Annotated in this window: 71 protein-coding genes, 1 tRNA gene and 2 pseudogenes; 39 read left to right on the top strand and 35 right to left on the bottom strand. The window is 49.0% G+C overall.

What is annotated here, in order from left to right:
• Window positions 1-150: 150 nt before the first annotated feature.
• Window positions 151-786, top strand: coding sequence for a hypothetical protein (locus AS151_RS11215; RefSeq protein ID WP_071517141.1), 636 nt, complete (start codon window positions 151-153; stop codon window positions 784-786).
• A gap of 443 nt (window positions 787-1229) precedes the next feature.
• Here AS151_RS11215 and AS151_RS11210 read toward each other — a convergent pair whose 3' ends face one another.
• Together AS151_RS11210 and AS151_RS22810 are read right to left on the bottom strand one after the other, a co-directional pair.
• Complete coding sequence (locus AS151_RS11210) at window positions 1230-4559, bottom strand: endonuclease/exonuclease/phosphatase family protein (RefSeq protein WP_071517140.1); 3330 nt, start codon at window positions 4557-4559, stop codon at window positions 1230-1232.
• A 228-nt stretch (window positions 4560-4787) separates the two neighbouring features.
• Entirely contained in the window at window positions 4788-6599 is a 1812-nt protein-coding gene (locus AS151_RS22810) for a hypothetical protein (protein WP_244532976.1), read from the bottom strand.
• Between the two features lie 116 nt (window positions 6600-6715).
• Here AS151_RS22810 and AS151_RS11200 point away from each other — a divergent pair, with 116 nt between their 5' ends.
• Together AS151_RS11200 and AS151_RS11195 are read left to right on the top strand one after the other, a co-directional pair.
• The gene (locus tag AS151_RS11200) at window positions 6716-7294 is read left to right on the top strand and encodes an HD domain-containing protein (RefSeq protein WP_071517139.1); all 579 of its coding nucleotides are present in this window, start codon (window positions 6716-6718) and stop codon (window positions 7292-7294) included.
• Window positions 7287-8396 (top strand): ABC transporter ATP-binding protein, encoded by a 1110-nt coding sequence (locus AS151_RS11195; protein WP_071517138.1) that lies wholly within the window; start codon window positions 7287-7289, stop codon window positions 8394-8396. The genes AS151_RS11200 and AS151_RS11195 overlap by 8 nt, the downstream gene beginning before the upstream one ends.
• A gap of 207 nt (window positions 8397-8603) precedes the next feature.
• On the opposite strand, the gene msrA is transcribed toward AS151_RS11195, so the two are convergent.
• The 3 genes from msrA to AS151_RS11180 all read right to left on the bottom strand — a co-directional run bounded on the left by msrA (window position 8604) and on the right by AS151_RS11180 (window position 11591).
• Window positions 8604-9104: a peptide-methionine (S)-S-oxide reductase MsrA gene (gene msrA, locus AS151_RS11190; protein WP_071517137.1), complete on the bottom strand. Its 501-nt coding sequence runs from the start codon at window positions 9102-9104 to the stop codon at window positions 8604-8606.
• A gap of 174 nt (window positions 9105-9278) precedes the next feature.
• Window positions 9279-10172 carry an alpha/beta fold hydrolase gene (locus AS151_RS11185; protein WP_071517136.1) on the bottom strand — a complete coding sequence of 298 codons (894 nt, stop codon included), beginning with the start codon at window positions 10170-10172 and terminating at the stop codon, window positions 9279-9281.
• A 54-nt stretch (window positions 10173-10226) separates the two neighbouring features.
• Window positions 10227-11591: a dihydroorotase gene (locus tag AS151_RS11180; RefSeq protein ID WP_071517135.1), complete on the bottom strand. Its 1365-nt coding sequence runs from the start codon at window positions 11589-11591 to the stop codon at window positions 10227-10229.
• Between the two features lie 229 nt (window positions 11592-11820).
• Here AS151_RS11180 and lepB point away from each other — a divergent pair, with 229 nt between their 5' ends.
• The 4 genes from lepB (at window position 11821) to AS151_RS11160 (ending at window position 15922) form a co-directional block, all read left to right on the top strand.
• Complete coding sequence (gene lepB, locus AS151_RS11175; protein ID WP_071517134.1) at window positions 11821-12432, top strand: signal peptidase I; 612 nt, start codon at window positions 11821-11823, stop codon at window positions 12430-12432.
• A gap of 78 nt (window positions 12433-12510) precedes the next feature.
• Window positions 12511-13194, top strand: a complete 684-nt coding sequence (locus tag AS151_RS11170; RefSeq protein ID WP_071517133.1) for a Crp/Fnr family transcriptional regulator — start codon at window positions 12511-12513, stop codon at window positions 13192-13194.
• 91 nt (window positions 13195-13285) lie between these two features.
• The gene (locus AS151_RS11165) at window positions 13286-15100 is read left to right on the top strand and encodes a M61 family metallopeptidase (protein WP_071517132.1); all 1815 of its coding nucleotides are present in this window, start codon (window positions 13286-13288) and stop codon (window positions 15098-15100) included.
• A gap of 336 nt (window positions 15101-15436) precedes the next feature.
• Complete coding sequence (locus tag AS151_RS11160; RefSeq protein WP_071517131.1) at window positions 15437-15922, top strand: TerB family tellurite resistance protein; 486 nt, start codon at window positions 15437-15439, stop codon at window positions 15920-15922.
• Between the two features lie 397 nt (window positions 15923-16319).
• Here the strand turns inward: AS151_RS11160 and AS151_RS11150 are convergent, their stop codons facing one another.
• Entirely contained in the window at window positions 16320-17357 is a 1038-nt protein-coding gene (locus AS151_RS11150; RefSeq protein WP_084639525.1) for a GUN4 domain-containing protein, read from the bottom strand.
• A gap of 390 nt (window positions 17358-17747) precedes the next feature.
• On the opposite strand from AS151_RS11150, the gene AS151_RS11145 reads away from it, so the two are divergent.
• The 5 genes from AS151_RS11145 (at window position 17748) to AS151_RS11130 (ending at window position 21582) form a co-directional block, all read left to right on the top strand.
• On the top strand, window positions 17748-18017 hold the full coding sequence (locus AS151_RS11145) for a hypothetical protein (protein ID WP_071517128.1): 270 nt from the start codon (window positions 17748-17750) through the stop codon (window positions 18015-18017).
• Window positions 18004-18168, top strand: a complete 165-nt coding sequence (locus tag AS151_RS22100) for a hypothetical protein (RefSeq protein WP_170861373.1) — start codon at window positions 18004-18006, stop codon at window positions 18166-18168. Before AS151_RS11145 ends, AS151_RS22100 begins: the two co-directional genes overlap by 14 nt.
• A gap of 86 nt (window positions 18169-18254) precedes the next feature.
• A complete protein-coding gene (locus AS151_RS11140; RefSeq protein ID WP_071517127.1) occupies window positions 18255-18455 on the top strand; it encodes a hypothetical protein in 201 nt (66 codons plus the stop codon).
• A gap of 522 nt (window positions 18456-18977) precedes the next feature.
• Window positions 18978-20906, top strand: coding sequence for an FG-GAP-like repeat-containing protein (locus AS151_RS11135; RefSeq protein WP_071517126.1), 1929 nt, complete (start codon window positions 18978-18980; stop codon window positions 20904-20906).
• Between the two features lie 466 nt (window positions 20907-21372).
• Window positions 21373-21582, top strand: a complete 210-nt coding sequence (locus tag AS151_RS11130; protein WP_071517125.1) for a hypothetical protein — start codon at window positions 21373-21375, stop codon at window positions 21580-21582.
• 10 nt (window positions 21583-21592) lie between these two features.
• Here AS151_RS11130 and pbpC read toward each other — a convergent pair whose 3' ends face one another.
• Window positions 21593-23914, bottom strand: coding sequence for a penicillin-binding protein 1C (gene pbpC / locus AS151_RS11125; RefSeq protein ID WP_071517124.1), 2322 nt, complete (start codon window positions 23912-23914; stop codon window positions 21593-21595).
• 775 nt (window positions 23915-24689) lie between these two features.
• Between pbpC and AS151_RS11120 the strand changes: the two genes are divergently transcribed.
• On the top strand, window positions 24690-24908 hold the full coding sequence (locus AS151_RS11120) for a hypothetical protein (RefSeq protein ID WP_071517123.1): 219 nt from the start codon (window positions 24690-24692) through the stop codon (window positions 24906-24908).
• A 158-nt stretch (window positions 24909-25066) separates the two neighbouring features.
• Here the strand turns inward: AS151_RS11120 and AS151_RS21540 are convergent, their stop codons facing one another.
• The 5 genes from AS151_RS21540 to AS151_RS11100 all read right to left on the bottom strand — a co-directional run bounded on the left by AS151_RS21540 (window position 25067) and on the right by AS151_RS11100 (window position 30430).
• A complete protein-coding gene (locus AS151_RS21540; protein WP_139240620.1) occupies window positions 25067-25291 on the bottom strand; it encodes a hypothetical protein in 225 nt (74 codons plus the stop codon).
• 20 nt (window positions 25292-25311) lie between these two features.
• Window positions 25312-25857, bottom strand: a complete 546-nt coding sequence (locus AS151_RS11115) for a DUF4168 domain-containing protein (protein ID WP_071517122.1) — start codon at window positions 25855-25857, stop codon at window positions 25312-25314.
• A 324-nt stretch (window positions 25858-26181) separates the two neighbouring features.
• On the bottom strand, window positions 26182-26772 hold the full coding sequence (locus tag AS151_RS11110) for an RNA 2'-phosphotransferase (protein WP_071517121.1): 591 nt from the start codon (window positions 26770-26772) through the stop codon (window positions 26182-26184).
• A 9-nt stretch (window positions 26773-26781) separates the two neighbouring features.
• On the bottom strand, window positions 26782-27744 hold the full coding sequence (gene cysK / locus AS151_RS11105; RefSeq protein WP_071517120.1) for a cysteine synthase A: 963 nt from the start codon (window positions 27742-27744) through the stop codon (window positions 26782-26784).
• A gap of 37 nt (window positions 27745-27781) precedes the next feature.
• The gene (locus tag AS151_RS11100; protein WP_084639524.1) at window positions 27782-30430 is read right to left on the bottom strand and encodes a sigma 54-interacting transcriptional regulator; all 2649 of its coding nucleotides are present in this window, start codon (window positions 30428-30430) and stop codon (window positions 27782-27784) included.
• A 721-nt stretch (window positions 30431-31151) separates the two neighbouring features.
• Between AS151_RS11100 and AS151_RS11090 the strand changes: the two genes are divergently transcribed.
• The 5 genes and pseudogenes from AS151_RS11090 (at window position 31152) to AS151_RS11070 (ending at window position 35654) form a co-directional block, all read left to right on the top strand.
• Window positions 31152-31802, top strand: a complete 651-nt coding sequence (locus tag AS151_RS11090) for a Crp/Fnr family transcriptional regulator (RefSeq protein WP_244532975.1) — start codon at window positions 31152-31154, stop codon at window positions 31800-31802.
• A gap of 20 nt (window positions 31803-31822) precedes the next feature.
• On the top strand, window positions 31823-32110 hold the full coding sequence (locus AS151_RS22535) for a hypothetical protein (protein ID WP_071517117.1): 288 nt from the start codon (window positions 31823-31825) through the stop codon (window positions 32108-32110).
• A gap of 72 nt (window positions 32111-32182) precedes the next feature.
• Window positions 32183-33142: pseudogene (locus AS151_RS11080) on the top strand (chlorophyll a/b binding light-harvesting protein); the annotation flags it as partial.
• A gap of 17 nt (window positions 33143-33159) precedes the next feature.
• Window positions 33160-34557, top strand: a complete 1398-nt coding sequence (locus tag AS151_RS11075; RefSeq protein ID WP_071517116.1) for a chlorophyll a/b binding light-harvesting protein — start codon at window positions 33160-33162, stop codon at window positions 34555-34557.
• A 20-nt stretch (window positions 34558-34577) separates the two neighbouring features.
• A complete protein-coding gene (locus AS151_RS11070; protein ID WP_084639522.1) occupies window positions 34578-35654 on the top strand; it encodes a chlorophyll a/b binding light-harvesting protein in 1077 nt (358 codons plus the stop codon).
• 731 nt (window positions 35655-36385) lie between these two features.
• Here the strand turns inward: AS151_RS11070 and sppA are convergent.
• The 6 genes from sppA to AS151_RS11035 form a co-directional block, all read right to left on the bottom strand.
• A complete protein-coding gene (gene sppA, locus AS151_RS11065; RefSeq protein WP_071517115.1) occupies window positions 36386-38212 on the bottom strand; it encodes a signal peptide peptidase SppA in 1827 nt (608 codons plus the stop codon).
• A 26-nt stretch (window positions 38213-38238) separates the two neighbouring features.
• Window positions 38239-39303: a type 2 isopentenyl-diphosphate Delta-isomerase gene (gene fni, locus AS151_RS11060; RefSeq protein WP_071517114.1), complete on the bottom strand. Its 1065-nt coding sequence runs from the start codon at window positions 39301-39303 to the stop codon at window positions 38239-38241.
• Complete coding sequence (pyrR, locus tag AS151_RS11055; RefSeq protein ID WP_071517113.1) at window positions 39300-39851, bottom strand: bifunctional pyr operon transcriptional regulator/uracil phosphoribosyltransferase PyrR; 552 nt, start codon at window positions 39849-39851, stop codon at window positions 39300-39302. The genes fni and pyrR overlap by 4 nt, the downstream gene beginning before the upstream one ends.
• Before the next feature lie 217 nt (window positions 39852-40068).
• Complete coding sequence (locus AS151_RS22530; RefSeq protein ID WP_071517111.1) at window positions 40069-40251, bottom strand: hypothetical protein; 183 nt, start codon at window positions 40249-40251, stop codon at window positions 40069-40071.
• A gap of 137 nt (window positions 40252-40388) precedes the next feature.
• Window positions 40389-41972 carry an NAD(P)H-quinone oxidoreductase subunit N gene (locus tag AS151_RS11040; protein ID WP_071517110.1) on the bottom strand — a complete coding sequence of 528 codons (1584 nt, stop codon included), beginning with the start codon at window positions 41970-41972 and terminating at the stop codon, window positions 40389-40391.
• Between the two features lie 168 nt (window positions 41973-42140).
• Window positions 42141-42214: transfer RNA gene (locus AS151_RS11035), tRNA-Arg, on the bottom strand.
• 447 nt (window positions 42215-42661) lie between these two features.
• On the opposite strand from AS151_RS11035, the gene AS151_RS11030 reads away from it, so the two are divergent.
• From AS151_RS11030 to AS151_RS11015, 4 genes are all read left to right on the top strand, one after another.
• Window positions 42662-43336: an Npun_F0813 family protein gene (locus AS151_RS11030; protein ID WP_071517109.1), complete on the top strand. Its 675-nt coding sequence runs from the start codon at window positions 42662-42664 to the stop codon at window positions 43334-43336.
• A 310-nt stretch (window positions 43337-43646) separates the two neighbouring features.
• A complete protein-coding gene (locus AS151_RS11025; RefSeq protein ID WP_071517108.1) occupies window positions 43647-44759 on the top strand; it encodes a hypothetical protein in 1113 nt (370 codons plus the stop codon).
• Entirely contained in the window at window positions 44756-45007 is a 252-nt protein-coding gene (locus AS151_RS11020) for a hypothetical protein (RefSeq protein ID WP_071517107.1), read from the top strand. The genes AS151_RS11025 and AS151_RS11020 overlap by 4 nt, the downstream gene beginning before the upstream one ends.
• Before the next feature lie 62 nt (window positions 45008-45069).
• A complete protein-coding gene (locus AS151_RS11015) occupies window positions 45070-46065 on the top strand; it encodes a hypothetical protein (protein WP_071517106.1) in 996 nt (331 codons plus the stop codon).
• On the opposite strand, the gene AS151_RS11010 is transcribed toward AS151_RS11015, so the two are convergent.
• Window positions 46062-46295, bottom strand: coding sequence for a lipopolysaccharide assembly protein LapA domain-containing protein (locus AS151_RS11010; RefSeq protein WP_211517573.1), 234 nt, complete (start codon window positions 46293-46295; stop codon window positions 46062-46064). The two genes, AS151_RS11015 and AS151_RS11010, sit on opposite strands and share 4 nt — an antisense overlap.
• Before the next feature lie 312 nt (window positions 46296-46607).
• Complete coding sequence (locus AS151_RS11005) at window positions 46608-48035, bottom strand: phosphoglucomutase/phosphomannomutase family protein (protein ID WP_071517104.1); 1428 nt, start codon at window positions 48033-48035, stop codon at window positions 46608-46610.
• A gap of 170 nt (window positions 48036-48205) precedes the next feature.
• On the opposite strand from AS151_RS11005, the gene AS151_RS11000 reads away from it, so the two are divergent.
• The 8 genes from AS151_RS11000 to AS151_RS10960 all read left to right on the top strand — a co-directional run bounded on the left by AS151_RS11000 (window position 48206) and on the right by AS151_RS10960 (window position 62002).
• Window positions 48206-48676 carry a phosphate-starvation-inducible PsiE family protein gene (locus AS151_RS11000; RefSeq protein WP_343327429.1) on the top strand — a complete coding sequence of 157 codons (471 nt, stop codon included), beginning with the start codon at window positions 48206-48208 and terminating at the stop codon, window positions 48674-48676.
• Between the two features lie 391 nt (window positions 48677-49067).
• A complete protein-coding gene (locus tag AS151_RS10995) occupies window positions 49068-50717 on the top strand; it encodes an AAA-like domain-containing protein (protein WP_071517103.1) in 1650 nt (549 codons plus the stop codon).
• A gap of 99 nt (window positions 50718-50816) precedes the next feature.
• Entirely contained in the window at window positions 50817-52298 is a 1482-nt protein-coding gene (locus AS151_RS10990; protein ID WP_071517102.1) for an AAA-like domain-containing protein, read from the top strand.
• A gap of 106 nt (window positions 52299-52404) precedes the next feature.
• Entirely contained in the window at window positions 52405-52722 is a 318-nt protein-coding gene (locus tag AS151_RS10985) for a hypothetical protein (protein WP_071517101.1), read from the top strand.
• Window positions 52723-52839: 117 nt separating this feature from the next.
• Complete coding sequence (locus AS151_RS10980) at window positions 52840-55179, top strand: pentapeptide repeat-containing protein (protein WP_084639520.1); 2340 nt, start codon at window positions 52840-52842, stop codon at window positions 55177-55179.
• A gap of 95 nt (window positions 55180-55274) precedes the next feature.
• A complete protein-coding gene (gene rnc / locus AS151_RS10975; RefSeq protein ID WP_071517100.1) occupies window positions 55275-55991 on the top strand; it encodes a ribonuclease III in 717 nt (238 codons plus the stop codon).
• 236 nt (window positions 55992-56227) lie between these two features.
• Window positions 56228-57586, top strand: coding sequence for a homoserine dehydrogenase (locus tag AS151_RS10965; protein ID WP_071517098.1), 1359 nt, complete (start codon window positions 56228-56230; stop codon window positions 57584-57586).
• Window positions 57587-58039: 453 nt separating this feature from the next.
• The gene (locus AS151_RS10960; RefSeq protein ID WP_071517097.1) at window positions 58040-62002 is read left to right on the top strand and encodes an EAL domain-containing protein; all 3963 of its coding nucleotides are present in this window, start codon (window positions 58040-58042) and stop codon (window positions 62000-62002) included.
• 210 nt (window positions 62003-62212) lie between these two features.
• Here AS151_RS10960 and AS151_RS10955 read toward each other — a convergent pair whose 3' ends face one another.
• Window positions 62213-62596, bottom strand: a complete 384-nt coding sequence (locus AS151_RS10955; protein ID WP_071517096.1) for a hypothetical protein — start codon at window positions 62594-62596, stop codon at window positions 62213-62215.
• A 123-nt stretch (window positions 62597-62719) separates the two neighbouring features.
• On the opposite strand from AS151_RS10955, the gene AS151_RS22090 reads away from it, so the two are divergent.
• On the top strand, window positions 62720-62857 hold the full coding sequence (locus tag AS151_RS22090; RefSeq protein WP_170861372.1) for a hypothetical protein: 138 nt from the start codon (window positions 62720-62722) through the stop codon (window positions 62855-62857).
• A gap of 193 nt (window positions 62858-63050) precedes the next feature.
• Here the strand turns inward: AS151_RS22090 and AS151_RS10950 are convergent, their stop codons facing one another.
• The 12 genes from AS151_RS10950 to AS151_RS10895 all read right to left on the bottom strand — a co-directional run bounded on the left by AS151_RS10950 (window position 63051) and on the right by AS151_RS10895 (window position 76023).
• Window positions 63051-63962 carry an FkbM family methyltransferase gene (locus tag AS151_RS10950; protein WP_071517095.1) on the bottom strand — a complete coding sequence of 304 codons (912 nt, stop codon included), beginning with the start codon at window positions 63960-63962 and terminating at the stop codon, window positions 63051-63053.
• Window positions 63963-64202: 240 nt separating this feature from the next.
• On the bottom strand, window positions 64203-64709 hold the full coding sequence (locus AS151_RS10945; RefSeq protein WP_139240619.1) for a hypothetical protein: 507 nt from the start codon (window positions 64707-64709) through the stop codon (window positions 64203-64205).
• Between the two features lie 114 nt (window positions 64710-64823).
• Window positions 64824-65222, bottom strand: coding sequence for a hypothetical protein (locus tag AS151_RS10940; protein WP_139240618.1), 399 nt, complete (start codon window positions 65220-65222; stop codon window positions 64824-64826).
• A gap of 56 nt (window positions 65223-65278) precedes the next feature.
• A complete protein-coding gene (dcm, locus tag AS151_RS10935) occupies window positions 65279-66427 on the bottom strand; it encodes a DNA (cytosine-5-)-methyltransferase (protein WP_071517092.1) in 1149 nt (382 codons plus the stop codon).
• Window positions 66428-66535: 108 nt separating this feature from the next.
• Window positions 66536-66823 (bottom strand): Asp-tRNA(Asn)/Glu-tRNA(Gln) amidotransferase subunit GatC, encoded by a 288-nt coding sequence (gatC, locus tag AS151_RS10930; RefSeq protein WP_071517144.1) that lies wholly within the window; start codon window positions 66821-66823, stop codon window positions 66536-66538.
• Window positions 66824-66882: 59 nt separating this feature from the next.
• Window positions 66883-67404: a photosystem I assembly protein Ycf3 gene (locus AS151_RS10925; RefSeq protein ID WP_071517091.1), complete on the bottom strand. Its 522-nt coding sequence runs from the start codon at window positions 67402-67404 to the stop codon at window positions 66883-66885.
• 81 nt (window positions 67405-67485) lie between these two features.
• Window positions 67486-69543 (bottom strand): adenylate/guanylate cyclase domain-containing protein, encoded by a 2058-nt coding sequence (locus AS151_RS10920; protein WP_071517143.1) that lies wholly within the window; start codon window positions 69541-69543, stop codon window positions 67486-67488.
• A 915-nt stretch (window positions 69544-70458) separates the two neighbouring features.
• Window positions 70459-71721: a SufS family cysteine desulfurase gene (locus AS151_RS10915; protein WP_071517090.1), complete on the bottom strand. Its 1263-nt coding sequence runs from the start codon at window positions 71719-71721 to the stop codon at window positions 70459-70461.
• A 114-nt stretch (window positions 71722-71835) separates the two neighbouring features.
• The gene (sufD, locus tag AS151_RS10910; RefSeq protein WP_071517089.1) at window positions 71836-73203 is read right to left on the bottom strand and encodes a Fe-S cluster assembly protein SufD; all 1368 of its coding nucleotides are present in this window, start codon (window positions 73201-73203) and stop codon (window positions 71836-71838) included.
• 3 nt (window positions 73204-73206) lie between these two features.
• Complete coding sequence (gene sufC / locus AS151_RS10905; RefSeq protein ID WP_071517088.1) at window positions 73207-73992, bottom strand: Fe-S cluster assembly ATPase SufC; 786 nt, start codon at window positions 73990-73992, stop codon at window positions 73207-73209.
• Window positions 73993-74148: 156 nt separating this feature from the next.
• Window positions 74149-75585, bottom strand: coding sequence for a Fe-S cluster assembly protein SufB (sufB, locus tag AS151_RS10900; RefSeq protein ID WP_071517087.1), 1437 nt, complete (start codon window positions 75583-75585; stop codon window positions 74149-74151).
• Window positions 75586-75648: 63 nt separating this feature from the next.
• Window positions 75649-76023, bottom strand: coding sequence for a ferredoxin thioredoxin reductase catalytic beta subunit (locus AS151_RS10895; RefSeq protein WP_071517086.1), 375 nt, complete (start codon window positions 76021-76023; stop codon window positions 75649-75651).
• A 332-nt stretch (window positions 76024-76355) separates the two neighbouring features.
• Between AS151_RS10895 and sufR the strand changes: the two genes are divergently transcribed.
• From sufR to AS151_RS10880, 3 genes are all read left to right on the top strand, one after another.
• On the top strand, window positions 76356-77051 hold the full coding sequence (gene sufR, locus AS151_RS10890) for an iron-sulfur cluster biosynthesis transcriptional regulator SufR (RefSeq protein WP_071517085.1): 696 nt from the start codon (window positions 76356-76358) through the stop codon (window positions 77049-77051).
• A 338-nt stretch (window positions 77052-77389) separates the two neighbouring features.
• On the top strand, window positions 77390-78685 hold the full coding sequence (gene purB, locus AS151_RS10885) for an adenylosuccinate lyase (protein ID WP_071517084.1): 1296 nt from the start codon (window positions 77390-77392) through the stop codon (window positions 78683-78685).
• A 158-nt stretch (window positions 78686-78843) separates the two neighbouring features.
• Window positions 78844-79299: a DUF2214 family protein gene (locus tag AS151_RS10880; protein ID WP_071517083.1), complete on the top strand. Its 456-nt coding sequence runs from the start codon at window positions 78844-78846 to the stop codon at window positions 79297-79299.
• Window positions 79300-79315: 16 nt separating this feature from the next.
• Here AS151_RS10880 and AS151_RS10875 read toward each other — a convergent pair whose 3' ends face one another.
• Window positions 79316-80206, bottom strand: a complete 891-nt coding sequence (locus AS151_RS10875; protein WP_071517082.1) for an SH3 domain-containing protein — start codon at window positions 80204-80206, stop codon at window positions 79316-79318.
• 293 nt (window positions 80207-80499) lie between these two features.
• Here AS151_RS10875 and AS151_RS10870 point away from each other — a divergent pair, with 293 nt between their 5' ends.
• Both AS151_RS10870 and AS151_RS10865 read left to right on the top strand, forming a co-directional pair.
• Window positions 80500-80685, top strand: a complete 186-nt coding sequence (locus AS151_RS10870; protein ID WP_071517081.1) for a hypothetical protein — start codon at window positions 80500-80502, stop codon at window positions 80683-80685.
• Between the two features lie 286 nt (window positions 80686-80971).
• Window positions 80972-81484, top strand: a complete 513-nt coding sequence (locus AS151_RS10865) for an inorganic diphosphatase (RefSeq protein WP_071517080.1) — start codon at window positions 80972-80974, stop codon at window positions 81482-81484.
• 285 nt (window positions 81485-81769) lie between these two features.
• Here AS151_RS10865 and AS151_RS10860 read toward each other — a convergent pair whose 3' ends face one another.
• Window positions 81770-84475: a calcium-binding protein gene (locus tag AS151_RS10860; RefSeq protein WP_071517079.1), complete on the bottom strand. Its 2706-nt coding sequence runs from the start codon at window positions 84473-84475 to the stop codon at window positions 81770-81772.
• A gap of 468 nt (window positions 84476-84943) precedes the next feature.
• Here AS151_RS10860 and AS151_RS10850 point away from each other — a divergent pair, with 468 nt between their 5' ends.
• The 3 genes and pseudogenes from AS151_RS10850 to AS151_RS10840 form a co-directional block, all read left to right on the top strand.
• A complete protein-coding gene (locus AS151_RS10850) occupies window positions 84944-85897 on the top strand; it encodes a succinylglutamate desuccinylase/aspartoacylase family protein (protein ID WP_071517077.1) in 954 nt (317 codons plus the stop codon).
• Between the two features lie 116 nt (window positions 85898-86013).
• Window positions 86014-86898, top strand: coding sequence for a shikimate dehydrogenase (locus AS151_RS10845; protein ID WP_071517142.1), 885 nt, complete (start codon window positions 86014-86016; stop codon window positions 86896-86898).
• A 156-nt stretch (window positions 86899-87054) separates the two neighbouring features.
• Window positions 87055-87204: pseudogene (locus tag AS151_RS10840) on the top strand (RRXRR domain-containing protein); the annotation flags it as partial.
• Window positions 87205-87580 lie beyond the last annotated feature (376 nt).

The raw sequence follows: 87580 nt of genomic DNA, 5'->3' as shown, positions 1-87580 counted from the left end.
AATCTTTAAGAAAGATGGCTACGACTATCAAGTCAATAAAAGTCAATTATTGTCCAGTAAATCACCTATTAGGAAGTAGCAGAACTTTCAGGGAAAATTTCTTGCTATCCTAGAGAAGGGGAGATATTTGCTTGTTTTGCCAGAAACTGTATGCAATTTTTTCTAAATCATACCCTAGAATCCAGCTTACCCGCTATTTTAGAAGCTCTCACCAACATCGGCGCTACCTCCCTCCCCATCTTAACCCCAGAATGCCGTGCAGAATTGGTACGTACGGCGCAAAACTTGCCCTATCAATACCAAACAGAAGAGGTGGGAAAAAGCGATCGCTTGGTACGCCAACAATTAGCTTCCTGCGAGGATTTATCCCAAGCTTCCTTATTTTTACAGTTGCGCGACGCCTTTCAGAATCTTTTAACAGAATCGCTAGCGAAACTGGATGTTTATCCCTTTGCATTTCCCATAGATTTGAATACTATGGTCGTGCAAAAATACGAACCTGGTTCCATTGGTATTACCCCTCATAAAGACGGCAAACGCTATAAAAACTTGGTCTGTATTTTTGTTTTAACCGGAAAGGGAAAATTTTACGTGTGTAGCGATCGCGCTGGCAACCATCCCATCGAAATTGATGCCTCCGGTGGCAACGTTTTGTTCATGAGGGCACCAGGTTTTTATGGTGTGGAAAATCGCCTGGCAGCATTAGACGAAATTCGCCCTTTTCATTTAATTACAGATATTCAAACCCAACGCTATACATTTGCTTTACGGCAGCAAGTGGGGTAAGTAGCGAGTTTCCTTTTCCTATTCTCCCAACCTTTCTTTCCAATAGCGTAGATCTGCGATCGCTTCTTGGGTCTTTCATATCCCCTTCCCGATACAAAACATTCAACCGCACATCCGACCCCGCTTCCTCCGAATCCTCATCCATATCCGTAACTTCCACAATTTCATTTCCCCAACGCGCTTGAAAAGGAAAGATTATTTTATTTTCCAAATAATAATACCAGCAAAGTGCTTGTTCTTCTTCATTATAGGTACCTACAAATACTTCATACATCAAGGCATTTTTCTCGTTCCCGATCGTAGGCTGGTCTAGACATAACGTCCTCCTCTTTTCCCAACAGATAGGCCAAGTCTATACCACCAGCATATCGCACTTGCTCTAAAAACGTTTACCAGGTAGGGGCGTTTCGCGAACACCCCTACACGATCGATCTATGGAACAATTAAAAACCGAATTGCAATTCCTCAAGAGACAGTTCCGCAAAAAACGCCAAAGGCTGGGATTCGTAAGCATCGCCAAATCCATCGGCATCCATCGCTAGCAGCGTACCGCCTTCCATTTCTGTCAATTGCAGGTAGCCATCTGCCACGGGATTTTCTCCCTCGTATCCCAGATTTTCCAAAAACGTCGATAAGGAAACAGCTTCCTCGCTTTCTTCGGAAAAACTGGTTAGCCAATCGGCGGTTTCTTCGGAAAGTTCCAGGTCGCCAGCGAGGGAATCGCCAGAATTGGATTCACCTTCACCTTCGGCTTCTTCTTCCATTTTCCCAAACAGCAATCCGGCTAACAATGGGTCGTGGTCGCTAGCAGCATCGGCAAATTCCGTGTTGGTATGCACGATATCCAACTGCGCCGTATTTTGCAACCCATCGCTAACCAGAATGTGGTCCAAAGATTGGGAATTGCCTTGGAAAATAAAACTGTACCCTTCGTTGCCATCCAAAGCATCGGTCAGGTTGGTTAAATTTTCTCCTAAAATATCTGCAACTGGAGAAATAAATTCAAATTCATTTAAATCCCCCAGAACCACCACATTGGCATCGGGATTTTCTGCTAAAATCCCATCAGTATATTCTTTCACCGCCGTAGCTTGGTCGCGACGTTCGTCGAGAGAACCGTTGATGTTGGGGTCTTCCTGACCGGTGTTGGATTCGTTGGTGACTGTTGGCTGGTTTTGACCGAACAAAGGACTGCTGCCGCCTTTGGAAGAAAAATGATTGTTGACCACGGTTACCGTTTCTTCGCCAAACCGAAACTCTGCCGATAGCGGCAGGCGGCTGTCAAAGAAGGGATTGTCGGGGTTGGTTTGTTGGTCTTGGGGGTCCACAATGGAAGTGAGGGAACCTTCCACGAAGCGAACTCGGTCGGGTTTGTACAAAAAGGCATTGCGGATATTGCCACCAGGTTGACCGCCGTTGGTTTCGTTGCCGATGAAGGGATTGTCGATAAATTCGTATTCGCCACCGCCGGCAGCAGCAATTTCATCCACCAACCGTTGCAAGGTAGCATCGGCGGAGGTCACATCGGAAATTTCCGCGCCGTTGTTGTCTTGGATTTCTTGCAAAGCTACAATATCGGGAGCGTTGAGTTGGTTGGCTATCTGAGAAGCGATCGCAGCAAACCGACCTGCTGCAATATCGTCATCAACATCGCCAAACCCATCTTCGGTGAGGTTGGGGTCTTCTACGGTCGGGTCTAAGTTGAGAAGGTTGTAGCTAGCCACCGTTAGCTGCTGGTCGCTGCTTTGCAGTTCGCTACTTTCTGGGGTGAGGTGGGAAGCCACCGGCGAGAAGGTCTCCGTCGCCACCACTTCAAAGTTGCCGAAGTTGTAGCCAACCACGCCAGTTACATTTCCCAGTTGGGAACCAACGTTGACCTGGGGAGAAAAATTGGGTAAGATATCGCTATCGAGCTGTATTTGAATGCGTTCGGGGTTGAAATCATCGGGACTGATATTGATGGTTCCCCGTTGGCTGAGACCGGAGGTGTTTTCTCCTTCGCCGTTTTCGGCAACGGTAAAGATTTCTCCGAAGCGATTGGTGGGACTAACTGCGATCGCATTATTTACGGTAACGCGCATCCCTTCCAAACTTTCGTAGAAATCAATCCCATCTTCTTGAGGATCGAACTCGGCAAAATTATCGTTATCGATAACTTGCTTGGGTGGGAGGCGGTTGCCTTCCGCCAACACCACCGCATCCGGCAGCGGATTGCCAGTGGAAAGGGTTTCTAGGCTGGGATTGACTAATTCGGTAATGGATAAATTGCCGGTATCGACACCACCAGGAATAAATTCCGTTACCGTTGCTTGAACTTCTAGTTCGTCGCCAAGGGAAACTCCCGGGGAAGACCCACTAAAAACAAAAATTCCATCGGAAGTATTTTCATTGCCATCGCCGGTGGCATCTTGCAGGTAAAAGCCATTGCTATCCACCGCTGTGACAATACCCGAAGTCACTATCGCTTCGCCGACGAATGGGGAATTGTGACCTTCCCCTTGAATGTCGTAGATGGCTAGGGATTTTGGCAAGGAAGTTTCGTCGATGGCAGCATTGAGTTCGCCAGGGGTATTGAATGCTTCTCCCAACTCCGGCGTACCGCCATTGATGCCTGCCAAATCGAAATCGTTGCGAACCCAATCGGCTATGCTATCGGTGTCGGTGGCATTGGGAAGGCGAGAAGCGCCACCGGGGGGAAACGAAGACAAGCCATCAAAGTTTGCGGCTAAAGTAACATTAGCATAAGTGCGATCGCTACTGCCACCATCATCCACCGCAACGCTATCCACCACACGTTCCCAAGGCGTTGTCTCCAAAACGCCATCGTTGTCGGTATCCAAGTCGTCGCCAACATTGCCAGCAAAATTTTCCACCAACAACAAACTGTTGCTGCCGTTTTCCAATTCATTGCTGAGGAAACCAGTTTCCCAAAGACCGTTGGCATCAGTGGTTCCCACAGAAAATACACTATCCACCGTTCCCGCTACGTTGCTATCCCCTTCCACGGAAAGAAGGCTGAAATTGGCGTAGTTGGTATTGGCATCCCCAGCAATTTCCAGATATTCTTGGTTGTCGCTTCCCGTATGGTTAAAAACAAATTCGTTCATCACTGGGTCGGTAGCCGCAGACCCCCCGTTTTCAGAAATGACAATATTTTGGAAGGCAAATGCTTCGTCGCCGCCGTTGGTATTGGCAGTTAAAGTAAGCGTTAGTTGGGAACCCGTTCCATCAATATCGGTGGTAAAGGTTTGTAGGTCGTTGGTGAGGGTTGTTCCATTTAGCTGCATGGGGTCGTTGAGGGAAACGGTTTTCCCATCATCCATCGTATAGGTGAAGCTACCACTGGTATCTACGGAATTTTGGAACGCTACCTGTTCGCTACCACCATCGATTTGATAGGTCCAAGTGAAAATATCGCTATCTTCAAAGTCTCCCATGGCCCCCATGTCGATGGCAAGTTGTAGATTATTTCCGTTGCTGATATCAAAAACCCAACTTGCCGTGGTATCTCCTGTTGCATTTTGACTGTTGACGGTATCGGCAACGCCAAAAAAACGGTCTTGGTTGGCTTCGCCAATAATGCCTTGGTCGTCGGCAGGGAAAATGCTGAGGCTATCGTCGAGAACGGCAAAAGGAATGCTTGGGGATACGCCACGCTGGTAGATTTGGAATCCATCGGCAGGGGAGTCAAAGGCATCTCGGAAGGGATTGGTGAAATCAACGAGATTTTGCCTGCTGCTGTTAACCAGGTCGAATGCGATCGCGGTTTTCACGGAAAGTCGGTCTCCTAACGAGGGGTTGAAATGCTATGGTTTTTGCCTGCAACAGGGAATTTTGCAGGATTGGTTCGCGATTTCGCGAACGGTAACCATTTATACGTGTTTTCTCGTAGAATTTACCGAACTAAGATTAACGATAGATTGCCGTTGGGTTAAGAAGCGACCAAGAAGACCGCAACTATACCAACTGTTTATACCCTTCGACAAAGCTCAGGGCAAGTTTTAGAAATAGCGATCGCAAATTAAAGGATCGCCACCAGACAGCTTGTGAACCTCCGGCGTTAAATCCAACCAAGGCTGCAACTGACCCATTTGGAACGTACGACTCATCACCACATAAATCGAGGTTTGGTCGCAACCAATCCCTGCCGCCTCCACCTGGTTCCAATTATCCGCATGAACCGTATCCGTCACATGCCACCGACCGTTTTCCCACTGAAATCGGCGAATAAAGCTCATCGGCGCATCTTTTTTGCCAGTAATTAACATCTTTTGCAGTAACTTACGAATTAGATCCGGGAAAAATCTGCCTACACTCAACATCACCAACCGCAGCAAAATATTCTTCGCCGGCGTCATTTGCTGCTGTTTCGCCCAACCCAACTGTCCTTTAATCACAATTTCATCTTCGCCGACAATGGCTTGATAGGGACCAACCAAATGAGCAACGGCATTTTTTTGCTTTTTCCCCTGACGAACCAACAGCGAAACCTGAGTATCCGATACAATCAAGCGATCGCCGCGAAATAGCTTAAATGCCCCACCCTTATTCAAAGCCACATATAGTTCCACCGGTTCGGCTTGGGATACGCTCAACTGACCTTGGGGTTGTTCTTCTGGCGGCGCTGGGGAAGCTGGTTCCTGGTGATGTTCTTCCCCTTCCGGTTGATTTTGATTTTCCCCAGTGGTATCTGTTTCTGCTTCCCATTCCGAAGAACTGCTATCTTCCGGCGTTTCCGAAGAAGACTCACTTGCCGAAGTTTGTGTAGTAGGCTTATTCGACGAACGGCGATCGACCAAAATTTGCGCTTCCGACAGCCAAACCCGTTCGTTGCCAAACAGAGAGCGAACCGACGCATTCGGCCGATTTTCCGTCACAAAATCTTGCCACGCCAGCAAATAATTCCAAGCGTGATGTCCCACAATATGGTCGTCAGAATACACCGGACCCAACCCTTTTTCCAACCCTTCCAAAAAAGCATCGTTAATCGCCAAAGCTTCCGGCATCCACTGACCCACCAACTCAAAGCCGTGGGGAAAGAAATTGTAGGTATTGCGGCTGCCGTATTCCCCACCAAAAGACCCATCGGGATGAACAAACTGCGCTGCCAGTTCCACCGCTTTGCGCAACGCCTCCCGCAGGCGACCGTCGGGTTTTTGCTGGTAGTATTCCGCCAAACAAGAAATCGTCAGCGTGTGGTAACCGGGGTCGAACCCTTCGTATTCTACAAACCAGCCTTCGTCATGTTGCCAGTCCAAAACTTTTTCCAAACGCAAGGCTTTGGCGCGGTCCCACTTAGATGTTTTGAGCAGTTGGGAGGTTAGTTCCAAACACAAAACAATCAACGCCTGGTGGTTGGTTAGCTGGCCGCTTTCGTGGTGGTTTGCCAGCCAGTCGGCACGTTTTTCAAAAAAGGTCAGGGCGTTGTAGTTATCCAGACCCAACAGTTGGTAGCTTTTTACGCAGGCTAACAAAGAAAATGCCGCTGCGCCACCCGCGCGTTCGAAGGGAAAATAATCGTCGCAGGAACCGTCTTTGTGGGAACTTTCTGCAGCGTAGAGAATGCCGGCTTCCACCCAATTGCGAATGGCTTCTTCTTGGTAAAAAGGGTTGCCGGGGAGGTCGGTGTGGTAGGCTAGCGCCAACGGCAGCACAAATTCCTGGGACATACCGCTGGGAAAGTCGATAATTTTATAGTGCCAGAAGTTGCGATCGAAGCAACCGTAGGTGGGACTGTGGGGATTGCGATCGCAAAGGGTTAAAATCTTTAGCACTTGAGAAATGGCAATTTGGGCGAATAGGTCTCTACTCACGGTAGCAGCCAAAAAATATATACTGGACAATAATAGCAATCTTGCCCTCATCCTACGTCTTTATCGTAGATTTTGGGTAGGAAAACCAATAATTTTTGCTGTCAATTGTCCAATTTATGCTTTCGCAACGGTTTACCGACGCTTTAACCTACGCCAGCGAACTCCACGCCAACCAAAAACGCAAGGGGTCTGGAGTTCCCTACGTTAGCCACCTGCTGGGGGTGACCAGCATTGTTTTGGATGCCGGTGGCAACGAAGACGAAGCCATTGCCGCACTTTTACACGATGCCATTGAAGACTGCGGCGGTGCTACAATTCGAGATCGTATTCGCCAGCGGTTTGGCGATAAGGTAGCCGCCATTGTAGACGAGTGTACCGAAAGCGATGTTACCCCCAAACCTCCTTGGCGCGATCGCAAACAGGCTTATATTAACAGTATCCCCCATTTAAGTTCGTCTGGGCGTTTGGTTGGTTTGGCGGATAAAATACACAACGCGCGTTCCATTGTTGCTGACTACCGCCAGCTAGGGGAAGCCATTTGGCAGCGGTTTAAAGGAGGTCGCGACGGTACCCTGTGGTACTATCAATCCGTAGTAGCTGCTTTTCGCAGCCATGACAATTCTCCTTTGGTGGAAGAATTGGCGCGTACGGTTGTAGACTTGCAAAAATTGGTAGCGCAAACCGAAAATGTCTAGCGTTCGTTTGGAAAATATCAGCCGGCGATTTGGCGACTATACCGCTGTCGAACATATTAATTTTACCGTTGGTCAAGGCGAGTTGTGGGTGTTGGTGGGTCCGTCTGGCTGCGGCAAATCCACCATTTTGCGAACCATTGCTGGGTTGGATGCGCCGAGTTCTGGCAATATATATATCGACAATCGGTGCATGAACGACATTCCTGGCAGGCAGCGGGATGTGGCTATGGTTTTCCAAAATTATGCCCTATATCCCCACATGAGTGTTGCCAAAAATATTGGGTTTGGTTTGCGGATGCGTGGCGTTGCCAAAGAAACCATCGACAAACGCATTCAGGAAGTGGCGCAAATTTTAAATATACAACACCTCCTCGACCGCAAACCCCGGCAGCTTTCTGGGGGTCAGCAACAACGGGTGGCTTTGGGACGTGCGATCGCGCGCCAACCTCGTGTATTCTTGTTAGATGAACCCCTATCGAATTTAGACGCGCAACTGCGAGACGATACCAGAGCAGAATTAAAACAACTCCACGCCGCTTTAGGCATTACTACCATTTACGTAACCCACGATCAAATAGAAGCCATGACCCTCGCCGACCGTATGGTGGTGTTAGACCAGGGGAAAATCCAGCAAATCGGTACGCCGCAAAGCGTTTACGAACGACCAGCCAATCGCATGGTGGCGAAATTTCTTGGCAGTCCCCCCATGAACGTGTTACCAGTCCAATATCACAAGAATTATTTTTATTTTACCAGCAACGACGGTACGGCTTGCCTGCCCGTAGCGGACCACCTCGCCGCCGCCATCCATTCCCATCCCCAGAAAACTCTAGAAGTGGGAATTCGCCCGGAACATGTCCAAATTTGCGATACGCCCGGGGAAAACGTGCTATCCTTGTCCGTACAAGTGGTAGAACCTTTGGGTCGCGAAACCCTCATCCGCGCTGGCATCCCCGGCAATCCCCAATCCCTGAACGTACAAGTGGATGCTGCCTATTTCCCGCAACCAGGCGATCGCTTGTTGGTATCATTTCCTTCAGAAAAGCTATTTCTGTTCGACCCAGATACGGGAAAAACCATCTACCCATCTTTGAACTCATAATTGTCCGCATCCTTGACAAATCGGGAAAATTCCCATAAAATAAAAAGTAGACATAGCCGGCAGGACAAAAAAACCAAAAGAAAAAAATTTTTGGTTGGGCACCTGCGCGAAGGGGGGCACCGTCGGAGCTGCCCCATCCTAAACATCTAACCTGCCCAAAAATAGTAATTTGTTGGTACAAAAGAAGTACAATAGCAGAACAAACAATTACCCAGACTTCCCAGAGCGAGAGGCTTTTCGTTTCTTCTTCTCCCAATATTGCTGGTGTTCCTCTTCAGCGAGATAGTATTCCGTCGCCGGTTCGATTTGCGTGACAATCTCCTTATCGTAGCCTTCGACCTGCTGCAATCGCTGTTTGGAAGCCTGTGCCAATTTCCGTTGTTCTGGGGTATGGTAAAAAATAACCGAGCGATACTGTTCGCCGCGATCGCTGCCTTGTCGATTTATACTGGTAGGGTCGTGAATCTGCCAAAACACCTGCAACAACTCTTCGTAACTTATCTGCTGCGGGTCGTATTCCACCTGAACCACTTCCGCGTGACCGGTAATGCGCGCACACACATCCAAATAAGAAGGATTGGGGAAATGACCGCCCATATAGCCTACGGATGTATTGACAACACCAGGAAGTTGGCGGAAATGTTCTTCTACTCCCCAAAAACAACCAGCACCAAATGTTGCTTTTTCTAAATCCATACTATCATACATACCTGAGAACGCACCGTATCAATTGCTGTTTTGAACGGGGCAGGCACGGGGGCGCTGCTGTTTTGAACGGGGCAGGCACGGGGGCGCTGCTGTTTTGAACGGGGCAGGCACGGGGGCGCTGCTGTTTGAACGGGGCAGGCACGGGGGCGCTGCCCCTACGGTCGTTATAACCAACTACGCGAAATGCGCCGCTAGCCAGTCTACAATATATCCGTTCACCGTATCTGGTTGTTCGTCGTGGGGACAGTGACCGGCTTGTGGGATAGAAAAGAAATCCACCGCATCCTTTTCTTGGGCAAGTTTCTGATAAATCGCAGAACCGCTGATGGGGGTCCACGGGTCGTCTTCTCCCCATAACACAAGCATAGGACAGTCCACTTGAGGCAGCAACTCCGATGGATGGGGACCGGCAGGCGCGTTGAGAATGGATGCAAAGACCTTTTGCGCGCCTTCGTGGCAGGAAGGTTGGTACAATAGGTCCACTAACTCTTCCGTGACTGCCTCTGGGTTGGCATAAACTTGATACAAAGTACGGCGGATGCGATGCCGCTGGCGAATTTGATGGAAGACCATCGGACCGATAACGGGCGCTTGCGTAACTTTGCTAAAAGTTCCCATGACCACGCGCAACGGCAAATTCAATTCTTGCGGGCGATGATTCAAACCGCCAGCAGCATTGATTAAGACCACACCTGCCGTATGTTCGGGATAGTCCGCTGCCATCATCAAAGAAAGCAGCGCACCGATGGAATTACCGACGAAGACCGTGGGTTGTTGAATGCGATCGCTGATAAAATCGCAAAGCAGTTCTTGCCACAAATGCAAGCTATAATCCAGGGCTGGCTTGTCCGAATCGCCAAATCCCAGCAAATCGATCGCGTAAACTTGATATCCCTGTGCGGCAAGCACCGGGATGTTCTTACGCCAGTGACCGATGGAAGCGCCAAATCCGTGTAGCAGCAGCAAAGGCTGCCCCGTTCCCACGACGGTATAGCGAATGTGGTATCCCTGCCACATCCAGGAATATTTTTCCCAGCCCACGGCTGCAGGTGTTTTGGTTACTGTCATGTTCCTTAAAATTATCGCGCTGTATTGTGAAGTTTCGTTAACGTACTTTCTATTTTAACCATCTTGGGAGGACTCGGCATCAGACAGAGTGGACCCAGTAAAGCTCAAAGCCTGACCGCAAGGGCGATCGCGAAATGTACCGCGATCGTAAACCACCTCACCACCAACAATAGTCGTCACCGGCCATCCCGTCAGGTTCCAGCCTTCAAAAGGACTCCAACCGCAGCGGGTCATCAAACCTTCCCGGCGTACCGGATAGTACGATTGTAAATCCACCAAAACCAAATCCGCATCGTAACCAACCGCGATCGCACCTTTATTGGGAATACCGTATCCCTTCGCCACCGCCTTCGACATCCAATTTGCCACCTGCGCCACCGTACAGCGACCTTGCATCGCCTGAGTTAGCAGCAACGGCAGCGACGTTTCCACACCTGGCATCCCCGCTGGCGTATCGGGATAGCGTTTGGCTTTCTCTTGTAGCGTATGGGGGGCGTGGTCGGTAGCAATAAAATCAATCACCCCATCCAATAAAGCTTGCCACAAAACTTGATTGTCCGCCGGCGATTTCAGGGGTGGGTTCATCTGGGCTAGGGTTCCCAATTTTTCGTAGGCAGACGTATTCAACAGCAAATGCTGCGGCGTTACTTCAGTCGTCACCCAAGCCGGTTTTTCCTGGCGCAACAGTTGTGCTTCGTCGGCGGTAGATAAATGCAAAATATGCAGCCGCCTTTGGTATTTTTTCGATAGTTTCAACGCCAACTGCGTCGCTTCCAACGCCGTTTGGTTGTCTTGAATCAAAGAATGAAAACTGGGGTCGTGAAAGCCAGCAAACAACTGCTTGCGCTGGCGGATGCGTTCCTGATTTTCCGCATGAACCGCAATCAACCGTTCCCCTTCGGCAAAAATTGGTTCCAAAGCCGCTTCCGTATCCACCAACAGGTCACCTTTCATAGACCCCATGAAAATTTTAATGCCCGGTGTGGGATTGACAGAAAGCAAATCCGCCGTATTTTCCCCCGTCGCGCCGATAAAAAAGCCATAATTGACCAAGGACTTTTGGGCAGCGCGTTGGAGTTTGTCATCCAAAGCCGCTTGCGTACTGGTAATCGGTTTGGTATTGGGCATTTCCAGAAATGACGTGACCCCCCCTTTGGCGCAAGCGTGGCTGGCGCTGTGTAAATCTTCTTTATGTTCCAACCCCGGTTCGCGAAAATGAACCTGTGGGTCGATAACCCCAGGCAGCAGCGTTAAGCCTTCCGCATTCAATTCGCCATCGTCAGTTTCCTCAATTTCGGAAGCAATTCGCACAATTTGACCGTCGCGAATCTGTACATCTCCCAGCAACCAACTGTCATCGGAAAGGAGAATGTGGGCTTTGCGGATTACCAAACCAGCCGAAGAAGAAGAATAGCTCATGGATCCTTCCTAAAATTCCTGTTTTTTAAGGGCAAGTATCTAAAATAATAGGGATACATCCATTTTGGCAGCAGGCGATCGCTTTCAAAAGCCAATTCATGGTATCTAGTTAATCGGTTCGCGATCGCTATACAATGGGAATGCCAGATGGTTGTATCAATTGGTAGTATATACCGGTTGGATACAGTTCCTTGACGCTTGTCCTCTCTTTCCACAACCCCTTTGGTCTATGAGTCGCGTACCACCAAAAGAAGAGTCCCAACACAACTCGCCCAATCCCAACAACCCCAAACCTACAACCAACGACACCCAGGGTCACGAAGAAAATCCTTGGGTGGAAACCGTCAAAACCCTCACCCTCAGCGTCTTGCTGGCTTTCGGCATTCGCACCTTTGTTGCCGAAGCGCGATACATCCCTTCCGGTTCCATGCAACCCACCCTACAAATCAACGACCGCCTAATCGTTGACAAAATCACCTATAACTTCCAAAAACCCCAACGGGGAGACATTGTGGTCTTCAAACCTACCGAAAAACTGGAAGATAAAAACTATCACGACGCCTTCATCAAACGCATAATTGGACTTCCTGGGGATACTATTAGAATTGAAGACGGACGAGTTTACGTCAACGGCAAACCCCTCGACGAGGAATACGTTGCCAGCGACCCCTTGTACCACTATCCTAAAACCACCGTTCCCGAAAACTCCTATTTTGTTCTAGGAGATAACCGCAATAACAGCTATGATAGTCACTACTGGGGATTTGTCCCCCGGGATAAAATTATCGGTCGTGCCGTTATCCGCTTTTGGCCCCCCAATCGTATAGGGGAAATTGAATAGGAGGGCAAAACTCCCATTTTCCCTCCCATTTGGCATATAGGATTTCCTCACCCGGATTGCTAGAATTCGCGATTTTTCATGCAAACAGAAGCTTTTACCGAGCTTTTCCCCCTTTTCAACAGCGCTAGCCCCGAAACCTTGGAATGGTTGCTTTCTGTCAGCGTAGAGCACGAATATCCCGCCAATCGTGCCGTCTTGATGGAAGACGCTTGGGGGAATGCCGTTTACTTTATTGCCTCTGGCTGGGTCAAAGTACGCCGTTTTTACGGAGACCGGGTGGTGACACTGGCGATTTTAGGTCGTGGAGATTTTTTTGGCGAAATGGCAATCCTCGACGAATCCCCGCGTTCCACGGATGTCATTGCCCTGTCGAATGTCGATTTAATTAGCGTATCAGCCCAGCGGTTCATCCAAACCCTGTTCAAAGATGCCCAGCTACACCACCGCATGTTGCAGCTAATGGTCAGACGGCTGCGTCAAACCAACTGGCGTTTTTTATTGCGCCATACCCCGCCAGCGGTGAAGCTAGCGAATACGTTGGTTTGGCTGGCAGAGAACTACGGCGAGGTCAACGAAGAAGGGGCAGAAATTTTTAATATTCCCCACCAGGATTTGGCAGATGTTTCCGACATTAGCGTGGAACAAACCAGCCAAATTATCGAAAAGCTGCACAACAAGGGTTGGCTGAAAATCGATGTGGAAAGCGAGGTCATGTATTTGGTGAATTTAAAACAACTCAACCATCTGGCAGAACACGTATAGAGCGTCTTGTGTAACAGTAGAAATATCAGAAAGGAAATCGGCTGCCATCCGGCCGATTTTTGCTGTTGCCGAGGCCAGTTTACAAAAGTTCATGACTCAAGCGATAAAAACCAAATCCAGCGAAACCTTCCAAGTGGCAACCCCCATCCAATACCAAGTTGCCATGCCCCATCCCGAAACCCATTTGTTTGAGGTAACGCTACACATCCGGGGCTGGTCGTCCGATGTATTGGATGTAAAAATGCCAGTATGGACGCCTGGTTCCTATTTGGTACGGGAATACGCCCGCCATTTACAAGATTTCACCGCCGCAGCTGCCACGCCAGAAGACCCCCAAGACCAAGAAACGCCACTCTCTTGGAACAAAGCCAGCAAAAACCACTGGCAAATCCAAACTGAAGGGGTTGATGACATTCGCATTCGCTATCGGGTCTATGCCAACGAACTTACGGTACGGACCAATCATTTGGACCTGACCCACGGTTATTTTAATCCAGCGGCGCTGTGTTTGTACGTTCCCCAGTGGCAGTACCAACCTTTGCAAATTCGTGTGGTTCCTCCCTATCCCCACTGGCGGGTAACTACGCCGCTAGAAACCGCTGGCAAAGCCGAACATACCTATCAAGCCCCGGATTTCGATACGCTGGTGGATAGTCCGTTTGAAGTTGGCAACCACGCCAGCTACGAATTTGAGGTATTGGGCAAAAGCCACGAACTGGCGATTTGGGGGCAGGGCAATGCAGACCCCCATCAAATTATTGAAGATACCAAGAAAATTATCCAAACTGAGGCGCAAATTTACGGCGGTTTGCCTTACGATCGCTATATATTCTTGCTGCATCAATCGGGTTCCGGTTTTGGCGGTTTGGAACACAAAAATAGCTGTTCGTTGAACTATCCCCGGTTGGGTTTTCAAGTTCGCGAAAAATACGAACGCTTCATGCAGTTGGTTGCCCACGAGTTCTTCCATCTGTGGAATGTGAAGCGGATTCGACCTAAGGAGTTGGAAACGTTTGATTACGAACAGGAGAACTACACGCCGTCGTTGTGGTTCTGCGAAGGGGCAACCAGCTATTACGATTTGCTGATTCCTTTGCGGGCTGGGATTTACAGCACTCAGGCATTTTTGGATAAGCTGAGCAAGGATGTGACGCGGTTTTTGAATACGCCGGGTCGTCAGGTGCAACCGGTGAGCGAGTCTAGTTTTGATGCTTGGATTAAGCTATACCGCCGGGATGCCAACAGCGATAATTCCCAGATTTCGTATTATTTGAAAGGGGAGTTGGTTTGCTTGCTGCTGGATTTGCTGATTCGGCAAAATAGTAACAACCAGCGATCGCTGGATACGGTGATGCGATCGCTTTGGGAAGATTTTGGCAAGTCAGAAACGGGCTATACGGCGGCCCAATTGCAAGATGCGATCGCGCAAGCTGCCGGAACCGACATGGATGAGTTTTTCCAACGCTACATCCACGGAACTGAAGAACTGCCCCTGGATGACTATCTCCATGCCTTTGGTTTGCGGGTAAAACCGGAAGACACCACCGACAAACCGCCGCGTTTGGGGTTGACAGCAGCAACAGAAAATGGTAAAGAAACCATCAAATTTGTAGAGTTGGGGTCACCCGCACAACAAGCCGGCATCGACGCCAACGACGAACTGGTGGCGTTGGAAGGTTTTCGGGTAAACAGCCAGCAACTCCCGGAACGCCTGCAAGCATATCAGCCAGGAGACCAAGTGCAGCTAACGGTGTTTCACGAGGATGAGTTGCGCACTTGTACGGTAACATTAGGGGAACCGCAACCCAGCAACTATCAAATCGAACCAGTTGCCAAAAGCGATCGCGAACAAGAGGAGAATTTTTCCCGTTGGTTGGGAATTCCCATTGATTCTTTGAATTCGTAACAATCCCGTAGGGGCAGTGCCCCCGTGCCTGCCCCGTGCCTGCCCTATTCCCCGTGCCTGCCCCTATTCCCTATTCCCCGTGCCTGCCCCATTCCCTATTCCCCGTGCCTGCCCCTATTCCCTATTCCCCGTGCCTGCCCCTATTCCCTATTCCCCGTGCCTGCCCCTATTCCCCGCAAGCAAGAGGGCAACCACGGGGGGTTGCCCCTACGTGAAATAAACCCATTGGCGGTTTTACCGGCGGTTCGTTTTTGATAACGATTTTTAACAAATGCGCACGACAGCCCCATAACTGACCTAAAATTCCAAACAGCGATCGCATTTAGGAGAACTCTCATGGCCGTACAACCGCCACCACCTCCCTCTATCAATCCCCACCAAATGAACATGCTGCGCATCGTCACTTCTATGGCATGGTCGGATGGGGAACTATCCACCACCGAAGTCGATGTCATGTTGGACCGATTTAGCGAATTGTTTGCCCAAGACGAACAACAGCGAGATTCCCTCAAATCGGAACTGCGGGATTACGTGATGCAAAACATTCCGCTGGAAGAACTCACGCCGCACCTGCAAAGCCAAGAAGAACGGGAGTTGGTGTTGCACCTGGGATATGAGGTCATTGCTTCTAGTTCTCGGAGTCCTTCAGAACCGAATATCAATCCGGAAGAAGCCCAAGCCTATCAAAAATTAAAGCAATTGTTGGATTTGCCGCCAGAGGTGGTCCAGCGTGTGGAAGCTGACAGCGGTCAAGACCAGCAACAGGGATTGGTGGAAAAGCTTACCGAGAAGTTGCGATCGTTTTTTCACGGGAGAAAGTAGGAAAATTTGCTTGTAGCGATCGCATTTCAGGCTTGCAGCGATCGCATTTCAGGTTTGTAGCGATCGCAGTTGAGCTGTTACCTTAGTAAAATTGCGACCCTGTTTTCCCCTATTCACGTGGTTTGTTTCAAATTTGTTCCTTTGGATTTTAGTTGTACAAATCCCAAAATAAAACAAAAAATAGCAAGAAATTGTGACTGCCGATCGGAGAATTTGGGTGGGTTGACAACTGTTTTTGACAAAACTCATATCAAGTAAAAGTTTTTGCGCATTCCGAATTAAATTATTTTTGAATTATTTTTCGACAACTATCCAATTTGTACACGAATTGTCTTGTATCATTTGTGAAATACCCCGATTATTTATTTCTTCCAGATTTTGAATAAAATGATACTAATTATAGATTGGGGCAAGCATACAGCAGGGAAAAAAGCTTTTGAACTTTCAACTCTTCCAGCCTATTGCCTTCCCACCAAGCCTCCTCTTGAGCCAGTTCGTGTTTCATTCCTCGTTTGAAATCTTCTTTGTCAAAATCTTTCTGACTGAGAAAAGTGCTACCAAAATCCATAAAATCTGCCAGCATCTGCAATTGCCAATCTTGGCGTACCAATGTTTTGGTGGCTACTTTAAAACCATCCATAAAGGCATCGAGAAAAACATTGTCCATCGTAATTACTTGTACGATTCCCCAGGGTAAATGACCTTTCGGTGCATGGTTGGGAGAATAAATAACTCGATCGCCAGATATCCAATCGTCTTGAATGCGCCACTGCACGCGATCGCCAAATGTTGGTATATCTTTTTTACACTCATCGAAAATTTGCTTTTGGATGCTAAACCCAAACCGTCCCTTGCTATATTGTAACCACAGGCGATCGATAATTTTTAAGACTTGACAGGGAAAATTTTGGATTTGTTCGTCATTAAGATAATTTTCCTCGGCATTGACAGCCCGCAAAAGAATTACTCTCGTTTGTTCGTTTGCCTCTCGCCATCTCCCCGAAGCCAATAAATGCTTTAAGCGTAGATAGTCTTTTTGGGGCAGTTCTTTAGGCAGAGGCTGTTCGGCTGTTTGCGCTTGCTGGCTTTGATTTCTTTCCTGGGAACCATCGAAATCTTGGCGATCGCTTCTAGACTTCTCCCTGCCGCCGTTGCCAGCAGAAAGGCTTTCCAACTCAGCTTTCAATTGCTCCACATGGGGATTGCCAGCATTTTCCTCGCAAAAAGCGGCAAACAAATCGTCCAACCATCCTTGGGCATCTGCTGACTGGATTAACTGATAAACTTTTCCCCGTAAAGTCATCTCTGCGGTAATTTCTGCCAGACTCCGGCAAAAATCCCTCTCCACAACGAACATTTCCAGATCGACTGGAGTACGATAAACATGGCACAAAATATGGCGAAATTGCGCTTTTGTCTGCCCGTTCCACTTCATGCGAACTCACCCAGGATGCCGATCGCTTAATAAAAATAGCAGCTAAAATAGCAGCGAACGAAAAACAGCACACTACTCAAGGCTATCTTATCTAATCTTACCACAACCAATTTGACTCTGTTGCCATGCCTGCAGCCACCACCAAACGCTCAAACGCTTCACCATCGACCAATTTCATCGTTAGAGTAGGGATTTTTTGACCCCAGCGATCGCGTGGAACTCATTCGCGGAGAAGCTGTTGGCTGCAGCCGTTTGCTAGCGGTATTATTTTCACTGCTGTCATACCAAATCCGACATGGGGAAACCACAATTTTTCTGTAGGGGCAACCCCCCGTGGTTGCTCCTTTTTTGTGGAATAAAAGGGCACTACCCCTACATTTTTGTGGGTTTATGTACATCGGATTTCGTATCAGAGGGAGCGATCGCTGCCAATATCCCATCAAAATTCCGCCATACAGGCAACCAGAACCAGATATCGCGATCGCCAGATACCGCGAAGATGACTATCTCAACAATCACCCCCAACCAGCCGATTTGCTGTTGCTTATCGAAATTGCCGACGCTTCCCTGGATTGCGATCGCCAAATGAAATCTCCCCCACCCCTACCAAAAACCATCTGGGGAATTTGCCTATTGCCGCCAGCAAGTGTATCTCGCTAACGAAACCGTTTCCTACCAGAATTTGCCGATCGCGTGTTGGACCTATCCCGGGTCTTTCCGCGTTTTTAGCGATAAAACATACCGGTTTGAAAATAAATGTTGCGATCGCGATCGCAATGTAACCGGGTTTACAGTCACCAGTGGCAACTAGAAATGTCACATTAGACTCTCTATACGATCGCTGGGAAATTTCTGCCTATAAGCGATAGTGAAAATAGAGAGTTCAAGGAGTTGATTATGTTTCCTTCTTTAAAACCACTTCCCGGTGCCATTGCTGAAATCTTTGCTTCCGCTAGCAAAACCCGCAAACTTACCATCGGCGATCGCTACGGTCTCATGGCAGCCATCCTCGATGGTAGCTTGAAACCAGAAGAACGGGATGCCGTCAATCGCTTGCTGTATTCTGCCTGGCGCGGTCGCTTGCAAATTGTTGACTAGTGGCGTTCGCGAAACAGATATCGCTACAATCTATAGCTTCGCGAACAGCCACCCTACAGGTTTTCAGTATCTTTGCAAATATTTTCCAATTTAAGATTGTCTATTTCCGAAAGTTCTTTACGCTACGTCAAACTTGAACTTTTTTATCAAAACCCAACATGGCGGTAGAAAACCCCACTCAAGGGGTAAAATGAATTTAGATCAAAGAAACATAATTAGGTTTTTGCGAGCGAAACCACCTCTAGATCGCCGAAACAACCACCGCTGGTCCTGGAAAAGCCAGCGAGAATTTTTATCCATCTAGAGGCAAGCGATCGCAAATTTGGGGATACCAGTACGTTTGGTTTCGGCAACCAAGCCCTACTCATAAGAGTATTTTCCTATTGTCTTGCTTTTTGGTGGCACAACGGTGGCGCTGTAGCAACGAAAGTCAGCTACCGTTCCCATTTCTTATGCCGTCAAAATGACTCGATATTCCAGAATTGAATGGCATTTTCATAAATTCAAGTAGGAGAAGAAAATATGGCTGTTGATTTTGTGCGCCTCGATCGCCCGATCGCCGGTGTTTCCCCACAAGCGATCGCTACGGAGGATTTCAACGGAGATGGGAATCTTGATTTAGCCACTGCTAATACGCGCTCGGATAGCGTTTCTATCTTACTCGGAGATGGAACGGGAGACTTTCAAGCGATCGCCGATATCACCGTTGGTGGTAGCAATCCCCAATCCCTGGTCGCGGGTGATTTCAACAGCAATGGCTATCCCGATATTGCCGTTGCCAACTTGTCGGGAAACGTATCGATTTTGCTCTCCGATGGTACGGGGAATTTTCGCTATATGTCTACGTTGGCAGTTGACGATATTGCGTGTGCCAAAGACGATCGCTTCTCTTTCGGTCACTTCTTCACTCCCCAATCGATAGCGACGGGAGATATCAACAGCGATGGTCTTTTGGATTTAGCGATCGCAGGTCCGGAAGATTTATACAAGGATGTCTTGCTCCTGACAGGAGATGGTACTGGCGAGTTTCGCTTTGCCGATGGTCTATCCATCAACGGTGACGTACAAGATGTTCTCCTCACTGATGTCAATGGTGATGGTCGTGTCGATGTAGCCACCGCCAACGATGTGTCAGGGAATGGTACGGATACTGTTGCTGTTTGGTTGGGAAACGGTAGCGATCGCTTTGGTACGGAGACAGAAGTTTCTTTAGGCACCAACACACCCAAATCTCTCCTTGCGGAAGATTTGAACGGCGATGGCAACACGGATCTCGCGATCGCCAATGCAGCGGCTATTCCCGGCAGTATCTCCATCTTACTGGGAAACGGAACGGGAAATTTCGTACGAGGAACCGATGCCGTAGCAGACGCTCACATAGGCGTTGGCTTGCAAGATGTGGTGGCGGCAGATATCGATGGCAATGGCGCGATCGACCTGGTTGGTACCAACGGCAACAGCGATGACATTCCCAGGGATACCACTACCTACGTACAAGCTAGCGATGATGCGATCTCTCTTTTTTTAGGAGAAGGCAACGGTGAGCTAGCCACGGCTACTGACTTTGCCACCAGCAACGGTTGCGTTTCGGCAACTGTCGGAGATTGGAATAAGGATGGAAAAATGGATTTAGCAACAGTCGGACAAAATGTCGATGGCATATCGGTATTGGTGAACGCTTCCGATACAGAACCCAACCCACCAAGCAACCCATCACCAGCTACAACTAGTGGCAACGATGTGATTTTGGGAACCGAAGTTGGCGAACAAATCTTTGGGATGGCTGGCAACGACGCGATCGCAGGGTTTGGAGGAGATGATGGACTCAATGGCGGTCCTGGAGATGATACCCTCAACGGTAATGCTGGCAGCGATATGGTTTTTGGTGGCAATACCAGCACCGATGCCAACGTACCCGATGCCATGAAACAATCGGTATTGATTGGTGGTGTGACGACACCGGAAGATGGCAACGATATTCTTTTGGGAGGGTTGGGAGACGATACCCTGGGAGACCATCGCGGCAACGATATTGCCAATGGCAACATGGGGAACGATTTTATCTTCGGCGGTGCCGGAAGCGATAGTCTCTACGGCGGTCAAAACGACGATATCATTTTTGGAGATGCGGATACGCCGCTTGCCGATGGCGCTGGCGATTGGCTGTACGGCGATTTGGGGAACGATACGTTGATTGGCGGTGAGGGAGCGGATGTTTACGTTCTGCGAAGGGATACGCTCACCTACGATACCGTGGTTTATCAGGATGGGGAAGATGTGTTTGCCTTGCCGGCGGAAACCACCTTCGAGAATCTAAATTTTATTGTCGGTTCGGTGGAAGAAACCCCAGGCACTTTCATTACCTATATTCCCAATAACGAACAAATTTTAGCGTTTTTGCCCGACGTTGACCCCAGTGCTATGAGCGCTGATGATTTTTTGGCGGTCTAAGTATAGAGGGGGAAAATCGGGAAAATGCACCGATGGTGGCGGTTTTGGCTGCTGCCATCTTTTGTTTTTACAGAAAATTTACAAATTATCTCGCAGAGGTTTGTCAAAAGTTTAAGAACCTTGATGAAATTCGCCTTTACAGTAGAGAACAGATTCAGGGAGCATCCGTATAACCAACGATTTCTGCAAAATTATACCAAATTCGATTCTCTCAACCACAAACGTACCCCGAACCGTCTCCCTTTACAAGGGGGACCACAGGGGGTTCTAACCCAGTTTTACGATTGGGTCTTGCCAGGACGGATTTGGTATTACATCGAATTTACATCGAATTATCCGGTTTCTGTGGCGGCGACCCTCGTCGTAGGGACATGCGATCGCGATCGCATACAAACCTCCGTACTGTCACAGAGAATACAACAGCCAACACCGATAATAGAAACGTACAAATTCAGTGTTATTACTTATGTCTCCTACGATTCATCCCCTACCCGATGCCATTTCTGAAATTTTCGCCTCTGCCAGTGCCACTGGTATCTTAACCCTAAGCGATCGCTATGGCTTAATGGCAGCCTTGCTTAACGGCGAACTCAACGAAGAGGAATACAAAGCCGTCAACCGTCTATTCTACTCCATTAACCGGGGTCGTTTGCAGGTTCGCGATCGCTTGAACTAAACCCAGGTGCCTAGTTGGCTTCGCCAGCTACGGAAAAACCCCGTTTTTGCGGTTGAGACGCCGCTGTTTGCACTTGAAAGCGCACCTGGCTGCTTTTCTCTTCTTCTTTTGATTTTACCTGCAAAACCCAATTTCCCGGTCGCATCGACCAAAACAAAGAATCCTGAGATTCGGTGGTAGACAGCAGGGTTTTTTCACCTTCACCCAGCAACCACCAGTTCACTTCCCCATCTGGCACCCCAGCCAGTTCAAATTTCAAACGGGAAGGATTTTCCGCATCCACCAAAAAATAATCGTTTTCCTGGGGAAAGACAATCTGCAAAGCATCGGCAAAGCGAGTTTGCTTTTGCTGCGCCAGCCAATTGTTGTATTCCGGCGGTAGCTGCAGATTGTTTGGCGCTTGGCGATATTCATCCATGTCTTGCGGTGCTAAATATTCCAACACCACGTTCTGACACTCAGAGGTGGGTTTCAATCCTGTAACGGCACAGATGGGATATTCCTGCATTTTCTGGGGTTTGGGGAAAGGCTCTGGCTCTTGGTTTTCATGCAAATGGAGCATAATCCGCTGCCACAAAGGTGCCGCTCCTTGAACCCCGGAAACCCCATCCATGCGATCGCCGTTGAAATTTCCCACCCAAGTGGCTACCGTATAATCACTGGTAAAACCAACCGTCCACGTATCGCGATAATCCGAGGAAGTACCAGTTTTCACTGCTGCGGGAAATGGTAGATTCAATACGGATTCTACCCCAAAAGCTGTAGCCCGGGCATGGCGATCGCTTAACATATCGGCAATCAAGCGCCAGTAGCGGCGTTCTTTCTCCGCAACCGAACTAGCCGCCGCTTGGGTTTTGCCAGGTTTGACAACCAACGATTGAATCTTGCCTTGGGTTGCCATTCTGGTATAGGCTCTTGCCAACTCCCACAAGGAAACCTCCCCGCTTCCCAAAGCCAAACCCAAACCGTAATGTTCGGCAGATTGGTCTAAATGCTCGAATCCCAACTGCCGCAAGCGTTGCAAAAAACTTTCCACACCCATATCTTCCAAAACCCGCACCGCCGGTACGTTGAGGGAATTTGCCAGTGCCGCGCGCACCCGCACCGGTCCGTGGAATTTCTTGCTATAATCCACGGGACTGTACACTTTGGCACCGGGAATCGGGTAGTGGGTGGGCACATCTGCCAAAATGGTATTGGGTCGAATGGTGCCGTTGTGCAGTGCCAGTTCGTACAAAAACGGTTTTAACGTGGAACCGGGTTGGCGCAAGGCTTGCACGCCGTCGTTGCTTCCCCGGCGATCGGCGAAATATCCGGGAGAACCCACATAAGCACGTATTTCCCCGGTATGGTTGTCGATAACCAATGCGGCGCCATGGCGAACGTTGCGGGAGGCTAATCGTTTGACTACTTGCTCTACTTGGTTTTGGACAAATTTTTGTAAGGGCAAATCCAGGGTGGTGCGCACTTGAGAGGCGCTATCGGGTAGGCGTTGCGAGAGCCAAAATAGAAAATGCGGTGCGGCGACAATGCCTTTTTCGGGAGATAGCAGTTGCGGCGATGTTTGCATGGCTTTTTGCGCGCGATCGCGGGAAATATATCCCTCTGCTGCCATGCGGTTGAGAATGTATTCCTGTCGTTGTTGCAGTTCCCACAAACCGTAGTAGGGATTGAAGCGATTGGGTGCGTTGGGAATGGCGGCTAGCATGGTGGCTTGTGCTAGGCTTAAATCGGCGGCTGGTACGCCAAAATAGGTCCGTGCGGCGGCTTCTACGCCATAGAGATTGCCTCCCATGGGAAGACGGTTGAGGTAGGCATGAAAAATTTCGTCTTTGCTGCTGCCGGCTTCGATGCGCCAGGAACGCCAGGCTTCTTGGATTTTGGTGGGAAGGGTGCGGGGTGCGGGTTCTACCATCCGTGCCAGTTGCATGGTGATGGTGGAAGCACCGCTGACGATTTTGCCGGTATGATAGGCTTCTAGCAAGGCTCTTCCAATGGCAAGCGTATCCACGCCGCTGTGTTGGTAAAAGCGTTGGTCTTCGGCGGCGAGGATGGCTTGTTGGAAATACGGTGAAATTTGTTCTAGGGGAACGACGGCGGTGTGTTCTTGGTTTCTGGTTAGCAAGGTTCCCAAGGGCAATCCGTGGCTCGCGCGAAAGGAAATGGCTTGCTGCTGGGGAACCAAATCGCTGGCGTGTATCGGTGCCAAGTAGGGAAGCGATCGCCCCAACAACAGCAACAAAAGTGCAGCCAGCAAGAGCTTCATCCAGCGGCGACGGGGAGAGAACAACCACTGCCCCATGGATTTGATTTTACGCCCAATTCCACGCATGTAGGACCATTTTCTAATGCTTAGCTAATTCTATTTTGCCGTAGCTTGGCCCTGGCGTGGGAGAAAGTTCTCTGTCTATGTAGGTTTCGTTATTCTTGGTTGGGATTGGTTGACAGTTTTGTATTATCTATGTAGTATTAAAGTATAGTCTTGCTAAGATTAGATCGATCGCAGTTGTTTCGCAAGTATTCCACCAAAAAACGAAATTAACGCCATGAATGTTTTGCATAACCAGAAGGTAGGAAAGGTTTTTCTTGTCCGCATGATGCCTTTTGCGGCTGATAAAAGAATTTAAGTTTCCGCTGGTGTTGGCTATTCCAGGCAGTTATTTCTTGCAGCGATTGGCTCGCGATCGCAAATTATCGATCGATATGGGAACATTTTTTCGATCCAAATGGGTCTGTTGTTTTGAAAAGCCATCAAAAAGAGTGCATAACTACTGTCTGGTGAGAAGTAAGGGGAAACGGGGGGAAAACCGCCGTTAACGCATCTACACAACTTCATCAAATTTATGGAGTTTCCTACAAGTACAAGTTTTGTCGTCAATTGCAAACGCATAAAGTGCAGCAGCAGAACTTGCAGATAGCGTCACTCGGTTGGAATCGAGATGTTTGTACTTCCATCAGTTCTCCAGTCTGTGCTTGCCAACTTGCAAATGTCGTATCTCCTGCACTGATTTTTGCTGAATTCTAGTACGAACGAGTGGATAAGGAGAACAAAGGCGATACGCTCGCACCCACTGCCAATACTTCCCCTGCTGGAGGTGACTTCTCAGATGTCTAAAAAAATCCGCCACCACGAAGAAGATGGCTACATCTTCATCCCCGATGGCAAGCAACCCGATCGCTACATCCGGATTCCGTTCAATGCCAAAGATGGCGAACCCCACAACCATCACTCCAACGGAGATGACAAAGATTCGGAGGAACTGGGTTTCGGCGGTTTCGTTGTAGCTGTTGGTATTTCTGTGATTCTGGCACTGATTTTAGCCTAAAATCAATTGTCTCACATCTAGCAGCCATCCGATACGCAATCCGGTACAAAAAACCGCAAAACCCTAAGGGCAGTGCCCCTGTGTTTCCCCCGATTGGTGGGCAATCACGGGGGTTCTCCCTACAGCAAATTGTGGTTTTTGCGTCACGAAATTTGGTATTAGGGTTGGTTCTGCCAGCTGCTATTTGCCAATGGTATCGTAGTTGTGGGATGGAGAAAGGAGCGATCGCGCTTTTTTCCCATATTTTTTGCACCCATAAAAATCCCCTGACCGCAAGCCAGAGGAATCCGCGAACATCCCAATTTTGCCAATAAATAAAGTACAAATCTTTTGGCTGGGAAATGGCTGGAAAAGAAGCGATCGCCAGCCAAAAGTGATGCCAATTATTGTACTCTGAGGAATCCTAATTGGAATTAGAATTGTTGGAATTAGAATTGGGCTGTTGCTGGGTTTCTCTGAGCATTTGCACCGCTCTTTGCCGCAATTGCCGATCTTGGCGGATAGCATTTTGAATTTCTTGAAACCGGTTAGGTTCCAAGCCTTCCTCGCGAACGGCTTGCTGGATTTTGCTTTGCGTTTCCTGCTCGATTTGGCGGATGCGATTGGTGGCTTGCTGGAACTTCTGTTTTTCCTCTTGGCTGAGATTCATGTTGCTATCGCCATTGCCATTTCCTTGCCGCTGTTGCAAGAACTGTCTGTATCGATCCAAACTCAGCCCTCGGTCTTTAATTTCTTGCCGCATTTGATTGATAGATTGTTTGCGAATGGATTGAATGGTTTGGAAAGCACTCACAAAGTTGCGCAGTTCCTCATCTCCCACCGAGACGGTTTGTTGCGTTTGTTGGGGAGATTGTTGTTGGGGGGCACTTTGTTGGGCGACAGTAGAAACTGGGTTTCCTAGCACCAAAATAGAAGCAGCACTGCCCAATAGAATTGATTTGCCTAGCATGAAAATCCCAAAATACTTTCAGACTGAATCTATCCTACTCAACTGCAAAAAATTCAGCAACCACCATAGCCGTTGTTTTCCTTCTTTATCCGCCCCTACCAAAACCATGTTAAACCTACATCCCATTTGCGCCCAAAAGCTACCATGAAAGCTCGCCAGTACGCCCAAAAGGGCACTTCCGCAATTTTATCTCTCTGTTGGCCAAAAAGCGATCGCTTCTGCCATGGAACGGAAAAATTTTAATGAAAACTTTATATTTTCTGGTATATTTTCTATCTTGTATGGGAAAGACTCCTCCCAGAAAACCAGTCACCGCGATCGCTTTTATATGGATTGAAGTTGCAAATATCCAGGCGGCACCGTACGAGTCAGCCAAATTCCCTCGCCTACGTGATAAAAAGCATACCCATCAGCATACATCGCCGCAGCATTAACAGAAAAAAGTCGCGATCGCCCCTTACGTCTGCCCACAGCCCAAGCACCTTCCGGATATTCGTAAAGATGAACGAACTGCCGCCCCATCGATTGTAACCCTTCCTGTTGAATCGACCCAACAAATTGTGCTGCCGTACCGTGATAGAGAACCGACGGCGGTGCTTCCGGCTTACGTTCCAAATCCACAGAAAACGAATGTCCGTATGCCGCACGAATGCGAAACAGCGAAGGATTGGCTACTGGATCGCCACTTTCTTCTTTATCTATGGGTTCTAACGCAAACCGAGGTTTATCCGACTTTTGAATCACATCAACAATCTCTTCGGCAGCCATCTCCACCCCATATTCGCGAAAAGTCGATAGCAGGGTTTCCAAATTCACCCAACCCCCCGGATCCAATTCCAAACCAATCCGATGGGGATCGTGCCGCAGAATTTTGGAAAGATATTTGCTGACCTTTTTTCTTCGTTTGGCATCCATACAAACAATCTAAGAAACCGGCACTTCTGTATTTTCGCTGGTTTCCGCAAACAAGGGGGTACTCAAATACCGTTCCCCGCCACTGGGTTGAATAACTACTAGCCGTTTTCCCCTCCATTTAGCCTTCTGTCCTAATTGCAAAGCCGCATAGACGGCTGCCCCCGTAGAAATGCCACTCAGAATTCCTTCCTCTTTCGCCAGTTCTCGCCCTATTTTATAAGCTTGTTCCTCGCTAACGGTAACAATTTCATCAATCAAATCCACCCGCAAAACATCGGGAACGAACCCAGCACCAATCCCCTGTAAATTGTGGACTTGGGAACAACCGCCACTCAAAACCGGACTCAACGTTGGTTCCACCGCAATCAACTGCAAATCGTTTTTTTTCTGTTTCAAATAACGTCCTGCCCCCGTAAGCGTACCGCCAGTACCCACTCCCAACACCACAGCATCCAACTCACCATCGGTATCCTGCCAAAGTTCCACCCCCGTTGTGGTATAGTGAATTTTGGGATTGGCGGGATTGCTAAACTGTTGGGGAGAAAACGAATTGGGAATTGTTGCCAACAGTTCGTTAGCACGCGCGATCGCACCTGCCATATCCAACTTCGCCGGCGTCGTGTCAATTTCCGCCCCATAAGCTTGCAACAGCTGCATACGTTCCCGACTCATATTCTCCGGCATCGTCAAAATCGTGCGATATCCCTTCGCCGCACAAACCATTGCCAAACCAATCCCCGTATTGCCGGAAGTAGACTCAACAATCGTAGATTTGCCCGGTTCGATCAACCCACTGCGTTCCGCTTCCGCCACCATACTAATAGCAATGCGGTCTTTCACCGACTTCGCCGGATTGAAACTTTCCAGCTTCAACACAATTTCCGCCACGCAATCGTACTGTTGGGGCAATTTGTTCAACCGCACCAACGGCGTACGCCCGATAATTTCAGTAATATCGTTGTAAATTTGCATGTTTTTTCCCTAATGTCTATATCGCAGTTTTTCGTTTTTAAAACACCATCAACGGAAAGAAAACCACCGTCAACCCCAGCATCAACAAAATATGGGGAAGATTGGCTTTCACAAACCGCTTGGTAATCCCCGATAGCAGATAAACGCTAAACCCAAAAGACCACAACAGCACCACACCTTGCAAGAAATTAGCTACATCCAAACTCCAGGTTAGCGTCGGCAGCATACCACCGCTAAAACCAGCCGTACGCGCTAATGTGGGCAAAAGCGTTCCCGACTCGGTAATCGCCGTGGGGATATAGTATGCCAAATTGGCACCCAGGGTGAGAGGCAGATAGGCATAGATAACCTGGAGGTATTCGGGAAATGTCTGTTGCCCGCTAGGAAAGACCAAACGCATCCACAAGCGCGTCAGTTGGTGGATTCCATAGGTTAACACAAAGGGAATACTTAACAGCAGGGATACCACTGGCAAAGAAACCAACAAATGTTCCGAATCCAAGGGAATATCGCCCCAACCAAACCAGCTGAGAAATTTATTGCCTTGGTGCATGAAAACGCCACCCAGCAATAGCACCAGCAACGCCACTTCTGCCCAAAATGGCTGGTGATTTTCCAGGATGTCGGCGGCGGGAAAGCGCAGATTGAGCTGTACGGAACGATTGGGGCAGGCTTTCAAACAGGTCATGCAGAACATGCAATCGCGATTGTCTTTTAATTGGGCGGGATGGGAATAGAGGGGGCAGCCGCCGGTGGCTTGCCCTTCGGTGGGCAAAGGATCGGGAAAGTTTACTGGGGTGGCATCGCTGCCTTTGTAGCAGCCAAAGGTACTGCACTGACTGCCACACACTTGTTGGGTCGATCGCAATTCCACAACGGAGAGTTTGGCAAATAATCCGTTCATGCCGCCGATGGGGCACAGGTAGCGGCACCACAGGCGACGTTCGTAAATTAGGCTAAAGATAATGGCACCGCCGGTGATAATCATTAACAACCAGGCGGAGAGGTAGGCGCTGTGGGGCAAATCCCAGAGTTTTTCCCAGATGTAAATGGCGACGAATCCTGCCCAAAGCCACCAAGCGCCCCAACGATTTAAGGCTTTGGTGTTCCAAGGTTTGAGGGAACGGGGGAATATCCACAAGGAAAGGTTGCGCAACCATTCAGCGGTTATCATAAAGGGACATACGGAACACCACAAACGCCCTAAAATGGGGAACAACAGCAGGTAAAAAGGCCACCACCACGCCCAGAATAAGTGCAAGGTGATACTTTCGTCGCGCCCTTGCGGTCCGATGAAGCCCATGAGGGTGACGGGAACAAAGACAAGCATCATTAAAATCCAGGTGCGCTGGGGCCACCAGTCGCTGAGGAGGAATTTGCGCAAGCCGGGGATAAAGTTGAGTAAATCGATGCGAAAGCTGTTTTTCTGGGATTCTACCGACCACAAGACTTGTTCGGGGATGACGGTTTGCCCGCTTGGGGTCATGGCGACGGCGCGTTCGAGGATGGCGGCGAGTTCGGCGATGTTGCCGGGGTAGTTGTAGCTAATTAAGCGCCGCAGGTCGGCTTGGTCGAGTTCGAGGAAGGGGCGATCGCTTTCTTGACAAAACTTACGAACGAAGTGGCGGGCAAATTCGCCAATATCGGCTTTGCGTTGTGTGAGGGGTGGAAGTTTGATGGTGTGGTGGTCGATGTCGGGGAGGTTTAATTTCTGCGGGGCGATGAGAATTAGGCGAACGGAGATTTGTCGAGGGGTGGTGGCATGGTTGCGGTAGATGGTGCCGGTTTTTAGGTATTCAAACAGCCGTTCGCGGTCGGATTTGCTGAGCAAATGCACGTTGTCGATGGCGAGGGTGCCGCGTTCGACCAGTTCTAGGATGCCAATGGTGTGTTCGCCGCTGCCAAAAATGCGATCGCTGTTGATGGTACCTCCTGCTTCGCGAACCAGGGTGGCGCAGTCAATTTCGGCGAAGGGTTGGTTTTGTAGGGAGGATTGTTGGTGGATTAAGCCGGCGATGAAGGTTTTGCCGGTACCCCGCTGGGCTTGGAAAACAATGGGTTTTTGGTCTTGACTGGCGGTTTCGACGGATTTGGCGAGTTTTTGGCTGGGTTTGCTGGAACCCACGATGCCTTCTTGGTTGGGCAGGGGTTGCAGGTAGGGTTGCAATCCCTGAATTCGGGCTTGTTCGCTGGCGATTCGTTCGGTAAATCGCTCTAGGTCTTGTACCAACAGGCTGGTAATGGCTTGCTGCAGGTCGGGATATTTTTGGGTGAGGGTTTGGAGGGTATCCCGATGCAGAAACCAAACTTCGCTGCTGGTAAGCGCGATCGCATTGGCTTGGTATTTATGTTGCCATTGGTTGCTGACCAGGGGCAAGTAGCCAAAAACTTCCCCGGCGTTGCGATAGGTGATGTGGCTTTTGCCGACGGGGGATTGGCGGTAAATTTCTACGGTTCCCCATTTGAGGAAATAGATGCCTTGGGGGGTTTGGTTTTCTTGGTAAATAGGGGTGTTGGCGGGGATGGGCAAAGCTTGTAAGTGACGGGCGATCGCATTTATGGTATCGTCGCTCATTTTCCCCCAAACCCGGTGAAAGGCAAGCCAGTTTTCATATTCTAGGTATTCGTAGGGATCGGCGGGAACTTTGGCAGGTTCGGGATAGAGAGGAATGGAGGTATCAGGCATTTTGGATCGGTGGAAATTAACAACAACGGGATGGATAAATATTCTGAGGGCGTTGGCTGGCAAGATTCATCAATTGTTCGTATGTAAAGTTGTTCAGTTGGTTATATAACGGGCAAACGATTGTAGGATTCCGCGCGATCGCAGCTACCAGTCACGGCAAAGGTGGCCTCGATCTGAATATAAGTAATTCTACTTATTGCCCTGCTGGGGTCTTTTTTAATTTTGAATGTAGACTTTTTAGCTATTTAGGTATTCGCCAACGCCTACAGAGCATTACTTTTTTGTACTTTGTACGATCCAAGCTAGCTTTGTCAACCACGATACGAAATCCACAACGGCGATCGCTTCCCTTCTCTACAAAAGCCGGGAACAGCGATCGCTATCCACCCTTGACAACCAACTCCGAACCGAATTATGGTGATAATGATTATCGTTATCAAATTGTAGCGAGGGATGCCGCCCAAAAACAATTGAATATATTTTTCAATAAACAACCAAAATATAGATAAAGACAAAATATGTATAAAATTCAAATTTTCCATATATCGGGAAAAACAGGCAAAAGCGATCGCTGGTAACTCGGAGATAGACGACCCCAATACTGGTTGCAAAGTTGCAAATTATTTTTAATAAAATTAGAATGCAATCGTTAAACATGATTTGCAACAAAAGTCCAGCCCTGCAAGTCGGGACCACCGAATCGCTGAGGAGATGCCAACAAATGAGCACCAGCATGTTACCCTCACTATCAACCAAAAGCCGCAGTTCTCGTTGGGGAACGCTTCGCGATCGCTTAGGAGACAATCGCTTGCTGTTTTACCGCAAAGGTCAAGAGATTTGCTCCAGACTTCCTGGTGTATGGCAAGTTTGCCAGGGATACGTGCAGGTAAGTACATTTTATTCAAATGGAGACGAAGGCTTAGTTGGTTGGGTTGGTCCGAATCTGTGTTTTGGGTCTTGGTTGACTTCCTTGCCCACCTATCAAGCCAAAGCTCAGTCAGATGTCTATTTAACTTGGTATTCCATGACCGAAATCGAATCTTCGCCCACCCTAGCGCAACAGCTACTGCCGCAAATCAACCAGCGACTGCAGCAAGTGGAGGCATTGTTAGCGATCGCGGGACAGCGTCGTGTTGAAACACGTTTGCAACAACTTCTGCAATGGCTGCAACAGGAAATGGGAGAAACCACCCCCCAAGGAACCCGAATTGGCATTCGCCTCACCCACCAAGAACTCGCCAACGCCATCAGTACCAGCCGCGTTACCGTTACCCGCCTAATGGGTAAATTCCAAGACCAAGGCATTCTCAGTTTTGACGAGAAGCGGCGCATGATTCTCAAAAAGCATCTTCCCGCAGCTACCGAATCCTGAAAAACCTCGCTAATGGGTACTTGCCAGTGGAGGAGGGGGAGGAGTGGGAGGAGTGGGAGGAGTGGGAGGAGTGGGAGGAGTGGGAGGAGTGGGAGGAGTGGGAGGAGGAGGAGGAGTGGGAGGAGGGGGAGGAGGGGGAGGACCGAAGATTTGGTATTACACCAGTTCTGAAAAACAACGATTGTCTGGAATTTCTCAATTGCCCTGGTAGGGGCGATCGCGCGTTGCGCCCCTACCAAAACACCTGGCTTTCTGGGAGAATTTTTACAAAACTTTACTCCCAAACACTTGCAAATTTTTGCCAATAAAGTTTGAATAGGTACCCAAGGTTGTTGAATATAATTTTCAACAATTAGCAACCGTTCACGAGGTCCAATGTCATGAGCACAACCACATTGCCATCACCATCCAACTACGGTTGGTGGGCAGGGAACGCTCGCTTCACCGATTTATCGGGGAAACTGTTGGGCGCGCACGTCGCTCACAGCGGTTTAATCGCCTTTTGGGCAGGTTCCTTTACCCTCTTCGAACTCGCCCAATACAACCCAGCACAACCCATGTACGAACAAGGGTTGATTCTGCTGCCCCATCTCGCCACCTTAGGATTGGGAGTTGCCGATGGCGGGGAAATTGCAGATACCTATCCCTTCTTCGTTATTGGCGTTTTGCATCTGGTTGGTTCTGCCGTCTTGGGTGCTGGTGGCATTTACCACGCCGTCTTCGGTCCGCGCGTACTGTCGCGAGACGATACCTTTGCTGGCTTTTTCGGCTACAGCTGGCAGGATACCAACAAAATGACCACCATTCTCGGCATTCATCTAATTTTGCTGGGATTGGGGGCTTGGTTGTTGGTCACCAAAGCCATGTTTTGGGGCGGTTTGTACGACCCCAATGCAGAAGCAGTACGAGTGGTCACCCAACCCACCTTCAACCCAGTTCAAATCTTCGGCTATCTGGTGGGCAGTCAAGGCATGGCTGCTGTGGATAACCTAGAAGACCTGGTCGGCGGTCACGCTTGGGTCGGCTTTCTCTGCGTTGTTGGCGGCTTGTGGCATATTGCCAGCAAACCCTTTGGTTGGACCAAGCGTTTGTTCGTATGGTCTGGGGAAGCTTATCTTTCCTATAGTTTGGGGGCTTTGGCTTATATGGGTGTTTTGGCGGCTTATTTCGTTACCGTCAACGACTTTGCCTATCCAGAAGTCTTTTACGGTCCCGTCGGCTTGCAAGAAGCATCCGGTGCTGTCACCGCACGGACTTGGCTGGCGACAGCCCATATAGCTTTGGCGGCTGTTTTCTTAGCTGGCCATCTTTGGCACGCCATTCGCGCTCGCATGAAGGCATTAGGAGGCACGAACCTATGACGGCAACAACCACGGTTCCAGAACGAGCTTACGGTTGGTGGGCAGGCAATGCGCGTTTGACGAACCTTTCCGGAAAATTACTAGGCGCGCACGTCGCACAAGCAGCCTTAATCGTGTTCTGGGCAGGCGCGTTTACCCTCTTCGAACTTTCTCGTTACCATCCCGGCGAACCTTTATACGAACAAGGACTGATTCTGCTGCCGCATTTGGCAACTTTGGGATTTGGTGTTGCCGAGGGCGGACAAATTGTGGACACCTATCCTTATTTGGTTGTCGGGGTGCTGCATTTGGTAAGTTCCGCCGTTTTGGCAGCTGGTGGTGTCTACCACGCTTTGTTAGGTCCGGAGGTTTTGCCGCAAGAGAAGTCGATTCCTGGCTTTTTCGGCTACGACTGGCAAGACCAGGACAAAATGACCTCGATTTTGGGCATTCACTTGATTTTGCTGGGATTGGGAGCGTTGCTGCTGGCTTTTAAGGCGACCTACGCTGGCGGTTTGTACGATGCCAATATTCAATCCGTTCGCGTTGTCAGCAACCCGACGTTCAATCCCATCCGCATTTTTGGCTACCTGGTGGGATCGCAAGGTCCAGCAGGAATGGCTGCTGTGGATAACCTGGAGGACCTGGTTGGCGGTCATATCTGGGTTGGACTTTTGTGTATCGGCGGTGGCATTTGGCACGTGGTCTCGAAACCTTATAAATGGGCGCGAGATGTGCTGTATTGGTCTGGCGAAGCTTATTTGTCTTACAGTCTAGGGGCTTTGGCGTATGCCGGATTTTTGGCTGCTTATTTTGTCACGACCAACGACCTGGCTTATCCGGTGGAATTTTACGGACCGTTGGGTTGGTCGGAAACGGCTAATGGTGCGATCGCGCCTCGTACTTGGCTGGCAACGACCCATGTGGTTTTGGCTACGTTGCTGTTGGTAGGGCACATCTGGCATGCGGTCAGAGTGCGATCGCGTGCTGGTGGCTTTGACATGCGTCGCGGTGTCTTTGCTGCCAATACTGGTTCTGGCGAAGCCACGCTGATATTTTTGGCCAATTTGCCCGTTTACCGTCGCGGCTTATCGCCCATGTGGCGTGGATTGGAAATTGGCATGGCTCACGGTTATTTCTTGGTGGGTCCGTTTGTGACGCTCAGTCCGTTCTCCGAACCTAGTTGGATTCGCCAAACTGCCTTGCTAGCTGCTGCTGCAATTATCGGCATCGTCACCGTCGTTCTCGCTGCTTGTCGGGAAGGCACCATCTTCTACTGGCTGCAAGACCAACAAGATTGGAATCAATTTCGCGCTAGCTTCCTAATTGGCGGCGTTGGCGGCGCTTGGGTCGCTTACTTTCTTTTGCAAAACTTTGAGGTCATCGATGCTATCTTTCGCGGCACGATTAACTAACTTGCATTGAGGAGGCATTCATGCAAACTTACGGAAACTTTCAAGTCCGATATGGATGGTGGGCGGGAAACGCCCGGCTGGCGAATTTATCCGGTACGTTTCTCACCGCCCACATTGCCCACGCTGCCCTGATTGTGTTTTGGGCAGGCGCATTTACCCTCTTTGAACTCTCCCAGTATAACCCAGCAACCCCCATGTACGAACAGGGGTTGATTCTGTTGCCCCATCTGGCGGCTTTAGGCTTGGGCATGACAGAAGGCGCAGAAGCGATCGACACCTATCCCTTTTACGTGGTGGGTGTGGTCCATCTGATTTCTTCTGGCGTGTTGGGATTTGGTGCTTTCTTCCACCAAACGCGCGTTCCCAGCGATTTGCAACAGGCTTCCGGTGGTGCTGCCAAGTTCCATTTTGAGTGGAACGACCCGAAAAAACTGGGGTCTATCCTCGGTATCCACTTGATTTTCCTGGGATTGGGTGCATTGCTCTTTGTTTTCCACGCCACCGCTGGTGGTGGTCTCTACGACCCCAATTTGGGTGAAGTTCGTCAGGTGAGCAATCCCACCCTCAACCCTTGGGTTATCTACAGCTATCAAACTGATTTCCTCTGGGTTGACAATTTAGAAGATTTGGTTGGCGGTCATATCTACGTTGCCATTTTGCTGTTGGCAGGCGGGATTTGGCATATCGTGCAGGAACCGTTTGCTTGGGCGAAACGCTTGCTCAACTTCTCTGGGGAAGCCATTTTGTCTTACTCTTTAGGGGGAATTGCCTTGGCAGGATTCGTTGCCACTGCCTTCTGTGCTTTCAATACCCTGGCTTATCCGGTGGAATTTTACGGTCCCACGTTGGAGTTGCAGGTCAGTTTCGTACCGTATTTTGCGGATACAGCTGAGTTGGAACCAGGAACGTATACGCCTCGGGCTTGGCTGGCCAACGCTCACTTTTTCCTTGCCTTTTTCTTCTTGCAGGGTCACCTCTGGCATGCTTTGCGCGCTGCTGGGGTCGATTTCAGCAAGATTGCCCAACTTTGGGAAGGGCGCTCCTCCGAAATGGTGGCTTCTTCTCCTTCCCAGGAAGCCGTGGGCACTTCTCGGTAGGATTCGCGAACTAACTTTGGGAAGGTTGCCATAGAGTCTCTTGAAGGTGGGGGCGTTTCGCAAAGCGCCCCTACCAGACCATTTGGTGAGTTTGCTTGGGAATGCTTGGTATTGGGAGATTTATCGTGATGGTTGACACGAGTTTCGATCTATTGGTTCTTTTTCGTGGTATATTTGCTTGGTTGTTTGTTGGTTTGTTGCTATCGGCTTTCTGGCGCAATCTCAGGAAAGGTGTTGCTCAAATAAAGCGCGTACATCAAATCCCTTGCGATCGCTGTGCCTTTTGTACGGGAGATTATCGACTCAAATGCACCGTACAATGGAGGCTTTTACGGAACAAGCGATTAACTGTAGCGACTTCAAACACGCAAACGCCTATTTGGATTACCAGCAACCGGAACCTCCCTATTGAAAACATTTTTTAATAAGTAGGGTGGGCATTGCCCACCCTACAATTCTTACTTAATCAGAACATTCCTATTGAAAACATTTTTTAAATCAACTCAAATGCACCGTACCAATGGAGGCTTTTACGGAACAAGCGATTAACTGTAGCGACTTCAAACACGCAAACGCCTATTTGGATTACCAGCAACCGGAACATTCCTATTGAAAACATTTTTTAATAAGGGTGGGCATTGCCCACCCTACAATTCTTACTTAATCGGAACATTCCTATTGAAAACATTTTTTAATAAGTAGTTGGGTGGGCATTGCCCACCCTACAATTCTTACTCAATTTCTATTTTATAAGGCATCAAAGCGTAGATATGCTGTGGGTCATTGAGGGTTGCCAGCAACTCCATTTGCTGTTTGAGGCGCTGCCACTCCTGCTGTAACTGACTTTCCACCAGCGAACCTTCCCCATCCACACCGAGACGACTTTGCAGGATTTGTTTCAACAAACGTTCCTCAAAACTGCTACGTTTGGGATACTCTTGCACCTGCCATTGGTCCAATTCTGCCATAGATGCCGCCGCCGCGATCGCATCTTCCAACCCCCCCAACTCATCCACCAACCCAACTTTTTGCGCCTGAACCCCAGACCAAACGCGACCCTGCGCCAAATCCGCTACTTGCGATCGTTCCAACTCCCGACCTTGGGCAACATCCGCCAAAAAGCGATCGTAGGATTGCTGTACCATCTGCCGCAATTTTTGCATCTCCGCCTCCGTTTTGGGGCGGCTAATCGTATTTAAATCCGCAAATGGATTGGTTTTTACCCCATCCCAGGTAATCCCCAACTCATTGCCCAACTCCTGAACGTTGGGAAGCAAACCATATACCCCAATCGACCCCGTAATCGTATTCGGTTCCGCATAAATCTTGCTGCCATAGGTAGAAATGAGATAGCCACCAGAAGCCGCATAATTCCCCATAGAAATCACAATGGGTTTCTTTTGTTGGGTAAGCTTCACTTCCCGTTGAATCACCTCCGAAGCCGTAGCGCTGCCCCCAGGGCTGTTTACCCGCATGACAATCGCTTTCACATTCTCATCCTCGCGCAACTTGCGTAACCGTCGGGAAAACCGATTGCTACCCACCTGCTGCAAAGTACCGCTACCGGGAACAATCGCTCCTTCTGCGTAAACAACCGCTACTTGATTGTTCGCTTCCTCTTCACTACCATCAAAACCATTCTCGAGGCTACTCTTATATTTGACCATGCCCACATTCCGGAAAGAAGCGGTATCTTCGCCACTTTGCTCGGTCAACTCCCGCAACTGCGCCGTTACCTCATCAAAATAAGCTACCTCATCCACCAAATTTTCCGATTTCGCCGTTGGGGGTTGGATCAAGCCCCACTTGCTAGCCACTATCTGCAACCCTTGAGCGTCAATTTCCCGGTTGCGGCTGGCAGTCATCCGAAATTCTCGCCAAATATCATCGAGCAATTGCTGGGTTTGCTGGCGGTTGGCATCGCTTAACTCCGTTCGTTGGTAAGGTTCCACCGCCGACTTGTATTTGCCAGCGCGAACCACCTGAATGCCAATACCGTATTTATCCAGTGCCTCCTTATAAAAAGCGGTACGGGAACTAAAACCGTTAATCAACACCATGCCAGAGGGATTGACAAATACTTTATTCGCCGCAGAAGCCAAATAATATTCTTTTTCGCTCCAATTCAGGTCGTAGGCGTAGATAGGTTTGCCCGATTCCCGGAATTCATCCAAAGCCTGGCGTACTTCCCGCAAAATAGCATATCCAGTACTGGTTTCGGCATTTGTTCCCCGCAGGTACAACCCCACAATTTTGTCGTCTTCCGCCGCTGCTTCCAACGTTTGCAAAACATTGCGCAAGGTAAGAACGCTTTCATCCGGTTCGCCGAGGGCACTTTCCACCGCTTGGCGGCTACTTAATTGCGGTTGGGTATCGCGAATGGTAGCCGATAGGTCAAAAACCAAAACCGATTTATCTTCAACGGTGGGTTCTCCCGTTTTGCTGGCTGTGGAAACAATCAGCCATATGAGAGAGCCAAACCCAACGCCTAAAAATAGAAATAATCCTAAAAAGCTGCCTACAAGCGTGGCAAACGTATATTTCAAAAAGCTACGCATAAAAATTTACCAAGTCAATCGAGAATCTATTGAATTTTTTCCCAACACTGGGATTGGCGCAGTTGCTGGAAATTGGCATTTCCCGTGCAAAATAAGGCGGTTTTCATTTCTGCCATCAGAATATCCGCTAGCGTATAAACAGCTTCGGAAGACTCGGCTGCCGCTTGTAAAAATGGTCGGGCCAATCCTACTAAATCGGCACCCAATGCGATCGCTTTTGCTACCTCCAATCCATTTTGAATCCCACCAGAAGCAATCAGCGAAACCGGCAAATTCAACTGGTGAATGTTTTCCAAACACTCCGCCGTCGGCAACCCCCAATCAGCAAACGTTTGTCCCAAACGCCGAGATTTTACATCCGACGAACGCTGTCCTTCTACCTTAGCCCAAGAAGTGCCACCAGCACCAGCCACATCAATAGCCGCTACCCCCGCCGCCTGCAATTTCTGTGCCATCGCCGCCGAAATCCCATTGCCCACTTCCTTGGCAATCACCGGCACCCTCACCTTAGAACACAAGTCGGCAATTTTGTCAAGCAATCCCTGAAAATTAATATCCCCGCTTGTTTGCACGCATTCCTGCAACGGATTCAAATGCAAAATCAGCGCATCTGCTTGCAGCAAATCCACAGCCCGTTGGTACTCGTCAACCCCATATTGATAGTTCAGCTGCACCGCACCCAAATTGGCAAACAGCAAAGCATCGGGAGCAATTCGCCGCATGGCAAACGTATCCACCACTTCTGGCTTTTCCAACGCCACCCGCATCGACCCCACACCCATAGCAATTTGATAGGATTGGGCGACTTCTGCCAATCGTTCGTTAATGCGTTTGGCAGTTTCCGTACCGCCAGTCATAGAAGAAATCAACAAAGGTGCTTGTAAGAATTTCCCCAAAAAGCTGGTACTGCAATCAACCTCAGCACCATCCAGTTCCGGCAAACAGCAGTGAACGAAACGATAGCGTTCCAATCCCGTGGTGGTTTGACGAAATTGAACGTCGGATTCCAGACAGACACGCAGGTGGTCTGCCTTGCGGGTTTGGGTTTGTGCCCCACCGGCAGCGTTGGTATTGGCAGATGGTTCGCTCATAAAGGATAGTTGCTATAAGTAGGCGTTTTCAGTAGTTCCACAGTATCTTTGCCATCAATACTTTGCAGGCATACTTTCACTTTTTCGTCTTTTGAAGTTGGTAGATTTTTGCCGATAAAATCCGGGTGAATGGGCAATTCCCGATGTCCTCGGTCTACCAAGACAGCCAAACGTACGGCTTGGGGTCTACCGTAATCGTAAATGGCATTGAGAGCGGCGCGAATGGTGCGTCCGGTATAAATTACATCATCGACCAAAACAATGGTTTTGCCGTTAATGCTGGGAGGAATATTATCTTTGGCAGGAGTACGCAAGCCAATTTGGTCCAAATCATCGCGGTAGAAGGTAATATCGAGAGCCCCCACAAAAACATCCACCGATTCCAAAGTACGGATTTGCTCTGCCAGCATATGCGCCAAAGGCACACCTCGGGTGTAAATGCCGAGAAGGGCTAAATTATCCAAATCCGCTGTCCGTTCGATAATTTCCGAGGACAAACGAGTAATGGTGCGGCGAATTTCCTCTGAGGAGAGAATTTCAACGTTCATGAAAGTTGCATCAAATGGCGGCAGGTGGGGGTGGGAGCGTGGGAGCGTGGGGGCGTGCCGAGCTTGGGGGCGTGGGAGCTTGGGGGCGTGGGGGCGTGGGAGCGTACCGAGCGTGGGAAATGATAGTATTCCTTCCCCAGTTTAGAGCGAAAATCAGCGAGCTTATATTCCCATGTTATATCAAATCCGTACTGCGAAGACCCGATCGATTCCCAGGCTAAGGCGAAAACTTCTTGTGGTTTCCCCATCCATCCTCCCCCTCCTCCCACTCCTCCCCCTCCTCCCACTCCTCCCACTCCTCCCACTCCTCCCACTCCTCCCCCTCCTCCCACTCCTCCCACTCCTCCCCCTCCTCCCACTCCTCCCACTCCCCCTCCTGGTATCTCAAATGCGTACACATCGGATTTGGTATTAAAACATTTTGCCGGCTAGATTCGTGGCATTTTGGACAAAAATTTTCCATAAAAAAGCCAGAAGCCCAGCCAAGGGATTGCTGTAGCTTCTGACTGCAGAAAACAACCAAAATTGCGAGAATCGTTACCGAGAAACCGAAGCCATGTCTTCAGGGGATTGGGGTTGGTTGGCCATGGTCTGGGTCGATCCTACTTGAGCCAGCGTGTTTTGCATCAAGGGGGTTTGGGTGACCGCTCGATTGGCAATGGTAAATAGAGGATTGGATAAGATACCGGTAATGGTGGCAGCGACCATCGACAGAACCAATCCCACTTGCAACGGACGCATGCCGGGCAAACGCCAGTCAACCGCTGGATAGTTGCGTACGGAGGCGGACATTTCTTGGGGTTCTTTGACTACCATCATTTTGACCACACGGATGTAGTAGTAGATGGAGGCTACGCTGGCAATCAATCCCAGGAAGACCAGCAAATACAAACCGGCTTGCCAACCTGCCCAGAACAGATACAGTTTGCCAAAGAAACCAGCCAAAGGTGGAATACCACCGAGAGACAGCAGGCAAATGCTCAAAGCAGCGGTGAGCAAGGGGTCTTTTTGGTACAATCCCGCGTATTCGCTAATTTGGTCGGTGCCGGTACGTAGGGAGAACAGAATCACGCCGGCGAAAGCGCCCAAGTTCATGAACAGGTAAACCAGCAGGTAGAAAATGGTGCTGGAATAGCCAGCTTCCGTATCGGCAATCAACCCAATCATCAAAAAGCCGGCTTGACCGATGGAAGAATACGCCAGCATACGTTTGAGGCTGGTTTGTGCCAAAGCCACCACGTTGCCCAAAACCAAGCTGAGAATGGCGAGGGCGGTGAAAATAAAGTGCCACTGTTCGCTGACAGCCGGGAAAATAGAGAGTAACAGGCGAATGGCTAAGGCAAAACCGCCAGCTTTGGAACCGACAGATAAGAAGGCGACAACGGGAGTGGGAGACCCTTCGTATACGTCAGGGGTCCATTGGTGGAAAGGAGCTGCGGAAATTTTGAACGCGATGCCCGCGATCGCGAAAACTAAAGCGATAATAACAACGAGAGAATTATCGGCACTCGTGGCTGCCAAGCTAGCACCAATTTCCCCTAGGTTGGTTTCGCCGCCGGAAAAACCGTATAGCAGAGAAGCACTGTAAAGGAAAATTGCCGAACTAGCCGCTCCGATTAACAGATATTTCAAAGCCGCTTCGTTGGAGCGGGGATCGCGTTTCATATATCCGGTGAGGATATACGAAGACACGCTCAAAGTTTCCAGGGAAATAAATACAGCGACCAGCTCGTTGGCTCCTGACAGGAACATGGCACCCAGGGTAGCCGTCAGCAGAATGCCGATAAACTCAGCCATCGACGTGCTGCTGCGCTCTACATAGGAAACCGACATCAAAATGGTAAATACTGTTGAAAGGGCAATGATGCCGCGGAAGACAATGCTGAGATTATCGCCGCTGAAGCTACCCAAAAAGGCAATAGGTTCTGCACTATCCCAAAGGAAAAACAGGGAAACCATGGCAGCCAGCAAGCCAGCCACCGCTACGTAAGGGGTCCACCGCGAGGAGGAACGCCCTACAATTAAATCGCCGACGAGTACGACAAGTAACGTACCCACGACGATACTTTCTGGCAAAATAGCGCCGACATTCAGCTGTGCGGAAATTGCAGAAAAATCCATAGAGTTCAGTTAGGATGTGCGATAGCAAAAAGCGAATCAATGTCACCCTGCTATTTTACGGGAAAGGGGGTGCTGTTAGCAGCCACCTCCCGCTAGAGAAAAACGCAAACCTACTAATAAATAAATAAAATCGCGATCGCCACTACTTAATTTCATAGAAAAAAATAACGGGTGCGGCAGGACTCGAACCTGCGACTCGCTGCTTAGAAGGCAGCTACTCTATCCGGCTGAGTTACGCACCCTCGCAAGGGTTTCTTTCGAGCAATGACCGCCATTGCGCCGGTTAAATTATACCGATCGATGGGGGGATAAGGCAAGTCTGTAGCCCCAAGCGATCGCAGGTAGGAGCGTCGGAGCGTTGGAGTTTGGGAGATTTAGGAGATTTAGGAGATTTAGGAAATCAATCTATTTGTGTTGTGTCTCCCATGCTCGGTACGCTCGGTACACCCCCCACGCTCCCTTCCCAACTATCCAGAAAACCGTTCGGGGAATGTTGCGTTATAAACTAAGATAGATAAAAGCATAAACGTCAATTCGACCAGCAAACCTGGTTGTAAGTCAGGGTGGGCAACTGCATGTAATACTTAGCCAGGTCAGGGGAATGATGCTATTGGTAGAAATCCTATCCAATTGCTCTTGCATTGTATCTAGTGCGCTTCTGGCTCGTTAGGAGTCTTTGTTAAAGTGTCATGTTTATTCTGAAACGGCAGGATGTTGAAGTTTCCAGCGTTCAACACCCCAAAAGCGGCCAACAAATTCCAATTTTGACCTATCAGGGGCAAACCTTCCGCCTGATTACGGTCTTTAACGCGCAGCAAGCCGATGAAGCCAGAGCTTTTTGGCGGGAGCTTACGGATAACCGGGGCAAAGCTTGCGTACTTTTGGAAGAAGAAGAACGCTATAGCGTTTGGGGGAAAGTTCGTCTCGAACAGCTTAAAGAAAACTTGCATGCAGGTGCGAGTGGCGATGTAGCTCCTTTTTTTACACAAGCCTGCTTGCTCCTGTTGCAAGCCGTGTATTTCGATGTGGAAGACTTGCTCGGTACCAAACAGGCTGGTTCGTTTCAAAAGGAACTGGCGAATATACTCAGCCAGTGGCGTTTTCCCCAAGCCGAACAACCCCAACAGGTGAAAAAGTGGCTGGAAATTGACCCCCTTGAAGATCCCTCCGTTCCCAACTGGCAGGAACACCATCTAATTACATTGTTGCAAGAACTCCATCGTTTGGGAAAATCCTACTTTGGAAATGCTAGTTTTACAGAACGTGCCTTAGATATTCTGGAAGATATGGAAGCATCGGAAAAAAACCAGTTTTTGGATTGGATGAGAAAATCTCCCCTGGGAAAACTGTGGACGGTTGCCTAAAATTAGGCCAAAGCCAACACGATCTGTGGAGCTTCCTTCTCCATTTCTAGGGCAGTTCCCCGCGGAAATCTTTCCATGTAGAGCCATCTTTCCCTCATGCGACAGTGCTTTTTGCATCGCTGATTGCAGTCTCTGCCTAGCCCTTTTTCAGTTCTATTGCAGCCTAATTTGTCTGGCTGATTCGCCAACAGCCCAAGCAACCAAAGCCATGGAGCAATGGTTGGTTTGGGGGGGTGAATCCGGTAACTTGGTACCGCCAAGCTACCCGTTCCTATCCACTCATCGATCTGTTCTGTGCTGAGGAAAATCCATGAGCAGTACCTCCCAGAAAGCATCCAACGTCATCTGGCAAGCTTTATTCTCTTCCCAAACCCTGGTGGTTAGCGGTATCCTGTGGGGCTTTGTTTCTTTAATGTTCTTTTTGCTCTTCAGCGTGACCCTTCCAGGGGCAGGTAGTCCTTTATGGTATCTCATTGGTACCTACATTTTGGAACTGGGTGCCTTTTTGTTTGCAGGACTGTTGTGCCTGCGCAACTGGTTGAGTCCCAGAATTGTCAGTGGGAGAAACGTTTGGGCGGGAATTTGCATCGGGATGTTTAGCTACCTCATTGCCGGCTTGTTTTTTGGATTGTGGGAGCTAATCTTTGAACTAGACCCAGACGTATCCCCCGGAGATCTCTTTTATCTACTAAGCTATTTTGCAATTGGGATCAGTATGATCCTAGCGGTAATTTCCCGCCGCTTGAACCTAGAAATTTGGCAGTGGGGCGTTTTACTCGGTATTTTGGTGGCGGGTACGGCTTTTGCCTGGTGGCTTTCCAATCCGCCAGAGGTGGCTGAAGTTCCGGAATCCGATACTACGGCGGCGGTGGAAGTAGCGCCAGGGCGTTGGCAGGGTGGCAACTGGTTGGAAGCCCCTGCAATTGCTGCTGATGCCCAAATCCAGTCGCAAGCTTCCCCAGAAGCCTCACCATCACCATCACCATCACCATCACCATCACCATCGCCGGCAGCCTCCGAGGAGCCAGTACAGGAAGAAGAAGCCATCAACAATGCCCCCCAATGGGCAGAAACCCTAGATGAAAGTCTTTCTCCTTTTGCCAATTGGGTGAACTTGTTCTACATTATTGCCGATGTGTTCTTGCTGGTGATTGCTACAGCTTTGCTGCTTGCCTTTTGGGGCGGCAAATCTTCCCGTTCCTGGCAAATGATTGCCTTTGCCACCTTCTGCTTTTTCATTGCAGATATGTGGTTTAAGTACGCCGATACGCGCCTACCCGACTATCAAAGCGGTGCTTTGTTAGAAGTGTTCTACGTCCTTGCTGGCGTGTTATTTTGGATCGGTGCGGCTTTAGAGTATAGTCTATCTATGGCACCTTCTCGTTCTCGCCGTGCCCGCCGTCGTACGACCAGTGCTTCTTGAAATTTTTCTGGCAAGCCAAGGTCAGCGATGGTAAAGTCGTCAGGCAGTTGGGGCAAGCCGGTTTGGGCGGAACGAGAAAAGCCATTCTCCCCTTCAATCCTTTTCCTCAGGTCTGCGATCGCCAGGGGAAATTTACTGTAAATCTTGTTAAGGCGGTCAGTTCGACCGTGTCAGCCTGTGGAGAGGAAAACGCCCCGGTTGCCTCTAGGAAACAGGAAGATAACAGCAAGTTTAGCCGTTTTGGCTAAGTTTGTGTAAGTTTATCAGAACGGCTGGCAATTTGCTGTACTTACCGTAAAACAGTCGATTCATGGCTTCTAAAAAACTTACGGACGCTGACAAACAGGAAATTCTCCAACTTTACCGACAGCCAGAGGAAACGACGCTGACCCTGGCGAGTCGGTACGGGGTGAGCAATTCCACCATTAGTCGTTTTTTGAAAAGTACGCTCCCCAAATCCGAGTACGAATCCCTCATTCAGCAAAAACGCACAGCCCGCGCCCAAAGTGGCGTCTCAGAAGCGGAGGTGGAGGCAACGTCGATGCCTGGGGCGACCCCCTCGCCCGAGGCATCCCCTTCCCGGTCGGGAACGCCTCTACGACGCAAGCGCAAACGTCCTTCTGTTCCCAACGAAACCTCGACGGCAACCACGGTGGGGGAACAATGGTCGGTTTCGCCTTCCCCGGCAGCAGAGGAAGAAGCATCGAACCAACAGTTGGATTTGCTTTTCACCTCTGAGGAAACCAAGGACCAAAGCGGGGATCCTGGCAGTGCCTACGAAGTCCAACCGCAGGAATCGGACTCGGAAAGCACCCAGCAGTGGCAGGAAAGCATGGCGGAGAGCTTTTTTGGGGTCGGCGAAGACCTGGACCTCGAAGTGGATGAAGAGGATTTCGAGGATTTTGAAGATGAGGATTTTGAAGGGGAAAGTGCGGAGACGGAGGGTACTAACGGTCGGCGCTATTCCTTTTCAGGTACGTCGCGATCGCCGGAGGATGAGATCCAAATTCTGCCATTGCAGGCGGCTTCTTTCCCCAAAACCTGCTATTTGGTGGTCGATCGCGGTTCGGAGTTGATTGCCCGTCCGTTACGGGAGTTTAGCGATTTGGGCAAAATCCCCCAACCGGAAACCGACCAAATTGCCCTGCCGGTTTTCGACAACCACCGGGTTGCCCGCCGCTTTGCCAGCCGCGCTCAACGGGTGTGCAAGGTTCCCGATGCGAAGTTGTTTCAAAAGGTACGCCCCTACCTGCAAGCCAAGGGCATTACCCGTTTGCTGCTCAACGGACAGGTCTACGCTGTCTAAACGCGATCGCGGTTGGGGGGTCGGCGCGTTTTTTTCTTGCTGTTGGCAGGGAAGACAATCTGCCACAACCCCCCAGCCAGCAAACCAATAACCACACTGCAGGCAAACACAAAGCCAAAGGGAATGGGAACCGACTGAAAGGTCAAAAACCACAGGGTGACTGGTTCGGCGTTTTGCATGGCCACGATCGCAATGGCAAGCAACCAAACACTTACAAGGCTCGATGCCAAAAATATAGCCATACCTAGCATAAAAATGAATATTTGTCAAAAAACCATCGGGAAAACCAGCTGCTGGCCCGATGGTCTATTTTGGATACTACCATTTTTCCACAAGAGCAATTGCGTTCGCTTGTGCCCATCCCCCCTTTGATACGGAATCCGCACTGGCAAGACCCGCAGCGCCACCCCCGAGGAACAATCCCCTGTCGTCGCCCTTGTCAAGGGAAACGGTGCGAGTGGCGTTGGTAGTTGAGAAACATCGGATTGGGTATGAAAGGGGGGTCCGAGGGCAATTTCTAGCAGGATTTTAAAGAAACAATCTTATTGCTTTTGCAGGGCCTCCTGCATGTAGGCACTCAGCTGTCTCTGTTTCTCTTCAGAAGTAGTTTCCAGATACACCCGCATTAACGGTTCGGTTCCGGAAGGACGCAGCAAAATCCAACCGCCATCTTCCAGATAGAGTTTGGTACCATCTTTACGTCCCACTTCTTTCACGCCGATGCCAGCAATTTCCTGGGGAGGATGGTTGCCAAATTGCTCTAAAATTGCTTGCTTGCGTTCTTCTTCTAGATGCAAATCCAACCGCTGGTTGTACACCGGTCCGTTGGCTTCTGCGATCGCTTCTTCCACCAACTGGCTGAGGGGTTTACCCTCATAGGCCATAGCTTCCGCAATCAGCAAATCTGCCAGAATGCCATCTTTCTCCGGAATGTGACCGAGAACGCTCAAACCGCCGGATTCTTCACCGCCGATCAGCACATCGGTTTCCCGCATTTTGGCACCTACGTATTTAAATCCTACCGCAGTTTCGTAGGTAGGCAAGCCGTATTTAGCCGCCCAACTATCCAACAGATGGGTGGTTGCCACCGTACGTACGATCGCGCCGGTTAGCCCTTTATTTTTCACCAAATGGCGCGCCAGCAGCAGCAAAATAGTATTGGGGGTCAAGACATTGCCCTGTTCGTCAACCACCCCAAAGCGATCGCCATCGCCATCGGTTGCCAAGCCCAAATCCGCTCGATCTTGCTTGACCGCTGCCACCAACTCTTGCAACTGTTCCGCTTTGGGTTCCGGCATGCCGCCGCCAAACAAAACATCGCGGTGGGTATGAAAAGATTCCACCTGACAGCCGCAGTGCGCCAATGCCTCGTCGAGATAGCCCCTGGTGGTAGAATACAAGGCATCGTATTTGACTTTCAACTTGGCACTGCGAATTTTGGCCACATCCAGGCGGGTATAGAGAAATTGCAGGTAGCTGTTTTTGGGGTCGAACCGGGAAATTCGATCGGCATAATCCCGCCCCACCGGTGCATCGCTGGCGGTGTCAATATTCGCCACAATGGTATCGGTAATTTCTGTGGTAGCAGGTCCAGCATAATCGGGGATATACTTAATTCCACAATAGGTAGCTGGATTGTGGCTGGCGGTGAACATCAACGCTCCGGCGGTATCCATTTGCTGGACATTATAGGCAATCACCGGCGTTGGGCAATCCCGCTGTACCATTTTCACTGACCACCCTTGTTCCGCAAGTACTTGGGCTGCGGTTTGGGCAAATTCGTCGGCTAGAAAGCGGGGATCGTAGCTAATTAAGACGGGTTTGTCTTGACTGTAGGCGGTTTCCAGGTAGCTTGCGATCGCGCGGGTGACTTTACGAACGTTGGCAAAGGTAAAGTCATCGGCAATAATACCGCGCCAACCATCGGTACCGAATTTAATTTTGGGAGGTTTGGAGGTTGCGATGCTCATAGTGTAGAAAGCCGTTTTGCTCGTTGATGAATTCCAGATTCCCCCCTATGGTATACGAAGGATTCCCAGGATTTAAGCGGTTTTGATAGAAAAACCTGTCAGGAAGCGGCGGCAACCACCGTACGGTAGAATCAAAATCTGGGTTTGGCGAAATCGCGTGGGGAAGGATTGTGCGATTGAAACAATTTTGGCGGCGTTTGCTCAAAGAACTGCAAGACGAACAATTTCTCCACCGCATCGAACAGCTGGAGGGTCAGCTTTCTAAATTTTTGACCATCGTGATGGTAATTTTTTTGCTGGTGGCTGTGGTGGATTTGGTGGTGGCTTTAACCCAACAGTTGCTTTCCCGACCGTTGGGGTCGCTTACGGACACTCTATTTCCCATTTTTGGCTTGTTTTTAAATATTCTCATTGCTTTGGAAATTATGGAGAATATCACCGCCTATTTACGCCAGCATTACATCCAGCTGGAGTTAGCCATTGGAACTTCTCTCATTGCGGTTTCGCGAAAAATTGTGCTGTTTGATTTTAAAAAGGATTCTGGGGTAGATTTGATTGGATTGGCGATCGCGGTTTTTACCCTCACCCTGAGCTACTGGATTATCCGCAGTGGCATTAACAATGAAGATTCGAGAAAATAAAAAATCCATGCCTCCACCTAGCTCCTCCAGCATAACTGCGACTGGCTGTACCAGAAAACCTTCTCCATCTGTGGGTGGTTTACCACCAATCTTCCAAAAACTATACAACGACAGTTAAAATTTTGCTAAATTTTTGGCCCCTTTCTCCCGAAAAAGGTTTTCCAGCACGCCAAATTTTCCCTAAAATAGAAAGTAAACACCCGGAGCTCCCGTAGCATTCTTTTAGCTGTTGTTGGAAACTTTTGGTAATGGAGAATTCTTGAAAACATAGACATGAGTTTGCCTGTTTGCGCTAGCTGGTATTCGTTGTACTAGCAAGATTTCTTGAAATTTCACCAACAAACCCATACAAAACATCATGCCCAGCGACTGCTCGCACACATATAAGGGAATGCATCCATTTGCATATCAAAACCATTCGGACTTTCCAGAAGGTCCCGTGCCTATAGATTGCCCTCTGTATATAGAACGGCCTCCTTTAGAGGAGATGGCCTATGCTGAAATAGAAAAACCAGGCAGCGTCACCCGTATTAAAGCACCGAGGCAGACTGGTAAGAGTTCTTTACTGATACGCATTCTCGATCGCGCGCGCTGGTTGGGATATTACACGGCATGTTTGGATTTCCACCAAGCAGACAAAGCCATTTTCCGGGATTTAGATAAATTTTTGCGTTGGTTTTGTGCCAATATCAGCCACCAGCTGCAAATACCTATCCAACTCAACGAATACTGGGATGAAGATATTGGTAGCAAAATTAGCTGTACCCTTTACCTGCAAGGGTATTTGCTTGCCAATCTTGACGCACCTCTGTGTTTGACCCTCAACGAAGTCAACCGCGTTTTTGAATATCCAGATATTGCCCAGGAATTTTTGCCGCTGTTGCGTTCCTGGCACGAAGAAGCCAAACAAAGCCCTCCCCTGCAAAAAATGCGGCTGGTGGTAGTTCATTCTACGGAAGTATACATTCCCCTTAACTTACACCAATCGCCCTTTAATGTGGGGTTGCCGCTGACTTTACCGGAGTTTACTCCGGAACAAGTGGAAGATTTGGTGGCCCGTCAGGGACTGAGTTGGAACAGCCGGCAATGCCGCCAGCGGGTAGAGCGGCTGATGGAACTGGTGGGAGGGCATCCCTATCGCATTCGGTTGGCTTTGTATTGTTTGTATCAAGGACATCTGGACTTTGAAGCGTTAATGAAAACGGCGGCTACGGAAGCAGGAATCTACCGCGATCGCTTGCGTGGATTTCTTTCGATTTTACGCGAACGTCCGCAACTGGCAAGAACCCTCAAACGAGTGGTAACTTCATCAGAACCGGTTCCCCTGGAACCCATTGCAGCGTATCAACTGGAGAGTATGGGAGTGGTAACGTTACAGGGGTCGTACGCCCAACCCAGTTGCGAGCTGTACCGGCAGTATTTTGCTAAACAAAATTTAGAAAGCGACAGCATCAATCGCAAGCTAGAAGAACTTGAAAAAGCCAATCGCACGCTGCAAAATCTGGTTCGGGTAGATGAACTGACCCAAGTTGCCAATCGCCGCTGTTTTGAAGAATATTTATCCCGGGAATGGCAGCGTTCCGCCCAAGACAAAACGCCTATAGCCATTGTGATGTGCGATGTGGATCGTTTCAAATCCTACAACGATACCTACGGACATCAGCGAGGCGACCTGTGCCTGCAGCAAATTGCCAAAGCGATTGAAGAAACGACGCAACGCTCTAGCGACTTGGTGGCGCGCTATGGTGGGGAGGAGTTTACCATTATCCTACCACAAACCGATGCCAAAGGAGCGCAGGAAGTGGCCCAAAAAGTTCGCCACCGGGTGCGATCGCTGGCTATTGCTCACGAAAGCGTTCCCTACGGCGCAGCAATTGTTACCCTGAGTTTGGGGGTGGCTTCCGCGGTAGCCGATGCGAAGTTCGATGCCTTTACCGTGGTGCAAGCGGCCGATCGCGCTTTATATGCTTCTAAAAGCCAAGGGCGCGATCGCGTTACCCTCAGCGATACCTGTAATTTTTATTATAATAGCCAATCTTAAGCCATGTCCTTCCCGATACAAGGGAGACATAATAGATATATAGCGCCAGCATGTTGTAGTCACAAACGATACCATCTTTCAAACAATTGGGAAATCCAAATGCCAGCATATCGATATCAAGTGGGAGGGAGTTTAAACAGCGACGCTGCCACTTATGTGGAACGCGAGGCTGACGAAGAGTTATACCAAAGTTTACAACAAGGGGAATTTTGCTACGTTTTGACATGCCGTCAAACTGGAAAATCATCCCTACTGGTACGCACGCGATCGCGGCTGCAAGCAGAAGGATTTCGCTGCGTTACCCTAGATATGACCCGCATTGGTAGCAACAATGTCAGTCCCCTACAATGGTACAAAGGTGTGGTCACGGAACTGTGGCGCAGCCTGCACCTGTTGGAGACAGTCAATTTAAAATCTTGGTGGCAGGAAACCGATGAAATTCCTTTCCTGCAACGTCTGAGCCATTTTATCGAAGATATTCTCCTGGTGCAAGTTCCCAGCCACAGCCGTAGCGATTCCCCTCCCCCCAGCGATCGCATTATTATTTTTATCGACGAAATCGACAGCGTTCTCGGTCTGCCGTTTCCCACGGATGACTTTTTTGCTCTGATTCGCTTTTGCTACAACCGACGTTCCCTCGATTCCACTTACAAACGTATTACTTTTGCGATTTTTGGCGTCGCCACCCCCAACCAACTCATCCACGACCCCAACCGCACGCCATTTAACATTGGCAAAGCCATTCACCTCCCCGATTTTCAACTGTCTCAAGTAGGATGCCTGCAGGCAGGTTTGCAGGGAAAGGTTAGAGACCCGCAAATGGTTATGCGAAACATTTTAGCTTGGACCCACGGTCAGCCTTTTTTAACTCAAAAATTATGTCAGTTGGTAGTCGGGGAAGCCACCATGCCAACCACCGGCCAATTTTCACCCGAACAGGAAAACGCTTGGGTAAATAATTTGGTACGCCATGGCTTGGTGGATAGCTGGGAAGTTCGCGACCAACCGGAACATTTAAAAACCATTCGCGATCGCTTACTATACCATCCCCACTACAGCAATTTCATGTTACAAACCTACCAAAAAATTCTCCAGGGAAAAACCGTGCCACTTTGCGATCGCCCGGAACATAGCGAACTGATTTTATCCGGTTTATTGGTAGCGCGCCAAGGCATTTTGCAAATCAAAAATCCCATTTATCAAGCCGTTTTCAACCATCAATGGGTGCGCCAACAAATCGCCGCGCGCCGCCCCTATCAAGAAGCCCTTGACAACTGGATAGCCGCCCACAAAAAAGACCCATCCAGATTGCTGTGCGGTCGTGCTTTGCAAGAAGCCCAAGCCTGGGCGACGGGGAAAGAACTCAGCAGCGACGACTATGAATTTCTAGCCGCCAGCAAAGAGAAAGAAAAACAAGCCATACAAACCCAAAAGCAAGCCCAACAGTTGCGCGAAATGGAAAAAAAACTAGCAGCAGAACGGCAACAAAGACAGCAAGAAAAACAAGCCGCCAATCGCAAACTCATCTTCATTGTCACCACAGCGATCGCGATCGTCACCTGGCTTTGGCAACTCAAATAACATCAAGATTTCTTTCTGGGGGCGGCTTTCCATACCCCATTCACCAGCCCAAAAGTTACAATCGCTAATGAGAGCATCCGTCGATCTCTGGTAGGATAAAAACTCTATGAACCAACAAGACAATCAATCCTGGAGCCAAAGACTGCGCGATCTGGAAACCAAGATCGACCGCGAGGTCTTTTCCCAAACCAACAGCAACAACCAACCATCTTCCATGCGCAACCTATACGACCGTTTGCTATTCAAATTCCAACAGCTGCCCAACTGGGGCAAAGCCGCCGTCGGCATTGGCGGTGTCATGGTGGGCTTTTGGCTGGTGGGCATCGTGTTCCGCCTGATTAGCCTAGCCATGACAGTCGCTGTGGTCGGTGTAGTGCTGTATGTGGGCTACAAATTGTTTTTGAACAATTCCAACCACCCCTAGAGAAGCTGCCTGTAGTACAATGCCTCTTGACAAAAGGCCTGCCTAGAGAGGCATGCTGCTCGTTTTCGGGCTTCCTCTCGGGCAGCACCGCGATCGCATTGGCTACATTCGGAGATTATGGACACCCAAACCTCAAACGACGCCCACAATTCTTCCAGGGGAACTTGGGAAAAACTCAAAGACCGCCTGCGGCAGCTACAGCAACAGTGGCTGCCCTTGGGTTGGTCGTTCCCCAGACAACCCAAGCCGCGGCCATGGCGCCAAGTTCCCATTGTCTTGAGACGCAGTGGTGCCTGGATGGTGGAGGTTTCCCTAGTGGTGGCTAGTGCGGCGGTTCCCTACCAGGTGGGGGTTTGGATTACTGAAAACCACAGCGGCGATTCCGTACCGTTAAATCCCGCTTTGCAGGGGGTCAACCATGTTGTGGCCTGGGGATTCGGGCATCCCGATCGCAGGGAACCTACTGTAGCGCCAGCCACCAATTTGCTTTGGTCGGCAGCATTGGTGTTTCCGATTGCCGTCGGCGGTATGCAGCTTTATGGCCTCTGGCGTACGGGGCAAACCTGGTCCAAAAAGTGGTTGCGCGTGCAAGTGGTAACCGCCACCGGTGCTGTTCCCAGTTGGTCGCATCTTTTTTTGCGCGAGGGGGTGGGTCGTTGGGGTCTTCCTTGGGGCTTAGCCTACGGCATTTGGCGCATCAGCGGTGCTTTTCCCGATGTGACGGTGTTTTTGGGATTGGGCGCGATCGCAATGGTAGCGGAAGCCTCAGTGGCTGCCTGGCATCCCCGACGTCGGACGTTGCACGACCGTTTGGCAGAAACCTACGTCCTGGACGCCCTCGCCCAAGCGGATACCTCCGATAGCTGGCAGGTGAGAACGTTTTCCCCCACAGTACCTACCGCCGTGGAACCGCAAGCTTGGAACGGTGCCCAATGGCAAAATACTGCGGATATGGACGAAGATGCCGCGATCGCAGCTATTGTTCTGCGAGAATCCTCCCCAGAACCCACCCAACCCAGCCAACCCGGGCTATGGCCGTGGATGGTCCGCCATCCCGGGATTACCCTGTTGGGCACCACGGCAGTGGCTATGGTGTCCGTTTTGGCGACTTTTGTGGGGACACAGGTATACATCCAGCAGCAAACCAACCAGCGTGCCTCCCAACAGCAAGAAAATGAGATGTTTTTGGCTTTGTTGGATAAGCTGGTGCCCAAAACTCCGGAAGCTGCCGCAGAACGTCGCAGTGCGATTTTGGCTTTGGGGGCGGTGGAAGATGCCCGCGCTATTCCCCTGTTGGTGGATTTGTTGGGGCAAGAAACCGAACCGGAACTGGTCGATACCATCCAACAAGCCTTGGTAAGTCGGGGTCCGGAAGCACTGCCCCATTTGCATCGTCTCAACCGCACTTTGGAGAATGATTTGGCCTCGTTACGCTATGCGGGGGAGACGGAAGAACGACGCCTGGTGGCCCAACGACAGCGCGCTACCAAACGAGCGATCGCTAAAATTTTAACGGTGTATACGGGCAATTATGCCCGCGTGGACCTTTCCCAGGTGAATTTGGGGAAAACCCAATCCCCCCACCCCTTTACTTTGGTCGTACAGCAAAACAATTTAGCGGGCATCAACCTGCGCAGTGCCATTTTGCGCGGTGCCCAGTTGCAAAACAGCCGCTTTGCCAGTGCTGGCGAGGACGAACGCTTGGGAACTTTTGACGATCGCATCGCCGATCTCAGCGGTGCCAATTTGATGCAAGCCGACCTCACGGGGGCGTTTCTCAGCTACAGTTCCATGGAAAATGCCAATTGGATTGACGCTACCCTCAAACAAGCTCAACTCAACCAAGCCGCGCTTGCTGGCAGCAATTTTAGCAACGCAAACCTGATGCAAGCTTCTTTTCAGCAAGCCAACCTCACCGATGCCAAACTTACAGGGGGAAATTTGGTGAGCGCAGACTTTACCCGTGCCAACTTACAGGGGGTCAATGCCGGACGCGTACAAGCGCAAGGGGCGAATTTTGTCCGCAGCAATCTCGCTCGCAGTAGCTGGCAGGGTGCTGATTTTGCCGAAGCTGATTTTCAAGGCAGCAACCTCGCCCATACCGACCTCAGTGGCGCGCGCCTGCGAGATGCCAATTTGGCGAACGCTCAACTGCAAAATGCCAACCTCACCGACGCTGACCTCAGCCACGCCAACCTCCAGGGGGCCAAGTTGGATGGTGCCAATTTTGCTGGAGTTACCTTCATGCCGCCACAACCGCCTACCGAAGATGAATTTATCCGGCGCGTCGAGTCGCCAACTGGAAAACTGGCTGGGGTGGATTTTACCGGTGTTAAAAATCTTAACGCCAATCAAATGGCCTATATTTGCGCCCAGAAAGGCTTGCATCCCCGGTGTTCCAGCAACCAACTGCAACCAGATCCCCTACGCCGGACTGGACAATCCCGTCCAGAATAGAGAAAATAGAGAGTACAAATACTTATATCTCTATATAGCAATAAAGAAATTGATTCTCTGTGCCATTGAGAAGTTCATATTCATCGCCAAACTAGATGTTCGATAGTAGCCTGCCTCCACAACGACAACGCCAATTGCAAAAACTCCTGCAACGACTGGGATTGCCACGGGATACCGAGGTGGATTGGTCGTTGCTAGACTTGGCCTTGACCCACCCCTCCTTCGACGCCGAAGCCAACTACGACCGGTTGGAATTCGTCGGCGACGCGGTGGTGCGCATGGTTGTAGCCGAATTCCTGTGGGAAAACTATCCCGAAGCACCGGTGGGGGAATTTTCCTCCTTGCGTTCCGAATTGGTCAGCGATCGCACCTTAGCCAAAATTGCCGAAAACTACAGTTTCGATCGCTACTTGCTGGTTTCATCCAGTGCCGTCGGCGATAAAACCGGTTATACCCGCCGCATGGCCGATGCCATGGAAGCTGTTTTAGCTTCTTTGTACTTAAGCAAACGTACTCTAAAACTCATCCGACCTTGGCTGGACGACCATCTCATGCGACTTACCAAAGAAATCCGCGCCGATCCAGCTCGCAAGAATTACAAAGCTGCCCTGCAAGAATGGACCCAAGCTCACTACAAAGCCCTGCCAGAATACCGTATCCAAGAAAGTCGTCCCATTCACGGCGACCCCAATCGGTTTACCGCCGAAGTTTGGCTGCACGGTCACTGTTTGGGCAAAGGTCAGGGACGTTCCATCAAAGCCGCCGAACAAGCAGCTGCCCAAGAAGCCTTTTTGGCACAACAATCGCGTTAGGAAGAATGGCAAGAGAAATATCTGGTAAAATTCTAGATATCTAAAGCCCCCTTTCCAAGTAGTTTGGGGGATTGAAAGCGATCGCTATTTTGAAAAACCATTTCGATCGATTCCAGCTCGGTGGTTTGGCGATACAGCCTCCGTCCACTCAATTCCTTCTGCCGGTTTTCTGTTGGCTGGAAGCTCCCATATAATGAAGCGGTAGCTGAAAACTCCGAATACATAAGGAATCTATTGTGGCTTTTAAAATTGGGTTGCTGGGATTAGGAACGGTCGGTACGGGAACGGCAAAAATTTTGCTGGACCCGCAAGGACGACATCCCCTGCTGCAGGAATTAAAACTGCATCGGGTAGGGGTCAACTCGTTAGACAAACCCCGCGAGGTACAGCTACCGGCAGGGGTGTTGCAAACCGATTTAACCGAAATTGTCACCGACCCCGATATCGAAATTGTCGTAGAACTGTTGGGCGGTCTGGAACCAGCGCGATCGCTGATTTTAAAAGCGATCGAACACCGCAAACATGTGGTCACCGCCAACAAAGCCGTGATTTCCCGCTACGGCAACGAAATCTTTCAAGCCGCCAACGAAGCCGGCGTTTACGTATTGTTGGAAGCTGCCGTTGCTGGTGGTATTCCCGCGATCGCACCGCTAACCCAATCCCTGGTGGTCAACCGCATTCAATCCATCACCGGTATTGTCAACGGCACCACCAACTACATCCTCAGCCGCATGCAAACCGAAGGAGCCGGTTTTGAGGGAGTCTTGGCGCAAGCACAGGCGTTGGGATACGCAGAAGCCGACCCCACTGCCGACGTAGATGGGTACGACGCCGCCGATAAAATTGCCATTTTGGCCTCCCTTGCCTACAGCGGCGAAATTGACCTGGAAGCAGTGCATCGGGAAGGCATTCGCCAGATTAATGCCACGGATATTTCCTACGCCGATCGCTTGGGGTTTGCCGTGAAACTGCTAGCCATTGCCAAACCCGACCCCACCCAAGACACTTACCAACGCGATCGCTTGCAAGTGCGAGTTCATCCCACCCTGGTTCCCAAAGACCATCCCCTCGCCAGCGTCAATGGCGTCAACAATGCCATTGTCGTGGAAGGAGATCCCCTAGGACAGGTGGTCTTTTCCGGTCCGGGAGCAGGAGCGGGTGCCACCGCCAGTGCGGTAACGGCCGACATTCTCAACATCGCCGCTACCTTGAAAGTAGAAGAACTAGAAGCACAAACCCTCTCCCAACAGTTTCCCGACCAACAGCCAAGAACCAAAGTAGACGTTCCCCATCCTTTGCTGAGCTGCCAACACCAACACGCCTGCCAAATTGTACCCATGGAAGATTTGGTTACGCGATTCTACGCACGGGTACTGAGCCCCGATCGCCCTGGCGTCATTGGCAAAGTGGGAACTTGCTTTGGCAAATTCGGCGTTAGTTTGGAATCGGTGGTGCAAATCGATCGCAAAGGAGAAATCGCGGAAATAGTAGTAATTACCCACGATGTACGCGAAGGGGATTTTCGCCAGGCACTGGCAGAGCTGGTAGAAACTGACCCCATCGATAGCATCCCTAGTGTTTTGCGGGTGCTTTAACCGCTGTCAGAGCAACTGGACAAAAACAGGCCATTACTCGGGCCAACTAGCAAGTAGGTGCGAATGGCGTTTCGTACCTACTTATTTTTTAAGTTGACAATCGTGGAACAGTCTTACTATAAATTATTGTTACAACCCGATATTGCCGTAATATCCCCTACCTAGGGATTTGATGGAAAAAAAATTTCTGGGAAATCACTTAAGTCGATCTGATAGCGATCGCCATTTTTGGGGAATATTGGTATAGATAGTTGATATAACTTAACATGTCGCTATCTCTTAAACAGAAGTTCTATAGAGAATTTATGGACATAGTATTTTGATTGCATTACTATCGAAAACGAAATTCCAAACCAACCCATTTCTAATGAATTTTCGTTAGACTAGGGAAAATATCCAACGCCATCACATATCCGTATAGCTTAAATTCCCACTCTTTGAGGATAGAGGGTAATGAGCAGCGCTAACAGCTGTGGCAAAAAAACTCAGCCAATTCACCTTAAATTGTACCACAACCATATAAAACCCTTATACGAAAGCGACTTACAAGCTTTTAATCGCTTGCGATCGCCCATTTGGATATACGATATTGAATGTCAGCAAGTAATTTGGGCGAATAAGGCAGCGTTGCAATGGTGGGGCATTTCTTCTTTAGTAGATTTTGCCAATAGAAACCACCATAGCGATCGAACAGCAACGATACAAACCAGCAGCAGTTTTCAAGCAGACCAGCTCAACCACCTCTTGGCTGGAGAAAGCCATCCCACTCAGTGGCAACTCAAAACCAACAGCAGTAGCATCCAATTTCAGGGTATGAGCTCGGGTTTGTACCAGTGGCAGGATTGTTTGGTTGTGTTGGTAGAAGCAACCCCCCAAGGGCAAGATGTTTTTCTCCATGACAAATGGCAAATGGCCCCACCAACCACGCGCCAGTGGGAGGAACAGTTTCTCGCTTACCAGATCGAAGTTTTAGCCGCGATCGCTACCAACCAACCCATTCGAGATATCCTGATTTTACTAGTGGAACGCACGGACCGGCTGATGCCCGGCTGTCGCAATTCTATTTTACGATTCGATCGAAAGCACCAGTGCCTAACCAACAACATCGCCCCCAATATCGATGAAAGCTACCGCGCCGCCATCGACGGCGTAACCATTGGCAGCAAAGCAGGTTGTTGCGGTACCGCCGTATATCGCCGCCAACCCGTTATTGTCAGCGACATTGCCAGCGACCCCTTATGGGAAGATTTTCGCGACCTTGCCTTGAGTTACGGTTTGCGCGCCGCTTGGTCGTTTCCCATTTTTGCCGAAAACGGCGAAGTGTTGGGGACATTTTGCACCTACGCCGACATCCCGCGATCGCCCACTAGTTGGGAACTGCGTATGACCGAAGCTGCCACCAAACTCGCCGGCATCGCCATCGAACAAAGTACAGTACGCCACGAAGTACGCCGCCAAGCCATGGTGGTAGAAGCTGCCGTAGACGGTATGGCGGTCTTGCGCAACAGCAAGTATTGCTACGTCAACCAAGCTCATGCTAGTTTGTTTGGGTATAACAGCCCCGAAGACTTGCTGGGGAGTTCCTGGCAGCAGCTATACGACGAAACAGAAATCGAGCGGTTTCAGCAATATATATTCCCCACCGTGGCGGAAAAAGGATGCTGGCGTGGCGAAATTACTGCCAAACGGCGGGATGGTACCACCTTCACCGAAGAACTTTCCATTACCCGCATGCCCTGTGGGGATTTGATTTTTGTTTGTCGGGATATTAGCGATCGCAAGCGTACGGAAGCCGCCCTGCAAGCCAGCGAACAGCGGTACATGCTAGCCGCCGCCGGCGCTCAAGTGGGGGTGTGGGATTGGAATTTAAATACCAACGAAATCTACATTGCCCCCAACTTAAAACAAATGTTGGGATACCAAGACACTGAAATTCCCAACCATATGGATAGTTGGATTCAACTGGTTCATCCTGAGGATCTAGAGGTAGTACAGCAGGCCTTCGAGCGACATCTGGCTGGCGAAACCTCTACATTTGAAGTGGAACATCGCATGTACCACCGTGACGGCAGCGTGCGTTGGATTCTGGCTAGGGGGAAACTTCTCCGAGATGGGCAAGGTCACCCCGATCGCGTGATTGGTTCGGATACCGACATCACCACGCGCAAAGCCGCCACCCAAGCTTTAGAAATGCGCGATCGCTATTTGAGTGCCGTTGTGAAAGTACAAAACCGACTCATCACGAGCAAAAAGCTTACCCTCTCCCTTTACCAACAAGTGTTAGAAATTCTTGGCAAAGCCACCAACGCCAGTCGTACTTACTTTTTCCGCGCCCATCGTGGCGAAAATGGCGAGTGGTTGTTAAGCCAACAAGCAGAATGGTGTGCCAGCGGTATCCACCCCCAAATTGACAACCCCGCTTTGCAAGACATCCCAATAGAAACGCGATATCCTTACGCAGCCAGCAAATTTCTATCTGGAGAAGTTCTCGCCTCTCATGCCAGCGAACTGCCACCAGAAGAGCAACAAATTATGAGGGTACAAAATATTATTTCTCTGGTGTGCATTCCCCTCATCGTAGACGGGGAGTTTTTTGGCATGCTGGGGTTCGACGAATGTATGCGCCAGCGAAAGTGGCAACCCCAGGAAATTAACTTACTCCGTTTTGCTGCCAGTGCCATTGCCATTGCTGAAGAAAAACAGCGTTCCCGCCAAGCCTTGCACCGCAGCGAGCGCAAATACCGCAATATTTTTGAAAATATCAGCCAGGGGATTTTCCAAACCTCCTTAGAAGGCAAGTACCTCAGCGCCAATCCTTTTCTGGCACGTTTGTACGGATATGATACGCCGGAACAGCTCATCGACAGCATTAACAACATTGCCACGCAAATTTATGTAGACCCCAACCGCCGCCGGGAAATTACCCGCTTGACCCTGGAACAGGGAGAGGTACGCAACTTGGAATCGCAGGTATACCGCCAAGACGGCAGCATTATTTGGATTTGTGAAAGCCAGCGCGCTGTATATCATTCCGAAACTAGGGAATTTCTGTATTTTGAAGGAATTATTGAAGATATTTCCGCTCGCAAACACGCTGAAGAAAAACTGCAATATCAAGCTTCCCACGATAGCCTTACGGGTTTGCCCAACCGCGATTGTTTTAACCACCAGCTACAGCAAATTATTGACGAGCAAGATAGTACGCAAAACTATGCTATTTTCTTTATCGACCTGGATCGGTTTAAAGGAATTAACGACAGTTTGGGACATTTGGTGGGAGATGTGCTGTTAAAATTGGTGGGGCAACGCCTGCAAATGGTGGTACGCGATCGCGATATGGTAGCACGTTTTGGCGGCGATGAATTTGCCATTTTACTGCGGGATATCCAACTAGAAGAAGTAGCCGATTTGGCGGAATGGATTCTCACCATTTTGCAGCAACCTTTTCAACTGCAAGGGCATCAATATTGCATTAGCGCCAGCATAGGTATTACGTTGGGAACTTCGGATTATCAAAAACCAGCGGATTTGCTCCGCGATGCCGACGCCGCCATGTACGAAGCCAAATCTCAAGGGGGTGGCTACATCTTTTTCCACCCGCGCATTCGCGAGCGTACCCTATCTTTGTTTAATTTAGAGCAGGATATTAAGGGAGCTGCCAGCCGTGGCGAATTTCGCCTGTACTACCAACCGATCGTTCATTTGGATACCGGTTCCCTGTACGGGTTTGAAGCCTTGTTGCGCTGGTACCATCCCCAACGGGATTGGATTTCGCCGGCGGAGTTTATTCCCCTAGCCGAAGAAACGGGCAGCATCCACGAAATTGGCGCATGGGTCTTGCAAGAAGCTTGCTACCAGCTCTTTTGCTGGCAAAAACAATTTCCCCAAGCAGCATCTTTGGTGTTAAATGTCAATCTTTCGCCTTTGCAGTTGCGAGAAACTGGATTGGCTGATAAAATAAAGGAGGTACTCAATTCTTACCAGATATCTCCTCGGTGCTTGGGTTTGGAAGTAACGGAGACAGGGTTTTTACAAGCTGACAATTTAACTGTATTTCGAGATCTACAATCTCTGGGCGTGCGAATTTCCATCGACGACGACTTTGGTACGGGATATTCGTCTTTAAGTCGGTTGCACGAGCTTCCCCTGAACGCCATCAAAATTGACCGTACTTTTATTTCCCACTTGTTAGAAGATGCGACCGGCAGGGCGATCGCCCAGTCGATTCTCAGTTTGGCGAATAGTTTGGGAGTTGCCGTCGTCTCCGAAGGCATTGAAACCCACCAACAGCGATCGCTATTGCAGCAGTGGGGATGTTTGTTGGGGCAAGGCTATTTATTTTCCAAAGCAGTTTCAGCCCCCCTAGCCAGCGATCTCATTGGTCGCGGTTCCATTAGTTTCCCGAGAGAGCGCTAGACAGGCAAGTTCCTCGATTCGTGCAATCATCGGGTTCCCTGCCTGCCTAGTTGCTAGCTCTATAACCATTGTAGTTTTGACAAACAAGCATACCAAAAGGGCGCTCTATGATTTTTGCAAAAGCTTATAGAGCGGACTTGAAAGAGATATATCGTTGTTGATGGAATGGACATGGAGCGTGATTTGGCTTATCCGAGCGTTGTTCTCGCTCTAGCTTCTACTTTCATTCATCCAAGCATCTTCCAACTCTTTAGCCGTCATATTGCAACTGGCGGCATAGGCTTCTACTCTTCCTCTAATGGTTTCTTGGCTTTTGTCAAGTTCTCGCATCAGAATTTGAGCGGCAATGGTGGGTACTGGGCGGCCGTGAATTTTAGAAAGCATGGTGAGCAGTCTAAGATCGGCATCGGATACTTGTACAACAATTCGATTAAGTTGGCTGTTCGTACGGTTTGGATGGTTGTTCGCCATGGAATAACTGTTGCTTTCTAGTCCCCTATCAAGACCTATTTTAGCATTTAAGTAGTCTGGAGATAACTTTTTATTGCTAGATTGCTTTTGTATCTTATCTACGGGCATATATTTTGATTTCATAAAAGTTTAACTTTTGTTTCACTTTGGTTTAATTTTCGTTCAAAATTCCCCGGTACAGACATTCATCGCTGCTCATCGATTTTTTTTGATGCGAACGTTTTGACTTCTAACAGAGCTTTGGAGATGTCTAATCGTACGCAAGGGCGATCGCTCGCCAAAATCAAAAAAATTAAAAAATATAAAAAAATACGACTTTTTGTGAATTTATCCGTAAAATCCACTGGCAAGTTGGGTCAGCTTGTCATTGCTGGTTTTAGCTGACCGAATAATTGTTCACGGCATATGAAGCGATCGCCGGTTTTCCATTGAAGCTGCCAGTTCTACCAGTGTATGGTTTCAAAATTGACAGAATCTGCCCTATTTTGGCTTTTTTTATTTTAATATGCTGAAATTAAGGAATATTCTGGAAGAATCACCAGCAATGCCAGTGATTTTTCCAAAACTACCCATGCCCCTAGCTAGCATCTCGGTCGTGCGCGCTCGCTCCAGCCATTTGCGGGTCGAGATTATCCTTGTGAATAGCAATATGATTGCCCAACTTGGGAGTTGCCAACACCACTGGCTGCTGATTTTCGTCAAGCGCAAAAAAGCGATAGCCCAATTGTTCGAGAAACTGCCACGCGCCATCTTGACTCAATCCCAAACGCCGGGTGGCACTTTTGCTAATTTCAAACAAAATCATGGGTCGATGGCGTTCCAACGTCGCTTGCGATCCCCGCAACACCATTTCCTCCGCTCCTTCCACATCCAGTTTCACCACATCCAAGCGATCGATCCCTTCCGTTTCCAAAACGCGATTGAGGGTGGTCGTAATAATTTCTTCAAAATCCCCGCTTGGCACAGCTTCTGAGCCCAAAGAATAGCTATTGGGCGCATTTTCAACATGGTAAAATCGAGCCGTTCCTTCGCGATCGGACAATCCCGCTTGAAAAGCAGTAACATTATCAAACTGATTGATGTCAATATTTTTCTGTAAAATAGCAAATGATGCTTCACCGGGTTCAAATGACAGAACCCGCCCTGAGGAACCAACCAAACTAGCAGCCACAACGGTATAGATGCCAAAATTGGCCCCACCATCCACAAAAACATCACCAGGAGACAGTACGTTTTCCAGATAAGCAAGTTCTGGTTCGTAATCTTCGCGGGTAATGAAAATTCCTGTAGAACCTGCACGTCGAAATTTGGGAGGCAAGAAAAATTTACAATTCCATCTCGGTAGTTGAATGGTGGCAGGAATGCCCAAAGCACAATGAACTCCCCAGTACAGAATGCGAAATGTTGCTTGTACGGGAGATTTTTTAAATGCAGGATGCTGTTGGAGATAGTGCCAGCGAGTGGTTACATAGTTCAAATCGAGTTTCATGATGGTACAACTCCCAATTAAAAGCGAGTTAGGGAAAACTTGGTAGCAAAAATTACCGTTGGTGATTTAGAGAAGAGAGGAGGGACTTCTATAGGAATAAAACTTTTGTGGAATCGAGCTCTATGATAGCCTGGAACAACAAGAGTGGCAAGAGCAAGTTTTACGGACAAGGTAGCCCAGCAATTGGGCAATTTCTTGATTTCAAAAAATAGTAAAGAGAATGATAGTGCATTTTAAATTTTACGAAGGTACTTGAAACACATTTCGGAAATTATATCGCCATTGCAGAGCTGGACTAATACTAATGGTACCATCTAAGGGGCTGGCTAGAAATCTTTTCCACTCATTCTCATTGGGAATACGTGCTGTTTCTTGGTAGGTTTCGATAACCCAATCATCAGCTGCTCTAAAAATTCCTACATCGATAGGATGTATATCTGTAATTTGTTTGAGACTGTCTAGATGATAGCTGGGAATTAACTCTTTACCTGTGGCTTCCCGACTTTGGTTTTGCTTGTGAAACTCGTTTTCTAGGGTTTCCTTATTAAAGATTTTTTGCGCTTTCTTTTCATTATCGCTTATCTCAAGTCCTTTAAGAATTTTGCTTGCACGCCAGTCTTGCTTGTTAACATAGGCTAAAAATCGAATTACTTTCTTGATTGATGTTTCGTTATGGGTCGTTTTCTGCGATCGCACTTTCCTTGCCAAATTGCATAGTTTGCGATCGGCTATTTGACTACCTTTCAAATACTTATAATTGACAATTTGTATATGTAATACCATTTCTGAAAAACAACGATTGTATGGTATTTGCCAATTGCCCTGGTAGGGGCGCTTCGCGAAGCGCCCCTACAAAAATGCCTATATTATCTCTTGCAGATTATTAAGGAAATGGTATAAAGGTAGAGCGTTTTTCATGGTTTGATAGTTTGTTAAGAAGACAATCGCATCATTTTGACTCCCTAGCAGTCGTTCGTAAGCAGAGAAAAAAGGCTCGCTCGTACAATAGTTTTCAGAAGGTGATTTAATACTTAATTCGATTTCGGGAATATCTACGCCTTTAGCAGGTTGTATAGAAAGTTGACTGCTTCCCAAAAACTCCTTGAGAGTATACGTTTCAAGAACGCCAACTGTTAGACTTTCAATGACACTAGAAACTGCTTTGACCCCAACTTTTGGCAAAGCATGATTTTCTTCCAAATAATTATACCAGTAAGGAATTCCCGTTTGAGGATACAATCGCTTGAGGACAGGTTTCAAATTGTCTAATTTACCAATATTTTGAAAAACAATCTCTCGTAGTTGTTGACTTTTTATTATCCAAACAACGCCATTTGTACCGGAAAATTTGATTCTATTTTTGTGATTTTTTGATTGATGATGCGATCGATAACCCAATACACCATTGCTGGAGGAACAGCATTGCCGTACAAAGCGTATCGGTCGTACAATGGTGCTAGGTGACAGTGATGGTCTGGAAATCCTTGAATCCTAGCATATTCAACATCTGTAAGTCGGCGAAATCTTCCATTAATGGAATATCGTTCGTAATGGCGGCTGGTTGTTGATGTTAAGGTAGGTGCTACTCCATGAATCCCAAAAACGGTATACCCCATACGGGAACCTCCTTTTTGGTTGTAAATAATTTCTACAGAGTTATAAAATCGGTTGACTTTGGTACTTTGAAGCAAGCGTTTTTGGGTATCCTCTGTAAAATCGAAGCGCGCATCGACATCTTTTTGTAAAACATCTTTTAGTCTTTTGGTTGGAAAACGGTTTTGAAAATCTTTGAAGGTAATACCATAAAATTTCTTTTGATAAGCTAGTCCCCATGTCGGGAATTTTTTACCATGTTTGGTAATTGGCCACCAATTTTGAAATTGTGTTATTTCCGATAAAATGCGATCGCTAACAGTACATAAATCTTCATCTGTGGCGAGATAACAAGAAGGTGTAAAACTTTTCTTGGTTCCCACAATTATCGTTCTTTCCCGATACTGAGGCAGTCCAAAATGCATAGCATTAAGCAATCGCCACTCTAAAAAATACCCCAATTCAGTGAGAGCATGTAAAATAGTACCAAAATGTCTTCCCGCATCCATAGAAAGCAACCTCTTGACATTTTCTAACACAAAAAATTGGGGTTGCTTTTCATGTAGAATTTCGACAATCGTAGCAAATAGCGTTCCCTTGGGATCGGTAATTCCTTGTTTTTTACCGGCACTAGAGAAAGGTTGGCAGGGAAAGCCTGCTGTTAACAAATTGTGGTTGGGAACCAGATGTTTGAAAGATTGAATATCGCCACGAACAAATTCTGTTTCCCGAAATCGATCGCGATAGACGGTAGCCGCTAGTTCGTTAATGTCGTTTGCCCAAATTGTTTGAATCCCCAAGCGATCGCATGCTAAACGAAATCCCCCAATGCCAGCGAATAATTCCACTGTAGTAATTGTTTTGTTTTTCATCTGAGCGTTCTATAACCAGCAACTCATACCAAAACCAGCATACCCACAAAAACGAGGTGCGTCGATCGAACAATCGAACAACGCACCCAAAGCCAATTTTCCGCCAGCTTATTGGTCTAAAATTCGCGGCACTTTGAAGAAATCATCCTCGCGATCGGGAGCCGAATTGAGCAAATCATCGCGATGTTCGTAGGTACGAACTTCATCCTCGCGGGTAATATTGCTGGTATCGATCGCACGAGTTGTCGGCGGAACGTTCTCCGTATCTAGCTCCCGCAACTGCTCGAAATAATCCAAAATTTGACTGAGCTGACTTTCAAACTGTTCTTCTTCCTCTGGGGTTAGCTCCAAACGTGCCAACTGAGCCACTTTACGTACTTGTTCTCTATCCATAATTGTTCTTAAAATCCAGATATCCAACAACAAGCCAAACCAATGCGGTAGTTCGTCAATCTTTAGAAAAAGATATCCGCCTTAGAGCGACCCGTGGTTTTCAACCAGTTTTGAGCTTCGATATAGTTATTGGGAGCCAAACGAATCGCTTGCAGCCAGTATTCTGCTGCCTTGTCATACCATTGGTCGGCTTCGTCACCATTGCCGGCTTCTTTAGCTTGTTCGCCGCGGTAGTGGTAAATCACAGCAATATTGTTCAAAGCTTGGGGCAAATTGGCATTTTCTTCCAAAGCTTGGTGGTAATATTCCAAAGCCTTCTCGTGTTCGCCGTTGCTGGTGTGGATCAACCCAATATTGTAAAGAATGTAGCTGCGGTCGTTGGGGTCTTCTTCCAGCTTCAAAGCTTCGTAGTAGTTTTCCAAAGCCTCGGCATATTCCCCATCCGATTGCGCTGACATACCATCTCGGTAGTAGGCAAAGGCTTCTTTAGCTTTGTTTTTGGCAGGCATCATCTTCAAAATAATATCTGCCATGACGGTGAAGCTTTTATCGATAAAGTTATCGTTGCGTTGGCTGCGTGGCATAAGCGTGTCCTTGATATATCCCGTGTGGATAGGTGCAATTGTTTTCTATTGTTCCATATTCCCAAGCCCAGTGGGGAGGCGTTATCGTTTCTCTTGCAACCAGTAGGTGGTCATGTTGCCTTTGCCTTTGACGGGGATGCAACCACGTTTTTCCAAGTGATAGCGGTCTTTGAGGAGGTTGTAGGTGGCTTCGGTGACTTGGATTTTGCCAGGCAAACCGCTCGATTCCATGCGGGAGGCGACATTGACTGTGTCTCCCCACAGATCGTAGATAAATTTCTTGATGCCAATGACCCCGGCAACCACCGACCCCGTGTTGATGCCAATGCGTAGTTGCAGTTTCTCAGGATATTGGCTGGGAACTTGGTTTTGGAAATAGTGGATAAATTCCTGCATGGATAGTGCCATATCCGCGATCGCTTCTGCATGGTTGGGCATGGGGGTTGGCAAGCCGCCGGCAATCATGTAGGCATCGCCGATGGTTTTGATTTTTTCCAGACCGTATTGTTCGATGGTGCGATCGAAGGTAGAAAAAATTTCGTTTAGTAAGTTTACTAGGGTAATTGGGGTCAGTTTTTCGGAAAGGGAGGTAAATCCTACAATATCGGCAAATAAAATGGTAGCGCTTTCGTATTGCTGTGCCAGTGCCGGATGGGTTTGGTTGGGGGCAATGCGTTCTTCTTTGAGGCGATTGGCAATAGAACGGGGGAGAATATTTAACAGCAAAGCATCGGATTTTTGCTGAGCCATGCGTAAAGCAGCTTCCGCTTTTTGTCGTTTGGTTTCTGCCTGATAGGTAGCAATCAGTTTGCCCAAACTTTCTGCCATTAACTCGATGGTTTCCCGTTCGCGATCGCTAAATTCTTTTTCGCGATTTTTGGTGGAAGAGAAATTTAACGTACCATACAATTTCCCATTTACCCAAATCGGCGTACCGATATAAGATTTTATATCCCAATGACCATCTACGGTATGACTTGGTATGGTTTCTAATTCATTAGCATCGGCGTAACTGACAGTTTTTTGCCGGTCAACAACCTGTTGGCAGTAGGTATCCGATAGGGAAAATTTCTGCTGGGGGAAAAAGGAATGAAGTTCGGAAACAACTGCGTAGATTGTATACAAATTGCCATCAATTTGGCTGATGATACCAGTGGATGCATCAAAAATTTCCAACCCAGTTTGCAGAAAATCATGGAATACATCTTCAAAATCTTGGTGGTTGGTGGTATTCAACCGGTGTAGCTGTTTGAGGTGGTTGCTAAATTCTGCTAAAGCTTGAGAAGTTTGCTGGATTTTGGCTTCTGCCTGTTTGCGTTCGGTAATATCGCGCGCCACCCAAATGACGGTATGGTTGGGAAGAGGAGAAATATTGGCAGCAAACCAAACCTCGCGATCGCCACAATACAGATTATAATCAAAATTTACCGTTTGTTGCGTTTGCAATGCTTGATGCACCCATTTCCACCAGCTATCGGCATTTTCTAGAAAAAATTGTTCGATGGTTACCCCAATAAAATCACTATCGGCATCGCTATAAATGGCAGGTCTAGTGGGAGCTACCTCAATATCACTGGTTTGGGCGTTTAAAATTAAAACAATATCGTTGATAGCCCCAAAAAATCCCCGTAGTTTTTCCTCCGAAACCTGCAAGTTTTGTTCGAGCAACTCCCGTTCCCCAATTTCTTTTTGCAGTGCTTCGTTTTTTTGTACCAACTGCTTTTGCAACCGCCGCAATCCCATTTGATTGTCAATGCGAGCCAGTAACTCTGCCATTTGAAATGGTTTGGCAATATAATCAGCACCACCGACCGCAAAAGCCTTGACTTTATCTTCTACACCATCAGCAGCACTGAGAAAAATAACAGGAATCTGTTGCCAGCGACTGTCAGCTTTAATATGCTGGCACAGTTCGTAGCCATCCATATCTGGCATCATGACATCCATTAAAATTAAATCCGGGGTTTTTGTTTCTAATTGAGAGAGCGCTTGCTGACCGTTGTAACTAACCAAAACTTCGTAGCCTTTTTGGCTCAAAATGCGTACCAACAAATGGATGTTTGTGGGTGTATCGTCTACAACTAGAATAGATTCTAACTCGGTTTGGGTTGTGGGTACGCCCTTGGAATTGCTTAGCATGGGTTGCAGACCTCGCCAAAGAACCTCTGATGAGTGCGAAACCAAAATAGAAATTGTCAGATGCGCTAGCTTCCCTACCCAAGCAATGCTGTTTGGTTTCTTCCCTAAAACAACAAGCATCAATAGGATTGGTCGCTCCTAGATTCCCCTTGTAAAAATAGACAATTTCCCAGCTACAGTGCTGGTGACATTGCCAGGAAATGGTTGCTTGTGGACATTTTTTTCTGGAATTGCCCCTATGAAAAAATCATTTGCCCAACGAACTTACAATGTTCTGCTACTTCCTCCTAATTTCTACTATCGAACCCCATTTCTGAGAAAAAAGCGATTGTATGGAGTTTTCCCAGTTCTCCCGCTAGAGGTGCTTCGCGAAATTTCCCTGCATATCCAATTATGTATTGCATAATTTTATAGAAAAACAGCGTCTTTGCAGTCTAATAAAACTGTTATAGTAGAACATCTATCTTTAAAGTTTCCAGCACTATTGCAGAAATCATGCAATGAATAGCTGCCCAATTTTTCGGATGCAGACAATTTCTGAAAAAGAGTCAGTTCTCCCATTTACCATATCACAAACTGTCTGTATATATTTTTTTTAGAAAAACTATTAAGTTTTGCTATTTTTTCTTGACAAATAAAAATCTTTTCTTTTTGCTGTTTCTGAAAAATAATAATTTGCTGGGATTTTCTAGTTTCTTTGGTAGGGGCGCCCTGTCAAGGGTTTCTAGAAAAACACACCGATTATTTATTGCATATTTTCTAGAAAATGGGACTCTCTCAAGCAACAATTGACTGCCGCGATCGCAGCGCGTCCACCAAAAGCCGACAAGCAAAAACAAAGCCCGCGTGTTGCGGGCTAAACGGGAAACGAGCCAACCGGTAGCGGCAGATAGCGGGGAAATTTTTGGTGCTTCCCTATTCCATAATGCTGCTAAAGAACTCAATCGTTTCTTGCAAAGCAGCAATAAAGCGATCGATTTCCTCGCGGGTATTGTAAAAATACACACTAGCCCTGGCTGTAGATTGAATCCCATAATGACGATGCAAAGGTTGCGTACAGTGGTGGCCAGAACGAATGGCAATGCCTTCGCGGTCTAAAAGGGTCGCCAAATCTTGCGGATGCACAGTTGCGTTAGTAAACGTTACCAGGGAAGCTCTGCCACCGCCGTCGGGATTCGGGGAGGGCCCGTAATAGGTCATGCCCGGAACTTCTTCCAAGCGTTTGAACAGGTACTGGGTCAGCTGTTTTTCGTAGGCATAGATGGTTTCCATGCCAATATTGCTGAGGTAATCTACCGCCGCTCCCAACGCAATGGCTTCGCCAATGGCCGGCGTTCCCGCTTCAAACTTGTGGGGCAAATCCGCGTAGGTAGAATGGTCCAAAAACACCTCACCAATCATCTCCCCACCGCCTAAAAACGGGGACATTTCCCGCAGCAAATCCAGTTTTCCGTACAAAAAGCCAATACCGGTGGGAGCGCACATTTTATGTCCGGAAGCCACCAGCCAGTCGCAATCAATTTTCTGCACGTCTACTGGCATGTGGGGAACGCTTTGACAGGCATCCACCAACACTTTGGCCCCGTAGCGGTGGGCAATATCAGTAATTTCCACCACCGGGGAAATGCATCCCAACATATTGGAAACGTGCACCACTCCCACCAGCTTGGTGCGATGGGAAATTAACGACTGAAACTGGTCGAGATTGAACTCGCCGGTTTCGGTGGGTTCCACAAATTTCAGCGTGGCACCGGTTTTTTGGGCCACAAACTGCCAGGGCACCAAATTGCTGTGGTGTTCCATCACCGTGAGAATAATTTCATCCCCCGGCTGTAGGGTATTCATCCCCCAGCTATAGGCCACCAAATTGACAGCTTCCGTGGCATTGCGGGTGTAGACAATTTCTTCGCGGGAAGCGGCATCGATCAACCGCGCCACTTTATCCCGAGTTCCCTCAAAAGCTTCGGTTGCCCTGGCACTCAGTTCGTGGATGCCCCGATGAACGTTGGCATTATCCCTTTCGTAGTAGTTTTGCAGGGCCTCGATCACAGCTTTGGGTTTTTGGGAAGTGGCCGCATTGTCGAAATACACCAAAGGATTTCCCTCGATTTCTTGGTTTAAAATTGGGAAATCGGTGCGTACGCGGTGAGCAAGGGTGGGTTCTTGAGCGAGAGTCATAGATTGTACTGTCCAGCAAGCAGACGTAAAGGGAAGAGCGTACAGAGCAATCTGCACCTTATGGCAAAAAATGCCGATTGCTATGGAAAAAATCTAAAAGAAGGGTTTCTGTTTTTACTGGTTTTCGCTGCTAGTGCGACAGGCAAAACAGCGACTGAGCTTGGTCGTCAGGGATGGAACGGGTAATTTTTGGAGGATTTCCCGGCAAAAACTATCGAGCAGCAAGTTGCGGCTGGTTTCCAAATCCAATCCCCGACTTTGCAGGTAAAATAGTTCTTCCGATTCTAACTGGCTCACCGTAGCGCCGTGGGCGCACTTGACATCATCGGCAACAATTTCCAGTTGGGGTTTGGTATTGACTTTGCCTTGACGCGAAAGCAGCAAGTTGCGGTTGAGCTGACTGGCATCGGTCTGTTGTGCGGTTTGTGGCACCAGAATTTTCCCATTGAACACGGAATGGGCGCGATCGTCAATGATGCATTTGTGGATTTGGTTGGCCTTGCCGTTGGGATGGTTCGTGGAAATCAGGCTGTGCAAGTCCGAAAGTTGATCGCCGCAAACCATGCTCAGACCGTTGAGGGTGGTTTCCGTGCCGGTTCCGGCTTGGAACACTTCCAGATGGTGACGTGCCAAACGAGCGCCAACACTAATGGCAACGCAGCTGTAGCGGCTGTCTTTGGCTTGGGTAATGGCGTTTTTGCCAATATGAAAGGCATCGGTGCCTTCCCGTTGAATCCTGGCATGTTTCATTTGGGCGTTTTCTTGCAGCCAGAATTCGGCGACGGTGTTGGTGAAGTAGGGTTGGTCTGCAACGGGTTGCTGGCACCACTCCCGTTCGGCAACGATGTATTCTTCGATCAGGGTGCAAGCACTGCTGCGTTCGGCAACCACCAAGCAGCGGGGATGGGAAATGGTTGGTTGCTGTTCGCCGGTGGCTATAAAGAGTAAGTGCAGGGGGGGTTCTACTTCCGTGTTTTTGGGAATCCACACCACTGCCGCATCGGGGAAACTGGTGGTGTTGAGGGCGGTAAACACTTCGCGATCGCCCGGTTGTTGGGCCAAATAAGGCTGCAACCGTTCGGAGTCGGGAAATTCTGCCAAATGACCGATCCAAACCCCCGCCGGCACGGCCGCTGTTGACGACAATTCCGGGGCATAACGACCGTTAACAAATACCAAACGGCTTTCTTTGGCTTCTGGAACGTTCAATCCCAGCTGCTCTAAAGAGGCAGTGGGGGAAATTTGGGAAACTTGTGCGGGAGAAAATTCCGTTTCCCGCAAGGGTTTTAAATCGGTAAACCGCCACTGTTCATCTTTGCTAGAGGGAATGCCCAACTCCTGAACCATGGCCGTAGCGCGATCGCGCACTTCCTGCAACCAGCCACCATCCGAAGTTACTTGCGTGCGTTCGAGCAGCCGTTTCAAATACGCTTGCCCTTGGGCATCAGTTTTTAATTGAGCACTCGGTACCTGCACGTTCATATCCTATACCCCTGCACCTGCCGTCTGTTCTTTAATCCAATCGTATCCTTTCTCTTCCAGTTCTTCGGCCAACTCTTTATTCCCGGTGGTAATAATCCGTCCGTTAGCCATCACATGCACGTAATCGGGAACGATATAATTCAACAAACGTTGGTAGTGGGTAATCACCAACATGGATTTTTCCGGGCCTGCCAGTTGATTCACTCCATGCGCCACCGTTTTTAAAGCATCAATATCCAGCCCAGAATCCGTCTCGTCGAGAATCGCTAAAGTAGGCTCCAGCAAAGCCATTTGCAGAATTTCGTTGCGTTTTTTCTCGCCGCCGGAAAACCCTTCGTTGAGGTTGCGTTCCAAAAAGCTGGAATCCATCTTCACAAAATCCAGCTTCTCTTCCACCAAATCTTCAAAATCAAAAGCATCAATTTCTTCCAATCCCCGTGCCTTTCTTTGGGAATTGTAGGAAGCACGTAAAAACTCTAAATTGCTTACCCCAGGAATTTCCACGGGGTACTGAAACGCCATGAAAATACCTGCCAACGAACGCTCGTCGGCTTCCATTTCCAGCAGGTTTTTCCCTTGATAAATCACCTCACCACCAGTGACTTGGTAATCGGGATGGCCGGCAAGCACCTTGGATAGCGTGCTTTTGCCAGACCCGTTGGTTCCCATGATGGCATGGGTTTCTCCTGCTTTAATTTCTAGGTTGACGCCATTGAGAATCTGGGTGCCTTCTACTTCAGCGGTCAGATTGCGTATCGAGAGAATTACTTGGTTGTTTTCTTGACTCATTAGGCTTGGTTCCTGAACGAAACGAGTTTTTTCTTCAGTATTTTTTCTAGTCCTGCACTGGTATCGAATTCATAGAGGAAGGGGAAGGGTCTTCCAGGGCAAAGACCCTTCTAGATAGGCAGGCGGGTTCCTTCCAAAAAAACCGCTAGCGTTTTCCTAGCCTACCGTACCTTCGAGCTTCAAACCGAGGAGATTGTCGGCTTCGGATGCAAACTCCATGGGGAGTTGGTTGAACACATCTTTGCAGAAGCCGCTGACAACCATGGAAACGGCATCTTCTGCGGAAATCCCCCGCTGTTGCAGGTAGAACAGTTGCTCCTCGCTGATTTTCGAGGTAGAAGCTTCGTGCTCTACATTGGCGGTGTCGTTTTGCACCTCGATGTACGGGAAGGTGTTGGCTTGGGTGGTATTGCCAATGAGCATGGAATCGCACTGGGTGTAGTTGCGCGCGTTTTCAGCTTTGGGTAATACTTTCACCAACCCGCGGTAGCTGTTTTCCGAATGACCGGCAGAGATGCCTTTGGAAATAATCGTGCTGCGGGTGTTTTTACCCACATGGATCATTTTGGTGCCGGTGTCGGCTTGCTGGTAGTTGTTGGTGAGGGCGACCGAGTAAAATTCGCCCACGGAACAATCGCCGACCAAAACACAGCTGGGATATTTCCAGGTGGCAGCAGAACCCGTTTCTACTTGGGTCCAAGAGATTTTGGAATTTTTGCCTTGGCACAGTCCCCGTTTGGTGACAAAGTTGTAGATGCCGCCCTGGCCGTTTTCGTCGCCGGCAAACCAGTTTTGGACGGTGGAGTATTTAATTTCCGCATTGTCCAAAGCCACCAGTTCCACAATGGCAGCGTGCAACTGGTTGGTGTCGAACATGGGGGCTGTGCAACCTTCTAGGTAGCTGACGGAGCTGCCTTCTTCGGCGACAATCAGGGTCCGCTCGAACTGTCCGGACTCGTCGTTGTTCATGCGGAAGTAGGTGGACAGTTCCATGGGACAGGTGACCCCTTTGGGAACGTATACGAAGGAACCATCGCTGAAAACAGCGGAGTTCAAAGCGGCGAAGAAGTTATCTCCGGTGGGAACCACGCTGCCAATGTATTTTTCCACCAACTCGGGATATTCCTGTAACGCCTCGGAAATCGAGCAGAAGATGACGCCGTGTTCGGCTAGTTTTTCCCGAAATGTGGTGGCAACGGAAACGCTGTCAAAAATGGCATCTACGGCAACGTTGCTCAGACGCTTTTGTTCGGAAAGCGGAATCCCTAGTTTCTCAAAGGTCTCCAGCAGTTGTGGATCCACTTCGTCCAGGCTTTGTTTTTGTTCTTTTTTCTTGGGTGCGGAATAGTAAACGATATCTTGGAAGTCGATGGGACGGTGCTGAATCCGCGACCAATCGGGTTCTTCCATTTGCAACCATTTCCGATAGGCTTTCAGCCGGAAGTCCAGCATGAATTCGGGTTCGTTTTTCTTGGCGGAAATGGCGCGGACAATGTCTTCGTTAAGACCTTTGGGAACGGTTTCCGCTTCGATGTCGGTAACGAAACCGTATTTGTAGGGTTGATTGACGAGATTTTGTACCGTTGCAGTCATAGGTTTCTTTGCTCTTAAGGTAGACGAAACAATTGCGGAATTTCCCGAGGCAGCCAGGAAAAATTATTGAGCGGCGTATTGGTTGGTGGTACTGCGAATTTCCTCGGTGGTAATATCTTGGCGATCGCCGGCAAAATCATTATCGGGTGTTAAGAATAACATGCAGTGACATTCCTTACGTTCGCGCATGGGGACGCAAGGACAGTTCCAATAGGCCGCTGCCACTTCGGCTTCTTTGTCTTCGTAGTGGCGGCAAGGGCACAAGGGGGCCCCAAGTTCTTCCTTGTGCTTGGCCAAGCCTTCGATCACTACAGCGGTGATGCTGGGATCGGCACAGAAGTAGGTGCCGCTCCGTTTGGCGTAGGTTTCGGAAAACTTACGCATGGCTTCCAGGTTTTTTTCGCTGGCTTGTTTGGGACCTTCGTTTGGCTGTGTCATAACCGATCTCTGTATAAAAGGTTGCCAATTTTCAGTTTATTAGGGACTTGGACCCCAATGTTGGCGGTGTGCTACTTTTCGATCGTTTTTTCCTCCTTTTTTTTTCTAGATGCTGGGAAAGCAACGATTGGTCACAATTGCTGTCTATTCGGAGTTCGTACCCATTGGTTGGTGGGGATAGCCCCAACAGGGTCCAAGTCGATGACCTATAATTTAAACAACATGTTTGTTGTCTAACTCTATTTGTAGCGTAGTTTAGCAACAAGCATGTTGTCAAAGTCAAGGAAAATTTTTTACAGTATCAGTGGAAAACGGCCCAGGAGGAAACAACCATGAGTACCAAAGTCCCCCCCGAAGGCAATCAAAGGCAGGCGGAGCCAAGTTCCACAAAGACCGATATCCTCCAATATCTACTTAAAGAAGGTCGTGCCAACGCTCGCGAACTAGCCAATGCTTTGGAAATTAGTCCCCAAGCGATTCGGCGGCACTTAAAAGACCTAGAAGACGAAGCGTTAATCCAACACCAACTGGTACAGTCGGGGATGGGGCGTCCGCAGCATGTCTACGAACTCACCTCTAGAGGGCGCGATCGCTTTCCCCACAACTACGATGGCTTTGCTGTCTCCCTATTAGATACTTTAGCGGATACGGTGGGCCCCGACCAAGTTGGTTGGTTGCTGCGCAAGCAGTGGGAACGCAAAGCCCAGCACTACCGCCAGCAGTTGGGCAATGCGTCCCTGCCGGAACGGTTGCGTCGCTTGGTGGAGTTGCGCCGCCAAGAAGGTTTCATGGCGGAATACTATCCCCTTGACAGCGACAACGAGGAAGAATCCAACCATTACATGGTCACCGAATACAATTGTGCCATTTCCAGTGTCGCCGCTTCGTTTCCCTCGGTTTGCAAGCACGAACTAGACATGTTTGCCCAAGTTTTGCCCGACTGTACGGTGGAACGCACCCACTGGCAAATTGATGGCGAACATCGTTGCGGCTATTCCATCCAACCCCGCCAATCTGACGAAAATTGAGGTAACTGGTAATTTAAGGTTGCTTAACTTTTATTTTGGTCAAAAATAAATATTTATAATAAATGTAACGGCTGGCCATGGCAGGCGATCGCTGGCCACGTTAGACCAACCTTGGCCATCTAGCAAGGAAGTTGGCCAACAGCGGTGTACCCTTTTGAGGCAAATCCCTGGGGCCATCCTGCCAAGGATAGCAGAAGTTGCGGGAGTGGACAAGCCAAAACGAACCCACGGCGGCTGAGGCCGTCTTTTCGTTTTTGTGCCCAATCCCCAAAAAGGTGGCTTTCAACTCGATGGATTTTTCCCTAAAATAGCTTAGGAGTATTTGTGGAAGTTAGGCGTTGATAGAACGTTATACCTTGCCCGAAATGGGCGAATTGTGGACCCAAGAGTACAAGCTCAAAACTTGGCTGCAAGTAGAGATTGCCGTGTGCGAAGCCCAAGCAGAACTGGGATATATCCCCGAGGCAGCCGTGCGAGAAATCAAACAAAAAGCCCACTTCGATCCCGAGCGCGTCAAAGAGATCGAAGCGGAAGTGCGCCACGATGTTATTGCCTTTCTCACCAATGTAAACGAATATGTAGGCGATGCCGGGCGGTACATTCACTTGGGCATGACCAGTTCCGATATGCTCGATACGGCTTTGGCTTTGCAGTTGGTGGCGAGCTTGAATCTTATTTTAGAACGCTTGGAAGATCTGATCCAAGCCATTCGCTATCAGGCACAGCAACACCGCTATACGGTGATGGTGGGTCGTTCCCATGGCATCCATGCCGAACCCATTACGTTTGGGTTTAAACTCGCTGGGTGGATGTCGGAGATGCTGCGCCACCGCGATCGCTTGGTACATTTGCGCCCTTGCATTGCCACGGGAAAAATTTCCGGGGCAGTGGGAACTTATGCCAATATCGATCCCCGCATCGAAGCGATCGCCTGTCAAAAATTAGAACTAGAACCGGATATGGCTTCCACCCAGGTGGTATCGCGCGATCGCCATGCAGAATTTTTACAGCAACTAGCCCTGCTAGGTGCCTCCATGGAACGATTTGCCGTAGAAATCCGCAACTTGCAGCGTACCGACGTTTTGGAAGTAGAAGAATTTTTCGCCAAAGGGCAAAAAGGCTCTTCCGCCATGCCCCACAAACGCAATCCCATCCGTTCGGAACGCTTGACCGGATTAGCCAGGTTGCTGCGCGGCTATGCCACCACCGGCTTGGAAAACGTAGCTCTGTGGCACGAACGGGATATTTCCCACAGTTCCACCGAACGGGTCATTTTACCCGATGCTTGCATTGCGACCCACTTTATGTTGGTGGAAACGGCCGATCTCATCAAACATCTGTTGGTTTATCCCCAAAACATGGAACGCAATCTCAATGTTTATGGCGGGGTAATTTTCAGCCAACGGGTGTTGCTGGCGTTGGTAGACAAGGGCATGAGTCGCGAAGATGCCTACCGTACGGTTCAAGCTTGCGCGCACCAGGCATGGAACCAACCAGAGGGCAATTTCTACCAACTGATTTCCCAAGACCCCCAAGTCACCAGCTATCTCTCTGCTGAGGAAATCGAAGCCTGTTTTGACCCCAAACACCACTTACAGCATTTAGAAACCGTTTACCAGCGTTTGGGCATCTAGACCGACCGCCTGGGGAACTTTCCCTGGGCTTTTTTGGGTCTCGCTGAGGGGCAATCTGGGAAGGAACTAATATAAAAATTTAACCATATAATCAAAATGCTATACAATATTTCATAAAGTTTTCGTTACATTGTATCGCCAATAGGTAAAAAATAACCATGTGGGAAAACGCTGTTGTTGCTTATTTGCATTATTTGAGCTTCATGCTGATTTATGCAGCTTTGGCTGTGGAAAACCAAACTTTCAAACCAGAACTAAGTGCCCCCGAAGCGTTAAAAGTCGCGATCGCGGATGGCATATACGGCTTGTCGGCCACGACCGTTTTGATTACCGGCATCTTACGCGTTTTTTATTTTGGCAAAGGTTCGGATTTTTATGCCAGCAACCCCGTCTTTTGGACCAAAGTTGGCTTATTTTTCTTCGTAGGATTTCTGTCCCTATATCCAACAATTACTTTTTTGTCGTGGTTAAAAGACCTACAAAACGGCAATCCACCCCGCATTGGCAAAGCAAAAGCCCATTGGATCGCCAATATCATCAAAGTAGAGTTGGTGGGATTTGCGATTATCCCCTTACTGGGTGCTTTAATGGCACGGGGAATCGGCGGCGTCTAAACGAAAAAAAAATCTTTCACCTAACTTGAATTACCGTTTCGTACTCGTAACCACGGAAATTGGAATCATACTCTAGGGTGTAGTCTCCCGTTGCTGGTAGCTCGAACTGCACCCGTTCTTTTCCTTGTGTTCCCGCATTTCCCGTGAGTTCCTGTTGTTGGTTGGGGTCGTTGGGGGGGAAAACTCTTGGTAGGGGGCCTTCTTCACTGATGAGGGTCATCACTTGGTTGGTGCGGGCACTGAGTAAATATTTGTGAATCCCCGTACCAACAAAGCGATCGCTGATGCGAATAGCCACCGTTCCCGGCGGAAATTTCAACCGCTGTACTTTTTGCGAACAAGAAGTTTCCGTTAAATTTTGGGAAACCCAACCTTCAATGGGGTCTTGACCGTTGTGGCGAATCTGAAACCATCCATCTTCCCGGTTTTGGATAGTGACATAGCTACCATTTTCCAGGGTAGCCACCACATTACCTTCTTTCACCTCCGGCGACGAACGAACGTTGGTAGGAGGATTGGCATCAGAGATAATACCTTGGGTAACCCGACACACCTCCGGTTCTATCGCCAAAGGTTCGCTAGCATTGGGAATTGACTCGGGGATAGGAGTGGGTGTGGGAGACGCTTCCGGCGTCGGTTGCGGTTCTGGTTCTGGTTCTGGCGTGGGTTGGGGGGTGGTCTTTCCCTCCGGCGTTGGTGCGGGAGTCGGTTCCATCTGGGGAGTGGGAGAGGGAGACGCTTGTGGGGTTGGTTCTACCTGGGGAGTAGGCGTCGAAGTCGCTGTTGTATTTGGACTCTCAGCAGGCGGCGGAGATTGCATGACGGCATAGGTACCACCCACAACAGCGGCAGCAACAGCAGAAAGGCCACCGACAATGAGAGGTGTCTTGTTTTTGCGATCGCTCATGATTGACCTCGTGTATTATCCCAATGGATTATTGGTTTGCCTGATATTTTCCACCACCACCCTACAATTGGCAATTTTAGACATGCGGCGTGCGACGCCTTTAGCAATTCGTTACTAAAGTATATCAACTTGCACTTTCATCTTAGCAGGCTGGTTTTCAGCCACCAAAGCGATCCCTAGCAGACAAACATAGGGATGTACTGGCGGAAAAGTGTACTAGTGCTTGGGAAAATTGATTATGATATAAGTAGTTAGACGTTCAACCTACTGGGTCATTACCGTAACCAATTCTTATGGATGCAGATAGTACATCTGGTAGTCCTTCAGAACAGCCTCCTCAGAAATTCGCGGAAATTTTGGGGATTCTCATTGCTGTTCTTACTTTAACTTTGCCCCCTTTTATCATTGCTCGTTATTCAGGAGGCAGCTTGGAGGAAGTTGTGCCTACGACCTATCCCATCGGTCGGGTTGCCAAATAATACAACAATCCCGTTACGGTTGTGACAGCGAACCAACAGGATTTCGAGGTTCAACGGCGATGTTATAGTAAATGGACAGGGGAACCAACCCATCGCCAATTAAAAGATTTTGAGCAAAAATCGCTTCCAGGGGATATGTTGCAACCACTATCCCCTAAAATGCTACTGGGAGCGGATGTAGAAAAGCCGTGCAACCAAAGCAGTTTCCAGCTCGTTGCTGGCTTTCTGCTGTCTGTATTCCGTTTCCCTATCTTGTGTAGTGTGGTTATTTGTGGAGAAAACCATAGTGGATTTATCGCAGATTCCGGCACAGCCGAAACCCGGCATTGTCAACGTTTTAATTGAAATTCCTGGCGGCAGCAAAAACAAATACGAATACGATAAAGATTTGCAGGCTTTCTCGTTAGACCGCGTTCTGTACTCGTCGGTACAGTATCCTTCCGATTACGGCTTTGTTCCCAATACCCTAGCCGATGACGGCGATCCTTTGGATGGGTTGGTGTTGATGGATTGGCCTAGCTTTCCTGGTTGCGTCATTGCCGCCAGACCCATTGGCATGTTGGAAATGATCGACGACGGCGATCGCGATGAGAAATTGCTCTGCGTTCCCGTCAAAGATCCCCGCTATGCAGAAATTAACGAACTCAAACAGATTTCTTCCCACCGTTTGGAGGAAATTTCCGAGTTTTTCCGCACCTACAAAAACCTAGAAAACAAGAAAACGGAAATTCTAGGTTGGAAAGGCATGGAAGAGGTGAAGACCTTAGTGGAAAAATGCGTTCGGCAAGCTGCTAAATAGTTGGTTTGGCAAGATTTGCCATTCCATTGCTGAAGATAGAGGAAGTAGCAGTTTAGAGAGGGGATTGTATGTACCCTCTCTATATTTTTTGGTTGGGTTTGCCAGTATAGCCATTTCATAGCAAATCCACCTCAAACAGACGCACCATTTTATCCATGGAAATTTTCTGGTGTCAGGTTGCTTCGCGAAGCGACCTGACAAAATTTTCGTAGTGTGTACACATCGGATTTGGTATCAGATCGAACGCAAACAGTTAAACTATGTAGGGGGAGAACACTAAAAGCTTTATAGATTGGCAGTTGCAAAATCGCTACCATCGATTGTATTGGCCTCCACAGCAATCAAAGAAGCCAAGATTTCTCCCGTATCGGCAATTTCAATGGCAGTGGTATTTCCTTGTTGGGAAATCCTTAATTGTGCGAACGTCAAGCCGCCATCCAGCAAAAACATATCTTCCTTATCGGCAAAATCGGTAACTATATCTTCGCCGCTACCAGCAAACAACCGAAAGCGATCGCTTCCTTCGCCACCAACCAGCGTATCATCTCCCAAATCGCCGCTAAGCCAATCGTCGCCATCACCGCCAAGCAAGATATCCCCATCGCGACCGCCAAACAAAATATCGCCGCCAGTATCGCCAGCCAGGGAATCATTCCCTTGATTGCCAAACAACCAATCGCCAGCCTCTCCTCCCGCCAGGGTATCCTCACCGAAATTGCCAATTAAAACATCGCTGCCACCTTCCCCATACAACCAATCGCGATCGCGACCGCCAAACAGCCAATCGCCGTGTTCGTTGCCATACAAAACATCATCGCCACCATTGCCAAACAACGTATCATTGCCGCCATTACCGTAGAGGGTATCGTTTCCCCTCATCGCAGCGATCGCATCGTCACCCAGCAACGCCTGTGCCAGGTCGTCGTTTCCCGGCAACAGACCGATATCGTCACCAACCGTAAATTGAGCCGTCGGTTCGATATCGACCTCTAATTCCCCCTCCTCGTTGCCAGAATCTGACGGAGAAGGATCGTTCGTATCTACTTTTGTTTCCTCATTGCCGGTACCGTCACCACCAACATTGCTGCCGGCACCAGCAGTAGAATCGCCTCCAGAACGATCTCCAGCATCGCTTCCAGAAGATTCTGTGGAATCGCCGTCGGTACTGCCGTCAGACCCACTTCCAGACTCACCTCCAGAATCGCTTCCGGCATCACTTCCGGTATCGCTTCCAGAACCATCTCCAGCATCACTGCTGGTATCGCCGTTGGTATCGCCATCAGAACCGTCTCCAGAAGTGCTGGTGTCGCTTCCAGAACCATCTGAGGCAGTTCCATCGGTATCGGTTCCAGAATCCCCTGTAGTGGTGTCGCCGGTACCATCTCCGGAACCATTTCCAGAGCCGTCTCCAGAACTGCTTCCAGAACCACCACTGGTATTATCTCCAGAACCACTACCAGAATTGTCGTTAGAATCATGGTCAGAATCGCTACCGACAGTCACACCAAATTCAAAAGCACCAACATCAATATTGCCATCGGTGCGTTCTGCACCCCGTTGGTCCTCAGTCACAGAAGCAACGCTGGTTCCCGCATCAATTGCCGGACTTCCCTCAAGCAAAGCATGGGTGGGAACGCTTCCCCCGTTATCTTGCAACGGACCTAATTTCGGGTCTGCAATAGTAATATTCTGCGTAACGTTAAAATCGCTACTATCGTCGGGATTTTTGGCGGGGAACTGGATATTGCCGCCACCATCCTGCAAATTACCACCAGTTTGCTCCTTGACATCCCAAGGATTGTCCCCGGTGTTGTTATAGTAAATGGAATTGGTGGTGGTTGTATTGTCGTAATTTCCCCAAAAAGCACCTCCCTGAAATCCCGCTTGGTTGTAAGCGAGGGTAGAATTGATAATTTCCACTTTTTCGGAGGTATTCACCATCATGGCACCTCCCAAGCCGCTGCTACCATCGCTGCTTTTGGCTTGGTTGGCAGAAAAGGTGCTATTGACAATCGTAGTCGGCGTGGTTTCGCCAATCCACAATCCCCCTCCCTGACTTCCGGAAATATTTTCGGCAAAAGTTGTTTGGCGAATGGTTAATTTGCCATTGCCGGCACGCAATCCCCCTCCCAAAGCATCCCCTCGGGGACTTTCAGCGATTTCGTTGCCGGTGAAGGTACTGTTTTCCACCAGCATTTCATCGTCGTCGTAAACAAATAAAAAGGCACCGCCGCCTTGACCTTCGCCGGTATTGTTCTCGAAATGGCTGTTGCGAATGATAATGTTGCCGGCGGTGGTGCCACCGTCGTTGGGACTGGCACCATCGGTATAGATAGCACCGCCGTAGCCGCGGGTTTCGGCATTGGAGCCGTTGGCGGTGGATTGATTGTTTTGGAAGGTACTGTTTTCAACGACTAAGTTGGTGTGAACGACATTGATGGCACCGCCGTTGATACCGGAATTATTGGTAAATTCGCTGCCGAGTACGGTAATCTCTCCATCGCTGGCGGATGCGATGGCACCGCCACTGCGTTCTGCATCGCCGGAGGTACTGTCGTTGCCGTCGAATAGGCTGTTGGTGATGGTGGCGGTACTGCGATAGCCGGAAAAGATGGCACCACCGCTACCGGCGGTATGGTTGTGGAATTCGCTGTTTTTGACGGTGAGGGTGCTTTGTTGTTCGGTGAGAATGGCACCGCCTTTTTCGTCGGTGTAGCCGTTGCTGAGGGTGAGGTGGTTGAGGGTGAGGTGGTTGTTGCTTTGTAGGTGGAACAGGCGGGTATTTTCTTGACCGTCGAGGGTTAAACCAGGTGCGTTTTCGCCGTTGATGGTGAGGTCTTTGTCGATTTCTAGCTGGCTGTCTGGGGAGATGGTGGCGTTGCTGAGGCTGCTGTCAAAAAGAATGGTGTCGCCGGCGGATGCCGATGCGATCGCTTCTCGTAAGGAACCGGTACCGCTATCGTTGGTGTTGCTAACTGTAAGGGTATTCATCGTTTCTCCGCTCCTAGTTTTTTTTTCCTAGAATTTTGGTTTCTAGAGGTTTGAAAATTTTTGCTACTGTTGCCGCCTGCTGCTTGGTTTCTAGTAGTAAAATACTTCCAAACTGCTAGAAAATTACCAGCGAATTCGGAAGCTGGCAAGGATATTGGTTTTATTTATCCTTTCTTGTAGACAATGACTTTTCCGGATTTTGTTGAATTTTTTCAATTGTAAAATATATTGTTAAGGTACCAAAACTTGCAGGTAAATTTTTCAGTAAAAATACGGCGATCGCATTTTTCGTGTCTCTGTGAAAATACGGTTTTCTAATAAAAATCGATCGCGATCGCCCATCAAAAAACCAAAAATATCCCGAGAACAGCGGGTCGCTGCCCGGTAAAATAAAAAAATAATCCCCCATCACCAGCGTGTCGAAAGTCGATTTGATTTTGGGCGTTGGAGAAAAGATCGACAAATAGAATGCTAGAAATTGCCGGTACAACCATTCCCCCTGCATCCCGGCGGCGTTTGGAAATTCCCGTGGCACGTTTGGCCACCCAGACAGAACTATCGCTGCCTCTCACCGTCGTCAACGGTAGCGAACCCGGTGCGAGATTGTGGCTGAGTGCCGCCATTCACGGCGATGAGTTAAACGGGGTAGAAATTATCCGACAAGTGTTGCAGCGAATTTCCCCAAACGAACTGCGAGGTAGCATTATTGCCGTCCCCATTGTCAATATTTTCGGCTTTATCGAACAATCCCGCTACCTTCCCGACCGTCGGGATTTAAACCGTTCCTTTCCCGGTTCCAGTAAAGGTTCCCTGGCTTCGCGGCTAGCCAACCTGTTTATGGAAGAAATTGTCAAACACGCCACCCACGGCATCGATTTGCACACCGCTTCCGACCATCGCATCAACCTACCGCAAATTCGCGCCAACCTCAACGACCCGCAAACCTACAAGTGTGCGGAGGCATTTGGTGCAGAAGTGATGATTCACGCCACCACCCGCGACGGTTCCCTGCGACAAGCAGCTACGAAAAAAGGCATTCCGGTTTTGTTGTATGAGGGAGGAGAAGCCTTGCGTTTTGATTCCCATGCCATTCAAGTAGGGGTAGAAGGGATTTTGCGGGTTATGGATTTATTGCAAATGTACCCTTTACAATCAGCGATCGCAGCATCTACATCTGCTTTGGTCAAGAAAACCCAATGGGTACGATCGCCCCAAAGCGGAATTTTGCGGTTAAATGTATCCCTTGGCGATCGCGTACGTCGCAAACAGGTTCTCGCCACCATTGTAGACGTGTTTGGCGACACCAGTGCCGAACTGCTAGCTCCCAGCCGCGGTTTGGTTATCGGTCATACTCAAAACCCCATCGCCAACCAAGGCGACGCTGTCATCCATTTAGCTATTTCGTCCAAGACATCTTCATAGCCATCAGTAGGTATGGTAGGATGCACAGCGTGGGAGATAGGGAGATTTAGGAGATTTAGGAAATAAATTTATTTTTGGATCCCATGCCCCCATGTTCCTCCACCACCTCAACCACTATGTCTGCAATTACCGGAACCACCAAACTGCTGGGTGTCATCGGCGATCCGGTGGAACATTCCCTCTCGCCGTTGATGCAAAATGCCGCGATCGCGCAAATTGGTGTTGATTTTGTTTACTTGCCATTTCCCGTGAAAGCCGAAAATCTGGAAACTGCGATCGCAGGATTGAAAGCTATTGGCGTGCATGGTTTTAATATAACCATCCCCCACAAACAAACCATTATTCCCTTGCTAGCCGATCGCTCGGACATAGCACAATCTGTCGGTGCTGTCAATACCGTTTGGCGTACAGAAAAAGGATGGTACGGCACCAACACGGATGTAGAAGGATTTTTGGCACCACTGCTCGCGAAAAAACCAGATTGGCAAGAAACAGAAGCAGTAATTTTAGGAAATGGCGGTGCGGCGAGAGCGGTGGTGGCTGGTTGTTCCCAGCTCAAATGCCAAAAAATCCATACCATCGGCCGCAATTGGGAAAAACTCCAGCAGTTTCAAGAAAGCTGGCAAACCGCAGCCATACCAGTGGATATCCAAATTCATCTTTGGGAAGAGCTACCAGAATTGCTTCCTTATACCGGTTTGTTGGTCAATACCACACCGATAGGCATGTCTCCCCATACCGATGCTTCCCCCATCGACGCCACGCAAATGCAGTGGTTGCCTCCCAACGCGATCGCCTACGATTTAATTTATACCCCCAGACCCACCAAATTCCTGCAAATTGCCAGTTCCCAAGGACTCATTGCTATTGATGGGTTAGAAATGCTGGTCCAACAAGGTGCTTCCGCCTTACGACGTTGGTTGCGGCAAGACGTACCGGTGTCTACGATGAGAAATACGCTACAGGAGCATTTAGCGGCTAAAAGTCAGCACCCCAGCTGAAGCACGGGAGCTTCATACCTCCAGCTTCAGGTAGCTGACCAGCCTAACGTCTTAACGAATTAACGAACTGACTAGGTGTTGGTCGCCCTGCCGTTAACGGTTAAACCGCCCTACCAGGAGGAAGGCAGTGCCGTTAGCCCCACCAGCCCTAAAAACATGGGCGAGGAAAACATTACCCGTTTGACGGAGATTCCCAAGTCAAATTTGGTTTTTGTCTTCGACACCAACCAGCAGCCACTTGACCCAGTGCATCCGGGGAAAGCTCGGCGACTCCTCAGTACAGGAAAGGCCGCTGTATTTGGCCGTTAGAGGAGTCACTCAAGGAGCTACTTCGTTCCCAAGCTAAATTGGTAGTGGGGTTAGGCTCTGACTATCCACCGGGTTGATTGTCCATGCATAAGGGTCGTGGAGCCATACGCCCTTGACCAATATCCTTTGCCTTTTGGCTCCAGCTTGACAGCCGCTTGAAGCTGGTTGAGCATGACGGAGGTTCAAACATCAGTTCACCTTTCGATTAGCCATACCCACTTGCTAGGAGGGATTCCCGATACGACTACGGGTTACCTCTGTTTTACCCGACTTCAGCTCTGAGATCCGCCCCCAGCACTGCGGGTAATGCTTTCAACCAATGCACCTTGGCGGGAGGACTTTCACCTCCATTTAACTTGAGTTGTCTGGGGTT

It is taken from the genome of Geitlerinema sp. PCC 9228 (genome assembly GCF_001870905.1).
GTDB lineage: Bacteria > Cyanobacteriota > Cyanobacteriia > Cyanobacteriales > PCC-9228 > PCC-9228.
The sequence above is the reverse complement of the archived record's forward strand: the minus strand, read 5'-3'. Positions and strand labels throughout refer to the sequence as shown.

What these genes read in the sequence shown, in the direction of transcription:
- AS151_RS11215 (WP_071517141.1), top strand. Translation starts at nt 151, where the DNA reads ATGCAATTTTTTCTAAATCATACCCTAGAATCCAGCTTACCCGCTATT.
- AS151_RS11200 (WP_071517139.1), top strand. Translation starts at nt 6,716, where the DNA reads ATGCTTTCGCAACGGTTTACCGACGCTTTAACCTACGCCAGCGAACTC.
- AS151_RS11195 (WP_071517138.1), top strand. Translation starts at nt 7,287, where the DNA reads ATGTCTAGCGTTCGTTTGGAAAATATCAGCCGGCGATTTGGCGACTAT.
- msrA (WP_071517137.1), bottom strand. Translation starts at nt 9,104, where the DNA reads ATGTATGATAGTATGGATTTAGAAAAAGCAACATTTGGTGCTGGTTGT.
- AS151_RS11185 (WP_071517136.1), bottom strand. Translation starts at nt 10,172, where the DNA reads ATGACAGTAACCAAAACACCTGCAGCCGTGGGCTGGGAAAAATATTCC.
- AS151_RS11180 (WP_071517135.1), bottom strand. Translation starts at nt 11,591, where the DNA reads ATGAGCTATTCTTCTTCTTCGGCTGGTTTGGTAATCCGCAAAGCCCAC.
- lepB (WP_071517134.1), top strand. Translation starts at nt 11,821, where the DNA reads ATGAGTCGCGTACCACCAAAAGAAGAGTCCCAACACAACTCGCCCAAT.
- AS151_RS11170 (WP_071517133.1), top strand. Translation starts at nt 12,511, where the DNA reads ATGCAAACAGAAGCTTTTACCGAGCTTTTCCCCCTTTTCAACAGCGCT.
- AS151_RS11165 (WP_071517132.1), top strand. Translation starts at nt 13,286, where the DNA reads ATGACTCAAGCGATAAAAACCAAATCCAGCGAAACCTTCCAAGTGGCA.
- AS151_RS11160 (WP_071517131.1), top strand. Translation starts at nt 15,437, where the DNA reads ATGGCCGTACAACCGCCACCACCTCCCTCTATCAATCCCCACCAAATG.
- AS151_RS11150 (WP_084639525.1), bottom strand. Translation starts at nt 17,357, where the DNA reads ATGAAGTGGAACGGGCAGACAAAAGCGCAATTTCGCCATATTTTGTGC.
- AS151_RS11145 (WP_071517128.1), top strand. Translation starts at nt 17,748, where the DNA reads ATGTACATCGGATTTCGTATCAGAGGGAGCGATCGCTGCCAATATCCC.
- AS151_RS11140 (WP_071517127.1), top strand. Translation starts at nt 18,255, where the DNA reads ATGTTTCCTTCTTTAAAACCACTTCCCGGTGCCATTGCTGAAATCTTT.
- AS151_RS11135 (WP_071517126.1), top strand. Translation starts at nt 18,978, where the DNA reads ATGGCTGTTGATTTTGTGCGCCTCGATCGCCCGATCGCCGGTGTTTCC.
- AS151_RS11130 (WP_071517125.1), top strand. Translation starts at nt 21,373, where the DNA reads ATGTCTCCTACGATTCATCCCCTACCCGATGCCATTTCTGAAATTTTC.
- pbpC (WP_071517124.1), bottom strand. Translation starts at nt 23,914, where the DNA reads ATGCGTGGAATTGGGCGTAAAATCAAATCCATGGGGCAGTGGTTGTTC.
- AS151_RS11120 (WP_071517123.1), top strand. Translation starts at nt 24,690, where the DNA reads ATGTCTAAAAAAATCCGCCACCACGAAGAAGATGGCTACATCTTCATC.
- AS151_RS11115 (WP_071517122.1), bottom strand. Translation starts at nt 25,857, where the DNA reads ATGCTAGGCAAATCAATTCTATTGGGCAGTGCTGCTTCTATTTTGGTG.
- AS151_RS11110 (WP_071517121.1), bottom strand. Translation starts at nt 26,772, where the DNA reads ATGGATGCCAAACGAAGAAAAAAGGTCAGCAAATATCTTTCCAAAATT.
- cysK (WP_071517120.1), bottom strand. Translation starts at nt 27,744, where the DNA reads ATGCAAATTTACAACGATATTACTGAAATTATCGGGCGTACGCCGTTG.
- AS151_RS11100 (WP_084639524.1), bottom strand. Translation starts at nt 30,430, where the DNA reads ATGCCTGATACCTCCATTCCTCTCTATCCCGAACCTGCCAAAGTTCCC.
- AS151_RS11090 (WP_244532975.1), top strand. Translation starts at nt 31,152, where the DNA reads ATGAGCACCAGCATGTTACCCTCACTATCAACCAAAAGCCGCAGTTCT.
- AS151_RS11075 (WP_071517116.1), top strand. Translation starts at nt 33,160, where the DNA reads ATGACGGCAACAACCACGGTTCCAGAACGAGCTTACGGTTGGTGGGCA.
- AS151_RS11070 (WP_084639522.1), top strand. Translation starts at nt 34,578, where the DNA reads ATGCAAACTTACGGAAACTTTCAAGTCCGATATGGATGGTGGGCGGGA.
- sppA (WP_071517115.1), bottom strand. Translation starts at nt 38,212, where the DNA reads ATGCGTAGCTTTTTGAAATATACGTTTGCCACGCTTGTAGGCAGCTTT.
- fni (WP_071517114.1), bottom strand. Translation starts at nt 39,303, where the DNA reads ATGAGCGAACCATCTGCCAATACCAACGCTGCCGGTGGGGCACAAACC.
- pyrR (WP_071517113.1), bottom strand. Translation starts at nt 39,851, where the DNA reads ATGAACGTTGAAATTCTCTCCTCAGAGGAAATTCGCCGCACCATTACT.
- AS151_RS22530 (WP_071517111.1), bottom strand. Translation starts at nt 40,251, where the DNA reads ATGTGTACGCATTTGAGATACCAGGAGGGGGAGTGGGAGGAGTGGGAG.
- AS151_RS11040 (WP_071517110.1), bottom strand. Translation starts at nt 41,972, where the DNA reads ATGGATTTTTCTGCAATTTCCGCACAGCTGAATGTCGGCGCTATTTTG.
- AS151_RS11030 (WP_071517109.1), top strand. Translation starts at nt 42,662, where the DNA reads ATGTTTATTCTGAAACGGCAGGATGTTGAAGTTTCCAGCGTTCAACAC.
- AS151_RS11025 (WP_071517108.1), top strand. Translation starts at nt 43,647, where the DNA reads ATGAGCAGTACCTCCCAGAAAGCATCCAACGTCATCTGGCAAGCTTTA.
- AS151_RS11015 (WP_071517106.1), top strand. Translation starts at nt 45,070, where the DNA reads ATGGCTTCTAAAAAACTTACGGACGCTGACAAACAGGAAATTCTCCAA.
- AS151_RS11005 (WP_071517104.1), bottom strand. Translation starts at nt 48,035, where the DNA reads ATGAGCATCGCAACCTCCAAACCTCCCAAAATTAAATTCGGTACCGAT.
- AS151_RS10995 (WP_071517103.1), top strand. Translation starts at nt 49,068, where the DNA reads ATGCATCCATTTGCATATCAAAACCATTCGGACTTTCCAGAAGGTCCC.
- AS151_RS10990 (WP_071517102.1), top strand. Translation starts at nt 50,817, where the DNA reads ATGCCAGCATATCGATATCAAGTGGGAGGGAGTTTAAACAGCGACGCT.
- AS151_RS10985 (WP_071517101.1), top strand. Translation starts at nt 52,405, where the DNA reads ATGAACCAACAAGACAATCAATCCTGGAGCCAAAGACTGCGCGATCTG.
- AS151_RS10980 (WP_084639520.1), top strand. Translation starts at nt 52,840, where the DNA reads ATGGACACCCAAACCTCAAACGACGCCCACAATTCTTCCAGGGGAACT.
- rnc (WP_071517100.1), top strand. Translation starts at nt 55,275, where the DNA reads ATGTTCGATAGTAGCCTGCCTCCACAACGACAACGCCAATTGCAAAAA.
- AS151_RS10960 (WP_071517097.1), top strand. Translation starts at nt 58,040, where the DNA reads ATGAGCAGCGCTAACAGCTGTGGCAAAAAAACTCAGCCAATTCACCTT.
- AS151_RS10955 (WP_071517096.1), bottom strand. Translation starts at nt 62,596, where the DNA reads ATGAAATCAAAATATATGCCCGTAGATAAGATACAAAAGCAATCTAGC.
- AS151_RS22090 (WP_170861372.1), top strand. Translation starts at nt 62,720, where the DNA reads ATGTCTAATCGTACGCAAGGGCGATCGCTCGCCAAAATCAAAAAAATT.
- AS151_RS10950 (WP_071517095.1), bottom strand. Translation starts at nt 63,962, where the DNA reads ATGAAACTCGATTTGAACTATGTAACCACTCGCTGGCACTATCTCCAA.
- dcm (WP_071517092.1), bottom strand. Translation starts at nt 66,427, where the DNA reads ATGAAAAACAAAACAATTACTACAGTGGAATTATTCGCTGGCATTGGG.
- AS151_RS10925 (WP_071517091.1), bottom strand. Translation starts at nt 67,404, where the DNA reads ATGCCACGCAGCCAACGCAACGATAACTTTATCGATAAAAGCTTCACC.
- AS151_RS10920 (WP_071517143.1), bottom strand. Translation starts at nt 69,543, where the DNA reads ATGCTAAGCAATTCCAAGGGCGTACCCACAACCCAAACCGAGTTAGAA.
- AS151_RS10915 (WP_071517090.1), bottom strand. Translation starts at nt 71,721, where the DNA reads ATGACTCTCGCTCAAGAACCCACCCTTGCTCACCGCGTACGCACCGAT.
- sufD (WP_071517089.1), bottom strand. Translation starts at nt 73,203, where the DNA reads ATGAACGTGCAGGTACCGAGTGCTCAATTAAAAACTGATGCCCAAGGG.
- sufC (WP_071517088.1), bottom strand. Translation starts at nt 73,992, where the DNA reads ATGAGTCAAGAAAACAACCAAGTAATTCTCTCGATACGCAATCTGACC.
- sufB (WP_071517087.1), bottom strand. Translation starts at nt 75,585, where the DNA reads ATGACTGCAACGGTACAAAATCTCGTCAATCAACCCTACAAATACGGT.
- AS151_RS10895 (WP_071517086.1), bottom strand. Translation starts at nt 76,023, where the DNA reads ATGACACAGCCAAACGAAGGTCCCAAACAAGCCAGCGAAAAAAACCTG.
- sufR (WP_071517085.1), top strand. Translation starts at nt 76,356, where the DNA reads ATGAGTACCAAAGTCCCCCCCGAAGGCAATCAAAGGCAGGCGGAGCCA.
- AS151_RS10880 (WP_071517083.1), top strand. Translation starts at nt 78,844, where the DNA reads ATGTGGGAAAACGCTGTTGTTGCTTATTTGCATTATTTGAGCTTCATG.
- AS151_RS10875 (WP_071517082.1), bottom strand. Translation starts at nt 80,206, where the DNA reads ATGAGCGATCGCAAAAACAAGACACCTCTCATTGTCGGTGGCCTTTCT.
- AS151_RS10870 (WP_071517081.1), top strand. Translation starts at nt 80,500, where the DNA reads ATGGATGCAGATAGTACATCTGGTAGTCCTTCAGAACAGCCTCCTCAG.
- AS151_RS10860 (WP_071517079.1), bottom strand. Translation starts at nt 84,475, where the DNA reads ATGAATACCCTTACAGTTAGCAACACCAACGATAGCGGTACCGGTTCC.
- AS151_RS10850 (WP_071517077.1), top strand. Translation starts at nt 84,944, where the DNA reads ATGCTAGAAATTGCCGGTACAACCATTCCCCCTGCATCCCGGCGGCGT.
- AS151_RS10845 (WP_071517142.1), top strand. Translation starts at nt 86,014, where the DNA reads ATGTCTGCAATTACCGGAACCACCAAACTGCTGGGTGTCATCGGCGAT.